107 protein-coding genes (1 of these 107 running past the window's edge) are annotated in these 115343 nt (G+C 63.3%); 71 read left to right on the top strand and 36 right to left on the bottom strand.

Annotated features, from left to right (window positions below; translation table 11 throughout):
* On the bottom strand, positions 1-1867 hold the 5' portion of the coding sequence (locus NKK51_RS17245) for a transglutaminase family protein (RefSeq protein ID WP_352554048.1). The gene continues 1493 nt to the left of window position 1, outside the view; the window shows 1867 of its 3360 coding nt (coding positions 1-1867); its start codon is at positions 1865-1867; its stop codon lies off the left edge, out of view.
* A 111-nt stretch (positions 1868-1978) separates the two neighbouring features.
* Complete coding sequence (locus tag NKK51_RS17240; RefSeq protein WP_023809977.1) at positions 1979-3175, bottom strand: acyl-CoA dehydrogenase; 1197 nt, start codon at positions 3173-3175, stop codon at positions 1979-1981.
* A gap of 137 nt (positions 3176-3312) precedes the next feature.
* Here NKK51_RS17240 and NKK51_RS17235 point away from each other — a divergent pair, with 137 nt between their 5' ends.
* On the top strand, positions 3313-4224 hold the full coding sequence (locus NKK51_RS17235) for a LysR family transcriptional regulator (RefSeq protein WP_352554047.1): 912 nt from the start codon (positions 3313-3315) through the stop codon (positions 4222-4224).
* Here NKK51_RS17235 and NKK51_RS17230 read toward each other — a convergent pair whose 3' ends face one another.
* From NKK51_RS17230 to NKK51_RS17195, 8 genes are all read right to left on the bottom strand, one after another.
* Positions 4225-6549 (bottom strand): Tex family protein, encoded by a 2325-nt coding sequence (locus NKK51_RS17230; protein WP_352554046.1) that lies wholly within the window; start codon positions 6547-6549, stop codon positions 4225-4227.
* 129 nt (positions 6550-6678) lie between these two features.
* Entirely contained in the window at positions 6679-7860 is a 1182-nt protein-coding gene (locus NKK51_RS17225) for a serine hydrolase domain-containing protein (protein WP_352554045.1), read from the bottom strand.
* A 36-nt stretch (positions 7861-7896) separates the two neighbouring features.
* Positions 7897-9093: a serine hydrolase domain-containing protein gene (locus tag NKK51_RS17220; protein WP_023809981.1), complete on the bottom strand. Its 1197-nt coding sequence runs from the start codon at positions 9091-9093 to the stop codon at positions 7897-7899.
* Between the two features lie 68 nt (positions 9094-9161).
* Positions 9162-10196, bottom strand: coding sequence for an ABC transporter substrate-binding protein (locus NKK51_RS17215; protein WP_023809982.1), 1035 nt, complete (start codon positions 10194-10196; stop codon positions 9162-9164).
* Between the two features lie 23 nt (positions 10197-10219).
* On the bottom strand, positions 10220-11020 hold the full coding sequence (locus NKK51_RS17210; RefSeq protein ID WP_023809983.1) for an ABC transporter permease: 801 nt from the start codon (positions 11018-11020) through the stop codon (positions 10220-10222).
* Positions 11013-11933, bottom strand: coding sequence for an ABC transporter permease (locus NKK51_RS17205; RefSeq protein ID WP_352554044.1), 921 nt, complete (start codon positions 11931-11933; stop codon positions 11013-11015). The genes NKK51_RS17210 and NKK51_RS17205 overlap by 8 nt, the downstream gene beginning before the upstream one ends.
* 2 nt (positions 11934-11935) lie before the next feature.
* The gene (locus tag NKK51_RS17200; protein WP_352441909.1) at positions 11936-13030 is read right to left on the bottom strand and encodes an ABC transporter ATP-binding protein; all 1095 of its coding nucleotides are present in this window, start codon (positions 13028-13030) and stop codon (positions 11936-11938) included.
* A gap of 141 nt (positions 13031-13171) precedes the next feature.
* The gene (locus NKK51_RS17195; protein ID WP_352554043.1) at positions 13172-14851 is read right to left on the bottom strand and encodes an amidohydrolase; all 1680 of its coding nucleotides are present in this window, start codon (positions 14849-14851) and stop codon (positions 13172-13174) included.
* Between the two features lie 224 nt (positions 14852-15075).
* Here NKK51_RS17195 and NKK51_RS17190 point away from each other — a divergent pair, with 224 nt between their 5' ends.
* The 4 genes from NKK51_RS17190 (at position 15076) to NKK51_RS17175 (ending at position 18856) form a co-directional block, all read left to right on the top strand.
* Positions 15076-15768: a TetR/AcrR family transcriptional regulator gene (locus NKK51_RS17190; protein ID WP_352554042.1), complete on the top strand. Its 693-nt coding sequence runs from the start codon at positions 15076-15078 to the stop codon at positions 15766-15768.
* Between the two features lie 26 nt (positions 15769-15794).
* A complete protein-coding gene (locus tag NKK51_RS17185; RefSeq protein WP_352554041.1) occupies positions 15795-16826 on the top strand; it encodes a histone deacetylase family protein in 1032 nt (343 codons plus the stop codon).
* Positions 16827-17378: 552 nt separating this feature from the next.
* Positions 17379-18089 (top strand): helix-turn-helix transcriptional regulator, encoded by a 711-nt coding sequence (locus tag NKK51_RS17180; protein WP_352554040.1) that lies wholly within the window; start codon positions 17379-17381, stop codon positions 18087-18089.
* A complete protein-coding gene (locus NKK51_RS17175; protein WP_128304927.1) occupies positions 18086-18856 on the top strand; it encodes a helix-turn-helix transcriptional regulator in 771 nt (256 codons plus the stop codon). The genes NKK51_RS17180 and NKK51_RS17175 overlap by 4 nt, the downstream gene beginning before the upstream one ends.
* Before the next feature lie 35 nt (positions 18857-18891).
* Here NKK51_RS17175 and NKK51_RS17170 read toward each other — a convergent pair whose 3' ends face one another.
* Genes NKK51_RS17170 through motA form a run of 6 tightly spaced genes read right to left on the bottom strand, consistent with a single transcriptional unit; the run spans position 18892 to position 23730 of the window.
* Positions 18892-19329 (bottom strand): BspJ family T4SS effector nucleomodulin, encoded by a 438-nt coding sequence (locus tag NKK51_RS17170; RefSeq protein WP_127268991.1) that lies wholly within the window; start codon positions 19327-19329, stop codon positions 18892-18894.
* On the bottom strand, positions 19326-20408 hold the full coding sequence (gene flhB / locus NKK51_RS17165; RefSeq protein ID WP_127396602.1) for a flagellar biosynthesis protein FlhB: 1083 nt from the start codon (positions 20406-20408) through the stop codon (positions 19326-19328). Before flhB ends, NKK51_RS17170 begins: the two co-directional genes overlap by 4 nt.
* Before the next feature lie 9 nt (positions 20409-20417).
* Entirely contained in the window at positions 20418-21428 is a 1011-nt protein-coding gene (locus NKK51_RS17160) for a flagellar motor switch protein FliG (RefSeq protein ID WP_027038262.1), read from the bottom strand.
* Positions 21429-21471: 43 nt separating this feature from the next.
* Positions 21472-21858 (bottom strand): flagellar motor switch protein FliN, encoded by a 387-nt coding sequence (fliN, locus tag NKK51_RS17155; protein ID WP_023809994.1) that lies wholly within the window; start codon positions 21856-21858, stop codon positions 21472-21474.
* A gap of 16 nt (positions 21859-21874) precedes the next feature.
* Positions 21875-22822: a FliM/FliN family flagellar motor switch protein gene (locus NKK51_RS17150; RefSeq protein WP_027038261.1), complete on the bottom strand. Its 948-nt coding sequence runs from the start codon at positions 22820-22822 to the stop codon at positions 21875-21877.
* A 32-nt stretch (positions 22823-22854) separates the two neighbouring features.
* Positions 22855-23730, bottom strand: coding sequence for a flagellar motor stator protein MotA (motA, locus tag NKK51_RS17145; RefSeq protein WP_027038260.1), 876 nt, complete (start codon positions 23728-23730; stop codon positions 22855-22857).
* A 146-nt stretch (positions 23731-23876) separates the two neighbouring features.
* On the opposite strand from motA, the gene NKK51_RS17140 reads away from it, so the two are divergent.
* From NKK51_RS17140 to NKK51_RS16990, 31 genes are all read left to right on the top strand, one after another.
* The gene (locus tag NKK51_RS17140; protein WP_352554039.1) at positions 23877-24998 is read left to right on the top strand and encodes a DUF1217 domain-containing protein; all 1122 of its coding nucleotides are present in this window, start codon (positions 23877-23879) and stop codon (positions 24996-24998) included.
* Positions 24999-25005: 7 nt separating this feature from the next.
* Entirely contained in the window at positions 25006-25728 is a 723-nt protein-coding gene (flgF, locus tag NKK51_RS17135; protein ID WP_127411254.1) for a flagellar basal-body rod protein FlgF, read from the top strand.
* A 3-nt stretch (positions 25729-25731) separates the two neighbouring features.
* Positions 25732-27150 carry a flagellar protein export ATPase FliI gene (gene fliI, locus NKK51_RS17130; protein ID WP_352554038.1) on the top strand — a complete coding sequence of 473 codons (1419 nt, stop codon included), beginning with the start codon at positions 25732-25734 and terminating at the stop codon, positions 27148-27150.
* The gene (locus tag NKK51_RS17125; protein ID WP_352554037.1) at positions 27137-27976 is read left to right on the top strand and encodes a hypothetical protein; all 840 of its coding nucleotides are present in this window, start codon (positions 27137-27139) and stop codon (positions 27974-27976) included. The genes fliI and NKK51_RS17125 overlap by 14 nt, the downstream gene beginning before the upstream one ends.
* Positions 27977-28056: 80 nt before the next feature.
* Positions 28057-28437, top strand: coding sequence for a flagellar basal body rod protein FlgB (gene flgB / locus NKK51_RS17120; protein ID WP_127257833.1), 381 nt, complete (start codon positions 28057-28059; stop codon positions 28435-28437).
* A gap of 2 nt (positions 28438-28439) precedes the next feature.
* Positions 28440-28856 carry a flagellar basal body rod protein FlgC gene (gene flgC / locus NKK51_RS17115; RefSeq protein WP_013529797.1) on the top strand — a complete coding sequence of 139 codons (417 nt, stop codon included), beginning with the start codon at positions 28440-28442 and terminating at the stop codon, positions 28854-28856.
* Entirely contained in the window at positions 28856-29182 is a 327-nt protein-coding gene (gene fliE, locus NKK51_RS17110; protein ID WP_023810002.1) for a flagellar hook-basal body complex protein FliE, read from the top strand. The genes flgC and fliE overlap by 1 nt, the downstream gene beginning before the upstream one ends.
* Before the next feature lie 11 nt (positions 29183-29193).
* Complete coding sequence (gene flgG, locus NKK51_RS17105; RefSeq protein WP_013529795.1) at positions 29194-29982, top strand: flagellar basal-body rod protein FlgG; 789 nt, start codon at positions 29194-29196, stop codon at positions 29980-29982.
* A 3-nt stretch (positions 29983-29985) separates the two neighbouring features.
* Positions 29986-30513 carry a flagellar basal body P-ring formation chaperone FlgA gene (gene flgA / locus NKK51_RS17100; RefSeq protein ID WP_352554036.1) on the top strand — a complete coding sequence of 176 codons (528 nt, stop codon included), beginning with the start codon at positions 29986-29988 and terminating at the stop codon, positions 30511-30513.
* Positions 30510-31751 carry a flagellar basal body P-ring protein FlgI gene (locus NKK51_RS17095; protein WP_023810004.1) on the top strand — a complete coding sequence of 414 codons (1242 nt, stop codon included), beginning with the start codon at positions 30510-30512 and terminating at the stop codon, positions 31749-31751. Before flgA ends, NKK51_RS17095 begins: the two co-directional genes overlap by 4 nt.
* A 9-nt stretch (positions 31752-31760) precedes the next feature.
* Positions 31761-32345 carry a MotE family protein gene (locus NKK51_RS17090; protein ID WP_502902470.1) on the top strand — a complete coding sequence of 195 codons (585 nt, stop codon included), beginning with the start codon at positions 31761-31763 and terminating at the stop codon, positions 32343-32345.
* Entirely contained in the window at positions 32342-33049 is a 708-nt protein-coding gene (gene flgH, locus NKK51_RS17085; protein ID WP_127290408.1) for a flagellar basal body L-ring protein FlgH, read from the top strand. The genes NKK51_RS17090 and flgH overlap by 4 nt, the downstream gene beginning before the upstream one ends.
* Positions 33050-33068: 19 nt before the next feature.
* Positions 33069-33563 carry a flagellar basal body-associated FliL family protein gene (locus NKK51_RS17080; protein WP_352554034.1) on the top strand — a complete coding sequence of 165 codons (495 nt, stop codon included), beginning with the start codon at positions 33069-33071 and terminating at the stop codon, positions 33561-33563.
* The gene (fliP, locus tag NKK51_RS17075; RefSeq protein ID WP_128304917.1) at positions 33560-34291 is read left to right on the top strand and encodes a flagellar type III secretion system pore protein FliP; all 732 of its coding nucleotides are present in this window, start codon (positions 33560-33562) and stop codon (positions 34289-34291) included. Before NKK51_RS17080 ends, fliP begins: the two co-directional genes overlap by 4 nt.
* Positions 34292-34488: 197 nt before the next feature.
* On the top strand, positions 34489-35475 hold the full coding sequence (locus NKK51_RS17070; RefSeq protein ID WP_027038247.1) for a flagellin N-terminal helical domain-containing protein: 987 nt from the start codon (positions 34489-34491) through the stop codon (positions 35473-35475).
* A gap of 268 nt (positions 35476-35743) precedes the next feature.
* The gene (locus NKK51_RS17065) at positions 35744-36808 is read left to right on the top strand and encodes a flagellin N-terminal helical domain-containing protein (protein WP_127290416.1); all 1065 of its coding nucleotides are present in this window, start codon (positions 35744-35746) and stop codon (positions 36806-36808) included.
* Between the two features lie 132 nt (positions 36809-36940).
* A complete protein-coding gene (gene fliF, locus NKK51_RS17060; RefSeq protein WP_023810010.1) occupies positions 36941-38587 on the top strand; it encodes a flagellar basal-body MS-ring/collar protein FliF in 1647 nt (548 codons plus the stop codon).
* A gap of 3 nt (positions 38588-38590) precedes the next feature.
* Entirely contained in the window at positions 38591-39217 is a 627-nt protein-coding gene (locus tag NKK51_RS17055; protein ID WP_023810011.1) for a hypothetical protein, read from the top strand.
* Positions 39214-40548: a MotB family protein gene (locus tag NKK51_RS17050; RefSeq protein ID WP_352554033.1), complete on the top strand. Its 1335-nt coding sequence runs from the start codon at positions 39214-39216 to the stop codon at positions 40546-40548. Before NKK51_RS17055 ends, NKK51_RS17050 begins: the two co-directional genes overlap by 4 nt.
* Positions 40545-41924, top strand: a complete 1380-nt coding sequence (locus tag NKK51_RS17045; protein WP_352554032.1) for a MotC family chemotaxis protein — start codon at positions 40545-40547, stop codon at positions 41922-41924. Before NKK51_RS17050 ends, NKK51_RS17045 begins: the two co-directional genes overlap by 4 nt.
* A 272-nt stretch (positions 41925-42196) precedes the next feature.
* Complete coding sequence (gene fliK / locus NKK51_RS17040; protein WP_352554031.1) at positions 42197-43303, top strand: flagellar hook-length control protein FliK; 1107 nt, start codon at positions 42197-42199, stop codon at positions 43301-43303.
* Complete coding sequence (locus NKK51_RS17035; RefSeq protein ID WP_050592657.1) at positions 43233-43820, top strand: transglycosylase SLT domain-containing protein; 588 nt, start codon at positions 43233-43235, stop codon at positions 43818-43820. Before fliK ends, NKK51_RS17035 begins: the two co-directional genes overlap by 71 nt.
* Positions 43821-44042: 222 nt before the next feature.
* Positions 44043-44711: a response regulator transcription factor gene (locus NKK51_RS17030; RefSeq protein ID WP_013529780.1), complete on the top strand. Its 669-nt coding sequence runs from the start codon at positions 44043-44045 to the stop codon at positions 44709-44711.
* A gap of 79 nt (positions 44712-44790) precedes the next feature.
* Entirely contained in the window at positions 44791-46047 is a 1257-nt protein-coding gene (locus NKK51_RS17025; protein WP_023810015.1) for a flagellar hook protein FlgE, read from the top strand.
* 27 nt (positions 46048-46074) lie between these two features.
* Positions 46075-47529, top strand: coding sequence for a flagellar hook-associated protein FlgK (gene flgK, locus NKK51_RS17020; protein ID WP_352554030.1), 1455 nt, complete (start codon positions 46075-46077; stop codon positions 47527-47529).
* A gap of 4 nt (positions 47530-47533) precedes the next feature.
* Positions 47534-48577 carry a flagellar hook-associated family protein gene (locus tag NKK51_RS17015; RefSeq protein ID WP_023810017.1) on the top strand — a complete coding sequence of 348 codons (1044 nt, stop codon included), beginning with the start codon at positions 47534-47536 and terminating at the stop codon, positions 48575-48577.
* A 31-nt stretch (positions 48578-48608) separates the two neighbouring features.
* Complete coding sequence (gene flaF / locus NKK51_RS17010; protein WP_352554029.1) at positions 48609-48956, top strand: flagellar biosynthesis regulator FlaF; 348 nt, start codon at positions 48609-48611, stop codon at positions 48954-48956.
* Positions 48953-49396 (top strand): flagellar biosynthesis repressor FlbT, encoded by a 444-nt coding sequence (gene flbT, locus NKK51_RS17005; protein ID WP_023810019.1) that lies wholly within the window; start codon positions 48953-48955, stop codon positions 49394-49396. The genes flaF and flbT overlap by 4 nt, the downstream gene beginning before the upstream one ends.
* Positions 49396-49803: a flagellar hook assembly protein FlgD gene (gene flgD / locus NKK51_RS17000; RefSeq protein WP_013529774.1), complete on the top strand. Its 408-nt coding sequence runs from the start codon at positions 49396-49398 to the stop codon at positions 49801-49803. The genes flbT and flgD overlap by 1 nt, the downstream gene beginning before the upstream one ends.
* A 24-nt stretch (positions 49804-49827) precedes the next feature.
* A complete protein-coding gene (gene fliQ / locus NKK51_RS16995) occupies positions 49828-50094 on the top strand; it encodes a flagellar biosynthesis protein FliQ (protein WP_023810020.1) in 267 nt (88 codons plus the stop codon).
* Positions 50095-50323: 229 nt separating this feature from the next.
* Positions 50324-51967 (top strand): MFS transporter, encoded by a 1644-nt coding sequence (locus NKK51_RS16990; RefSeq protein WP_128303092.1) that lies wholly within the window; start codon positions 50324-50326, stop codon positions 51965-51967.
* Between the two features lie 49 nt (positions 51968-52016).
* Here the strand turns inward: NKK51_RS16990 and NKK51_RS16985 are convergent, their stop codons facing one another.
* Both NKK51_RS16985 and NKK51_RS16980 read right to left on the bottom strand, forming a co-directional pair.
* Positions 52017-53798 (bottom strand): chloride channel protein, encoded by a 1782-nt coding sequence (locus NKK51_RS16985; RefSeq protein ID WP_128303093.1) that lies wholly within the window; start codon positions 53796-53798, stop codon positions 52017-52019.
* 134 nt (positions 53799-53932) lie between these two features.
* The gene (locus tag NKK51_RS16980) at positions 53933-54232 is read right to left on the bottom strand and encodes a putative quinol monooxygenase (protein WP_128303094.1); all 300 of its coding nucleotides are present in this window, start codon (positions 54230-54232) and stop codon (positions 53933-53935) included.
* Positions 54233-54377: 145 nt separating this feature from the next.
* On the opposite strand from NKK51_RS16980, the gene flhA reads away from it, so the two are divergent.
* The 11 genes from flhA (at position 54378) to NKK51_RS16925 (ending at position 64437) form a co-directional block, all read left to right on the top strand.
* Entirely contained in the window at positions 54378-56465 is a 2088-nt protein-coding gene (gene flhA, locus NKK51_RS16975) for a flagellar biosynthesis protein FlhA (RefSeq protein ID WP_352441891.1), read from the top strand.
* Positions 56462-57214: a flagellar biosynthetic protein FliR gene (gene fliR, locus NKK51_RS16970; protein ID WP_127290444.1), complete on the top strand. Its 753-nt coding sequence runs from the start codon at positions 56462-56464 to the stop codon at positions 57212-57214. Before flhA ends, fliR begins: the two co-directional genes overlap by 4 nt.
* A 2-nt stretch (positions 57215-57216) precedes the next feature.
* Positions 57217-57600: a hypothetical protein gene (locus NKK51_RS16965; RefSeq protein WP_352554028.1), complete on the top strand. Its 384-nt coding sequence runs from the start codon at positions 57217-57219 to the stop codon at positions 57598-57600.
* Positions 57601-57777: 177 nt separating this feature from the next.
* The gene (locus NKK51_RS16960; RefSeq protein WP_127290452.1) at positions 57778-58863 is read left to right on the top strand and encodes an ABC transporter ATP-binding protein; all 1086 of its coding nucleotides are present in this window, start codon (positions 57778-57780) and stop codon (positions 58861-58863) included.
* A gap of 37 nt (positions 58864-58900) precedes the next feature.
* The gene (locus tag NKK51_RS16955) at positions 58901-60226 is read left to right on the top strand and encodes an ABC transporter substrate-binding protein (protein WP_352554027.1); all 1326 of its coding nucleotides are present in this window, start codon (positions 58901-58903) and stop codon (positions 60224-60226) included.
* A gap of 193 nt (positions 60227-60419) precedes the next feature.
* Positions 60420-61271: a carbohydrate ABC transporter permease gene (locus NKK51_RS16950; protein WP_372337954.1), complete on the top strand. Its 852-nt coding sequence runs from the start codon at positions 60420-60422 to the stop codon at positions 61269-61271.
* A gap of 1 nt (position 61272) precedes the next feature.
* Complete coding sequence (locus NKK51_RS16945) at positions 61273-62166, top strand: carbohydrate ABC transporter permease (RefSeq protein ID WP_023810030.1); 894 nt, start codon at positions 61273-61275, stop codon at positions 62164-62166.
* Positions 62167-62292: 126 nt separating this feature from the next.
* Positions 62293-62904 (top strand): rod-binding protein, encoded by a 612-nt coding sequence (locus tag NKK51_RS16940; protein ID WP_352441887.1) that lies wholly within the window; start codon positions 62293-62295, stop codon positions 62902-62904.
* Positions 62905-62916: 12 nt separating this feature from the next.
* A complete protein-coding gene (locus tag NKK51_RS16935; RefSeq protein WP_127290460.1) occupies positions 62917-63342 on the top strand; it encodes a hypothetical protein in 426 nt (141 codons plus the stop codon).
* Positions 63343-63439: 97 nt separating this feature from the next.
* A complete protein-coding gene (locus tag NKK51_RS16930) occupies positions 63440-63955 on the top strand; it encodes a hypothetical protein (RefSeq protein WP_023810033.1) in 516 nt (171 codons plus the stop codon).
* A 224-nt stretch (positions 63956-64179) separates the two neighbouring features.
* A complete protein-coding gene (locus tag NKK51_RS16925; protein WP_352554066.1) occupies positions 64180-64437 on the top strand; it encodes an SCP2 sterol-binding domain-containing protein in 258 nt (85 codons plus the stop codon).
* Positions 64438-64529: 92 nt separating this feature from the next.
* On the opposite strand, the gene NKK51_RS16920 is transcribed toward NKK51_RS16925, so the two are convergent.
* Both NKK51_RS16920 and odc2 read right to left on the bottom strand, forming a co-directional pair.
* Positions 64530-65099 carry a GNAT family N-acetyltransferase gene (locus NKK51_RS16920; protein WP_352554065.1) on the bottom strand — a complete coding sequence of 190 codons (570 nt, stop codon included), beginning with the start codon at positions 65097-65099 and terminating at the stop codon, positions 64530-64532.
* A gap of 171 nt (positions 65100-65270) precedes the next feature.
* The gene (gene odc2, locus NKK51_RS16915; RefSeq protein ID WP_023810036.1) at positions 65271-66404 is read right to left on the bottom strand and encodes an ornithine/lysine decarboxylase; all 1134 of its coding nucleotides are present in this window, start codon (positions 66402-66404) and stop codon (positions 65271-65273) included.
* A gap of 540 nt (positions 66405-66944) precedes the next feature.
* On the opposite strand from odc2, the gene NKK51_RS16910 reads away from it, so the two are divergent.
* From NKK51_RS16910 to NKK51_RS16895, 4 genes are all read left to right on the top strand, one after another.
* Positions 66945-68141 carry an amidase gene (locus NKK51_RS16910; RefSeq protein ID WP_023810037.1) on the top strand — a complete coding sequence of 399 codons (1197 nt, stop codon included), beginning with the start codon at positions 66945-66947 and terminating at the stop codon, positions 68139-68141.
* 2 nt (positions 68142-68143) lie between these two features.
* Positions 68144-69043 carry a LysR family transcriptional regulator gene (locus tag NKK51_RS16905; RefSeq protein WP_023810038.1) on the top strand — a complete coding sequence of 300 codons (900 nt, stop codon included), beginning with the start codon at positions 68144-68146 and terminating at the stop codon, positions 69041-69043.
* Between the two features lie 82 nt (positions 69044-69125).
* On the top strand, positions 69126-69794 hold the full coding sequence (locus NKK51_RS16900) for a DUF1007 family protein (protein WP_023810039.1): 669 nt from the start codon (positions 69126-69128) through the stop codon (positions 69792-69794).
* The gene (locus NKK51_RS16895) at positions 69791-70969 is read left to right on the top strand and encodes a nickel/cobalt transporter (RefSeq protein WP_352554025.1); all 1179 of its coding nucleotides are present in this window, start codon (positions 69791-69793) and stop codon (positions 70967-70969) included. Before NKK51_RS16900 ends, NKK51_RS16895 begins: the two co-directional genes overlap by 4 nt.
* Before the next feature lie 25 nt (positions 70970-70994).
* Here NKK51_RS16895 and denD read toward each other — a convergent pair whose 3' ends face one another.
* The 4 genes from denD to NKK51_RS16875 are packed head-to-tail and all read right to left on the bottom strand — an operon-like array spanning position 70995 to position 73957.
* Positions 70995-71972, bottom strand: a complete 978-nt coding sequence (denD, locus tag NKK51_RS16890) for a D-erythronate dehydrogenase (RefSeq protein ID WP_352554024.1) — start codon at positions 71970-71972, stop codon at positions 70995-70997.
* Between the two features lie 20 nt (positions 71973-71992).
* Positions 71993-72277 carry a hypothetical protein gene (locus NKK51_RS16885; protein ID WP_502895926.1) on the bottom strand — a complete coding sequence of 95 codons (285 nt, stop codon included), beginning with the start codon at positions 72275-72277 and terminating at the stop codon, positions 71993-71995.
* Positions 72278-72291: 14 nt separating this feature from the next.
* On the bottom strand, positions 72292-73260 hold the full coding sequence (locus NKK51_RS16880; RefSeq protein WP_352554023.1) for a cation diffusion facilitator family transporter: 969 nt from the start codon (positions 73258-73260) through the stop codon (positions 72292-72294).
* Between the two features lie 10 nt (positions 73261-73270).
* On the bottom strand, positions 73271-73957 hold the full coding sequence (locus tag NKK51_RS16875; RefSeq protein ID WP_352554022.1) for a GNAT family N-acetyltransferase: 687 nt from the start codon (positions 73955-73957) through the stop codon (positions 73271-73273).
* 83 nt (positions 73958-74040) lie between these two features.
* Between NKK51_RS16875 and NKK51_RS16870 the strand changes: the two genes are divergently transcribed.
* Together NKK51_RS16870 and NKK51_RS16865 are read left to right on the top strand one after the other, a co-directional pair.
* Entirely contained in the window at positions 74041-75225 is a 1185-nt protein-coding gene (locus NKK51_RS16870) for a pyridoxal phosphate-dependent aminotransferase (RefSeq protein WP_023810044.1), read from the top strand.
* A 151-nt stretch (positions 75226-75376) separates the two neighbouring features.
* On the top strand, positions 75377-75742 hold the full coding sequence (locus NKK51_RS16865) for a YciI family protein (RefSeq protein WP_128303104.1): 366 nt from the start codon (positions 75377-75379) through the stop codon (positions 75740-75742).
* Here NKK51_RS16865 and NKK51_RS16860 read toward each other — a convergent pair whose 3' ends face one another.
* From NKK51_RS16860 to trhO, 3 genes are all read right to left on the bottom strand, one after another.
* Entirely contained in the window at positions 75743-76498 is a 756-nt protein-coding gene (locus NKK51_RS16860; RefSeq protein WP_023810046.1) for an SDR family oxidoreductase, read from the bottom strand.
* 257 nt (positions 76499-76755) lie between these two features.
* The gene (locus tag NKK51_RS16855; protein ID WP_127809400.1) at positions 76756-77493 is read right to left on the bottom strand and encodes a tellurite resistance TerB family protein; all 738 of its coding nucleotides are present in this window, start codon (positions 77491-77493) and stop codon (positions 76756-76758) included.
* Positions 77494-77609: 116 nt separating this feature from the next.
* Positions 77610-78530, bottom strand: a complete 921-nt coding sequence (gene trhO / locus NKK51_RS16850) for an oxygen-dependent tRNA uridine(34) hydroxylase TrhO (protein ID WP_023810048.1) — start codon at positions 78528-78530, stop codon at positions 77610-77612.
* A gap of 297 nt (positions 78531-78827) precedes the next feature.
* Between trhO and NKK51_RS16845 the strand changes: the two genes are divergently transcribed.
* The gene (locus tag NKK51_RS16845; RefSeq protein WP_023810049.1) at positions 78828-79466 is read left to right on the top strand and encodes a 2-dehydro-3-deoxy-phosphogluconate aldolase; all 639 of its coding nucleotides are present in this window, start codon (positions 78828-78830) and stop codon (positions 79464-79466) included.
* Positions 79467-79539: 73 nt separating this feature from the next.
* Here NKK51_RS16845 and NKK51_RS16840 read toward each other — a convergent pair whose 3' ends face one another.
* From NKK51_RS16840 to NKK51_RS16830, 3 genes are all read right to left on the bottom strand, one after another.
* Positions 79540-79731 carry a hypothetical protein gene (locus tag NKK51_RS16840; RefSeq protein ID WP_023810050.1) on the bottom strand — a complete coding sequence of 64 codons (192 nt, stop codon included), beginning with the start codon at positions 79729-79731 and terminating at the stop codon, positions 79540-79542.
* 165 nt (positions 79732-79896) lie between these two features.
* Entirely contained in the window at positions 79897-81723 is a 1827-nt protein-coding gene (locus NKK51_RS16835; RefSeq protein WP_352554021.1) for a peptidoglycan L,D-endopeptidase MepK, read from the bottom strand.
* Positions 81724-82131: 408 nt separating this feature from the next.
* Positions 82132-83667, bottom strand: coding sequence for a sigma-54-dependent transcriptional regulator (locus NKK51_RS16830; protein ID WP_352554020.1), 1536 nt, complete (start codon positions 83665-83667; stop codon positions 82132-82134).
* Between the two features lie 175 nt (positions 83668-83842).
* Between NKK51_RS16830 and NKK51_RS16825 the strand changes: the two genes are divergently transcribed.
* The 5 genes from NKK51_RS16825 to NKK51_RS16805 all read left to right on the top strand — a co-directional run bounded on the left by NKK51_RS16825 (position 83843) and on the right by NKK51_RS16805 (position 89666).
* A complete protein-coding gene (locus NKK51_RS16825) occupies positions 83843-85675 on the top strand; it encodes a M3 family oligoendopeptidase (RefSeq protein WP_352554063.1) in 1833 nt (610 codons plus the stop codon).
* Between the two features lie 361 nt (positions 85676-86036).
* Positions 86037-86804: a helix-hairpin-helix domain-containing protein gene (locus tag NKK51_RS16820; RefSeq protein ID WP_352554019.1), complete on the top strand. Its 768-nt coding sequence runs from the start codon at positions 86037-86039 to the stop codon at positions 86802-86804.
* Positions 86805-86985: 181 nt separating this feature from the next.
* A complete protein-coding gene (locus tag NKK51_RS16815) occupies positions 86986-88131 on the top strand; it encodes an aminodeoxychorismate synthase component I (protein WP_352554018.1) in 1146 nt (381 codons plus the stop codon).
* The gene (locus NKK51_RS16810; protein ID WP_023810056.1) at positions 88080-88742 is read left to right on the top strand and encodes an aminotransferase class IV family protein; all 663 of its coding nucleotides are present in this window, start codon (positions 88080-88082) and stop codon (positions 88740-88742) included. The genes NKK51_RS16815 and NKK51_RS16810 overlap by 52 nt, the downstream gene beginning before the upstream one ends.
* A 3-nt stretch (positions 88743-88745) precedes the next feature.
* Positions 88746-89666, top strand: a complete 921-nt coding sequence (locus tag NKK51_RS16805; protein WP_352554017.1) for a heme-dependent oxidative N-demethylase family protein — start codon at positions 88746-88748, stop codon at positions 89664-89666.
* Here NKK51_RS16805 and NKK51_RS16800 read toward each other — a convergent pair.
* The gene (locus NKK51_RS16800; RefSeq protein ID WP_031212814.1) at positions 89663-90106 is read right to left on the bottom strand and encodes a hypothetical protein; all 444 of its coding nucleotides are present in this window, start codon (positions 90104-90106) and stop codon (positions 89663-89665) included. The genes NKK51_RS16805 and NKK51_RS16800 overlap by 4 nt on opposite strands.
* Positions 90107-90201: 95 nt before the next feature.
* Positions 90202-90531, bottom strand: coding sequence for a MoaF-related domain-containing protein (locus NKK51_RS16795; protein ID WP_023810059.1), 330 nt, complete (start codon positions 90529-90531; stop codon positions 90202-90204).
* 213 nt (positions 90532-90744) lie between these two features.
* On the opposite strand from NKK51_RS16795, the gene NKK51_RS16790 reads away from it, so the two are divergent.
* From NKK51_RS16790 to NKK51_RS16755, 8 genes are all read left to right on the top strand, one after another.
* The gene (locus NKK51_RS16790; RefSeq protein ID WP_164892874.1) at positions 90745-91776 is read left to right on the top strand and encodes a LacI family DNA-binding transcriptional regulator; all 1032 of its coding nucleotides are present in this window, start codon (positions 90745-90747) and stop codon (positions 91774-91776) included.
* A gap of 219 nt (positions 91777-91995) precedes the next feature.
* The gene (locus tag NKK51_RS16785) at positions 91996-93441 is read left to right on the top strand and encodes a homospermidine synthase (protein ID WP_352554016.1); all 1446 of its coding nucleotides are present in this window, start codon (positions 91996-91998) and stop codon (positions 93439-93441) included.
* Between the two features lie 85 nt (positions 93442-93526).
* Entirely contained in the window at positions 93527-93907 is a 381-nt protein-coding gene (omp10, locus tag NKK51_RS16780; protein ID WP_031212818.1) for an outer membrane lipoprotein Omp10, read from the top strand.
* A gap of 187 nt (positions 93908-94094) precedes the next feature.
* Positions 94095-96152 carry a 5'-nucleotidase C-terminal domain-containing protein gene (locus NKK51_RS16775; protein ID WP_352554015.1) on the top strand — a complete coding sequence of 686 codons (2058 nt, stop codon included), beginning with the start codon at positions 94095-94097 and terminating at the stop codon, positions 96150-96152.
* 236 nt (positions 96153-96388) lie between these two features.
* Complete coding sequence (hemH, locus tag NKK51_RS16770) at positions 96389-97453, top strand: ferrochelatase (RefSeq protein WP_352554014.1); 1065 nt, start codon at positions 96389-96391, stop codon at positions 97451-97453.
* A gap of 156 nt (positions 97454-97609) precedes the next feature.
* Positions 97610-98821 (top strand): NAD(P)/FAD-dependent oxidoreductase, encoded by a 1212-nt coding sequence (locus NKK51_RS16765; protein WP_352554013.1) that lies wholly within the window; start codon positions 97610-97612, stop codon positions 98819-98821.
* A 121-nt stretch (positions 98822-98942) separates the two neighbouring features.
* The gene (locus tag NKK51_RS16760) at positions 98943-99893 is read left to right on the top strand and encodes an SPFH domain-containing protein (RefSeq protein ID WP_127259978.1); all 951 of its coding nucleotides are present in this window, start codon (positions 98943-98945) and stop codon (positions 99891-99893) included.
* An 11-nt stretch (positions 99894-99904) separates the two neighbouring features.
* Positions 99905-100369, top strand: coding sequence for an NfeD family protein (locus NKK51_RS16755; RefSeq protein WP_023810067.1), 465 nt, complete (start codon positions 99905-99907; stop codon positions 100367-100369).
* A 65-nt stretch (positions 100370-100434) separates the two neighbouring features.
* Here NKK51_RS16755 and NKK51_RS16750 read toward each other — a convergent pair whose 3' ends face one another.
* Positions 100435-101436: a KpsF/GutQ family sugar-phosphate isomerase gene (locus NKK51_RS16750; RefSeq protein WP_127414279.1), complete on the bottom strand. Its 1002-nt coding sequence runs from the start codon at positions 101434-101436 to the stop codon at positions 100435-100437.
* Between the two features lie 250 nt (positions 101437-101686).
* On the opposite strand from NKK51_RS16750, the gene NKK51_RS16745 reads away from it, so the two are divergent.
* Positions 101687-103477 carry an outer membrane beta-barrel protein gene (locus NKK51_RS16745; protein ID WP_352554012.1) on the top strand — a complete coding sequence of 597 codons (1791 nt, stop codon included), beginning with the start codon at positions 101687-101689 and terminating at the stop codon, positions 103475-103477.
* Positions 103478-103514: 37 nt separating this feature from the next.
* On the opposite strand, the gene galU is transcribed toward NKK51_RS16745, so the two are convergent.
* Positions 103515-104420: a UTP--glucose-1-phosphate uridylyltransferase GalU gene (gene galU, locus NKK51_RS16740; protein WP_023810070.1), complete on the bottom strand. Its 906-nt coding sequence runs from the start codon at positions 104418-104420 to the stop codon at positions 103515-103517.
* A 209-nt stretch (positions 104421-104629) separates the two neighbouring features.
* Between galU and NKK51_RS16735 the strand changes: the two genes are divergently transcribed.
* Both NKK51_RS16735 and NKK51_RS16730 read left to right on the top strand, forming a co-directional pair.
* The gene (locus NKK51_RS16735) at positions 104630-105850 is read left to right on the top strand and encodes a lytic murein transglycosylase (RefSeq protein ID WP_352554011.1); all 1221 of its coding nucleotides are present in this window, start codon (positions 104630-104632) and stop codon (positions 105848-105850) included.
* Positions 105851-105977: 127 nt separating this feature from the next.
* Positions 105978-107192 carry an SGNH/GDSL hydrolase family protein gene (locus NKK51_RS16730; RefSeq protein WP_352554010.1) on the top strand — a complete coding sequence of 405 codons (1215 nt, stop codon included), beginning with the start codon at positions 105978-105980 and terminating at the stop codon, positions 107190-107192.
* A 158-nt stretch (positions 107193-107350) separates the two neighbouring features.
* On the opposite strand, the gene NKK51_RS16725 is transcribed toward NKK51_RS16730, so the two are convergent.
* On the bottom strand, positions 107351-108805 hold the full coding sequence (locus NKK51_RS16725) for a glutamate synthase subunit beta (protein ID WP_352554009.1): 1455 nt from the start codon (positions 108803-108805) through the stop codon (positions 107351-107353).
* Between the two features lie 140 nt (positions 108806-108945).
* Positions 108946-113682, bottom strand: coding sequence for a glutamate synthase large subunit (gene gltB / locus NKK51_RS16720; RefSeq protein ID WP_352554008.1), 4737 nt, complete (start codon positions 113680-113682; stop codon positions 108946-108948).
* Positions 113683-114176: 494 nt separating this feature from the next.
* Here gltB and NKK51_RS16715 point away from each other — a divergent pair, with 494 nt between their 5' ends.
* Positions 114177-115226: a threonine aldolase family protein gene (locus NKK51_RS16715; protein WP_352441859.1), complete on the top strand. Its 1050-nt coding sequence runs from the start codon at positions 114177-114179 to the stop codon at positions 115224-115226.
* Positions 115227-115343: the final 117 nt, after the last annotated feature.

Here is a 115343-nt window from a genome sequence, read left to right as displayed (position 1 = left end):
GTTCGACCGAAAGCGCGGTGCGCACAGCGCCGCCAATCTCGGTGATCTCCTGCTCGACCCGCTCCTGCTGGCCGGCCGCAGCGGTGAACGATGCCGCCTGCTGGCGGCGCGCCATCTCGTCGGCGCCTTCGAGTTCGGCTGGAGTCGGTCCGGCCAGTATGGCTTCACGCGCGGGCAGCGGGCCGCGTGGTAGCGACGGGTCGACCGGCACGATATAGGGGAATTGCTCCGGCGGCACATAGGGCAACGTGCCGAGCGGCAAGCGGTAACCGACCGGTGAATCGCCTGGCACCAGAAACAGCCGGCCGCGCCGCGTCTTCCATTTTTCCGAGCGCCAGCGCGGATCCGATGCCTGGCTGTTCCAGCGCTGCACCGGCAGCACATAGCCGGACGGCTTGGTCAGTCCGCGTTCAAACACTTTCGCCATGCGGCTGCGTTCTTCCGGATCCTCCAGCCTGGAGTTGGACGGATCGACATTGTCGGGCAGCTTGCCTTCCTTGAGCAGCCATTCGGCCGGATCCTCATAGGCTTCGCTGACCATGGCCTTGTCGATGCCGAGTTCGCCGGCAATCGCGGTGAGCAGGCTTTCGGCCTGCTTCGGGCCGATATCGGCCTCGCTCTTTTCGCGTGCGATCAGCGACGGATCGCTCCATACCGGCTGGCCGTCGGCACGCCAGTAGAGCGAAAAGGTCCAGCGCGGCAGGCTTTCGCCCGGATACCATTTGCCCTGGCCGTAATGGAGAAAGCCGCCGGGCGCGAAGCGCTCGCGCAGTTTACGGATCAGTTCGTCCGCCTTTTCACGCTTGGTGGGACCGACGGCGGCGGTGTTCCATTCGGCCGACTCGAAATCGTCGATCGACACGAAAGTCGGCTCGCCGCCCATGGTCAGCCGCACGTCGCCGGCGGCAAGCGCTGCATCAATCTTGTTGCCCAGCGCGTCGAGCGCCTGCCAGCTTTCGTCCGAAAATGGCTTGGTGATGCGCGGATGCTCGGCGATGCGGTCGACCCGCATCTCGAAGCCGAATTCGACATTGGCGAAGCTCGCCATGCCGGAAATCGGGGCCGCGTTGCGGAAATGCGGCGTGGCGGCCAGCGGCACATGGCTCTCGCCGGTGAGCAGGCCCGAGGTCGGATCGAAGCCTATCCAGCCGGCGCCGGGAAGATAGACCTCGCACCACGCATGCAGATCGGTGAAGTCTGTCGCCGTTCCCGGCGGACCGTCCAGCGCCACCAGATCGGGCTTCAACTGGACCAGATAGCCGGAAACGAAGCGTGCCGCGATACCGAGATTGCGTAGGATCTGCACCAGCAGCCAGCTCGAATCCCGGCAAGACCCCTTTTTCGCGGCCAAGGTCTCTTCCGGCGAGAACACCCCGGTTTCCATGCGCACGATATAGGCAATCTCGCGCTGCAGCCGCGCATTGAGGTCGACCAGGAAATTGACGGTGTTGGCTGCGCTGCGATCGATGGTCTTCAGCAGCGCCGACAGCAGCGGTCCCGCCGGTTCCGGGGTGCGATAGATGGCGAGATCGTCGCGGATTTCTTCCGGATACTCGAACGGAAACGCCTCGGCCGACGGCTCGACGAAGAAATCGAACGGATTGTAGACCGTCATGTCGGCGACGAGATCGACCTCGATCTTCAGTTCGGTGACCGGCTCGGGAAAGACGAAGCGGGCAAGAAAGTTGCCGTAGGGATCCTGCTGCAGATTGACGAAATGGTTCGCCGGCTCGACCTTGAGCGAATGACTGAGCACCTTGGTGCGGGAATGCGGCGCCGGCTGCAGCCTGATGATCTGGGGCCCGAGAACCACCGGCCGGTCGTATTTGTAATGGGTCAGGTGATAGACGGCTGCCAGAATTGCCATGAAGCCCCGGAATTCAGCGTTTCAACGATTTCGCCGAACCCTGACACATCAGGCCGCCATTCTCCAAGCAGAGATGTTGCGGTGCACCTAATTTAAGCAACGGTTGCCGGCTCAGAAAAACGCCTGTATCCCCGTCTGCGCCCTTCCCAGGATCAGCGCATGCACGTCATGCGTGCCTTCATAGGTGTTGACCGTCTCCAGGTTCTGCGCGTGGCGCATGACGTGGTAGCCGATCTGGATGCCGTTACCGCCATGCATGTCGCGGGCCTGGCGGGCGATGTCGAGCGCCTTGCCGCAATTGTTGCGCTTGACGATCGAGATCATTTCCGGCGCCATCTTGCCTTCATCGAGCAACCGCCCGACGCGCAACGATGCCTGCAGCCCAAGCGCGATCTCGGTCTGCATATCCGCCAGCTTCTTCTGGTAGAGCTGCGTTCCGGCCAGCGGCTTGCCGAACTGCTTGCGGTCGAGCCCGTATTGGCGGGCGCGGTGCCAGCAATCCTCGGCGGCGCCCATCGAGCCCCAGGAAATGCCGAAGCGAGCCCGGTTGAGGCATCCGAACGGTCCGCCAAGGCCCTTTGCGTTGGGCAGCAGCGCGTCCTCGCCGACCTCCACGCCTTCCATCACCACTTCGCCGGTGATCGACGCCCGCAGCGACAGCTTGCCGCCGATCTTCGGCGCCGAAAGCCCCTCCATGCCCTTTTCCAGCACGAAGCCACGGATCTCGTCCTTGCCGTTCTCGCCCTTCAGCTTCGCCCAGACGACGAACACGTCGGCGACCGGCGCGTTGGAAATCCACATCTTCGAACCGGACAGCTTGTAGCCGTTGGCTGTCCTCTCGGCGCGTGTCTTCATGCCGCCCGGATCGGAGCCGGCATCCGGCTCGGTCAGGCCGAAACAGCCGATCCACTCGCCGCTGGCAAGCTTGGGCAGGTACTTCTTGCGCTGCTCGTCCGAGCCATAGGCGTAGATCGGATACATCACCAGAGACGACTGCACTGACATCATCGAGCGATAACCCGAGTCAACACGTTCGACTTCCCGCGCGACCAGCCCATAGGTGACGTAGTTCGCGCCAAGCCCGCCGAATTCCTCGGGGATGTTGATGCCGAGCAGGCCGGCCTCGCCCATTTCGCGGAAGATCGCGGTGTCGAATGTCTCGTTGAGGTAGGCGTCCTCGATCCGCGGCGCCAGTCTGTCGGCGGCGAAGGCGGCCGCGCCGTCGCGCACCATGCGCTCGTCTTCCGAAAGCTGGCCCTCGATCAGGAACGGGTCTTCCCAGACGAATGCGTTCTTGTCGGCGGCCATCGCGTTTCTCCCAAACAATGCATGTCGCTCAAAATGACGGCATGCATGAAGCAAAATCTTGGCCCGTTCTATCGGCCTGCGCCTCGAAAAAATCAAACGAAATTGATTCACCAATCAATGAGCGTTAGGAATGGATCATGAGTGTCCAGCGCCGCCTTTTGCCCAACATAAGCGCCCTTGCCGCCTTCGAGGCTGTGGCCCGGCTGGGCAGTTTCACCGCTGCCGCCCAGGAGCTCGATCTGACCCAGGGCGCGGTCAGCCGGCAGATCAGATTGCTGGAAGATCAGTTCGGCCGCCGGTTGTTCGAACGCGACAGCCGCAATGTCAGGCTGTCGGCATCGGGCGAAATCTACGCCGAGGCGGTGCGTTCAGCACTTGGCCAGTTGCGTGACGCAGCCCTTGGATTGATGAGCAATCGGCATAGCGGCATCCTGAACCTTGCCATATTGCCGACCTTCGGCACGCGCTGGCTGATGCCGATGATCCCCGATTTCGTCGAAAACAATCCCGATATCACCATCAATTTCGTCACCCGCGTCGGTCGCTTCGACTTCGCCAGGGAGAGGCTGGATGCCGCCATCCACTATGGCCTGCCGGACTGGCCTGAGGCCGACTCCACACTGCTGGTGCGCGAAACCGTGGCGCCGGTCGTGTCGCCCGAATTCCTCACTGGCCGCGCCATCGCCTCACCGGCCGATATCGGCCGCCTGCCGCTGCTGCATATGGCGACGCGTCCTGGCGCCTGGACCGAATGGTTCGAGCATCAGGGCCTGAGCGCGCCGACCGGGCCCGGCATGCAGTTCGAGCAGTTCGGCACCGCCGCCCAGGCCAGCATGGCGGGGCTCGGCGTGGCGCTGCTGCCGCTGATCCTCATTGCAGGCGAATTGCAGCGCGGCCAGCTGGTGCCGGCGCCAGGCCAGCCCATGCAAAGCCGCAGCGCCTACTATCTCGTCGTCCCACATGGCAAGCGCGGCCATCCGCCAGTCGCCAGTTTTCGCGACTGGCTGCTGGGCCAGGTCGAGAAGGAGCCGGCCGTTCTGGCGTGGTAACTACTTCCGCTTCAGCGCATCCGCCAGCGCCGCGCCGAACGCGCCTTGCTGTGCCGGCCGCTCCGGCTGGCGCTGAGGCGCCGGCGAACGCGGTGCCGGCCTGCCGCCTCCGGTATCGCGCGGCCCACCTTTCGACGCGCCCCCTTCGCCACCATCCTTGCGCATGGATAGCGCGATGCGCTTGCGCTTGATGTCGACATCAACGACGCGCACCTTCACCACATCGCCGGCCTTGACCACCTCGTGCGCGTCCTTGATGAACCGGTCGGCCAGCTGAGAGACATGCACCAGCCCGTCCTGATGGACACCGATGTCGACGAAGGCGCCGAAGGCGGCGACATTGGTGACGGTGCCTTCCAGCAGCATGCCGGGCTTCAGATCCTTGATATCGTCGATGCCGTCGGCAAACGTCGCCGTCTTGAAGCCCGGACGTGGGTCGCGGCCCGGCTTTTCCAGCTCTGCCAGGATATCGCGTACCGTTGGCAGGCCGAAACGCTCATCGACGAAAACGCGCGGATCGAGCGCCTTGAGTGCTGCACTGTCGCCCATCAACGACCGCACATCGCGCCCGCAGGCGGCGACGATCTTCTTGGCCACGCCATAGGCCTCCGGATGCACCGACGAGGCATCGAGCGGCTCGCTGCCATTGGCAATGCGCAGGAAGCCGGCGGATTGTTCGAATGCGCGAGGTCCGAGCCGCGGCACCTTGAGCAGGTCTTTGCGGCTGGCGAAGGGCCCGGTCGCATCGCGATGCGCAACGATCGCGTCGGCCAGCGACGCACCCAGACCTGAAACGCGCGCCAGCAATGGCGCCGAAGCTGTGTTGAGATCGACGCCAACGGCGTTGACTGCGTCTTCCACCACCGCTTCCAGCGAGCGGCCGAGACGGTACTGGTCGACATCATGCTGGTACTGGCCGACGCCGATCGATTTGGGCTCGATCTTGACCAGTTCGGCCAGCGGATCCTGCAGCCGCCGGGCGATCGAGACGGCGCCGCGCAACGACACGTCGAGGCCGGGGAATTCCGCCGCCGCCGTCGCCGATGCCGAATAGACAGAGGCGCCGGCCTCGCTGACGATCACTTTCAAGGGCTTCGGCCCGCCATCCGCCGGCATGTCGGACAGCATGTCCGCCACCAGCTTTTCTGTCTCGCGGCTGCCGGTGCCGTTGCCGATCGAAATCAGCTCGACCTTGTGCAAGCGGATGAGCTTGGCGAGTTCCGCCTGCGTGCCACGCACATCGTTCCTGGGCGGAAATGGATAGACCGTCGTTGTTGTCAGCACCTTGCCGGTGCCGTCGACCACCGCCACCTTGACGCCGGTGCGGATGCCGGGGTCGAGCCCCATCGTCGCGCGCGAACCGGCGGGAGCGGCTAGCAGCAAATCCTTGAGGTTTCGGGCAAAGACGTGGATCGCTTCCTCTTCTGCCCGCTCGCGCAGGTCGCGCATCAAATCGAGTGTCAGGTGTAGTGACAGTTTTATGCGCCAGGTCCAGCCGGCGACGTCCATCAGCCAGCGGTCGCCGGGCAGGCTGCCGCCGATGGCATAGGCATTGGCGATCATCCGCTCGACCGGCTTCACCGGCGAGGTGTCATCGGCATCGACCTCGATGTCGAGCGACAGCACTTCCTCGTTGCGGCCGCGCAGCATCGCCAGCGCGCGGTGGCTCGGCACATTTGTCCAGCGCTCGACATGGTCGAAATAATCGGAGAACTTCGCGCCGGCCTCCTGCTTGCCGTCGACCACCCTGGCCCGCATGAAGGCGCGCTCCTTCATGTAGCTGCGCAATTTTCCGACCAGATCGGCATTCTCGGCGAACTGTTCCGACAGGATGTCGCGCGCGCCGTCGAGCGCCGCCTTGGCGTCGACCACCTCTTCGGTCAGATAGGCCAGCGCCAGTTCGGCCGGCACCAGCGCGCGATTCGCCAGGATAGCTTCAGCCAGCGGGCCCAGCCCGCGCTCCCTGGCGATTTCAGCCTTCGTGCGGCGCTTGGGCTTGTAGGGCAGATAGATATCTTCCAATTCCGCCTTGGTGGTTGCGGCAACGATCTTGCCCTCAAGCTCCTCGGTCAGCTTGCCCTGCTCGCGGATCGAGCCAAGGATGGTGTCGCGGCGAGCGTCGAGCTCGCGCAGATAGGCAAGCCGTTCGGCAAGGTCACGCAATTGCGTGTCGTCCAGCCCGCCGGTGACTTCCTTGCGGTAGCGCGCCACGAACGGCACTGTCGCGCCCTCGTCCAGCAGCCCGATCGCCGCGGCCGCCTGTTCTGGCCGCGCGTTGATCTCGGCCGCGATGATGGCTGCGATGCGCTTGATGTCGGATGCCATGTCGTTCCTGCTCTCATCGAAAAGAGCGGCGACCATAGGCGCAGACGTCCGGCCCGCCAACCGCCGCGCTTTGATCAGCCCGGCGGGTCCACAGGAAAGCGTGCGCTAATGTGGCGGCTCGGGCCCAGTCTAGACCATGCGGCTCAGCGCCTCGAAGAAGGCGACGATCTCGACATCGAGCGGATCGTCGACCGGCTCGGGCTGCGACGACATCTTGGCGATCACCACTTCGGTCCTGGGATCGACATACAGCCACTGACCATGGATGCCGATGCCGCAATAGGCGCCGCTCGGCAAACCGGTCTGGTACCATTTGTTGCGGTAACGGCCTTTGGGAAACAGCGGCAGCATCGCGCCGCGCTGCCAGGCGTCCGCACTGCCGCCAGTGCTGGTCGTGTCGCGTACCCACACCTCGGGCACGATGCGGCGGCCATTGGCCACCCCGCCTTGCCGCATCATCTCGCCAACACGCGCCAAGTCGCGCGGCGTCACCGAAATGCCGCCGGCAGTGCGCGCCGTGCCCTCCATGTCGACGCCGATCGAGGCTTCGCTGACAGTGCCGAGCGGCAGCCACAGCTTCTCGCGCATCAGGTCGGTGAACCGCTGGCCCGACGCGCGCTCGAGCAGCAGGCCGAGCAGATCGGAATTCGGCGAGCGGTAGCGGAAGGTCTGGCCATGCGGCTCTGCAAGGCGTTGCAAGGTCAAAATGAATTCGCGCAGGCTCTCCGTGCCGCCGCCCGGATTCCACAGCGTGGCGCGACGATAGCGGGCGAAAGCGCTCTCCGGATCGAGATAGGCCTCCTCGAAATCGAGGCTGACGCTCATGTCGAGCACATGCCGCACGCTCGCATCGCCATAGGCAGAGCCGGCGGCTTCAGGGATGTAGGCCGTCACCGGCGCTTCCGGGTCGAACACCCCCTCGCCTTGCAATATGCCGGCGATGATGGCTGTCACCGACTTGCTGATCGAGAAGATGATGTGGCGGGCGCCGAAATCCATATGCGGGGCGAACCAGTCGCCGACGATCTTGCCGCCTTTCATCACCGTCAGTGCGTCGGTGCTCGAACGTGCGAGAAATTCAGCCACCGTCTCCGGTGTGCCGGCGATCACGACCTTTTCGCCGAGTAGGTCGCCCATATCGCGCACGGGGGTTTCGACAACGCCCGACGCCGCCGCCACGCGGGCGGTCGGCACCAGTTCGCCGAGATTCTGGAACGACCACCGATTGAACGGGTTCTCGCGCCAGTTGGCGAGCACCACCTGGTTGCGCCGGAAGCCATAGCGGGTCTCGAACACGGTCTTGCCGGTCATGGCGTTTCCTTCCGGGTCGTTTCTTCTTTGTGGGGCTCAGCGAAGTGCCGTGGCGATAGCGTGCACGGCCTTCAGCGTCGCTATGGAATAGGCACCATTGGCGAAATCCGGCCAGGTCGAAAGCTTCACCACGACCATTCCGGTGTTCCAGTCGATATGGATCATCTGACCGAACACGCCGCGGCACATCAGTGCGCGCGAGCGCGGGTCCTCGATCCAGAACTGGTTGCGATAGCTGCCCTCCGGCAGACTGGGGCTGAAGTCCGGCCCATGCCTGCCGTTGCGTGTTGCCTCGATCCAGTCGGCCGGCACGACGCTGCCACCATTGTCGAGGATCATCTGGCCGAAGCGGCCATAGTCGCGCAGCGTCGCGTTGAAGCCGCCATCCGCCACCGCATAGCCGGCGCTATCGACCGTGAAGCAGGCGCTTTCATCAGCGCCGAGCTTTTGCCAGAGTTCTTCCGAAACCAGCTGCGGAAGCCGTTTGCCCGTCACCCGTTCCATGATGAAGGCAAGCACGTCGGTCTCGATCGAGCGGTATTCGAATTGGGCACCATGCGGGCGGATCGTTTCCTTCAAGCCCAGGATCAGCTCGAACATGTGCGATGGCCAGCGAAAGGCCGGATCGCTGCCCGGCGGCACCGGCTTCCAGCCGGTGGCGACATCGACCTGCCCAATGTCCGAATAGCGGTCGGTGTATTCCTCGGAGAAGCGGACGCCGCTGGTCATGTCCAGCACATGCTGCACACTGGCGCCGGCCCAGCCGGTAACGCCGAGCTCCGGCAGGTAGTCCGTTACCGGTCTGGCCGGATCGATCAGGCCGCGCCCAACCAGTATGCCGAACACCGAACCGGTAAGGGACTTCGCCATTGACTGCGACAGGTGCAGCGTGCGCTCATCCATGCCGTTGAAGTAGCGCTCATAGGCGACCTTGCCGTCCTTGAGCACCAGGAAGCCGTCCGTATAGGTCTCGTCGAGCAGCCCGGCGAGCGTCGTCGGCGCGCCTGTGCTGTCCTCGACCGTCAGCCCGTCGAGATCGGCCTCGGCGCGTTCGAAGCGGTGGCGATGGCCATTGCCGCGCCAGACTTCGGCGGTCGGCAGAATTTCACGGATGTTCTGGAACGCCCAGCGGTTCCACGGCGGCCGGTCCCAGTCGAGCTTCGGCGGTACCATGGCGGGCGGCGAGCCCTGCATGATCGGCGGCCGCGGATCGGAATTGCGATAGGAGTCCATGACGGCCGAGTCCTTTGAACATGAAAACGGACCCGGCGGCGTGTGCCGCCGGGTCCGTCGAACCCAGTTTATTTCTGCAACTCGGTCCAGATCTTGGTGTAAATTTCCTGGGTCTCCGGCGAGCACATCTGTTGCAGCTCGCCGCGTGGCTTGTCCGCGGCCGGAATGATGACTTCGGGCGCGTCCTTCATGTCGGCCGGCATGTACTTGTCCGAGCCGGTGATGGCATTGGCGTAGCGATGGAAGGCCGAGAGACCTGCCGCGTTTTCCGGATCCATGATGAAGTTCTGGAAAAGCTTGGCGTTCTCGACGTTCTTGGCTTCCTTCAGAACGACGACGTTGTCGCTCCACAGGCCGAAGCCTTCTTTCGGATAGTTGTAGTGGATGGCCGGGTTGGCCAGCCGCTGGCGCAGCGCCGAGCCGTTCCAGTCGCTGGTCGCCTTGAAGTCGCCGGCGCCCATCTTCTCGATGGTGTTGTATTCCATCGCGATCCAGTTCGGCTTGGCCGCCACCAGCAGGTCGCGCACCTTCTTCAGCACCGCCTTGTCGTCGGTGCATTGCTGGCCGCCGACATACTTGATCGCGGCGAACATCACATCGCCCATCTCCGGAACGACATTGACCTTCCCCTTGAGCTCGTCAGGCGTGTTGAAGATGATACCCCAGCTATCGGCCGGCCCCTTGTAGGCATCGGTGTTGACGACCACGCCGATCGTGCCCCACGCCCATGGAACACTGTATTTGCGACCCGGATCGAAATCGGGATTGGCCCATTCCGGCGCCACGTTCTTGAAGTTTTCCATCTTGCCAGGATCGGTCTCCTGGATGAGGCCTTCCTTGATCCAGATCGGCACGTAGGTCTGCGACGGCACCGCAATGTCGAAGCCGGTGCCTCCCTGGCGAACCTTGGCCAGCGCGGTGTCGTTGGAATCGTAGTCGGTGATGGTCACTTTGACGTTGTATTTGGCCTCGAACTTCTTGATCACGTCGGGGCTGGTGTAGTTGCCCCAATTGTAGATGTTGAGCACGCCGTCGGCGCGGGCCAGGCCCGTCGAGGCGAGCAACGCCAACCCCATGGCGGTTGCTGTTGTCTTCCAGTTCATGGTTTTAACTCCCATTTTTCGGTTCAGTCTCGTTTCCTGCTGACGAAGAAAAACAACGTGACGATCGCGACCGAAAGCAGCAGGAAGGCGGTCGATATCGCGTTGATCTCGGGTGTGATGCCGCGGCGGATCTGGCCGAGCATGTAGGTGGGCAGCGTGTCCTGGCCGCCTGATTTGACGAACTCGGTGATGACGACGTCGTCGAGCGAGATGACGAAGGCCAGCATCAGCCCGGCCAGGATGCCGGGCCACAGAAGCGGCAGCGTGATGCGCCGGAAAGCCTTCCAGGGCGTCGCGTAGAGGTCGGCTGCGGCACGCTCCAGCGTCAGGTCCATATTCTCAAGCCGCGCCCGGATCGGCAAATAGGCAAAGGGAATGCAGAACGCCGTGTGCGCGGCGACCAGATAGCCGATGCCGGAATAGCCGGTGAAGATCTTGATGCGCGAGAAGAAGATCAGCAGCGCCACGCCGGTGACGATCTCGGGCACCATCAGCGGCTGGTTGATCGCCGCATATTTGAAGGTGAGGCCGGGATAGGGCGCGGTGCGGGTGGTGGCGAGCGCCGCCATGGTGGCAAAGATCGTGGAGAGCACCGCCGCGATGGAGCCAATCTGGAAGGAACGCAGCGTGGCATCGACGACCTGCGTGTTCTGCCATGCCGACTGGAACCATTTCAGCGAAAAGCCGCCCCATTCGGAGGTCGAGCTCGCCGCGTTGAAGGCATAGATGACCAGCACGATGATCGGCAGATACAGCACGATAAAGCAGGTCGCGGCGATCGCGGTGAATCCTGGCTGGTGCTTGATGGAAAAGTTCTTAGCCATGACGTACCCCCGACTTGCCGGCATTGCGCACATAGGCAAGCAGCGCCACCATGACGATGATCATGACGGCGATCGACAGCGCCGAGCCGAGTGGCCAGTTGCGGCCCTGCCCGAACTGCAATTCGATCAGGTTGGACAGCATCATGTTCTTGCCGCCGCCAAGAACGCTCGGTGTCACATAGGCGCCAAGCGCTGGAATGAAGACCAGTATGGAGCCGGCGATGACGCCCGGCTTGACCAGCGGAAAGATGATCCGCCGCAGCACCTGGAAGCGCGACGCGTAAAGGTCGTACCCCGCCTCGACCAACCGGAAATCGAGCTTTTCCATGCTGGCATAGATCGGCAGCACCATCAGTGGCAGGTAGACATAGGTCATGCCGATCAGGATCGCCGTGTCGGTGTAGAGTATCTGGATGGGCGCCGAGATGATGCCGAGCTTGAGCAGGATCGTGTTGACGATGCCTTCGTTGCGGATGATCTGCAGCACCGCGAAGGTGCGGATCAAAAGGTTGGTCCAGAACGGAATGGTAATCAGGAACAGCCAGAGATCGCGGGTCTTTTCGCTGCGCGTCGCCATGAAATAGGCGGTCGGGAAACCAAGCACCAAAGTGGCGATCGTCGTCACCACCGAGAGCTTGATCGAGCGCAGGAAGATGGTGACGTGGGCGGCGGCGATCGAAAGCGTGTCGTCGAAGATATCGCGTTCCAGAAACACCGATGTCCAGGCTTCCGGCGAGAACTGCCACTTCACGTCGCCATAGGAGCCTGGCGTCAGGAACGAGTAGACGAGCACGATCAGCAAGGGGCCGGTCGCGGCGAGGAAAATGACCAGCAGCGCTGGCGCTGACAAAAGCCAGCGGTCACGGACATCGCGCCGCTCCGCTGCCTTGGCGACTTCTTCCGCGGTCGCCATCGTCAGTCCTTCAGGACCTGAGCGGCATCGCTGCCGATGAGGATGCCGACTGCGTCGCCCTTCTCGAAACCGCAGCCCGCGCTGCGCGTGTTCTGCTGGCGTACGGTGAAGAGTTCGCCACTGTCGAGATGAACATGGATGTGGGTGTCGGTGCCGAAATAGACGATGTTTTCGACCGTCCCCGACAGTTCGCCCTTGGCCTTGGTCAGCTTGGCGTGTTCGGGCCGAACCACCACCGTGGCGTTGGATTTGGGCTGGAAACCCTGGGCCACGGTCGCCTCGATGGTCGCACCGGATTTGAGCGTGGCGCGCGCCTTGCCGTTGGCCATCTCGCTGATGGCGGCGGTGAGGAAGTTGGTTTCACCGATGAAGTCGGCGACGAAGCGCTCCGCCGGCTTGTCGTAGATATCCCAGGGCGAACCGACCTGCAGGATCTTGCCCGATGACATCACCGCGATGCGGTCTGACATGGTCAGCGCTTCTTCCTGGTCGTGGGTGACGAAGATGAAGGTGATACCGGTCTCGTGCTGCAGCCGTTTCAACTCGATCTGCATCTCCTTGCGCAGCTTGTAGTCAAGCGCCGACAGCGGCTCATCGAGCAAAAGCACCTTCGGCTGCGGCGCCAAAGCGCGGGCCAAAGCCACGCGCTGCTGCTGGCCGCCGGAGATCTGGCTGGTGCGACGACCAGCGAGTGCCTCCATCTTGACCAGCTTCAGCATCTCGGCGACGCGCGCCTTGATCTCCGCCTTCGGCTTGCCCAGCATTTCCAGGCCAAAGCCGATATTGTCGGCGACCGTCATGTGCGGGAACAGCGCATAGGACTGGAAAACGGTGTTAACCGGCCGCTTGAAGGGCGGCAGCGGCGCGATGTCCTGGCCGTAGAGCAGGATTTCACCGGCGGTTGGAAAGTCGAAGCCGGCGATCAGCCTGAGCAACGTCGTCTTGCCGCAGCCGGATGGCCCCAGCAACGTGAAGAATTCGTTCTCCCGGATAGATACCGAGACCGTGTCGAGGGCAGCTACCTGCCCCTCACCTGATCCGAAAATTTTGCTGACGTTTACTACTTCAATCGCATTCCGATCCGGTTTGTCCGGCACGATTACGCCTCACTGTTGACCCCGCTCTTGCTGGCGGAGCTCTTCCCCTGTTCGATGTGACCACATGGCCGGTGGGTTGGCAAGCCCGGCATTGGGTCACAGTTCAATCAGTCATTGAGGCCTGCAAGCCCCATGCCATAGTCAGGCCTGATAGGTGACCTTGCCGCCGCAAATCGTCGTCACCGGCCGCACCTTGTGCAGGTCGGCCGGGGCGGTGTTCTCGATATCCATCGACAAAACCACCAGATCGGCCATGTAGCCTGATTTCAGCGTGCCCTTGCGGTGCTCGGCGAATTCGGCGTAGGCGCCCTCGATCGTGTAACCGGCGATCGCTTCATGCAGTGAGAAACTCTGGTCCGGGTCGCTTTCTGCCCACGGTTTGCGCAACACTGCCGCCTGAATGCCCAGGATCGGATCGATCGGCGACACCGGCCAATCGGATGCGAAGACGACATGCGCGCCGGCATCCTTCAAGGTCCGCCAGGCATAGCTCAGCGGCCAGCGCGCCGGCCCGATGCGAGACACTGTCGGCTCCAACGGAAAATCCATGGCGCCGGGCGGATGCGGCGGTTGCATGGAGGCAATGACGCCGAGTTCGGCGAAACGCGGCACATCAGCGGTGGTGGTGACCTCGATGTGCTCGACGCGGTGACGGCTGTCGCGCTTGCCGTTCGCCTTCTGCGCCGCCTCATAACCGTCGAGCACCGCGCGCACCGCGCCGTCGCCGATCGAGTGCACGGCGATCTGCAACCCGCGTCTGTCGACCGCGACGGCCAGATCGATGAATTGTTGCGGCGTGAACAGCGGCTCGCCCACCCAGTCCGGGCGGTCGGCATAGGGCTCGACCATTACAGCTGTCCAGGAATCGAGAACGCCGTCGTAGAACACCTTGACCATGCCCGACGACAGCCATTCGCTGTTGTAGCGTTCGGCCATATCGGATGCCTTGTCGAGCATGTCGAGCGTCATGAAATTCTTGTAGTGGAACGGGATCTTGACGCGGCAGGGCAAGCCTTCCTCGGCGTCGATCTCGGCCAGCAGCTCAAGCTGATAGAGATTGCCGTCCATGTTCTGGATCGAGGTGATGCCGTGGCGGGCGCACCAGGCGAGCCCGCGCCGCATGATGTCGCGGTCGGCGTCCCGCTCCGCCGCCGTCGGCATCGGGTCCGGCTCGCCGCCGGTCGACAGCCCCAGCCGAACCCGGCCTTCGCCGGCAAGATCGAGCACCGGACCAAAGGCCTCGCCTTCGCGCAATTCGCCGGCGGCCAGTCCATCGTCACCCATGACGATCTCATTGCCAGGGCCGAGCGTGCACCCCTGCAGGATGCCGGCCATTTCCAGCGCCTTGGTGTTGGCCCACATGGTGTGATGGTCGGGCGCCGCCATGCAGAACGGGCGATCGGGCAAAATGGCGTCGAGGTGATGGCGCGTCACGCGCTCGCTGCCGAGCACGGTGTAGTCGACGCCTTGGCCGACCAGCATCTTCGCGTCGGGCCGGGTCGGCGCATAGTCGCGGATCGCCTTCTGCAGCGCCTCGAAGCCATGAATACCGGTGAGTTGAAGGTGGGCAAGTTCAGCCCCGCCCGAAAACAAATGCATATGGGCTTCGATGAACCCCGGGACCACCGAACCGCCCTTGGCGTCGATCACCTTGGTGGTCGGTCCCTTGAACTCTTCGATGGAGGCGCGGCTGCCGATGGCGATGATGGCGCCGTCCTTGACGGCGACGGCTTCGGCGGCGGGATTGTCGTCGTCCATGGTCCGTACACGACCGTTGATGACGATCAGATCCGCATTGTGACCCGCACCTGTGACAGACATCGCGACTCCGCGCTTTTGACGACTGACTGGGACCGACAACCTCTCACGTCCAACGACCTGCCGCTCCACCGGAGTGGCGCCATGGGACGAAAAAGAATGCCAGCGCGCTGTCTTGGAAATTCCCCTTGTCATCCCAAGAGGCAGCGTGGATAAGAATGCGACTGATTATTCGCGTTTGTCAACATACCGAATCTGGAATGTATTGTGGACAGCAAGCTCCCACCATGTTGAGACCGGGCGGGGAACGAGGACATCAAGCCGTGAAGCGCAGTCTCGATCGCAAAACAAGGATAGCGCTCGAACCGCGCAAACAGCCGCGGCAACAACGCTCCAGCAAGGTGGTCGACCGGATTCTCGACGCAGCGCTGGTCTTGACGCGGGAGCAAGGAACCAAGACGCCGACGACGCTCGCCATTGCGCAGCGCGCAGGCTTGTCGGTTGGTTCGATCTACCAATACTTTCCCAACAAGGAAGCCATTCTTCTGGACCTCGCCCGGCGCTGGCTGTCATCCTTTCCCGAGGTGATCGCCAGGCGTATCAAGGTCGCCCCGCCCACCAACCGTGAAGAGTTTCGGCGCGAAGTGCGCAGGCTCTTCACCGACACGTCCAGGCTCTACCTGGAAAACGCCACCCTGATGCCGGTGATCGAGGCCATTTCAGGCAACGCCGACCTCAGGCCGATCCAGAACGAATATGACGACCAGATCATCGCCCTCTACGCCGCATGGCTGCAGCATGTGAACCCGGCACTTGAAGACAAGATCGCCAGCCGGCTCGGTGTGCTGATGATGGAGGTCGGACACGTTTGCCGGCTTGTGGGGCTGAAAAAGGATCGCAGGACGTTCGACCTCATCGAGGACGATGTGGAAACCATGTGGCTCGCTCTGGTGAGCCCTTATCTCAATCTTGAATCTTGACTGATTTCACACTTCGAGAGGAATTTATGAAGACTGTTTTCTCCCCCCTGCACGCCGGCCATGCCGGCCAAATGGAACTGGTCACATCGGCCATCGTGCCGGGCTTCGAAAAGCCATCGAGGGCCGAATTCATCAAGGCACGGGTCGAAAGCGAGAAACTGGGTCCCATCATCGCGCCGCACGAACATGACCTCGCCGCCGCCAAGCGCATCCACAAATCAGACTATATCGACTTTCTTCCGACGGTCTGGCCGCAATGGCTGGAAGCAGGCCTCACGGGCACGGCGATGCCCTTCACCTGGCCGACACGCGGCCTGCGCGGCGACGTGCCGCCAAAGCGCGTCGACGCGCTGCTGGGCTATTATTCCTTCGATGCCGGCGCCACCTTCGTCGAAGGTACCTGGGCGGCGATCAAGTCTTCCTACGACGTGGCGCTGACCGCCGCCGGCCTGGTCAAGGATGGCGAGGCTTCCGCCTTCGCGCTCTGCCGTCCGCCCGGCCACCATGCCGGGGCTGGCTTCATGGGCGGCTATTGCTACATCAACAACGCCGCCGTCGCCGCGCAATGGTTTCGCGACCAGGGCGCCAAACGCATCTCGATCCTCGATGTCGACTATCACCACGGCAACGGCACGCAGGAGATATTCTACGACCGTGCCGACGTGCAGGTGCTCAATCTGCATGGCGATCCGATGGTCGAGTACCCGTTCTTCCTCGGCCATGCCGACGAACGCGGCGCGGGTGCCGGCGAAGGCTTCAACATCAACTATCCGATGCCCTTCGGCACCGACTGGGATGCATGGAACGCCTCGCTCGAGGATGCCTGCGCCAGGCTCACCGCTTATGCATCGGATGTCGTCATCGTCTCGCTGGGTGTCGATACGTTCGAGAAGGACCCGATCAGCCAGTTCAAGCTGAAGACATCTGATTATCCCAAGATCGGCCGCCGCATCGCCAGGCTCGGCCTGCCGACGCTGTTCGTCATGGAAGGCGGCTATGCCGTCGAGGAGATCGGCATCAACGCGGTCGGCGTGCTGAGCGGGTTCGAGGATCGGTAAATGCCTGTCGTTCAGGAGCATCTAGCGATTTGGAGACAACGACAGGCATAGCAAAAGACCACCGGGACCGGGGCGGCAACATCGCCCGGTTCCCACTATCGGGCCAAGGCACCAGCCTTCGGCACAGCAACCGGCGCGCCCATCTGTTCAATGCTCCCCAGCCTGGCGAAATCGACCAGCCGCCGAGATGGCCGGCGAAGACTTTCGCGTCCCGGTCTTCTGTCCAAGGCGCGAAAACCGAGCTCTGAGTCGCACCTGAGTCCACCGGATTCGATTTTGTCAAATCGCGTTTGATGTCAGATTCAACTGCGGGTAGATTAGACCCGAATCAGCCGGTCCTCGGGGGGCGCGGCGACCACCCAAAGTCTCTTGTTCCGGAGTTTTTCCGGCACCAGACGCGGACGGCTTCGCGTTCCCTGAATGGATTCGGGATTTGGTTCGGCGCAGCCCTGCGCCACGCGTGTGTCTTCGTCAAAGTAATGCGTATTCGGGTTCGGCGGCTGGCTTCCAGCATCCGGACAGCAGAAACGATTCCGGCCAAAAGCAACAAGAATGAGCAGTCCCGCCGCACTTCTTCAATCCGACACATTGGGCTCGCGCCTGACGTCGCGCGGCGATCTCACCAGTTTTTTCATGCAACTGACCGCCGAGATCGGCGCCGACAGCTACATGTTGGTCGCCATCGTCCACGACCAGGACCGCAACGACGCGCGCATCGTCTCCTCCAACTGGATTTTCGATGCCATCGAGTTGATCGGCAAGCGGCTGATCGCCGGGCTCGCGCAGGGCGCGCTCACCGTCGCGCCAGGTATCCGTCCACAGCCGCTGGTGGCATCCCGGGCACCAGAAACAGACGGATTGATCACCGGCGAGGAAGCCCGCCTTCTCGACGTGCTCGGCCATGCGGAAATCTATTCGCTGCGCCTCAATGTCGGTCGCCAGCGCCTGTTCGCCCTGTTCTCTGCGGCGACCGCCGGCAGCATCGACCAGCCGGCGCTGATGCGGGCGCAGCTGAAATGCTGCTACGCGCTCTCGCACATCCCGCAACTGATTGCCGCCGCCGCCATGCAGGATCCGTTGTCGGATCGCGAGCGCGAATGCCTGTTATGGGTTTCCGAAGGCAAGACCACCGACGAGGTCGCCGTCATCCTTGGCGTCTCCTCCAACACCGTCAACAGCTACATCACCCACGCCATCCAGAAATTCGCGGCCAGCAACCGCGCGATGGCCATCGCCACGGCGATCAGGAGCGGCATCATTTGAAACACGCCGATATCAAGGAAACGGCCGAAGCCCTTTTCAACGAGCAGCGCAACCCGTTCGGAGCCTTCACCCTTGGCTCCGAAACCCATCACGCGGTCACCATTCCCGATGCCGTGCGCCGCTGCCGCTGGATCGCCGTTGACATGAATGCCTCGGCTTTCGGCCTCTTCTTCGTAAGCCCCTCGCCCGAGCGGGCGCGGCTAGTCCCATGCTTTGATTCCGACTATCCCGGCATTGCCGTGGCGACCAAGTTCATCTCAGGCGCCAACGGCGAGGAGATCGTGCGCCACACCCGCATCTCGACCGAACCGCGCTGGTGGACGGATGACGGCGTCCCTGCCATGGCGGAGCTGTTTGGCGATCTCACCTGGACCGAGCAGATGGCGGCGCTGGTGCCCGGAACCAGCGGCATCGCTTTTCCCGTTCACGCCGACCGCGGCCAATGCGGCCTTGTCGTGTTCCTCGGCTCGGAGATGACCATGCAGCAGGATGCGCTCTACGAAATACACGCCCGCTGCTTTTCGCTGTTCGCCGCCGTCGCCCGCATCCGTCCGGGCGATACCGGCCGCATGCGCGCAATCTCCAAGCGCGAACTCGAATGCCTGAAGCTGACCGCCAACGGCAACACCAGCGAGGAGATCGCGCGGCTCCTGAAACTGTCGGTGCACACCGCCAACCAGTATCTGACCCAGTCGACCCAGAAGCTCAACGCCGTCAATCGCAACCAGGCCGTTGCCAAGGCGCTGCGGCTGGGCTTGATCGAATAGGGGAATTCGACAGCGCTTCGAAAGGCGACCGACGGTCAGCGATAGGCGAGCGGCTCGACCTTGCGGATACGCGCCTGTTCGATCACCGCCTCGAGCAGCGCCGTATTGTGCTCCGGGTCTTCGCCCGGCTTCTCGAACGACACGTAGTTGACCGCCACCGATGCGCCGAGCTCGCTCAGCGTCAGCTGGAAATAGACGGTGACGCCGGGCGGCCTCAGTTCCAGATCGAGCACGATGCGCGGGCTGCCGCTCCAGTCGACATGCGCCTCACCACCATGGCCGAGCCGTAGAGTGCCCGGCATGAAGAACAACTCAACCGCTGAATCGACCAGGTCCGACAGGCACGCGAAATGCTCCAGCCGGATAAAGGCGATGTAGTCGGCGACATCGATCAGCCTGAGTTCCCCCACCACCTGCTCGATGGCGCTGGCGACGATGATCTCGCGGGATTTTGCGTGCGGTTGCCGGTTCATGAAATCTGTCTGCGCTCAGCCTTTTTCGAGTAGACGATCCGCACCAGTTCGGCGACGGCCTGGTAGAATTGTGATGGGATCACACTATCGACCGAAACTTGCTTGTACATGGAGCGGGCGAGCGCCACGTCCTCGAAGACCGGGATGTTGTGTTCCCGCGCGATCTCTCGGATTTTCAGCGCCACCAGATCCTGGCCCTTGGCCAGCACCATGGGTGCCGAGTCCTCGTCGCGCACATATTTCAGCGCGATCGAGAAGTGCGTTGGGTTGGCGATGATCAGCGTCGCGCGCGGCACCGCCGTCATCATCCGCTTGCGCGCCCGGTCGCGCGCCAGCGAGCGCAGCCGCGACTTGACGATCGGGTCGCCCTCGGACTGTTTGAACTCGTCCTTGACCTCCTGCTTGCTCATGCGCAGATCCTGCTTCCAGTGGAAGCGCGACCAGACGATGTCGATTGCCGCGATCAGCCCCATGACGAAGACGATCGCCACCAGGATGTCGACGGCGATGCCGCGGATGACGAGACCGAAGGCGACCGGATTGGTGATCATCCCGGCGAGCAGCTTTCGGTGGTCTTCCGACAGCGTGAAGCTCAGCACGACGATGGCAAACCCGACCTTGCCGAGTGACTTCAGGAACTCGACCCAACCCTGGATGCCGAACAGCCTGTTCCACCCCTTGGCGATCGAAATGCGCGAGAGTTGCGGCCGGACCCGCTCGCCTACGAATTGCGGCATGTTCTGGAACACCGAGGCGCCGACGCCGGCGACGGTCAGCAGCACCATCAGGCTCAGGACGGCGCGGCCAACCTCGAGGAGGACGATCTTGTAGAGCGCGATGACGTCGGTCTCGGTGTCCATCGGCCAGGCTTCCGGCTTCTCCAGGAACATCGACAGGAACATGCCGAGATCGATGATCGCATCCTTGGCGTAGAAGACGGTGAACACCAGTATGGCAACGAACGAGGCAAGGAGCGCTGTCTCCCGCGAATGGGGCAGTTTGCCCTGTTCGATGGTGTCGCGGATCTTCTTTTCCGTCGCCTCTTCGGTTTTCGAATCCTTGTCGACCGCGTCAGCCATGGCGCGGTCTTAGGCGGCGTCTTGGGTCGAGGGTAGTTCGAAGGCGCCTTCGCGCGACAGCCGGATCGTCGTCGTAACGATCGTCTTGCGGGCCGCCGTGATGTCGGCGAGAGGGACCCCGTCCGAGCCCTGTCCGAGTTCGGCTTCGATCATGCGCCGCGAGCGGGCGCCGATGGCCGACAGCACCGATTCCGCGAGTGCGGCCGAAGTGCCGCGCAGGGCCAGTGTGACCAGCTCGGTCGAGAGCCCGTCGAACAGCAGCACCCGCGCTTTCTGGGTGAGCAGCGGCAAGTCGTCGAAAGCAAACAGCCGCGCCCTCACACCGTCGAGATCAGGCGTGCCGGCGGCTTCCAGATCCTGCATGACCTCCTCGAGCAGCGGCTTGTCGAGTTCGTTGAGAACGCTGGCGACACGCGCTTGCCCGGCCGAGGTGTCCTTGGTCGAGGTTTCCGCCAGCACGCTGGTGCGAAGCCGGTTTTCGACGATCCTGGCGGCAGCGTCGGGAACATTGGCCATCGTCACCATGCGCTTGATGATTTCTCCACGCATCGGTTTGGTCAGTGTCAGCAGCACGTTGGCCGCCACCTGCGGCGCCAGCTTCGACAACACCATGGCCGCCGTCTGCGGATGCTCACCGGCCAGGAAGGCGCCAAGCCGCGCCGGTTCGAGCTTTTCGAGCTCGGGCCAGATCGGCGGCGGACCTTCCGGTGCGACCTCGAATTTCTTGTCGCCCATGATCGCGCTCATCTCTTCGGGCGAGAGCGATTCGTTGAGGATGGTGTCCATCCTGTCGGCGGAATCGAGCAATCCCGCCCCTTCGGTGAACTCGGCCTCGAACTCGGCGACGATACGTTCGAGATCGCTTTGCGGAATCGTCCGCAGCAGGCGGGCGCCCTCGATCAGCGCCTTCAGTTCTTCTTGCTTGAAGAATTTCAGCAGGCGGCTGGCCGACGGCTTGCCCATCGCCACCAATATGGCGGCCGCCTTCTGCGCGCGGGTCAAGGTCACCGGCGTCGTCATGCCACTCGCCTCCGCTGCCACCGGCAAGCCCAGCAAACCATGTCTAGGCGCCCTTCGTGCCGGCGATGATTTCGGTCAGCCTGATGCCGAAACGCGACGGATCGCTTTCCAGCACGGTGATCTCGCCGCGCGCGATCTTGCGGCCGTTGACCACGACGTCGACAGGTTCCCCGATGCGGCGATTGAGCGCCACGGTCGACCCTTTTTGCAGCGCCATCAGATCGGAGACCGGCATCTCGGTGCTGCCGAGGATGATCTGGACATCAACGGGAATGTTCATGATCACGCTCGAATTGGCTGATGAGGCCGCCCTGAACGCCGCATCGGGGCGTTGCTCCTCTTCATGCAGGACACCGCGCAACTCTTCGATGGCACGGTCGAGCTGCTCGTCCGGCTGGTCGAGGTCGGCTTCCGCCTTGGTTTTGGCCATGATCGTCTCCAAATGCTCAGGCGCGTCCGGCGGCAGCCGGCATCAGCCCGTCGATAAAGTCCTGCCCGGCGTCGTAAGGATGCCTGATCCGGACGGTGTAATTCTGTCCCAGTTTGCCGAACTCGCATACGAACAGCGTCTTGCCCCGTGCGCTGAGACGCGCCTGGGTTTGGGCCGTTTCCTCGAATTCGATGACGTCGCCGATTTCGAAACCGGCGAGGTCGCCGAGCGTCAGCCGCGCCAGCGGCATCGTGGCCTCGAGCGCCACGGTGGAGCGCATCACCTCTTCCGAAAAGCGGGCGCGCCAGCTGGGGCCGTGATCGTCGTCGCTGACAGGCACGGCTCCGTCGCGGCTGGCCAGCACGACGCGCTGCGGCATCGTCACCGTGACGGTGCCACTGTCGGCCGGCGTCGAGATGCCAAGCACGATGCGGATTGCCGCGCCATCGCGCAGCACATACCGCTTCGCCTCGGTGCCGGACATTGCTCGCGGCGCGGGCAGGCGCAGGTCGAGCGAGCGCTTTCCCGAACCGTTGAGGGCCTGCGCGACCTGCTGGAACACCATGGTCGAGACATCGATTTCGATCTGCGACAGATCGCGTTCGATCGGCGAGACTGGCAGATCCGGATCGCCGCCGAACAGCGTGCAGACCATGATAGCGATCGCCGGAGCATCGATCACCAGGGTCATCGCATCGGAGGAGGCGGACGAGCCGATCACGGTCATGGCAAACGTGTCGCCGGCACGCGAACGCGCCTCGGGAACACGGCTGACCTCGATCGCTTTGAGATCGACGACGACCGGAACGCCAAGCTCGCTGGTCAGGCTTTTCTGCAACAGCGGTACCGCGCGTTCGGCCATGGCTCGGCCAGCGTCGATGACCTGGGCGGCTTCGCCGCTGTCGCCGACCAGACGCTCGATGATCAGCGAGCGCGCTTCCGCTGGGCTGCCCGGACTGGTCATGACAGTGCTGGGACCGATCTGTCGCGCATCGTTCAGGCGGCCTTCTTTTCGACGGTGCCGGTATTCATCGTGCTCTGCTCGACAGCGTCGATCGTCGGCCGTTCATAGGACGAGATGGTCTTGCGGCCAAACTCGATCGCCACCTGCGGCAGCGCGCCGTTCATGTAGGCCAACAGCGTCTGTTTGACGATGATATAGAGGCGGTTCTTCTTCTCGCGCACTGTCTTGATCTTGGTGGCGACCGGCCCGACCACCGAATAGGACAGGAAGATGCCGAGGAACGTTCCGACAAGTGCGGCACCAATCAAACCGCCGAGGATTTCCGGCGACTGGTCGAGCGCGCCCATCGCCTTGACCACGCCCAGCACGGCGGCGACGATGCCGAGCGCCGGCAAGCCATCGCCCACCGCCACCAGCGCATGATAGGCCTTCATCTTGTCGGACCTGATGGTCTGGATTTCTTCGTCCATCAGCGCCTCGATCTCGTGCGAGCGGGCATTGCCGATGATGATGATACGGCAGTAGTCGCAGATGAAATGCGTCAGGTCGTGGTTATGCAGCACGGTTGGGAACGCCTGGAAAATCGCCGACTCTTCCGGATTGTCGATATGCGCCTCGACTTCGCTGCGGGATTTCGAGCGCAACTCGCGCATCAGAGAGTGCAGCACGCCGAGCGTTTCGAGATAGTCCTGTTCCTTCGGCACTGCCTGCTTGAAGGCTTCGAGAATGCCCTTGCCGGTGTCCTTGACCGTCTTCATCGGATTGGCAACGAGGAAGGTGCCAAAAGCCGCACCACAGATGATCACGGCCTCCCACGGCTGGATAAGCACGTGAAGATGGCCGCCCATGGCCATGAAGCCGCCAAGGACGCAGCCGAGCGTTACCACCAGTCCAATCAGAATGCCCACGACAGGTCCTTCCGCATTTCACATCAGGAGCTAGGGATAGTCCCCGTGCCTTGTGTGAGGCTTGAATCGAGGGCGTGGAAGCGATTCAGTTTCGCGCAAGGAAGTAGGGGTATTGTGCCGGCATAGCTTCGGCCGGAGGCACGTCTTTGCTCAATACCTTTACCAGCTACCAGCTCATCACCAAGGACATTTCAAAATCGATCGACAGGATCGAGCAGCAGCCCGTGGTTGATCGCGACACCAAATATTATCTCGCCAACATCACCAAGGTGAAATCGATCGACGATTTCGTCAAAAACGACCGTTTGTTCAAATATGCCATGAAAGCCTACGGGCTGGAGGACATGGACTATGCCAAGGCGTTCATGGTCAAGGCACTCAAGGAAGGCGTCTCCGATCCCGACAGCTTCGCCAACAAGCTGACCGACAAGCGCTACGCCGAATTCGTCAGCGCCTTCAACTTCGCCGCCAACGGCGCCGATGCGACCATCTACAACAAGACGCAGCAGATGGTGACCAAGAACTACGCCACGCAGGCGAAAATCGCCGGCCTCGATCCGGATTCGGCCTATGTGAAGGGCGAGACGACATACTATCTTGCCAACATCACCAAGGTGAAGTCGATCGACGATCTGATGTCGAACAACCGGCTCTACACATACGCGCTGGCGTCATTCGGTCTCGACTCGGCGACGGAGGACAAGGATCTCATCAAGCGGGTTCTGCAGGGCGGCGTCCGCGACCCCGACAGCGTCGCCAACAAGATGACGGACAAGACCTATGCCGCGCTTGCCTCCGCCTTCAACTTCGAAGCCTATGGCGAAAACACCACCACCATCAATCCGGCGCAGCAGCCGACCGTCGACAAATACATGCGCCAGACCCTCGAAGAGAATGCCGGTCAGACCAACCAGGGCGTGCGGCTGGCGCTTTATTTCGATCGCAAGGCCCCAACCATCATCAGCTGGTATGACGTGCTGGCCGACACCGCGCTTGCCAGTGTCGTGCGCACCGTGCTCGGCCTGCCCGATTCCTTCGCCACCGCCGATGTCGACAAGCAGGCGCAGCTGTTCGAGCAAAAACTCGATATCTCGGATTTCTCCGACCCCGAGAAACTCGGCAAGTTCCTGACGCGCTTCACCAGCATGTACGAGATCAACCACCCGACTTCATCGGCCGTCACCTCGGTCAGCGTGCTGTTTGCGCAGCCACTCACAGTCGGCATCTCCACCGACCTGATGATGGCCATGCAGAAACTGAGATTCTGAGACCATCATGCGGGACAGCCTGTACGTCGCCCTTTCGTCGCAGATCGCGCTCGAGCGGCGCCTCGACACCATCGCCGACAACGTCGCCAACGCCTCGACGATCGGCTTTCGCGCCACCGGCGTGAAGTTCGAGGACGTCGTCTCCGGCACCGGGCAGAAATCGGTATCCTTCGCCTCTCCGGGCAAGACCTACCTTTCCGGCGCCCACGGTGCCTTGAGCGAGACCGGCAATCCCTTCGATTTCGCCGTCCAGGGCGATGCCTGGTTCGCCATAGAGACGCCGGTCGGCACCGTCATGACCCGCGACGGACGCTTTTCGATGAACGAGAACGGCGAGCTGATGTCGCTCGAGGGCCACCCGGTGCTCGATGCGGGCGGCTCGCCGATCCAGCTTGACCCCCGCAACGGTCCGCCCAAGGCCGGGGCCGATGGTTCGTTGCGCCAGAACGATCAACTTGTCGGCTCGATCGGTCTCTACAATTTCGATCCGGGCCCGAACTTCGTCCGCTACGGCAATTCCGGCATCGTTCCGGCACGCACCCCGGAGCCTGTTACCGATCGCTCGGATATCGGCGTTGCCCAGGGTTTTCTCGAAGAGTCCAATGTCAATCCGGTGCTGGAGATCACCAGACTGATCATGGTCCAGCGCGCCTTCGAGAACACGGCCGCCCTGATGCGGCAGACCGACTCGTCCACAGACGAGGCGATCAAGACGCTCGGCTCGAAATAATCCATGTCGCTCGACCAGCCATCCCTGCGCGCACCCGAAAGACAACTCCAGCCGGCACCGGAAGACCGGCTTGCCGCGCTGGAACGGGTCTGGCGGCGTTTCGCCGACGCCGAGGCGCTGCTCAAGCGCGGCGGCCGCGTCATCGAAGTCACGCCCACGCACTACAAGGTGCACGGCCTTTCCGGCTTCGCCAGGCTGGGCGACATCGTCGAGCAGCCCGGCCATGCCGGTGCGCGCCGCGGCGAGATCGTCAAGATCGGCCGTGACGAGGCCGTCGTCGCGCCCTTCGAACGCAGCGCCGATTCCGGCATCGGTGATGCCGTGTTCCGCCGCGGTCCGCTCGTGGTGGCGCCGCATGCCTCGTGGCGCGGCCGCACCATCGACGCACTCACCAGGGCGATCGATGGCGGCCCGCCGCTCGCCCGGGGAGATGACACATCGCGAGGCGCCCAGACGACGCCGGGCGCCATGGCGCGGCAACGCGTCGGCACGGCCTTCATGACCGGCGTCAAGGTCATCGACATCTTCACGCCGCTCTGCTTCGGCCAGCGCCTCGGCATCTTTGCCGGCTCCGGCGTCGGCAAGTCGACGCTGCTTGCCATGCTCGCCGGCGCCGACGCATTCGATACCGTCGTGGTGGCGCTCATCGGCGAACGCGGCCGAGAAGTCCGTGAATTCCTCGAGGACACGATCGGCGAGAGCATGGCCAAGACCGTCGCCGTCGTCGCCACCAGCGACGAAAGCGCCATGATGCGCCGGCGTGCGCCGGACACCGCCATGCGCGTCGCCGAGCATTTTCGCGACCAGGGGCATCGCGTTTTGCTGGTGCTGGATTCGATCACCCGCTTCGCTCACGCCTTGCGTGAGGTGGCGACGGGTACCGGCGAGCCGCCGGTCGCCCGCGGCTACCCGGCCTCGGTGTTCACCGAACTGCCGAAGCTGCTCGAACGCGCCGGGCCGGGTACGGAAGGCCCCGGAATTGAAGGTAGGGGATCGATCACCGCCATCATTTCCGTGCTGGTCGACGGTGACGACCACAACGACCCGGTCGCCGATTCCGTGCGCGGCATCCTCGACGGCCATGTCGTGCTCGACCGCACGATCGCCGAACAGGGTCGCTATCCCCCCGTCAACCCGCTGTCGTCCATATCGCGGTTGGCCGGAAAGGCCTGGAGCGTCGAACAGCGCGCGCTGGTCACAAGGCTGAAGTCGATGATCTCGCGCTTCGAGGACACGCGCGATATCCGGTTGCTCGGGGCCTATCAGGGCGGAGTCGATGCCGAACTCGACATCGCCGTGCGCCAGGTGCCGCTGATCTATGAAGCGCTGACGCAAGCGCCAAAGGATCGCCCGTCGACCGACCCGTTCTCCGATCTCGCCCGCCACCTCAAGAGCAAGCTGAACGCCGATGCCGGAGACTGAACGCGAATATACCGAGCGCATCCTGCGCGACATGATCGCCGAGGCCAACGCCGTGGAGCAAGCCGAGGCTGACGAAACGAGAACTGCCAAGGCAAAGGCTGCCCGTGCCATCGCAGCCAAAGCCGAGGCCGTTCTGGCCAGAGCCGTCAAGCCAATCCTGCCACGGGCTGGCAAAGCCGATCCTGATCTGGCCAGGCCCGTCGAACCCGCTCTGCCCCGGGCTCCCCAGGCGGTGGCTGCCGAGATGACGCAGGCCAGCCGCGACTCGCTGATCGACGGGCTGTTCCCGCGCACCGAATGGCCGCAGCCACCAAAGGCACCGTTTCCCCGGCTGAAGAAGACGTCCGACCGACGCAGCGATTTCGTCATAGCCGCGCTCGGCATCACGCTCGGCCTGATCTGCGCCCTGTTCCCCTGGTACATCTTCTTCAACCAGGACCAGTTTGGCGTCCAGGCGATGAAGTTCGGCGGCACCGGCTCTAATTCCGGGCGAGCGGGCGGCGGCGTGGTCGCGCAACGCAGCGCGCCGCTGACGGCAAAGGATATTCCCGCGGCCAATCTCGATCTTCTTGCCACGGGGACGGTGCGGGATGATGCCAATCCCGCAGCCGCACCCGACGAGCAACCGTTTCCGGCCGACGCGGCGAAATTCCGCATGGTTCATGTCGCCAACGGCCGTGCCATGATCCAGGACGACGCTGGCCTCTGGATCGTCCAGCGCGGCTCGATACTGCCTGACTCCAGCCAAGTGTCCTCCATCGAGCAGCGCAACGGCAAATGGGTCATGGTCACCAGTGCCGACCGGGTAATCGAACTCTCCAGATAAACGATCTCCGGCTTCCGGCCATCCGCAAGGCCCGCGCAAGACTGGCGGCCTAGTCTCTGGGTACCTGCTCGGAGATTCCCATGGAGCCCGTTTCCCTTTTCGACCTCGCCGCCAAGCAAGCGCAATGGCTGGCCGTGCGCCAGTCGGCAGTCGCCGGCAACATCGCCAATGCCAACACGCCGGGTTATACGGCAAACGACGTCGAGCCATTCGAAAAGGTGCTCGACCGCGCCGCCGTATCGCTGCAGGCCACCCAGGCCGGCCATCTCGGCAATGCAGCGACCAATGCCGGCTTCACCATCAAGCCGCAGGAGGATGACGGCGTCGTCATGCCGTCCAAGAACTCCGTCGTGCTGGAAGACCAGTTGCTGAAAGCCGGCGAGGTGCGCCGCTCCTTCGAACTCAACACGGCGATCGTCAAGGCTTTTCATACGATGATGATGATGGCGGTGAAGAGCTGACCATGGACGCACTGACCGCAGCCCTCAAAGTCGCAGCATCCGGCCTCGGCGCCCAGTCGGAGCGCCTGCGCGTGGTTTCCGAAAATCTCGCCAACGCCCAGTCGACCGGCACCGCGCCCGGCTCCGATCCTTATCGCCGCAAGACCATCAGCTTCGTCTCCGAGCTTGACCGGGCCTCCGGCAGTTCAACTGTTGCAGTGAACTCGATCGATCGAGATCCCAGTGACTTTCCAGTCGAGTTCCAGCCCGGCAACGAGGCAGCCGACGAGAAGGGCTACGTCAAGATGCCCAACGTCAACGTGCTGATCGAAATGGCCGACATGACCGAGGCCAACCGCTCCTACGAGGCCAACCTTCAAGTCGTCAAGCAGGCCCGTGACCTGATTTCCATGACCATCGACCTGATGAGGAACCAGTAATGATCAGCGGTATCGGAGCCCTTCAGTTCAAGCCGTCGATCGGCGGCGATGACACGGCGACAAGCCTGCTCCAGGGCGGCGCGACACCCTCGGCCGGCGGCAATGTCGGCACCTCCTTTGCCGAGGCGCTGAGCCAGGCAGCCTCCAAGACCGTCGACACGATGCAGAATGCCGAGCAGGTATCGATGCAGGCGCTCAAGGGCGACGCCGACACCCGTCAGGTGGTCGACGCCGTGATGAGCGCGCAGCAGGCGCTTCAGACCGCCGTCGCCATCCGCGACAAGGTGGTTTCCGCGTATCTCGAAGTCAGTCGAATGGGCATCTGAGGAATTCCGCCATGAAAGCACTTGCCATCGCCGCCACCGGCATGAATGCCCAGCAGACAAATCTGGAAGTCATCGCCAACAACATCGCCAACATCAACACCACCGGCTACAAGCGCGCCCGTGCCGAATTCTCCGACCTGCTCTATCAGGTCGACCGCACGCAAGGCGTGCCCAACCGCTCCAACGCCTCGCTGGTGCCGGAGGGCGTCTCGATCGGCCTCGGCGTCAAGACGACGGCCGTGCGCAACGTGCACACACAGGGCGAACTGACCAGCACCGGCAACAGTTTCGACCTGGCGCTGACCGGCAGGGGCTGGTTTCAGATCGAGGGTGCCGACGGCGGCACGCTCTACAGCCGCGCCGGCGCTCTCAACACCAACGCCACCGGCCAGCTGGTGACGGTCGACGGCGCTGCCGTCATTCCGGCAATCAACGTCCCCGTGGATGCCGTCGAGGTCATCGTCAACAAGACCGGCCAGGTCTTCGCCCGCATCGACGGCCAGACCGACCTGCAGAACCTCGGTCAGCTTCAGATCGCCAATTTCGCCAACGAGGCCGGCCTGGCGCCGCTCGGCGACAATCTGTTCCAGGAAACCACGGCTTCGGGGCCGGCCAATGTCGGCGTGCCTGGCGATCCAGGCTTCGCCACCATCCAGCAGGGCTATCTCGAAGCCTCCAACGTCGACCCGGTCAAGGAAATCACCGAGCTGATCTCGGCGCAGCGCGCCTATGAGATGAACTCCAAGGTCATCCAGGCCGCCGACGACATGGCCTCCGTGGTCTCCAAGAACATCAGGTAACGCATGATGTCGACGCCCGGCCGCCTGTCCGCATTCCGCCGCACCGCGCTCGTCCTTGCGCTGGTGACCGGCACGATGCCGGCTTTTGCCCAGGAATCGGCCAACCAGTCGGCCACCCGGATCGCCAGCAATCAAGCTGTCGGCGAGGTGGTGCTTATTCCGAGCCGGGTTATCTATCCCGGCGAGACCATCAATCTGGCTGCCCTCAAACAGGTCACCCTTATCGTCGGCAAGCACAAGCCGGAGGCGGTCGCCACACGGGTCGAGGAACTGGATGGCAAGGTCGCCAAGCGCACGTTGCTGCCCGGCCGCTACATTCCCTCCACCGCCATCCGCGAGGCCTGGCTGGTCGAACAGGGTGCTTCCGTGCAGATCTTCTTCATCGCCGGCGGGCTGACGATCTCGGCCACCGCCGTGACGCTGCAGCCGGGAGCCGCGGGCGACCTCGTCAAGGTTCGCAACATCGACAGCGGCAAAGTCCTGTCCGGCACGGTGATGGCGGATGGAACCATCCAGGTCAGCGCTTCATGATGCGCGGGCTTACCCTGATACTGGCAGCCGTGCTTGGCCTGCAGCCGGCGCTGGCCGACGGCTTGACGCCGAAGGCCAAGCGTGAGCTCGCCGCCAAGAATGGCGGCGTCTACAACGATCCCGAATATGATCCGGCCACCACCAGCCGCATGTTCCGGGTGTCGACCGGGCCGAGTTCGCTGCCGCCCGGCCAGGTCGCCTCGCGCATCAAGGACATCGCCCAGTTGCAGAGTTCGCGCGACAATCAGCTCGTCGGCTACGGCCTGGTGATCGGCCTTGCCGGATCGGGCGACAGCCTGCGAAACTCGCCATTCACCGAACAGTCGATCCGCGCGATGCTCGAAAACCTCGGCATCGCCACCGAGGGCGGCAGCGCGCGCGCCAAGAATGTCGCCGCCGTCATCGTCACCGCCAACATGCCGCCATACGTGCAGTCGGGCGCCCGCATCGACATCGACGTCTCCTCGATGGGCGACGCGACCTCGCTTTCCGGCGGCACGCTGATCATGACGCCGCTGAAGGCAGCGGACGGCGAGATCTATGCCGTCGGCCAGGGCTCGGTCATCGTGTCCGGCTTTACCGCCCAGGGACAGGCCGAGCAACTGACGCAAGGCGTGCCGACCTCCGGCCGCGTGCCGAACGGCGCCATCGTCGAGCGTGCTGTCCAGGCCGAGTTCGACGATCAGGCGATCCTGACGCTGCAACTGCGCAATCCCGATTTCTCGACCGCTATCCGCATCGCGGACGCCATCAACGATTATACCGGCCAGCGCTTCGGCATGCGGGTGGCGGCAGAGCGCGATTCGCGCACCGTTCAGATCAGAAGGCCGAAGGGTGTCTCGGCGGCGCGCTTCTATGCCGAAATCGAGAATTTGGTGGTCGAATCCGACACGCCGGCCCGTGTCGTCATCGACGAGCGCACCGGCACCATCGTCATCGGCAATGACGTCAAGATCTCACGGGTCGCCATCAGCCACGGCACGCTCACCGTGCGCATCACCGAAGCGCCGCGCGTCGTCCAGCCCGAGCCCTTCTCCAAGGGCGAGACCGCCATCGAACCGTTCACCGCCATCGACGCCAGCCGGCCCGACGCCCGCGTTGCCGTGCTTGACGGACCCGATCTCCAAACCCTCGTTTCCGGCCTCAACCGCCTCGGGGTCAAGCCGGACGGCATCATCGCCATTTTGCAGGGCATCAAGTCGGCCGGGGCCCTGCAGGCCGACCTGGTTCTGCAATAGGCGATGCCGATGACACGCTCCTTCCCACGCCATGACGGCAGACACCGCAAAGCCGCGATCCTGCTTGCGACCGCTATTCTCGCGGCGCTGCCCTTTGCCGGCGACACCGCACGCGGCGAGGAGACGGTCCGCCAGGTTCTGCCGGGAGCACCGGTGGCAGCGCCGCCGCGGCAATTGACACGGGAAAAGGCGCCGGACCAAAGCGAGATCGAGCGCTTCTGCTCAAACATCGCCGACGCCGCCCGCGACCGCCGCTATGTCCTGCAGGCGGAGGAACTGAAGCAGCTCCAGGCCGGCATTGACGAGCGCATGAAAGCTCTCGATGCAAAGAAAGCCGAGTACGAGACCTGGCTGAAGCGGCGCGAGGTTTTCCTGGCCCGGGCCGAGGACGGCGTCGTCCAGATCTACGCCGGCATGAAACCCGACGCCGCCGCCGAGCGGCTGGCCATCGTCAACGCCGATCTGGCTGCGGCCATATTGATGAAGCTCGACACACGCAAGGCGAGCGTCATCCTCAACGAAATGGACCAGAAGGCGGCGGCGACGCTCACCGGCATTATGGCCAGCGCAGCCCGAAGGGTAGATCCGTCATGATCCGGAAAATGCTTGTCCTGTGCGCGGTCACCGTGCTGTCGGGTTGCGGAACCAACCTCAAGGAGGTCGGCCGGGAGCCGGCTCTGTCCCCTGTCGGCTCCGGCATCGATGGCGGCAGCACCGGCTCCCTCTATCGCTATCCGCAAACGCCGCCCGCGCCGGTCAAGAAATTCTCGTTGTGGGACGACCGCCAGAGCCGGCTGTTCACCGACCCGCGGGCGCTGTCCCAGGGCGACATCCTGACGGTCAAGATCAAGATCAACGATCGGGCCAACTTCAAGAACCAGAACGACAGGAGCCGCACCGCCAATCGCAAGCTCGGTTACGACCTCAGCGCGCAGTGGGACAAGTGGAGCACCGCCGGCAAGGGCGCTGGGGCTCTCAGCTCCACCACGGACACGACCGCCGACGGCGAGATCAAGCGCTCGGAGACGCTTGAGCTCAATGTCGCGGCGATCGTCACCGATGTGCTGCCCAACGGCAATCTGATGATCACCGGATCGCAGGAAGTGCGCGTCAACGCCGAGCTCAGGGTGCTGACGCTCGCCGGCATCGTGCGGCCGGCCGATATCGGCGCCGAAAACACCATCCCCTACGAACGTATCGCCGAGGCCCGCATCTCCTACGGCGGACGCGGTCGCATCACCGAGGTCCAGCAGCCTGCCTACGGCCAGCAGATTCTCGACCAGGTTCTTCCGTTCTAGGGTTGGGGAACAGAGCACAGTGGCAAATGTCGAACAGGTCCAGCCGCGCAAGGGTCCCTCCCTTGCCATTCAGGCCGGCATGCTGCTGGTTGTGACGGCGGCCGCCATCGGCATGGGCTGGATGTCCGGCGGTTATCTCAAAGGCGTCGATGCGCCGGCGTCTGTACCGGTCGCACCTGAGAACGAAGGCAAGATCATGCAGCCCGCCGCGGCCGAGCAGCCAGGCCTGGGCCCGATGCTTGTCGTGCTGGCGCCGATCACCACCAACATCGCTTCGCCTGCCGGCACCTGGATCAGGATGGAGGTGTCCATCGTCTATGACGCGCCGCAGCCACAGGCAATGTCGGATGACATCCACCAGGACCTTCTGGCCCTGGTGCGCACGTTGAAGATGCATCAGATCGAGGGCGCCAGCGGCTACCAGCACCTGAAGGCCGACCTCGAAGACCGCGCCGCGATCCGCAGCCAGGGTCACGCCAAACAGGTACTCATCAGGACATTGCTGCTCGAATGAGAAAACTCCTTCTCGCCACGGCCATGATCGCCGCCGCCACCTCCATCGCGGCGGCCCAGCAACTCGATCTCGGCGGCATCGGCAAGGCTGACGGCACCACCGTCGGCTACATCATCCAGATGTTCGGCCTGCTGACCGTTCTGTCGGTGGCGCCAGGCCTGCTGATCATGGTGACCAGCTTCACCCGTTTCGTCATCGCCTTCTCGATCCTGCGCGCCGGCATCGGCCTGCAGTCGACACCGGCAAACCTCATCCTGATTTCGCTGTCGCTGTTCATGACCTTCTATGTCATGGCGCCGACCTTCGATCAGGCCTGGAACACCGGCGTCAAGCCGCTGATGGACAACCAGATCACACAGACCGAAGCCTTCGACAAGATTTCGGACCCGTTCCGCACCTTCATGCTGCACAATGTGCGTGACAAGGATTTCGACCTCTTCGCCGACCTCGCCCGCGAGCGCGGCCAGACCGTTTCGCGTGACACCGTCGACCTGCGCATCCTGGTGCCGGCCTTCATGATCTCGGAGATCCGGCGCGGTTTCGAGATCGGCTTCCTGATCGTGCTGCCATTCCTGGTCATCGACCTGATCGTCGCCACGATCACCATGGCGATGGGCATGATGATGCTGCCGCCGACAGTGGTGTCGCTGCCGTTCAAGATCCTGTTCTTCGTCCTGATCGACGGCTGGAACCTGCTTGTCGGCAGCCTGGTGCGCTCCTTCAACTGATCCTGCCGCGCCGGCTCGAAATCCCAGCAATATATTTTCGATTAACCGTCCGGTTTAGCCCTTTGGTAGGGACTTGCCCGCATATTCGCTCGCAGATGGCGGGTGATCGATTTGAGAGATCATGGGCATGATGCCGCACCGTCATACCGGTAGAGCCGGTATGTAAAAAATACCTGTAAAATCAAGGTACGAGTACCATGTCCAGCATCATGACGAACAGCGCCGCATTGACGGCCCTGCAGAGCCTCAACGCCACCAGCAAATCCCTCACCGACACCCAGGCCCGCATCTCGACCGGCTACAAGGTCTCGCAGGCTTCGGACAACGCCGCCTACTGGTCGATCGCCACCACGATGCGCTCCGACAACCAGGCAATGTCCACCGTTTCGGACGCTCTCGGCCTCGGCGCCTCCAAGGTCGACACAGCCTATACCGGCATGAGTAGCGCGATCGATACCATCAACCAGATCAAGACCAAGCTGGTCGCGTCCTACGGCCAGACGGACGCCTCCAAGGAAAAGACCCAGGTCGAAATCGCCGCCCTTCAGAACCAGTTGAAGGCCTACGCCGATGGTGCCACCTTCTCCGGCACCAACATGCTTTCGGTGTCCACTGCGACAGGCACCGCGGCCGACGTGAAGATTGTTTCGGCCTTCAACCGCGACGCGACCGGCGCGGCTTCGATCTCGACGATCGATGTCAATGTGGAAAGCATCAAGCTGTACGATGCCGGCGCGGCACCAACCGCCAAGGGTATTCTCGACACGGCTCGCCTCGGCACCACGGGCGCTGCTGTTGCCACGGCCTCGGCACCGACGTTGGGCGCTGCCGCAGCGGCTACCGACACCTATTCGGTTGCCTCACTGACTATCTTCTCGGGTGGCACGGCCGCCAGCGATAGCCAGATCGCGCAGCAGATGAACGTCGTCGATGCCGCGCTCAAGGCCATGACCAACGCCGCCACCACGCTCGGCGCCGCCAAGAGCAGTATCGACCTGCAGAAGACCTTCACCTCGAACCTGATGGACTCCATCGATCGCGGTGTCGGCCAGCTCGTCGATGCCGACATGAACAAGGAATCGACCCGCCTCCAGGCCCTGCAGGTCCAGCAGCAGCTCGGCATCCAGGCGCTGTCGATCGCCAACGGTTCATCGCAGTCGATCCTGTCGCTCTTCCGCGGCTAATCGCCTTCGCCCAACCACAGTTCGCACTAAAAATTCGGGCCGCGCCAACAGCGCGGCCCGAATTGCGTTTTGCTCCAGCCCCACGCAACCCTCGATCCTTAACTCTCAAAAGCCAGCTTTTAACAGGCTGTTAACCATGCCGCGCTAGTTATGGTTAACCAATAGCTTACGACAGTTGGCGAATCGGTCCGACCGGCACGATGCCACCCGTTGAACTGGCCCATCCGACATGTCTGAGCATGTCGGCTTTTGAGAAGGAGCGACTTTCTTGGCGAGCATCATGACCAACGCTTCGGCGTTAACCGCACTTCAAAGCCTCAGCGCCACCAACAAGTCGCTCGAACAGACGCAGGCCCGCATATCGACCGGTTACCGGGTCTCGCAGGCCTCGGACAACGCCGCCTACTGGTCGATCGCCACCACGATGCGCTCCGACAACGCGGCCCTGTCGACCGTGCAGGATGCACTCGGCCTCGGCGCCTCGAAGGTCGACGCCGCTTACACCGGCATGAACAATGTGCTGACAACGATCGGGCAGATCAAGACCAAGGTGCTGTCCATGGTCGGCCAGACGGATGCCGCCAAGGCAAAAACCCAGACCGAGATCAAGGCGCTTCAGACGCAGATGAAGTCGTTCGCCGATGCGGCGACCTTCTCCGGCTCGAATTTCCTGGCGGTGACCTCCAAGCAGACTGCCGCCCCCAATGATGGCGTCCAGCCCGACTCGCAGATCGTGTCCTCATTCAATCGCTCCTCATCCGGCGCAGTGTCGATCGGAACGATCAACATCGATGTTGAGGGCACCAAGCTTTTCGACTACGGCCTCGCCGCCGAGGTGAAGAATTCCGGAACCCTCGATCGCAAAACCTCCATCTATTCCACGGGCGCCGCCCAGACCCTGTACGACAACGCCTATGCGGGCGTGATCGCGGGCGGAGGAACGGATATCGCCGCGAACACAGCCGGCCAGACGGCGGCGGGAGCGGTCGCCAAGGTCGACAATATTTCCGCCTACAACCTCGACATCACGGCCCCAGGGGTAACCGACGACATCATCACGCAGATGGTAACCAGGATGGACAAGGTCATGGCCCAGCTGACCGACTCCGCCACCATCCTCGGCTCGGCCAAGAGCAGCATCGACCTGCAGAAGACCTTCACCCAGAGCTTGATGGACTCCATCGACCGCGGCGTCGGCCAGCTCGTCGATGCCGACATGAACAAGGAATCGACCCGTCTCCAGGCCCTGCAGGTGCAGCAGCAGCTCGGCATCCAGGCGTTGTCGATCGCCAACGCCGCCTCGCAGTCGATCCTGTCTCTGTTCAAGAGCTGATCACGGGCGCCACCGGCGCCCACCTTCCCATCAGATAATCGGGCCGCGCCGCAAGCGCGGCCCGATTTCATTTTCGCACAAGCTTCGAAGACTAGAGTTCCAGCGGACAATCATGCTGGGAGTCGTTGAACCGTGCCGGAACAGATCCAGAGCATCATCTCGAATCTCCGCGGGTTTGGCGTGAAGCGCCTCGCCATGCTGGCGGGCATCGCCGTTCTGGTGATGGGCGTCATCGGCATCGCCTCGGTCTATCTCAACCGCCCCGCCTACGACACGCTCTATGTGGGACTAGACCGTGCCGACGTGAACCAGATCGGCCTGGTGCTGGGCGAAGCCGGTATCGGCTTCGATGTCGGCGCCGATGGAACCTCGGTTCTGGTGCCGGCCGGCACCACCGCTCAGGCCCGCATGCTGCTCGCCGAAAAGGGCCTGCCGACCAGCGCCAATGCCGGCTACGAACTGTTCGACAATGTCGGCTCGCTCGGCCTCACCTCCTTCATGCAGCAGATCACCCGCGTGCGCGCGCTGGAAGGCGAGATCGCCCGCACCATCCAGTCGATATCGGGCATCAAGGCTGCGCGGGTCCACATCGTCATGTCCGAACGCGCCAATTTTCGCCGCGACGAGCAGCAGCCCTCCGCTTCCGTGGTCATCCGCTACGCCGGCATCGACGCCGAGAAGAGCGCCATGTCGATCCGCCATCTCGTCGCCGCCGCCGTTCCCGGCCTGTCGGCAGACAAGGTGACTGTTCTCGATTCCAGCGGCAATCTGCTGGCTGCGGGCGACGACCCTTCCAACACCAGCGCCGCCCGCACGCTCGGCGTCGAGCAGACCGTCGAGGCGCAGATCGGAGACAACATCCGCCGTGCGCTGACGGCCTATCTCGGCCCCGACAATTTCCGCGCCAGCGTCAAGGCCGAGGTCAACACCGACACCCGCCAGACGGAAGAGACCATCTTCGATCCGAATTCCCGCGTCGAACGCTCGGTGCAGTCGGTGCGGGCCAACGAGAACAACAACCAGAAGCAGGCTTCCACTCCGGCCAGCGTCGAGCAGAACCTGCCCGAGACCCAGGCAACCGCCACCGATGGTCCGCAATCCTCCTCGCAAAACGACCGCAGGGAAGAGATCACCAACTACGAGATCAATTCCAAGAAGATCGCCACGGTCTCCAACGGTTACACCGTCACCAAGATGTCGATCGCCGTGGTCGTCAATCAGCAGCGGCTGACGGCCATCCTCGGCAAGGACGCCACGCCGGAGCAGATCGCCAAGCGCGTCGCCGAGATCCAGAAGATGGTCACGTCCGCCACCGGCCTGGACGAAAAGCGCGGCGACATCATCGACGTCTCGGCGGTCGAGTTCATCGATGGCCTGGATGGCGAGGCGATCCCGCAGGCGGGAATGCTCGATTCTATCGGCCAGCATGCCGGCACGATGATCAATGCCGGTGCCTTCATCGTCGTGGTGTTCCTGGTCGCCTTCTTCGGCCTGAGGCCGATGGCCGCGGCGCTGACGGCAAAGGCTACTCCGGCCCTGGCAGGTCCCAGCTTCGACGACGTCCAGCGCTCGCTGCCGACGCCGGAGGCAATGGCGGCCACCGACAGTGCCGCGATCGGGACCTTGCCAGGCACACGCCCAGGCCCCACGCCGCTCGACGATCTTCGCCAGAAGATCCGGCCGGCGCCGCAGGACAGGCTTGCCAGGATGGTCGATCTCAACGAGGAGCGCACCGCGCAGATCCTGCGCAAATGGGCTGCCCAGGAAGTGGCGGTGTAAACCATGCCCTCCGTAGCCCTCTTCGACCTTCTGCCCGATTTCGGGACGCGCGCGCAACGCGCCGGCCAGCCCCGGGCAGCAGTCGATCCCGACCACAAGCCCGAGACGCCGGCGCCACAAGCCGATATCGGCACGCTGATCGCCGAGGCGGTTGCCCAGGCGGAGGCAGCGCTGGAGGTCCGCCTGTCGGCTGCGCATGACGCCGCGCTCGAAGCCGAACGCCAGGCCAGTGCCGAGGAAGCAAGGATATTTCTCGAAAGCCTCGGCGACGATGTCGGCAAGGCTGTCTCGTTGCGCATCGATGCGATGGAGGCGCGCGTGACCGGACTTGTCGCCGCCACGGTCGCCCGCATCATCGGCGGCATCGTCAGCGACGATCTGCAGAAACGTTCGATCGATGCGTTGGCTGGCGCCGTTCGCGAAGCGGTTGGCGATGCCGAAGCGGTGCGCATCGTCGTGCGCGGCCCGCTCTCGATGTTCGAAACACTGAAGGCGTCGCTCGGACCCCGCGCCGCCAATCTCGATTTTGTCGAGGCGCCAGGCTTCGACCTGACCGTCGCCATCGACGAGGCGGTGTTCGAGACGCGCATGGCCGAATGGTCGACGACCCTCTCGGAGGTCCTGGCATGAGCGTCGCCGATGCCGATCACGGCCGCCACGAGATCATCATCGTGCGGCGCAGTCATGACGACCATGACGAAGCCCACCATGGCGGCGTCTGGAAGATCGCCTTCGCCGACTTCATGACGGCCATGATGTGCTTCTTCCTGGTCATGTGGCTGATCAACGCCGCCAACGAGCAGACCAAGGCAGCCGTCGCCAGCTACTTCAACCCGGTCAAGCTGGTCGACCGCAATTCGAGCCGCAAGGGCCTGGAGGATCTCGGTGACGGCCCGCGCGCGATGGGGCTGACGGCAGACGATCCGCAAGAGGCGACCAGCAAAGCCGGACAGAACGGCAATGCCGGCGCGGGCGCGTCGGACCGCAAGCAGGACAAGCAGGAGCCGCAGCAGCCGGAACGCACCGACGATCATCTCTTCGCCGACCCCTACGCGGTGCTTTCGGAAATCGCTACCGACACCGGCGTCATGCAGAATGTCAGCCAGAAAGGCGACGGCGGCGTGCAGGCTGCCGGACCGGCTACCGGCGCCTCCGGTGGCGCCTCCTACCGCGATCCCTTCGAGCCGGATTTCTGGTCGCAGCAGGTCGCGGCGCCCGGCGCCGAGGCCAGCGCCGAGCGCACCAAGATCGAGGGCGATCCGGCCAAGCCCGGCGACAAGACCGCCGAAACGCAAGTGCTCAAAGTCAAAGCCGTGCCGCCTGTCGCGGCACCGCTCGAGCCGCTGGCTAAGGACGCGACCGGCAAGCAGGCCGCGAACCCTGCCACGGCAATGGCCGGCGAGACCAAACCGGACGGCACCACGGTCGCGGGCGGAGCGAAAGCCGCGACGCAAAACGCCACCAAGCCTGACGTCGGCGAGAAGGCGCCAACCGCGGCTGCCGTCAAGGCAGCGGCCGACGTCAAGCGGCAACTGGCCGATGCCTTCAAGCCCGGCGACAAGCTGCACGACGGCGTCTCGGTCGAAGCCACCGACAAGGGGGTCGTCATCTCGATCACCGACCAGCTCGACTTCGGCATGTTCGAGGTCGGCTCGGCATTGCCGAGACGCGAACTGGTGCTGGCGATGGAGAAGATCGGCCGCATCGTCAACAGCCAGAAGGGCACCATCAGCATCAACGGCCACACCGACGCCCGGCCGTTCCGCGGCGACAGCTACGACAATTGGCGCCTGTCGACGGCGCGCGCGCATTCCGCCTACTACATGCTGGTGCGCGGCGGCGTCGACGAACGCCGCATCACCGAGGTCGCCGGCTTCGCCGACCGCCAGCCGAAAATAGCAGCCGATCCATTGGCGGCCGCGAACCGCCGCATCGAGATCCTGATGGCGACCGGCGGATGAAGCGAGCGACCGTCACCCGCCGGTTGATTGGCCTGTTGCTGCTGGCCGGCGGACACCCGTCGACCGGTTTCGCCCAGGATACGCTGCAGCCGTATCAGTTGGTGCGCTCGCTGCAACTCATCCAGGACCGCATAGCCGCCGGCGATCATGCCGCCCTGCCGATGCAAGCCAAGCTGCTGGAGATGGCAGATGCGCGCCTGCGGGCGGCGAATGCCGAGGACTACAAGGATCCCAAGAACTTTCGAGCTCTGCTTGTCTACGGCATGAGCGGCGGCAACCCGGTGACCGTCGAAGCGGCCACGTCGCGCGCTACGACGGACCCGCAAAGCCTTGCCATCGCCAAAGGCGTGATTGATTACCTCAACGGCCGGCCCGGCGAGGCTATCGAAGCCTTGAGGCCGATCGATCCCATGGCGCTGCCTCCGGATCTCGGCGCCTTCCTCGCCCTGGTCAAAGGCTCACTGCTTGCCGGCGATCAACCGGCGACCGCACTCCGTCTGCTCGACGAGGCAAGATTGCTCAGCCCCGGCACGCTGGTCGAGGAAGCGGCACTTCGCCGTTCGGTTGGCCTTGCAGTCGCGCAAGGCGACGCGGCACGCTTCGCCCTTGCTTCCACCCAATATGTCGAGCGCTATCTCTATTCGCCCTATGCCAGCCAGTTCGCCGACTCCTTCGTCTCCGGCGTCATCGCGCTGCACATGTCGATCAGCCAGGACAAGCTGGGCGACATCACCTCGATGATGGATCCCGAGCGCGAGAAGGTGATCTATCTGCGCATCGCCCGCCGGGCCGCGATAGACGGCCTGAACGACTTGTCGGCCTTCGCTTCGGCGCGGGCGGAACAGGGCCGCGACGGCAACACCAATCAGGACGATCCACGCGCCCTGCTCTATGCCAGCCTTTCCACCGTCACCTCGGGTACAATCGAGGACGTTCGCGCCAAGCTCGGCAAGATCGACCGCAGCCGGCTGTCGGAGGGCGACCGCGCTTTGCTCGACGCCGCGCAGGCCATTGCCGGCGAGGTCGTCGCGCCGCCCACCGCCCTTCCGGCGGAAAAGCCTGCCCCAGTTCCTGCCGCCGCGGCGCAGCCGGTGCCCGAGATCGCCACGGCGCAAGGCGCCGATGACAGTGGCCTGCCGCCGGTCGAAGGCGCCATCTCGGAGCAACCCGCCGTCACCGCGGCCTCCGGCGGACCAGCCGCCAATGCGCCGGACATGGCAGCAGCGGCATCCGCCGACCCTGCGACTGTCATGCCAGCGTCGGCACCGTCACCCGCAGCCGGTCCAGAGCCCGCCGATCCGACCGACGCCGCCATGACCAGAACACGTCGACAGCTCGACCTGATCGACCAGATGCTTGGAGCCGCCCCAAAATGACCACCAGCCTCGGCTCGGCCTTGCCAGGATTTGCCTCCACGCGCGCGACGTCGGAGCAGCCGGCCGCGAACGGCAGGAACGATGACGCCGGCTTCGGCGAGATGCTGCGCGACGATGCCGGTGCTGCCCGCCCGGAACGGCAGCCTTCGACAGAGGCGGGATCGCGCGACCAGCGCTGGAGCAAGCTCGCTGCCGGCCTTGCCGGGCATGACGCCAGGGCCGAACCAGCATCGGCCGAGCCCGGAAGGACCATCTCGGCCAAAGTGGCAAACGTGAAAACCGGCAAGGACGATTTGGAAGAAAACGCGAAGGCCGACGCTGAAGATACGGCGCCGGATGCCGGGCCGCTTCAGGACGACCTGCCGCTGCTGATTGCGTTTCATGACCTGCGGCATTTCGCGACAACGGCCAAGGCAGCCGGGGGCAATACGGCCACCGGCGAGAATCCGTCGGACCCGGCGCTCGATGGGCAGGCTTCACTGCCAAAGACCTACCGGCCAAAAGCCGCGGGCGGACGCGAAGCACTCGAAACCATGTCGAAGCCGGAGCAGGCGTCGATCGTCGACGGACCTTTGACGGCGTTTGACGGTCAGTCGCCGAGCGCTGCCTCCAGCGCGCCAAAACGCGACGCCGCAGCGGCGGCCCAGAAGCTGTCGGACGCACCGGCCGCCGATGTGCCCGGCGTGCGGTCGAAGCACACCGCGAATGCGATGAAGAGCATCGAGGATGTCCAGTCCTCGATGCGTCCAGAAGCGGGAAAACAGTCCCTGTCCACTGCGCGCATCAACGTGGTGTCGGAACGGAGTTTCCCCGCACCGCCGCAAAGTCCCATCAGCCAGGCAGCCCTCAATGTGATCAACGCCATAGCCGCCGACGCCGGGCCGCAAAAGGCGCTTTCAGCCTCACCCACGACCACCCATCTGGCCAGCTCTGTTGCCGTTCCGACACATGTGTTGAAGATCGAACTCCACCCCGCCGAACTCGGCATGGTGACGGCCAATCTTCGCCTCTCCGGGGAACAACTTTCGATTGAGCTGAAGCCTGAAACGCATGACGCTTATCGTCGGCTGTCGGCCGACAGCGAGGCCATCGTCAAGTCACTGCGGGGGCTCGGCTTTGAGGTTGACAAGGTCACGATACTGCAACCTTCGGTAGCAGCTCCCGCTACAACCCGGACGGATGCAACCGCTCCTATGGCGGGGGCGACAGGCCGCGATCCAGCATCCTTTCAACCGGGGAATTCGGGCAGCGGCAATGGTGGAGCCGGCGGCCAGCAACCGGGCCAGCAATCCTCAGGGAAACGCAACGATGACGCGCAGGACTACGGCCGCGGCACTTCGCCTGCTCGCGAGCGCGCTGGCGGCGATATCTTTATCTAGCGCGGCAAACGCCGCCGCAGCCGCGGCCAACCCCTGCGAGCCGGAGATCCTGCGCGCCGCCGATCGTTATGGCGTGCCCGCCGGCATCCTCTATGCCGTTGGCCTGACGGAGACCGGAAACAAGGGCAGCCTTCAACCCAATGCCTTGAATATAGAAGGAAAAGCAGTCTTTCCGAGGAGCCGGACCGAGGCCCTTGCCGCCTTCGCCAATGCCCGGCGCGAGGGCAAGACCCTGATCGATCTGGGCTGCATGCAGATCAATCACCACTATCACGCATCGCATTTTCGCAGCGTCGAGGACATGCTCGACCCACGCCAGAACGTCGACTATGCGGCGCGCTTCCTGGCCAGCCTTCATGCCCGTCACGAGACCTGGTCGATGGCCGTTGCCCGCTATCATGCCGGTCCCGACAACGACCCGGCGCAGAAGATCTATGTCTGCCGCGTCATTGCCAACATGGTCGCCACCGGCTTTGGAAAATGGACCGCGAACGCCCGCGGCTTCTGCAACCCGTAAGCGCATTTCCCGTTACTAATAGACCAACCGTACAACCCGAATTGTTGGTTTGACTTGATCATACCTTGCCGCCGAAAGCACATCTGGCCGCCCGCTAATGCAACCGGTACGATTCCAGACTCCCAAGAAACTAGCTACAAGAAATGACGGTTGTTCAGGATTCCCGCCAGCGGATACGCCTCTCTTCACGGGGCAAATGATTTGATTCGGAAGGCGGGGCCGATGATTGTGATCGTTGACGAGCGCGAGCTCGTAACAGAGGGATACAATTCACTTTTCGATCGTGAGGGCATCGCCTGTGCAGGCTTTGCGTCCGGCGAATTCGGTGAGTGGGTGAACTCGGCCGCGGACACCGATCTGCGCTCGGTCCGGGCCTTCCTCATCGGCGACTGCCGCGAAGGTTCCATCTCTCCCCGCCAGATCCGCGACCGCACCGGCGCTCCGGTCATTGCGCTCAGCGAACAGCATTCGCTGGAGAACACGCTGCGGTTGTTCGAGAGCGGCGTCGACGACGTCATTCGCAAGCCCGTCCATATCCGCGAGATTCTGGCCCGCATCACCGCCATCCGCCGCCGCGCCCAGGAAGACGTCGCCTACACCGAGATCGGCGCCATGCGCATCTTCATGGACGGCCGCGACCCCGAGATCGACGGTCAGCCCCTCCCCCTGCCGCGCCGCGAGCGCCGCATCCTCGAATATCTGGCGAGCAATCGGGGGCGCCGTGTCACCAAGACCCAGGTTTTCAATGCCATCTACGGCATCTTCGACGAAGAGGTCGAGGAGAACGTGGTGGAAAGCCACATCAGCAAACTGCGCAAGAAGCTGCGCGAGAAGCTGGGCACCGACCCGATCGATTCCAAGCGTTTCCTCGGCTACCGGCTCGTCTTCTGATGCAGCGCCGCGCCAGCCTCGCGCAAGAAAACATGCGTAGCCTCGTAGCCAGCAGCATGGACACAGCGGAGACGTTTCGATGAGCCTCTACGGAATGATGCGGACCGGCGTCTCCGGCATGAACGCCCAGGCAAACCGCCTATCGACGGTCGCCGACAACATCGCCAATTCCGACACCACCGGCTACAAGCGCTCCTCCGCCGAATTCTCGACGCTGGTCATGCCGTCGACCGGCGGTGCCTACAATTCCGGTGGCGTCACCACGACGATCCGCCAGGCGGTCAGCGATCCGGGTGTGCTTCAATACACGACCTCGGTTTCCGACCTTGCCGTCAGCGGCGATGGCTTCTTTGTCGTTCAGGATCCGAGCGGCACCCCCTACCTGACCCGGGCCGGCGCTTTCGTTCCCGACGGTCAAGGCAGACTGGTCAACTCGGCCGGCTTCCAGTTGATGGCGTACAGCTACGACAACGGCGTACCGGCAGCGACGGTCAATGGCTTCGAGGGGTTGGTCCCGGTTGTCATCTCAGACCAGGGAATGACTGCAACACCGAGCACTGAGGGCAGCTATGCCGGCAACCTGCCGGCCGGCGCGACCCCGATCGCCGCCGGCAATCTGCCCACCACCAATGCTGTCGGCGCGCAGTACACCTCAAAATCCTCCATGGTTGCCTACGACAATCTCGGCAACAAGAAGCTGCTCGACGTCTATTTCACCAACACCGGCGCCGGCACCTGGCAGGTCTCGGTCTTCGATCAGTCTCAGGCCACGGCCGGGACAGCATTCCCCTATACCGGTGGCGCGCTGGGCTCGGCCAACCTGACGTTCGACGCCACCACTGGCAAGCTCACCGGCGCCGTCGACAGCGTCTCCCTCACCGTGCCCAACGGCGCCGCCTTTTCGCTCGATCTGTCTGCGCTGACCCAGCTTGGCGCCGGCTTCACGGTTTCCGACGCCCAGGTCAACGGCAACGCGCCGAGCACTATCGACAAGGTCCAGATCAGCAAGGACGGCACCATCTACGCGCAGTACAAGGACGGCTCCACCAAGCCGCTCTACAAGATCCCGCTGGCTGACGTACAGAGCCCGGATCAGCTCAAGGCGCTGCCTGGCAACGTCTATTCGCAGGGCACCGAGTCCGGCGCGGTTCGTGTCGGCTTTGCCAATGAAGGCAAGCTCGGCTCCATCATCTCCGGCGCGCTCGAGAATTCCAACGTCGACATCGCCGAAGAACTGACCAACATGATCGCGGCACAGCGCAGCTACACCGCCAATTCGAAAGTCTTCCAGACCGGTTCCGATCTGATGGACGTCCTTGTCAACCTGAAGAGATAAGACGGGCGTCGCCCGCGAAAGACCCGCATGTCACTGTCTACCGCATTGAGTATCGCCCAGTCGGCGCTTATGAACACCGCGCGACAGACCAGCGTTGTCTCGCGCAACGTGGCCGACGCCCCCAACCCGGACTATTCACGCCGTCAGGCCGTCGTCACCAGCACGGCGCCGGGCGCGCGTTCGGTCGATATCCAGCGCGCAGCCAACGAGCTTTTGTTTCGCCAGAATCTCGGCGCGCTGTCGGCCTGGAGCGGGCAGAACGCGCTCTACAGCGGCATGGATCAGCTGGGCGTTGCGGTCAATGGCGTCGACAATGCGTCCTCGCCCTCGACCGCGATCGCCAACCTGCAGCAGGTGCTGCAGCTCTACGCCACCTCGCCGTCGAACCAGAACCTCGGCGCCTCGGTCATCGACGCCGCCAAGCAGGTCGTGCGCTCGCTCAATGAGGGCTCCAAGGCAGTCCAGGATTTCCGCACCCAGACCGACGGCCAGATCGCCACGGCCGTCGATGACCTGAACTCGCTGCTCGGCCAATTCCAGGATGCCAACACGGCGGTCATGTCCGGAACCCGTTCCGGCACCGACGTTTCCGATGCGCTCGACCAGCGCGACGCGCTTTTGAAGAAGATTTCGAACTATGTCCCGGTGTCGACCTTCACGCGAGGCGACAATGACATGGTCATCACCACCGGTGACGGCACGACTTTGTTCGAGACGATACCGCGCACGGTCACCTTCGCGGCGTCGGCAGGCTATACCGCGGGTGCCGCCGGCAATGCCGTTTACATCGACAACGTGCCGATCTCGGCGGGAGCCGGCGGCAACACCAGCGCCAGCGGCACGCTTGCCGGCCTGCTGCAATTGCGCGACGGCGTCGCCTCGACCATGCAGAGCCAGCTCGATGAGACCGCGCGTGGCCTGATCACCGCTTTTGCCGAGACCGCACCCTCGATGGCCAATGCCGCCGGCCTGTTCACCTGGTCGGGAGCGCCGGCCGTGCCGGCCGCCGGCACGCTGGTCACCGGCCTTGCCGCGTCCATCAGCGTCAATGCAGCGATGGACCCGAGCACCGGCGGCAACCCGACGCTGCTGCGCGACGGCGGCGCCAACGGTGCTGCCTATGTCGCCAACACGGGCGGCGGCGCGTCCTATTCCACCCTTCTGGTTGCCTATGGCGACCGGCTCGACCAGCCGATGACTTTCGACCCCGCCGCCGGCGTTTCGGCAACCTCCAGCGTATCCGACTACGCCGCCAGTTCGATCGGTTGGTTCGAGAGCGTGCGCCAGCAGGCTTCGACCGCCTCCGACGCCAAGGAAGCACTGGCATCGCGCAGCGCCGAGGCGCTGTCCAACGCGACCGGGGTCAATGTCGACCAGGAAATGTCGCTGCTGCTCGACCTCGAACACACCTACCAGGCATCAGCCCGGATGATGAAAACCGTCGACGACATGTTGACGGCCTTGCTCAACGCGGTGGGATAATTCCATGACTTCAGTCTCCTCGGCCGCAATCTCCAATGCCATGCGCTCCCAGCAGATGCGCATGCAGGCCGAACTCGTCAAAGCCACCAAAGAATCCTCGACGGGCCGGGTCGCTGACGTCGGCCTGGCTCTCGGTGGGCGCACCACCCAGGCCGTCACCTTCCAGCGCGATCTTGACCGGCTCAACGTCATCATCGATTCCAACGGCCTGGTCGGCGCCCGGCTTTCCTCGACGCAGACCTCGCTTGGTCAGCTCTCCACCGCCGCGCAGACCTTCCTGTCCGCCCTGACCACCGCTTCCTCGAGCGACTCGTCCAACAGCCTCACCCGGGACTCCGGCAAGGCGACCATCCAGCAGCTGACCTCGATCCTCAACACCAGCGTCAATGGTGAATATCTGTTTGCCGGCACCAACACAGACGTCAAGCCGATCAACGATTTCACCGCTGCCGGCTCTCCTGCCAAGGCTGCATTCGATACCGCTTTCCTCACCAATTTCGGTTTCACCCAGGACGACCCGGCAGCGGCCAACATCACGGCTGCCCAGATGGACGATTTCATCACCAATGATGTCGTGCCGCAGTTCACGGGCGCGGGTTGGCAAGGCAACTGGTCGAACGCCACCGACCAGCAGATCGTCAGCCGCATCGCACTCAACGAAACCACACCGACTTCGACCAGCGCCAACAGCGATGGCATTCAGAAACTCGCCATGGCGGCAGCCATGGTCAGCAGCCTGATGTCCAGCAACATCAGCCAGGCGGCGAAGAATACGGTTGTCAGCCGCTCGACCACATTGGTTGGCGAAGCGCTGAGCGGCATTGGCCAGCTTCAATCCGAGACCGGCATCGTCCAGAAGCGGGTTTCCGATGCCAACGATCGGATGAAAACGCAGGTCGACCTTTTCGAACGGCACATTCTCGATCTGGAAGCCGTCGATCCGGCGGCAGCCGCGACACGGGTCGCGGACCTGACACAGCACATCGAAACGTCTTTCGCGTTGACCGCACGCCTGCAGCAGCTCAGCCTGTTGAATTACCTGACCTGACAACGCTTAACGGAACGGTAGAGCCCCAACGATGTACCAATTCTCCTACGCCGACATCCAGAGCAACTCCGTTGCCGACGCGAAGGACCGCGAGCGGGAGCTTCTGACCCGCTCGATCGACATGCTGGCGGCGGGAGCAGCGGCCGGCCACGATTCGATGGAGGCGATCGAGGCGCTTCACTTCACCAACCGCGTCTGGACCGCCTTCGTCGAGGATCTTGGCTCCAGCGACAACGCCCTGCCCAAGGAACTGCGCGCCAACCTCATTTCCATCGGCCTGTGGCTGCTGCGCGAGGCGGAGGACATCCGTCAGGGCCGCACCAACAATTTCGAAGGGTTGATCGAGGTGTCCCAGATCATCAGGGACGGCATTCAATGACCAACACGCTGAAGATATCGCTCAAGCCGAACGAAAAGATCTACATCAACGGCGCCGTCATCCGGGTCGACCGCAAGGTCACCGTCGAATTGATGAACGACGTCCAGTTCCTGCTCGAAAGCCACGTGATTCAGGCCGACGATGCCTCGACACCGCTCAAGCAGCTCTATTTCATCCTGCAGGTCATGCTGATGAACCCGGCGGGCGCCGCCGCCGCGCGCGACATGTTCCGCCGTTCGCTGCCGCTGCTTCTGGCAAGCTTCGAGGACACCCAGATCTGCAGCGCGCTGAAACAGATCGACCGCATGGTCGGCGAGGATCATATCTACGAGGCGCTGAAGGCGATCCGCGCGCTTTATCCGCTCGAACGCCGCGCGCTGGGTGGTAATGACGATGTTTCGGGTGCCGAGCGCCCGTTGGCTGTGGGAGCACGATACTGATGAACGTGGACATGACGACGACGATTCCGACCGGCGCCAATCAGGCCACGGCGTCGACCTCGAAGACAGCGGTCGACTACCAGTCGTTCCTGAAGCTTCTGATCGCCGAGATGAAGAACCAGGATCCAACCAAGCCGATGGATTCGACGCAATATGTCGCCCAGCTCGCCACCTTCTCTCAGGTCGAGCAATCGGTGCAGACCAACACCAAGCTCAATCAGATCATGCAGTCCTCGGCGCTGTCGCAGGCCGACGCACTGATCGGGCGCTCGATCACCTCCGCCGACGGCCTGACGACGGGCACCGTGGCTTCGGTGCGCCTCGCCAGCAACGGTCTCATCGCCGTGCTGCAGAACGGCACCGAAGTCGCGGTCGGCCCGGGAGTCTCTGTCAAGGCAGCAAGCTGACGCTTTCGGCAGAGAGCCAGTCCCATGAATGAGGCCGACGCTCTCGACATCGTCCAGTACGCGGTGTGGACGGTGCTCGTCGCGTCCGCTCCGGTGGTGCTGGTCGCCATGGCGGTCGGCATCGGCATCGCCCTCATCCAGGCGCTCACGCAGGTGCAGGAGATCACCTTGACCTTCGTGCCGAAGATCGTCGCCATCATGCTGGTGGTGGCGTTGACCGGCCCCTTCATCGGCAGCCAGATATCGGCCTTCACCAACGTCATCTTCGAGCGCATCCAGAACGGGTTCTGAACCTGTTCCAGGAAGGTGTGCCCGCGACATGCCGTTCACCCTGTCTGAAGACAGACGCCGCTGATCCCAGCGGCACCTCCGGACCCACTGCAGGCAAGGCCTGGACCGCCTCTATCCCATTGTTGGACCATGAGCTTTTTTGCCCTTTGCGGCGCCATGCCCTACTTTCGGCAAACGGTCTGCGCAAACGGATTGTCTGACGAGCAGGCACGACATGGCAGGAACCCAAATGATTGACGAAAAGCCGGACAGCGAGAGCGTCTCGGCGCTGGCGCCCTTCCGTCATGGCATTTTCCGCGCCGTGTGGGGCGCAAGTCTCGTCTCGAATTTCGGTGGCCTGATCCAGGGTGTCGGCGCCGCCTGGATGATGACCACGATCGCCACCTCGCCCTATCAGGTGGCCCTGGTCCAGGCTTCGACCACCTTGCCGATCATGCTGTTTGCACTCGTCGCCGGCGCCATCGCCGACAGTTTCGACCGGCGCAAGGTGATGCTGGTCGCCCAGACCTTCATGCTGGTGGTGTCGGTGCTCCTGACCGTGTTCACTTATTCCGGCCTGATCACGCCATGGACGCTGCTTGCCTTCACCTTCCTGATCGACAGCGGCACCGCGCTCAACAGCCCGTCATGGCAAGCCTCCGTCGGCGATATCGTACCCCGCAACAAGGTGCCGGCGGCCGTCGCCCTCAATTCGATGGGCTTTAACCTGACGCGCAGCGTCGGTCCGGCGATCGGCGGCATCATTGTCGCCGCGGCCGGTGCGGCGGCCGCCTTCGCGGCGAACGCGGTGAGCTATATCGGCCTGATCGTCGTGCTGGCGCGCTGGAAGCCGGACGTGCCCATGTCGACCTTGCCGCGCGAGTCGCTGGGGGCCGCCATGGGCGCCGGCCTGCGCTATGTCGCCATGTCGCCCAACATCGGCAAGGTGCTGGTCAGGGGAGCTGCGTTCGGCTTCAGTGCAGGCGCTGTGCTTGCGTTGCTGCCTCTGGTGGCGCGCGATGTCGTCAAGGGCGATGCGCTGACCTATGGCATCATGCTCGGCGCCTTCGGCATCGGCGCGGTCGGCGGCGCCTTGATCAGCGTCAGGCTGCGGCAGCTGCTCTCCAGCGAGACGATGGTGCGCTGTGCCTTCGCCGGCTTCGCCGTCTGCGCCTTCAATGCCGCCGTCAGCCAGCATGCCTGGCAGACGTCGCTCGGCCTGCTTGTCGGCGGCGCCTGCTGGGTGATCGCGCTTTCGCATTTCAACGTCACGGTGCAGATGGCGACGCCGCGCTGGGTAGTCGGCCGGGTGCTGTCGGTCTACCAGACCGCGACTTTCGGCGGCATCGCGCTCGGCAGCTGGATCTGGGGTGTCGTCGCCGATGCGCACGGCGCCGAAACCGCGCTGATCGCAGCCAGCGTCGCCATGCTGGCCGGCGGCGCCATCGGTCTTTTGCTCCCGCTGCCGCAACAGCAGGTGCTCAACCTCGACCCGCTCAATCGCTTCAAGGAACCGCACCTTGCGCTTGACCTGAAGCCGCGCAGTGGTCCCATCGCCATCATGATCGAGTATGTGATCCGGCACGAGGACGAACCGGAGTTCCTCGCCATCATGGCCGAACGCGGCCGCATCCGCCGTCGTGACGGCGCCCGCAACTGGACACTGGCGCGCGATCTCGAGAATCCCACCGTATGGATCGAGCATTATCACACGCCGACCTGGATCGAATATATCAGGCACAATGGACGCATCACCCATGCCGACGCTGTCATCGGCGAACGCGTGCGGGCCCTGCACAGCGGCGACGAACCGCCGCGCGTGCGACGCATGATCGAACGCCCGACCACTGCGGGCACAGCGCTTGTGATGGCCAAGGGACCTATCGAGCATTAGGGCTCCGCAACCGCGCCCCCTGTCGCAGGCACCCCGCTTGGCCCTCCCGTCACCCCTCGCCCGACAGGTCCCGGCGCGCCTTGTCGAGTTCCTCGGCATAGCGCCGCATCAGATGGCCTTCGGTCAACAGGCCCAGCACGATGTGGTCGGTGAAATCCTCGACGACAGCGAGTTCTTCGGCGCCGGCGCGCTGGAATGTTTCCGCGGCGGCCTGCACGTTCATGCTCGGCACCAGCACCGCGTCCTTGTATTTGGCAAGATCGCGCACCGGCACCTCGCCATCGGAAGGATCGCTGTGCAGTTCGGCCACGATCAGCACGCCGACATAGTGGTCGCCCACGTCGACGGCGATGACCCGCTGGGCAGAGCCGAGCGGCACTTGCTTGCGGAAGGCTGCCAGGGTCGTCGAGGCATAGATGGTCTTGATGTCCTTACGCATCATCGAGCCGACTGTGAGGCTGCGCATCCAGCCGACATCGTGGGCGCTGCGGATGGTCTCGCCGCGCAAATGGAAGCGCCATGTCGAGAACGAATAGCCGAAGGTCTCGCGCACCAGGATCGCCGACATGATCGAGGCGGCCAGCACGACGCCGGTCAGCGTCAGGTCGCGGGTCGATTCCAGCGCCAGGAAGGTCATCGTCAGCGGACCGCCGACGACACCGACGGCGAGCGACGTCATGCCGACGACGGCGGCAACAGCAGGGTCGATGCCGGTTGCCGGCGAGACGACGATCATCACATCCGCGAATGCCTTGCCGAGCAGCGCGCCGAGGAATAGCGAGGCGAAGAACAATCCGCCGCGAAAACCCGACCCCAGCGACACCGCCGACGCCGTCAGCTTGAGCACGAAGACGCTGGCCACCACGGCCAGCCCGTAATTCATCGAGAATTCGCGATGCAGCGCGCCATGGCCGCTGGACAGCACTTGCGGGGTGATAAGACCCAGCAGCCCGACGATGACGCCACCGATGACGGGGCGCAGCGCCGCATCGATCGACAGTCTGGCAAAACCACGTTCGATTAACGTCACCAGATGCATGATGGCGATCGAGGCGGCACCGCCGAGCAGGCCGAGCAGCAGGAACGGCACATACTGGCTGGCGGTGAGCGCCGGCAGGCCCGAAAGCTCGAGCGGAAACGGCACGCCGCCGAACATTTCGGCGGTCAGCGAGGCGCAGATCGCGGCTGTCAAGACCGGCGCGACATTGGCGACAGAGTAGATGCCGATGACCAATTCGAAGCCGTAGAAGGCGCCGGTCAGCGGTGCATCGAAGGCGGCGGCGATGGCGCCGGCCGCACCACAGCCGACCAGGATGCGGACATCGTTGCGGCGCAGCCTGAAGATGCCCGCCAGCCGCGATGCCAGCCCGGAGCCAACCTGCGTATAGCCGGCTTCCAGCCCGACCGAGGCGCCAAAACCGCTGGAGATCATCGTCTGGCCGGCGATGATGAAGGTGTCGGTCAGCGACATGCGCCCGCCATAGAGCGCATTGGCTTCGATCGGGTCGATCGGCGTGCGGAATTTCCGTATCCTGAGCCAGACCACCGTCAGCCCCAGCAGCATGCCGCCGATCGCCGGTATCAGCGCCTGCATCGGATTGGCGAGCGAGAACATGCCGGAAAGCCGGCCGCCTGGCTGAACGCCGAACAGCAGCCCGTGCAGGTCCTGCACGATCTGGCTCATCGCCGTGACCAATATGCCAGCCATCACGCCTACGACACCGGCGAGAATGACGACCACGATGCCGCGTGCCTCAAGCAGAGGCAACGACCTGATCAGCACCGCGCGCAGCCGGCGGGCGTAGACTTCGCTGTGGTTTCTGGAAAGCACCGGGGCGGCTCGCCGATATCGAAAGGCAGTGGAAAGCCAGCCTGATACGCCCGGCGGCACGGCATGGCAACCACAATGCCGACAGACACCACATTGGCGACAGCGGGCGCGATATCGATCGGCCGATGGACCGTTCAGGTCGGCATAGGCACGCCGGCTTCATAGAGCACGAGGTTGCGCTCGCCTATGCCAAGCGCCGGCCAGCTCGCACGCCAGTCCGCAATGTGCGCCGAGCGGAAATGCGCATCGAGCGCTGTCCTGTCGCTCCAGACTTCCGTGACCCGGATGAGCCCGGCATCGAAAACATCCTGCGCATAGGAATATTCGAGACAGCCGGGCTCGGCGCGGCTGCCGGAAACCATGCGTTCCATAGCGGGCCTGGCTTCCTCCAATTTGTTAGGCGGCAAGCGGATGGTGCCGATGATCAGAAGCATGGGTTTTCCCTTCTTTGCGAGCCGGCCGACCGGCGACCTGCGCATGATCGTTCGAACTAGCCAGTCTCCCACCCTCGCGCAAGCTTGGCGGGCTACCCTCACAGGGCTGTCGCGCGCTCGGCAGTCTATGGGGTTTGAGGACGATATGGCGATCAGCGAAAGCATTCAGCCCGGCGCGGTGGCCAAGAACGGCCGCGACGTCTTCTTCGCCATCGGCATCGTCATCATCCTGGCCGTGCTGTTCCTGCCGATTCCGGCCTTTCTCATCGACATCGGCCTCGCCTTCTCGATCGCACTTTCGGTGCTGATCCTGATGGTGGCGCTGTGGATCCAGCGGCCGCTCGATTTCTCGTCGTTCCCGACCGTGCTGCTCATCGCCACCATGCTGCGGCTGTCGCTCAACATCGCCACCACGCGCATGATCCTGTCGCATGGCAATGAGGGCACGCATGCCGCCGGCTATGTCATCGCCGGCTTCTCCAAGCTGGTGATGGCCAGCGACTTCGTCATCGGCCTGATCGTCTTCATGATCCTGATCGTGGTGAACTTCATCGTCATCACCAAGGGCGCCACCCGTATCGCCGAAGTCGGCGCCCGCTTCACCCTCGACGCCATCCCAGGCAAGCAGATGTCGATCGACGCCGACCTGTCGGCCGGCATGATCGACGACAAGACAGCGCAGCTGCGCCGCCGTGAACTGGAAGAAGAATCTTCTTTCTTCGGCTCGATGGACGGCGCCTCGAAGTTCGTGCGCGGCGATGCCATCGCCGGCCTCATCATCACCGCCATCAACATCGTCGGCGGCATCGCCATCGGCTACATCAGGCACGGTATGGGCATGGGCGAAGCCGCCGACGTGTTCATCAAGCTGTCGGTCGGCGACGGCCTCGTCACCCAGATCCCGGCCCTGATCGTGTCGCTCGCCGCCGGCCTGCTCGTCTCCAAGGGCGGCACGCGCGGCTCGACCAACCAGGCGGTGTTCGGCCAGCTCGGCGCCCACCCGCGCGCCCTCTATGTCGCGGCATCGCTGCTGGTGCTGCTCGGCCTGATGCCCGGCCTGCCGCTGTTCCCGTTCTTTGCGCTGGCCGCCGGCATGGCCGGCCTCGGCTACGTCATCCCGATGCGCGCCAACCGCGCCGTCGCCGAAGCCGAGGCGATCAAGGACCAGGAAAAGGCGACTAAGGTCGAGGAGGAGAAGAACTCGGTCAAGGCCTCGCTCGCCACCGCCGAGATCGAGCTTTTGATAGGCAAGCAGCTGTCGACAAGACTGCTGACGTCGCATCAGGAACTGGTTTTTCGCATGGGCAAGATGCGCAAGAAATTCGCCACCCAGTACGGCTTCGTGGTGCCGGAAGTGCGTGTCGCCGACGATTTCGCCATCCCGCCGAAGAGCTACCAGATCAAGGTGCACGGCACCGTGGTGGCCGAGTATCAGATGCGTGTCGGCGAGATCATGGTGCTGCTCGGCAATCGCGACGTCCCCGAGATACCGGGCGAGGAAATCCGTGAGCCGGCCTTCGGCATGCGCGCCTATTCCGTCGTCGAAGCCTTTGCCGAGGATCTGAAGCGCGAGAACTACACCTTCGCCGACAACATGTCGGTGCTGCTCACCCACCTCTCCGAAGTCATCCGCAACAACCTGCCGCAGCTTCTGTCCTACAAGGACATGAAGGCCTTGCTCGAACGCCAGGACCAGGAGTACCGCAAGCTCGCCGACGAGATCTGCACCACGCACATCTCCTATCCCGGCCTGCAGGCGGTGCTGAAGCTGCTGCTGGCCGAGCGCGTCTCGATCCGCAACCTGCACCTGATCATCGAGGCGATCGCCGAGATCGCGCCACATGTGCGCCGCACCGAGCAGATCGTCGAGCATGTCCGCATCCGCATGGCCCAGCAGATCTGCGGCGACCTCTCCGAGGGCGGCGTGCTGAAGGTGCTTCGCCTCGGCAACCGCTGGGACCTCGCCTTCCACCAGAGCCTCAAACGCGACGCCAAGGGCGAGGTGCGCGAATTCGACATCGACCCGCGCCAGCTCGAGGAGTTCGGCCAGGACGCCACCAAGGCGATCAAGAAATATCTGGAAGCCGGCGAACGTTTCGTCCTCGTCACCGCGCCCGACGCCCGCCCCTATGTGCGCATGATCATCGAACGGCTGTTCACCACGCTGCCTGTGCTCAGCCACGTCGAAATCGCCAAGGGCGTCGAGATCAAGGTGCTCGGAACCATATCGTGAGCGTGCTTTCGCAAGGCGTCGTCATCGCGGCGTTCCTCGCCTTCTGCCGCATTGGCGCCTGCTTCATGCTGATGCCGGGCCTGTCCAGCGCCCGCGTCCCGGTCCAGGTCAGGCTGTTCGTGGCGGTCGCCGCCACCGGCGGCCTGCTCGCCTTCCTGTGGGACAAGATCTTCCCTTTCGTCGACCCGCGCCCCCAGATCCTGGTGCCGATGATCATCTCGGAACTTCTGGTCGGCGGCCTGATCGGCGCCATGACCAGGCTCTACATGGAAGCCCTGCGCTTCATGGGCTCGGCCATCGCCATGCTGGTGGGCTATGGCGGCAGCGGCGGACCGGCGATCGAGGAGCCCGAACCCCAGGCAGCCCTTGCCGCGATCATCTCGTTCTCGGCGCTGTTGATGCTGTTCGTCTTCGATTTCGACCACGAGATAATACGCGCGCTGGTTTCCTCCTACACGGTCGCGCCGGTCAACATCTTCTTCAACCCGCAGGCAGCCCTTGTCGATGTCACCGACACGGTCTCGGACACGTTCTTCCTGGTCATCCGCCTCGGCAGCCCGTTCGTCGCCTATGCCATTCTCGTCAATCTGACGATCGGCTTCGTCAACAAGCTGACCCCGCAGATCCCCATCTATTTCATCTCCCAGCCCTTCATCATCGCCGGCGGCATGATCATCTTCTATTTCGCCGTCGGCACCATGCTGTCGCTGTTCGTCGACGGCTTCGTCGACCTGACATTGGCGAGGTAGAAATGAGCACGCGCAAGGACCGCCTCAAGAAGCTGGTCAAGGTGCAGGAACAGCTGAAGGCGCTGCACGAAACCCGCCACGCCACCTTCCTTGCGGCGGCCAGTGCCGCCGAGGCCGAGGCCAAGGAACTGGTCGGCCATTTCGACCAGGCCGATTCGCTCTCCGCCCTGTTTCCCGATCTCTACCATCGCCGCATTGCCCAGGCGGTGGTGCGCCAGGAGGCGAACCTGGCGAGCGCCAGGCAGGAAGCCAGCCTCATCGCCGCGGCGACCGCCCGCACCAACATGGTCGAGCGCGCCTACAAGGACGTACGCAACCGCGACGAACGCGAACGCTCCGACCGCGAGCGGCTCGATATCATCGCGCAGAAGCGGACGCAGGAGTAGCTGGGAGATTGTGTGGCGCGAAGCGGACCCTCCAAGGTTCGGCTTTCCCGTAAACGCTTTACAGCCCGGTTTGGTAGCGCTACCGTTTCGGCTAGCGTGAGCCTGGGAGGAGCCAGGGCTGTCGCTAGCGGAAGCGTTGTTCCTTCGACGACGTCGCGGGAATTGTTGGGAGGATCGATGGCGTCTGTCGCAATTGGCGAAGTCTATAAATCATTCGGCGCTGTCGAGATCCTGCACGGGGTCAGCGTGAACATCGAGGACGGCGAGTTCGTCACTCTGGTCGGACCGTCTGGCTGCGGAAAATCAACCCTTCTCAGAATGATCGCCGGCCTGGAAAAGATTTCACGCGGCCAGATCGCGATTGGCGAACGTGTCGTCAACAACGTTGCGCCCAAGGAGCGCGACGTCGCCATGGTCTTCCAGAACTATGCGCTCTATCCACACATGACCGTCGCCGAGAACATGGCGTTCTCGCTGATGCTCAAAGGAGTTTCCAAGCCGGAGAGCGATGCCGGCGTGCGCCGCGCGGCCGAAATCCTTGGGCTGGTGCCGTTGCTGGCGCGCTATCCTCGGCAGCTTTCCGGCGGCCAGCGCCAACGCGTCGCGATGGGCCGCGCGATCGTGCGTGATCCGGCGGTGTTTCTCTTCGACGAACCGCTGTCCAATCTCGACGCCAAACTCAGGGTGCAGATGCGCGCCGAGATCAAGGAACTGCACCAGCGCCTCAAGACCACGACAGTCTACGTCACTCACGATCAGATCGAAGCCATGACCATGGCTGACAAGATCGTGGTCATGCATGACGGCATCGTCGAGCAGATAGGGCCGCCGCTGGAACTCTATGACCGGCCGAACAATCTTTTTGTCGCCAGCTTTATCGGCTCGCCGGCCATGAATTTGCTGAGGGGCGAGATCGCTACCGACGGTTCGCCCTCGTTTCGCGGCGCCGGGGGGATTTCGGTCCCGTTGGCCTCGGCACTTTCCATCCGCAATGGCGAGCCTGTGGTGCTGGGAATAAGGCCAGAGCATTTGCGGCTGTCCGACGAGCAGGGCATTCCGGTCACCGTCGCGGTGGTTGAACCAACCGGGTCCGAAGTACAGCTCATCGGCAGGACAGCCGGCGGCGAAGAGATCGTCGCGAATTTCCGGGAACGACATTCCTTTACGCCGGGCGAAACCATCCGGCTTACGGCCGAGCCCAGCCTCATTCATCTCTTTCACGCAGAAACCGGACAGAGGTTCCAGACACGTACCGATCAGTAGGACCACAGGCAAGGACAACAAACAGGAGGAAACGAGCATGAAGTTCACCAGACGCGACGTGATCCGCACCACCGCCGGCGCGGCGGCGGGTGCCTTGGGAAGTCGGTTCATCAGCTCTCCGGCCCTTGCCCAGGACGGACTGAAATACAAACCCGAGGATGGCGCCAAGCTTAGACTGCTGCGCTGGTCGCCCTTCGTCCAGGGCGACGAGGACCAATGGCTGGCCAACACCAAGCGCTTCACCGAAGCGACCGGTGTCGCGGTCCGCGTCGACAAGGAAAGTTGGGAGGACATTCGCCCCAAGGCGGCAGTCGCGGCAAATGTCGGATCCGGCCCCGACCTGATGTTCGTCTGGTTCGACGACCCGCACCAATATCCCGACAAGCTGCACGACGTGAGCGAACTGGGCGAGTATCTCGGCGCGAAATACGGTGGCTGGCATGATGGACCAAAGCAATATGCGACCCGGGAAGGCAAATTCATCGGCCTGCCACTGGCCACGATCGGAAATGCCATCGTCTATCGGGAAAGCTGGGTGAAAGAGGCCGGCTTTTCGGAGTTTCCAAAGGACACGAAAGGCTTCCTGGAACTTTGCAAGGCCTTGCAAGCGAAGGGACATCCCGCCGGCTTCACGCATGGCCATGGCGTCGGCGACGGCAACAACTATGCTCACTGGCTGCTGTGGAGCCATGGCGGCCAGATGGTCGACGAGAGTGGCAAGGTAACGATCAACAGCCCCGAGACCCTCAAGGCGATCGAATACGCGCAGGAGCTCTACAAGACCTTCATTCCAGGCACCGAAAGCTGGCTCGACGTCAACAACAACCGCGCCTTCCTGGCCGGCGAACTGGGGGTGATCGCCAATGGAATTTCCGCCTACAACACGGCCAAGATCAACAAGGACAAAGATCCAAAGCTGGCTGAAATCGCCAAGGACATACGCACGACCAACCTGCCCATCGGTCCTGTCGGCAAATCCGTCGAATTGTTCCAGGTGACCACGGCTGTCATCTTCAATTACACGCCCTACCCCAACGCGGCTAAGGCGTATTTGCAGTTCATGTTCGAGGAACCGCAAATGAAGGACTGGATCACCTCCTCGGCCGGATATTGCTGCCAGACACTGAAGGCATTCGACAACAACCCCGTATGGACCGCCGATCCCAACAACGCCGCTTACGCCAAGGCTTCGGCTACTCTGCGGCCTAACGGCTATGCCGGGCCGCTCGGCTATGCCTCGGCGGCAACCATGGCCGACTACGTGCTGGTCGACATGTTCGCCAAAGCGGTGACCGGCCAGGCGACGCCGCAAGAGGCAATGGAAGAGGCCGAGAAGCGGGCAAATCGCTATTATCGCGTTTGAGCCTGCTCAGCCGGGCAGCGCGGCTGCCCGGCTGGCTTCGGATTGCGTCGCGGCCGATCCGGCCTATCAATGAGACCTCAGCAGGAGCCAACCCATGGCCATGCCGTCAGCTGCTATCCAGCCGCGATCTTCGATCTTCTCACGGATTCTGTCGCGCTGGAGCGAAAGTCGGAACGCACTTGGCTTCGGCTTCATGCTTCCGGCGGCTGCACTGCTGCTTGTCTTCCTGACCTATCCGCTGGGGCTTGGCGTCTGGCTCGGCTTCACCGATGCCCGCATCGGCCGCCCCGGCATCTTCATCGGCATCGAAAACTATGAATATCTGTGGAGCGACGCCGTCTTCTGGCTCTCCGTCTTCAACACCTTGCTCTATACGATCAGCGCTTCGATCCTCAAATTCGCGCTCGGCCTCTGGCTAGCGCTCCTCCTCAACCAGAACCTTCCCTTCAAATCGTTCTTCCGTGCGATTGTCCTGCTGCCGTGGGTGGTGCCGACGGTGCTCTCGGCCATCGCCTTCTGGTGGATCTACGATTCGCAGTTCTCCATCCTGTCGTGGGCGCTCATGGAAATGGGACTGATCGATCACCGCATCAATTTCCTTGGCGATCCGGAGAACGCACGCGCCTCGGTGATCGCTGCCAATGTCTGGCGCGGCATTCCTTTCGTGGCCATCACGCTGCTGGCCGGCCTGCAGACGATTCCCCAATCGCTTTACGAGGCCGCGACGCTCGACGGCGCCAGCCGTTGGCAGTTGTTCCGCTATGTGACGCTGCCGCTGCTGACGCCGATCATCGCCATCACCATGACCTTTTCGGTCCTGTTCACCTTCACCGATTTCCAGCTGATCTATGTGCTGACTCGCGGCGGGCCGGTGAATGCTACCCATCTGATGGCGACGCTCTCGTTCCAGCGCGGCATTTCCGGCGGCCAGCTTGGCGAGGGAGCCGCGATCGCGGTGGCGATGATCCCGTTCCTGCTTGCGGCGATCCTTTTCAGCTATTTCGGGCTGCAACGGCGTAAATGGCAGCAGGGCGGTGGAGACTGACATGGCCGCGATCGAAACGAACAACCGTCCGAACACGGATGAAGGCGGCATGGGCTATCTCCAGAGCCTGCCCCGGCGCGTGGTCACCGTTTATCTGCCGCTCCTGATCTTCGTCATCGTGCTGCTGTTCCCGTTCTACTGGATGACGATCACGGCGGTGAAACCCAATCTCGAGATGACGGATTATGCCAATTTCAACCCGTTCTGGGTCGTCCATCCGACGCTCGAGCATATTCGATATCTGCTCTTCGACACGTCCTATCCGGGTTGGCTTCTCAACACGATCATCATCTCGACCGCCGCAACTTTCCTGTCGCTGCTGGCGGCGGTTTTCGCTGCCTATGCGATCGAACGCTTGAGGTTTTCCGGGGCGCGGCAGGTCGGTTTGGCGATCTTCCTGGCCTATCTCGTGCCGCCATCGATTCTGTTCATTCCCCTGTCGGTGATGGTTTTCAACCTCGGCCTTTACGATACGCCGTTCGCGCTGATCCTCACCTATCCGACCTTCCTCATTCCATTCTGCACGTGGCTCTTGATGGGCTACTTCCGCTCGATCCCCTTCGAACTGGAAGAATGCGCGCTGATCGACGGCGCCAGCCGCTGGCAAATCCTGACCAAGATAGTTCTGCCGCTGTCGGTGCCTGGCCTGATTTCCGCCGGCATCTTCGCTTTCACCCTGTCATGGAACGAATTCATCTACGCTTTGACTTTTATCCAGTCGTCCGAAAACAAGACCGTGCCGGTCGGCGTGCTTACCGAGCTCGTGCGTTCGGACGTCTATGAATGGGGAGCCCTGATGGCGGGCGCGCTGATCGGCTCCCTGCCGGTGGTGGTGCTCTATTCATTCTTTGTCGAACACTACGTCTCCTCGATGACGGGCGCGGTCAAGGAGTGAAGCTGAGGCGGAAATCGACGATGAAAAAACTGCCCGACAACGCATGGCGCGAGCCGGCAGCTTCGATCCGATCCCCGCACTCCGCTCCCTCTCCTTCCCGCAAGCCTGCCACAAGCTTGTTGAGGCATGGTCTGGCTAAGGAAAACCGGTAAAAGGCGGACTTTCTTGGCGATTTCTCCACCCAGCGACATCGTTATGGATGTGGCCCGAGCCGTCGACCCGGCGGATATCGAGACCGCCCGCGCCGCGCTGGCAAAGCGGGCCGGCGGCGCTGCGGGCACGTTTTCACTCGACACCGCCGCTTCGGTCGATGCCGGCTCGATCCTGTCGCGCGCCACCGCCGACAAGGCCGCCGCTGCAACCGACCCGGCCAACAAATTCAAGAAGTTCGAGGCGATGGTGCTGCAGACCTTCATCCAGAACATGCTGCCAAAGGATACCGAGGGCGTCTACGGCAAGGGCCTGGCCGGCGACATGTGGAAATCGCAGCTTGCCGAGCGGGTGGCCGACGTGATGGCCGAACGCGGCGGCATCGGCATCGCCAAGTCGATGCTTGCCGACCACTATCTCGAAGGCAAGCGCGTGGTTCCGGTCGGTCCGGTTTCGGGCGGGTTGGAAAAGACCGAGATCGACCAGCAAAACAGCCTGTCGACCTCGCTGGTCCACCAATTGCAGCGCAAGGCTGCGGGGTCGATGACCGGTGACGAGACGACCATAAAAACAAATATCAAGATCTAAACGGGAAACGCCATGGCCGACTTTTCGGAATCCACCTCCAACCTGCCAGCACGCACGACCGCGTCGGAAGCGCCGATCCCGTTCGCGCGGCCCGGCAACCTCGCCGCCATCATCGGTCGCATCGAGGAAGTGGTCGAGGAAGAGACCGCCGGTATCCGCAACGCGACCAACTATGATCTCAAGGCGTCGAACGCCCGCAAGAGCCGCTACCTCTACGAGTTGACCCGCGCCATGAAGGGCGGCAGCGAAGCCGAATTCCTCGAACAGCACCGCGAGGGCCTGACCCGGCTGCGCCAGAAGCTGGCGAAGAACGAAGCGGCGATCCTCGCGCATCTCAGCGCGGTCAACGAAGTCGCCAGCCTGCTGCGGCACGCCATCCAGCGCGCCGAGACCGACGGCACCTACTCCGCCGGCGAGTTCGGCTGGATGAAGGCATGATGCCGAACACGAGCGACACTTCGGAGATACTGCCGAAGCAACGGCGCAGTGCCGCGTCGCCTTCGCAAGGGACGGATCAAGGGACTGACAAGAGCCGATGATCAAGGTCATCGCCATCGCCGTCTGGATTTGCGCCGCAACCCTCGGCGCCGTGTTCTATTCTTTCCAGGCGGCCGGCGAGCGCGGTGTCGGCGAAACGCCGAAGCCGATGCTGGGCGGTCTCGACTACGTCAAGACCGACATCATTTCGGTGCCGCTGATCCGCGATTCTGAGATCGGCGGCTATTTCCTGACCAAGCTCGTCTACACCGTCGAACCCGAGCAGATAAAGAAGCTGTCCATTCCGGCCGAAGCGCTGATCACCGACCAGGTCTATTCCTACCTCTATTCCAATCCGCAGATCGACTTCACCAACAAGGCGACCATCGATCTCGATGCCTTCCGCGCCGCAATCCGCGATACCGTCAACGCGCGTGTCGGCGCGCCTTTGGTGCATGAAGTTCTGATCGACCAGGTCAATTTCCTGTCGAAGGACGAAATCCGCGACAACTGGCTGCGCCGCAAGAAAAGCGAAACGGCGACCGAAATGACCAAGGCGTTCAAGGAACACTGAGTTGCCCTGCTCACAGGCCCGGTCACATCGAGCCTCGCCTGCCGTAAGGGCAGGAACCAGCCACCCGAATCCGCGTTGACGTAAACGTCAACCCAAAGCTATATGCGGCAGCGACCGTGATCGCGAAACCGCGGCATGGGCTTCGGCTGGATCGAAGCGCCGTTGCGAGACAGATGCAACCAGACAAGGAGAACAGCGTGAGCGTTCAGGAGATTGCAGAGTAGATCAAGTCGCGGGTGGCCAGCAGCGGGTTCGATCGTTCCGTGAAATTCGACACCGGCAGCGACGGCGTCATCGTCATCGACGGCGCGACCATCTCGAACACCGATGCACCCACCGACTGCACCATCAAGCTCTCGCTCGACGACCTGGATTCGCTGATCGCTGGCGACCTGAACCCGACAATGGCGTTCATGACCGGCAAGATAAAGGTCGAAGGCGACATGACCGTCGCCATGGCGCTCAGCCAGCTGATCGGCTGAAGGCATCCAGCCGCCCAGGCGGCACCCACCAAGCGCAAAAACGCCGCCTTTTCGGGCGGCGTTTTTGCATGAAATGCTGCCGGCTTCGTGTCTCAGGCCGCCGATATCAGTTCCTGCGCCTTCAGCTTGCGGCCGGCCGCCTTCAGCGTGCCGTGCACGCCGTCAAGCGCGCCTTCCACCAGTTCCAGCGCCAGCAGGCGGTGCCGCTCATAGGGTCCTGGCATGGCAAGTGAACCGGTCTTCTCGGCCGAGAAGCCGAAGCGCGCGTAATAGGGCGCATCGCCGACCAAAAGGATAGCGGCATGGCCGAGACGCGCCGCTTCGGCGATGGCATGGCGCATCAGCGCCGAGCCGATGCCGGCATTCTTGAGCGACGGGTCGACGGCAAGCGGGCCAAGCAGCAGCGCGGCCGCACCGCCCTCGCCCAGCCTGACATCCCACAGCCGCACGGTGCCGGCCACGCCGCCCGAAGCATCGCGGGCGACGAAGGCCAGCCCTTCCGAGGGCCGCCGGCCACGCCGCAACTTCTCCGACGACTTTTTCCTGCGCTTCGGCCCCATGGCCCGATCGAGCAACGCCTCGCGCGCCGCAACATCGGCGGCGGTTTCGGCGACCATCCCAAAGGCCGGTGCGTGGCCCCCAATTTCAACTGGCATTTCCATTTCAAATGACATTTCCATTTCCGCAATCCCTGGCGAGCGGAGATCTGTTCCACAGGCGAGCCCGGGTGGACGACAGGCGCCCACCTGGGATGATCTGATCGGCTCTCTCAGCGCATTTTCAGGCGAAGTTGTGTCCGGTTCGCCGTCCGACAATGCGCTGAGGAAGCGCCGTCAGATCACGTAGGATCGGAGAGGCTCGAAGCCGTTGAAGGCGACCGCCGAGTAGGTGGTCGTGTAGGCGCCGGTGCCTTCGATCAGCACCTCGTCGCCGATCGTCAGCGACAAAGGCAGCGGATAGGGCGTCTTCTCGTACATCACGTCGGCCGAATCGCAGGTCGGGCCGGCGAGCACGCAAGGTGCTGTCTCCGTGCCGTCATGCGCGGTGACGATCGGGTAGCGGATCGCCTCGTCCATCGTCTCGGCCAGGCCGCCGAACTTGCCGATGTCGAGGAACACCCAGCGCACATTGTCGTTGGCCGCTTTCTTCGAGATCAGCACGACTTCCGACTTGATGACGCCGGCATTGCCGACCATGCCACGGCCCGGCTCGATGATGGTCTCGGGAAGCGCGTTGCCGAAATGCTTGCGCAGCGCCGAGAAGATCGCCTGGCCATAGGCCTGGGCGGCCGGCACGTCACGCAGATAGCGCGTCGGGAAACCACCACCCATATTGACCATCTTCAAGACGATGCCTTCTTCGGCGAGCGTCGCGAACACCACCTTGGCGTCGGCCAGCGCACGGTCCCAGGCGGTCAGGTCGGTCTGCTGCGAGCCGACATGGAACGATACGCCATAGGCGTCGAGGCCGAGCCCCTTGGCATGGCGCAGCACGTCGACGGCCATCGCCGGCACGCAGCCGAACTTGCGCGACAGCGGCCATTCGGCGCCCTCGCCATCGGTCAGCACGCGGCAGAACACGCGCGCGCCTGGAGCGACGCGGGCGATCTTCTCGACCTCTTCGACGCAGTCGACCGCGAACAGGCGGATGCCGAGCTGGTAGGCGCGTGCGATGTCACGCTCCTTCTTGATGGTGTTGCCGAAGGAGATGCGGTCCGCCGGCGCACCAGCGTCCATCGCCATCTCGACTTCGGCAACGGAAGCGGTGTCGAAGGACGAGCCCATCGCAGCAAGCAGGCGCAGGATTTCCGGCGCCGGGTTTGCTTTCACAGCATAGTAGATCTTGGAATCAGGCAGCGCCTTCTCGAAGGCGCGGAAATTGTCGCGCACGACATCGAGGTCGACGACGAGGCAGGGGCCGGTCGGACGTCGGGTGGCGAGAAAGTCAAGAATGCGCTGGGTGGCCATCGGGGTCTCTCCATCAGCGCCTTTCGGCGCGCAATAAGGCTGCGGGACGCGGGCTGTCGGCCTCGCGAACTCGCGGTGGACAAAGGCGGGACGGAAATTCATGGAACCAGCCGGTGGAGACCCCGGAACCATGAAGCGCCGTCTCGCGGCGGTGAACCTTGGCCTTGCCCGGCCTCGGTTCGCTTTGTCTGCCTTGGCTTGGATGGGAGACCCGTCCGCACTGCCGGCAATGAAGGTGTGCCTCTTCAGTAACCCCGGTTTTTGGACAACCGGCAGAACACCAGAAAGGCCCGCACCGTCGTTGCTTCAAGGTGTCCTCGGGCTGGCGGTTGGCCGCTAGACCGACTGGAGGGGTTAGCTCCAGTTACCTTACCGATTTCCCTCACCATTCGAGGATCGGCGGACACCCACAGGCACGTGCGACTTTGGGCAAGCGCGATATAAGGGCGAAGACTTTCACAATCAATAAAAATCGTATCGCAGGTTGTAAAATTTCTGGCGTCGAACAATGTTGCGGCAACCGTATCCGGATATCGAACGATGACAGGCACGCACGGCCCTCTCAACGCCTTTCTCGATCTTCGCCAGATGCCAGTGGCACATGCCCAGCTAGGCCCGCTGGCCGGCCTGCGGCTGGCCGTCAAGGACATCTACGACGTCGCCGGCTACCGCACCGGTTGCGGCAATTTGCAAAAATTCGCCGAAAGCCACGCAGCCTCGCGCACCGCACCCGCCGTGCAGATGATCCTCGATGCCGGCGCACGCTTCGTCGGCAAGACGCAGACCGACGAGCTTGCCTTCGCGCTGTTCGGCCAGAATGCGCATTTCTCGTTTCCGGTGAACCCGGCGGCACCCGACCGCGTCACAGGCGGCTCCTCATCGGGATCGGCGGCGGCGGTGGCGGGCAGGCTGGCCGATATCGCCACCGGCTCCGACACCGGCGGCTCGATCCGCGCCCCGGCGAGCTTTTGCGGACTGATCGGGCTGCGCACCACGCATGGCCGCATTCCGCTCGACGGCACGATGAAGCTGGCGCCGAGCCTCGACACGTTCGGCTGGTTCGCCGATGACATCGAGACCTACGAAACCGTCGGCAAGCTGCTGCTCGGCCGCGATCCGCACCAGCATGTGTTGGACCGGCCGCTGGCACTGGATTGGCTGGATGGATTGGTCGCCCGCCCGGCGCTTGCCGAATATGGTGAAATGAAGGGGCTGGCGGGCAAGGTCTTCGGCGCGCCGATGACGCCGGGAGTGCGCTTCTCCTCATCTCCCGATGAACTCTACTGGTGCTTTCGCCGGCTGCAGGCCAGGGAGGCCTGGGCGGTGCATGGCGAATGGATCACCAGCGGCGAGCGCGGCCTTGGCCCCGGCGTCGAGGAGCGTTTCGGCTTTGGCCGCGCCGTCGACGACAAGACAGCCCAGGCCGAGAAGGTGCGACGTCTGACCTTTCGCGGCGAACTGAGCGCCCTGCTCGGCAAGAACGGCTTCCTTGTCCTGCCGACGGTGCCTGGTCCGGCACCTTACGTGGACAGCACGCCGGAGCAGTTCCAGGCCTATCGCGAACGGGCGCTCCAACTTCTGTGCCTGGCCGGCCTGTCCGGTTTTCCACAGATCACACTGCCCGTCGGCTCGGTCGCCGGCGCCCCGTTCGGCCTGTCGCTACTTGGCCCTTCCGGCAGCGACATTGCCCTGATACGGCTCGGCCGGAAACTTCTCGACGCGGCACGAAAGGCCTGACCATGGACACACTGACGCGCATGCGTGCCTTCATCGACGTGGTCGAGGCCGAGGGCTTTTCGGCGGCGGCGCGCAAGATCGGCCGCTCCAAGGCCCTGCTGTCGAAATATGTGCGCGAGCTGGAGGACGAACTCGGCGCTTTGCTGCTCAACCGCACCACGCGCCAGTTCTCGATGACAGAGGCCGGCCACACCTATTACCGGCGCGCCTCGGAGATCGTGCGCGAGGTCGACAGCCTGGCCGACGCGGTGCGTGAATCCTCCGGTGACGTGCGCGGCCGGATCAAGCTGTCGGCGCCGCGCACCTTCGCCGATGCGCCGATCGGCCAGTCGCTGATCGACTTCGCCAAGCAGCATCCCGACATCGTCCTCGACATCCAGCTCGACGACCGCTTCGTCGATCTGGTCGAGGAGGGCTTCGACCTTGCGGTGCGCATCTCGCGGCTGGAGAACTCGTCGCTGATCGCCAGGCGGCTGGCGCCGTTTTCGATAAAGCTCTGCGCCTCCCCCGAACTGATCGCCAAGCATGGCATGCCGACACGGCCGCAGGATCTCAGCCGCATGCCTTGCATCGTCGACACCAATGGCCGCGGACTGAACAACTGGCCGTTCAAGGGCGACAATGGCGATCCGGTGAGCGTTTCGGTGTCCGGTCCGGTCGAGGTCAACAGCCCGATGACGGCGAGAGCCGCGGCCGTGGCGGGTCTCGGATTTACCGTCCTGCCGGATTTCATCGCCGCGCCCGACCTCGCGAGCGGCCGGCTGGTGGCGGTGATGGATGACCGTATCCTGTCGGGCGGCGGCATCTTCGCCGTCTACCCGCACCGTCGCTATCTGCCGGCGAAAGTCCGCGTCTTCGTCGACTTTTTGGTGCAGTGGTTCAGGACGCGCGAGGCTGGCTGACCGGCGTCAATAGTCTCGTGGTCCCAATTTCGCCCCCTTTCTGGTAACTCTCGGCAACTCTTCCGAGGCCTATGGACCGAGAATGAATCTGAAACGGCACGCAATCATGCTGGCTTCGGCCTTGGCGGCTACTTTTGCCGCCACTGGACCCGCTTACGTGCATCCGCATGTCTTCGCCGAGGCCCGCCTCGATGTGATTCTCTCCCCGGATCACCAAAGCGTGAAGGCTCTGCGTCATCTCTGGCGCTTCGACGATCTGTTTTCCTCGACCGTGATGATGGAGTTCGACAAGAACTCCGACCTGAAGCTCGACGACAAGGAGCTGAAGGAAGTCGCCGACACCGTTCATGCCTCGCTGGCCGAGTTCAATTACTTCCAGCTCGTCACCGTCGACGGCAAGGATGTGGCGATGACGCCGCCGCCGCATCTGATGGCCAATTTCGACAACGATCAGCTGATCATCCTTTTCGAGTCCGAACCTAAGGTGCCGATCAAGCTCCACGGCAAGATCGATATCGGCGTCTACGATCCGACATTCTACACGGCGATCGACTTCACCGAGGACTCCAACATCACGGTTGAAGGCCTGCCCTCGAACTGCACCAGCAAGGTGGTCCGTCCAGACCCGGACGAGGCCATCAAGGAAAACCAGAAGACCCTCACCGATGCCTTTTTCAATGACCCGACCGGCACCGATATGAGCAAGATCTTCGCCACCAAGCTCGAACTGACCTGTCAGCCAGAAGGATGAAGCCGGTGACGAAACCGTCCCTGCGTTTGGCATTCGGCCTGTTGGCCCTCACTGTCGCAATGATGCATTTCGCCGACGCCGCTCATGCCCAGAGTTCGCTCGGCATCGGCGTCAATGACGGCATGGCGCCCACCACCGGCCCGTTCGCCCACATCCTGATGTGGATCAATCTCAGGCAGCAGGAATTCTACCGCGCGCTGGCGACGGCGATGAAGGCGATGCGCCAGGACGGCAGCAAGATCTGGGTACTCGTCGGCCTGTCCTTCGCCTACGGTATTTTCCATGCCGCCGGCCCCGGCCACGGCAAGGCGGTGATCTCGTCCTACATGGTGGCCAATGAGGTGGCGTTGCGGCGCGGCATCCTCTTGTCCTTCGTCTCGGCGCTGCTGCAGGGCCTGACCGCGGTCGCAGTGATGGGAGTCGCCTACTTCGTCCTGCGCGGCACCTCCGTCTCGATGACGGACGCAGCCTGGTTCATGGAGATCATGAGCTTTGTCTTCGTCACCCTGTTCGGCGCCTGGCTCCTGTGGCGCAAGCTCGGCCCTTCCATCCTGCGCCTGTTTGGCAGAGGACCGGCCTACAGCCTGTCGGCGGCTCACGCCGGCCATTCTCACGCCGGTCATTCTCATGGGGGTCATTCGCATGCCGGTCACTCCCATGCAGCTCACAGCCATTCGGCGCATGCTCATGCGCACGCGCTACACGCGCATGACCATGTGCACGGCCCGTCGCACGATCATCACGATCATGCCGAACACGATCATGAACACCACGATCACGCGGCGGGCAAAGTCTGCGACACCTGCGGCCATTCGCACGCACCCGATCCGGCGCTGCTGTCGGGCGATCGCTTCGACTGGCGCACGGCGTGGACGGCGGTGGCGGCGGTCGGCATCCGCCCCTGCTCCGGCGCGCTGATCGTGCTCAGCTTCGCCCTGCTCAACGGGCTCTGGCTCGGCGGTTTGCTGTCGGTGCTGGCGATGTCGCTGGGAACGGCGATCACCGTATCCGCACTGGCGACACTGGCGGTGACCGCCAAGAACTGGGCGGTCTATTTCGCCGGCGACGGCCGCATGGGCAACCGCATCCACTCGATCGTTGAGATCGGCGGCGCCGCCTTCGTGTTCCTGTTCGGACTGCTGCTGCTGTCGGCAAGCCTGGCGGCAGGCGGATGATGCCCGACGCAGCGAGGCTCGGAGTTTAACCCGCGATCTTGCCGCCGAGCTCATCTTCGATATGAGCGCGGATGATCTCGTCAAAGCTCCTTTCGGCGCTGAAGCCCAGTTCCCTTGACCGCTTTGCCTCGAAGCGCGTCGGCCAGCCCTTGACGATCGCCCAGATCGTGTCATCCGGCTCCTCGCGGATCAGGCTTACCGCCTTCGGCCCGGCGATGCGTTCCAGCGCCTCGATCTGTTCGCCGACGGTGACGGCGACGCCAGGCATCGTCAGGTTGCGGCGTGGCCCGACGGCGCTGCTGTCGATCCCTGCCGCATGGATCAGGAAGTTGACCGCCGAGCGCGGGCTGGCATGCGTGTGCACGACCGAGCGCGGCACCGGCAGGATCGCCTCCTGGCCGCTCAACGGCTCGCGGATGATGCCTGAGAAGAAGCCGGACGCCGCCTTGTTCGGCTTGCCCGGCCGCACGCAGATGGTCGGCAGCCTGATGCCGATGCCGTCGAAGAAACCGCGCCTGGAATAGTCGGCCAGCAGCGCTTCGCTCATCTGCTTCTGGGTGCCGTAGGAGGTCAGCGGCGTCGGATGGAAGTCATCGGGAATGACATCCGGAAACGGCGCGCCGAACACCGCGATCGACGAGGTGAAGACGACGCGCGGCGCAAAGCCCGCCAGCCGGATGGCATCGAACAGGGCGCGCGTGCCGTCGAGATTAACGCGGTAGCCGAGATCGAAATTGGCTTCCGCCTCGCCCGATACGATGCCCGCGAGATGAAAGACGACATCGGGGCGCGATGCGACCAGGCGCTCAGCGGCCCCCGCTTCGGCGAGATCGCCGGTGTGCAGCGTGACGCTGACGCCATCCAGGCTCGGCGCCTGCGGCGGCACGATATCGTGTAAATCGAGCGCGGTGATCTTGCCGCCGCGCAGCGTCCCGTCCTTGGCCAGCCGGGCGATGAGCTTGCGGCCGACCATGCCCGCGGCGCCAGTGATCAGAATGCGCATATCGAAAATCCCTTGCCTATTTACCTTGGTTTTTTGCGCTGGTTGCGGGCGCGCAGCCAGAACACCGAGAAGAACGCCAGCACGAAGACGACGCCGAAGGCGCCGGCCAGCACGGTCGAAAGGCTGCCGAGTGCCAGCATTACGGTCGGCAGATAGTAGGCGCCGATACCGAACAGAAGCATGATCCACACTGCGGCGATAAGAGCATTCCTGGTGTCGCGGTCCATCATGCCGCACCAGGGCAGCGGGCGTTCGTCAAGCTGGTTTTCAAGGTTTTGCAACTCCCGAGGCAGGACGATCGACATCGATCGATCCGGTCCTAGTGATGGTGGTCGTGATAGGCTGCCGCTTCATGCTCGTGCCCATGCTCGTGCTCGTCGCCGTCGTCGGCGCACTGGCCGAATTCCGGTTCCACGGTGGCATGGCTGATGCCGTGCTCGCTGGCAAGCCGCTTCTTGACGGCACTCACTGCCTGATGCGCATCGACGCCCTCGTCGAGACAGGCATGCAGTGTCGCCATGTTGCTGGTCCCGTCGAGCGACCAGACATGCATGTGGTGCACTTCGCGCACGCCCTGGATCGTCGCCTCGATATCCCTGGCGATCAGATCGCGGTCGAGGCTTGGCGGCACGCCCTCGAGCAGCACATGGGCGGCTTCACGCATCAGCGACCACGCCGTGTAGAGGATCAGCAGCGAGACCAGGACCGACAGGATCGGGTCGACCGGCGTCCAACCGGTCGCCAGGATGACCAGCGCCGCCGCTATGGCCGCCGCCGAGCCGAGCAGGTCGCCAAGCACATGCAGGATGGCGCCGCGCATGTTCAGGCTCTCGCGGTCGCCGCCATGCAGCACGAAGAACGAGCCGATGTTGACCAGCAAGCCAAGGATCGCCACCGCCAGCATCGGCCCGCCAAGCACCGGCGCCGGCGCCTGCAGGCGCCCCCAGGCCTCGTAGACGATCCACAGGGCGATGACGAAGATGGCGATGCCGTTGGTATAGGCCACCAGCGTCTTGACCCGGCCGAAGCCATAGGTGAGGCGAACGGTCGCCGGGCGGCCAGCCAGATGGAAGGCATACCAGGCAAGGCCGAGCGCGATCGAGTCGGCGAGCATGTGGCCGGCATCGGCCAGCAGCGCCAGCGATCCGGTGAGGATGCCGCCAAGCGCTTCGGCGACCATGAAGCCGCCGGTCAGGCAGGCTGCGATCAGAACGCGTTTCTTGTCGGTCGAGCCATGCACATGACCAGGGCTGTGATCATGCCCGCTGTGATCGTTTGTATGTGCCAATGGCGAACTCCTAAGCGCCGAATTCCGCGCGACAATCCTCGAGCCGTCGCTTCTGCTGGCCGTCGCCACCGAAATTGGCCGGATCGAGCCACGCCTCATAGGCACTGCGCAGCGCCGGCCACTCCTTGTCGATGATCGAATACCACGCGGTGTCGCGGTTTTCACCCTTGACGATCAGATGCTGGCGGAAAATGCCTTCGAACTTGAAGCCGAACCGTTCGGCCGCCCGCTTCGATGGCTCGTTGCGGTTGTTGCACTTCCATTCGTAGCGGCGGTAGCCGAGTTCGTCGAAGATGTATTTCATGAACAGGAACTGCGCTTCGGTTGCTCCCGGCTTGCGCGAGATGAGCGGTCCCCAATAGATGTTGCCGATCTCGATGACGCCGTAAGCCGGATCGATGCGCATCAGTGTCTGGCGTCCGGCGACCTTGCCGCTGGCCTTGTCGATGACGGTGAAGAACAGCGGATCCTCGCTGGCCTCGACCTTGTCCAGCCATGGCTGGAAGGCGGCGCGGGTCTCCGGCGGATAGTCCGGCAGCCAGGCGAAGCGGCCGCCGATGTCGGACACGGAGGACGCTTCATAGAGGCCGTCGCCGTGTTTTGCGGCGCTCAGCGGTTCAAGCCGGACATACCGGCCATCGATGGCCGTGCGTTCAGGCCGCGGGCGCGGTTGCCAATCCCTGAGATTTTCCGACACCGAAAGCTCCAATCCGTTTGACTTTTGCCAGCCGAAGCTCACAAAAACGCGACCCAACAGCAAGAACCACACGGACGGGAAAAATGCTCCACACGATTTCGGCCTTCGACCGTCTCGGCGAGGAAAATGCATTCGCGGTGCTGGCGCGGGCGACAGCCCTTGCAAGCCAAGGTCGGGACATCGTCAATCTCGGCATCGGCCAGCCCGACTTCAAGACGCCGCAGCACATCGTCGAGGCGGCGATCAAGGCGTTGCGCGACGGTCACCACGGCTACACGCCGGCCAATGGCTTGCTGGCGACGCGCGAGGCGGTGGTGCGGCGCACGCTGACCACCACCGGTGTCGAAGTATCGCCCGAAACGGTGATGATCCTGCCCGGCGGCAAGCCGACCATGTTCGCGGCGATCCTGATGTTCGGCGAACCTGGCGCCGAAATCCTCTATCCCGATCCGGGCTTCCCCATCTATCGCTCGATGATCGAGTTCACCGGTGCGGCGCCTATTCCGGTGCCGATGCGCGAGGAGAACGGCTTTGCCTTCTCCGCCGAGGAGACGCTGGCCTTGATCACCTCGAAGACCAGGCTGCTGATCCTCAACTCACCCGCAAATCCGACCGGCGGCGTCACGCCGCGTGCCGAGATCGAGAAACTGGTCAAGGGGTTGGAGGCGCATCCGCACGTCGCCATCCTCTCCGACGAGATCTACGACGTCATGACCTATGATGGCGAGACGCATTGCTCGCTGCTCGGCTTTCCCGAGATCCGCGACCGGCTGATCGTGCTCAATGGCTGGTCGAAAACCTGGGCGATGACCGGCTGGCGCATGGGTTGGTCGATCTGGCCGAATGGCGACAAGGGCGCCCATCTCTACGACAAGGTGCGCAAGCTGGCTGTCAACTGCTGGTCCTGCGTCAACGCGCCGAGCCAATTCGCCGGCATCGCGGCAATCGACGGCCCGCAGGACGATGTCGCCAATATGATGCGCGCCTTCGACCGCCGCCGGAAGATCGTCGTCGAGGGACTGAACGCCCTGCCTGACATCTCCTGCATCACGCCCAAGGGCGCGTTCTACGCTTTCCCCAACGTCTCGAAGACCGGCTGGAAGGCCAAGAAGCTGGCCTCGGCGCTGCTCGACGATGCCGGTGTGGCGCTGATCGGCGGCCCGGATTTCGGCATTCTCGGCGAAGGCTATATCAGGCTCTCCTACGCCAATTCCGAGGAGAACATCTTGCGGGCGCTGGAACGGATCGGGGCATTCCTGGCGAAGTAAGCTTGAAAGCGGCCCGCTGTCCTCTTCCGAACAATTTGCGGCTGTGGCATGACGGTGTCATGAGCCGTCCGGAGGCGCGCGGCCAAGACTGGGCGTGCATGTCGAGAACGGCTACGGTCCTCGGATCAGGATCGAAGTGGGGTGACATCGGATGTTCTATGCAATCCTTGCCTATCATGTGGAAGACGCAATCAAAGCGCTGACGCCGCAGGAAGATACGGCGCTGATGGCTGACTTGCTCAAGATCCATGAAGGGCTCTATGCCGACGGCAGCCTTGGCCCGTCGGCGCGGCTTGACGCGACACAATCGGCCTGCACCTTGCGCGACGGCATGATCGTCGACGGCCCCTTCGCCGAAACCAAGGAACAGCTTCTCGGCCTCTATGTCGTCGACTGCCCGACGCGGGACGATGCCATCGCTATCGCGCGCGAGTTTCGTCGCGTCAATCCGACCGCCGTCTACGAGATCCGTCCTATCGCGCTCTATCTACCCGGCGCAGAGCTACCGGGAGAATAACTACCCACGCCCGACAAACGGCATCTTGGTCGCCATGACGGTCATGAACAGCACGTTGGCCTCGAGCGGCAGGCTGGCCATATGGACGACGGCGTCGGCGACGCGCTGAACATCCATCACCGCTTCGGCTGATATCGAGCCGTTGGCCTGCGGCACGCCGACCGTCATCGGCTGCGCCATATCGGTCAGCGCATTGCCGATGTCGATCTGGCCGCAGGCGATGTCATAAGGCCGGCCGTCGAGCGCCAGCGTCTTGGTCAGCCCGGTGATGGCATGCTTGGTCGCCGTGTAGGGCACCGAGCCCGGGCGCGGCGCATAGGCCGACACCGAACCGTTGTTGATGATGCGGCCACCCATCGGCTTCTGCTTGCGCATGGCGCCAAAGGCGGCACGGGCACACAGGAACGAACCGGTGAGATTGACGCCGACGATATCGTTCCACACTTCGACCGGTATCTCGTCGATCGGCGCCGATTTGTAGCCCATGCCGGCATTGTTGAAGAGCAGGTCGACACGGCCGAAGGCCGCCGCCACGGTCTCGAACAGATCGTCGACCTCGCCTGCCTTGCTGATATCGCAGGCTACCGCCAAGGCCTTGGCGTCGGTGCGGCCTGCCTCGGCGACCGCAGCGTCCAGCACCGACTTGCGGCGCCCGCAAAATACCGTGTTCCAGCCGTTCTTGAGCAGCGCCGTGGCGACGCTCTTGCCGATGCCCGTGCCGGCCCCGGTGACGATGGCGGTTCTTTGCTCGGTCATGGCTGTTGTCCTCCGGCAGAGCTGCGCTTGCTCGACTGATTTTCGGGTTTTGGCTCGAAAAAGGAAGGCATCGCAAATGACGGCGGCGATGGCAAGCGTTCCATCCGATCGGGCCGACAAAAAGGGCGGCCATTGGCGACCGCCCCTGATCTGAACCGGGCTTGGGAGGAGGAAAAGCCGATCCGACTGTGTTGAATGATGCGCTTGCTGGGTTAACGAGAGGTTAACCCGGAAAGTGCCTCCTGTGCCGTTTTGGCCTACCAGCGCGGATTGGGTGACGTCCCTGCCTTGGCCGGCACCTTGGCCGCCGAAACCGTTGCCTCGACATGGTCGACCAGCGCGTCCGGCAGGCCGAGCCGGCCTGCAAGCAGGTCGAGATAGCCACGCTCGGCGCGGGTGTCGGGATCGATGGTCAGGCGCGATGCCGTGTAGAGTTCGAGCTTCTGCGCGTCGGTCTTGGCGCCGGCCACCAGCGTGTCGAGGTCGAGCGGGCTTGCCAGCTCCGCCATCAGGAACTTTTCGGCATCGGAGTCTATGCCGGCCAGGCTGAGCTTGCCGGCGATCTTCTGGCGCTCTTCATCGTCGATATGGCCATCGGCCTTCGCCGCCGAGATCATCGCCCGTATCAGGGTCAGCGTGAATTCGTCCTCGCCTTGCGGCGCCTGCGACGGGTGGAAGGCGGTGTCCTTGGGCGGCGGCAGCAATTCCGGCTCGCCGGCCGCCGGTGCTTCGGCGGGTGCGTTGCCGGCCTTGTAGTTCTGGTAGGCCTTGTAAGCGAGGCCGCCGATGGCAGCAAGTCCGCCAAGCTTCACCGCGGCGCCCGTCACGTTACGACCGGCACCAGTTCCAAGCAGCACGGCGGCCAGTGCGCCGGCGGCCAGCGGATTGTCCTTGGCCATCTGCACGGCCTGCCCCGCCTTGTCGCGAACGGTGCCGCTGGTGCCGGGGATTTGCGAGCCGAGCAGATCGTCGAGAAGCTTCTTGGGATCGAACATTCAGTGCCTCCAGGCTTTGCCCGGCCGAACGGGCAGGTTTCGGACGTCGAAGACGTAGGTCCCGAAACTTTACATTGCAATGACAGCGGCCGCTTTGCAGCAGCTCGATGCCTGGATCAGGAGCCGATATGCGGCTCTCTGCCCCGCGCCTGCGCAAGCTCGACCTGGCGCTGGCGCTCGGCATAACGCTGGCGGTCCTCGTCCGAACGCGCATCGAAGCAATGCGGGCAGGAAATACCGGCGGCGAATTTGGGCGACGTCAGGTCGCCCGGCGTCAGCGGGCGGCGGCAGGCGCGGCACAGTTCCGCTTTGCCCTCGGCGAGGCCGTGCGACACCGAAACGCGCTCGTCGAAGACGAAGCATTCGCCTTGCCAGAGGCTCTGTTCGGCCGGAACCTCTTCGAGGTATTTGAGGATGCCGCCCTTGAGATGAAAGACGTCCTCGAAGCCGAGCGATTTGACATAGGCGGTTGCCTTTTCGCAGCGTATGCCGCCGGTGCAGAACATCGCCACCTTGCGGCCTTCGAACTCCCCCCGGTGCGCCTCCACCCAGGCCGGGAACTCGCGAAAGCTTGCGGTGGCCGGGTCGATCGCACCCCTGAATGTGCCAATCGACACCTCGTAGGCGTTGCGCGTGTCGATGATGACAGTGTCGGGCTGCGAAATCAGCGCGTTCCAGTCGGCCGGCGCGACATAGGTGCCGGCACTTTTCGAAGGATCGATGTCATCGACACCCATGGTAACGATCTCGCGCTTCAGCCGCACCTTCATGCGGTGGAACGGCATGTCCGCGGCTGCGCTGTACTTGACCTCGAGGCCAGCCAGCCCTTCGATGGCTTCAAGGTACAGGATCAGTTCGGCAATTGCCGTCTCGCTGCCGGCGACGGTGCCGTTGATGCCTTCATGCGCCAGAAGCAGCGTGCCCTTGATGCCGCGCCCACAGCAGAAGGCGGCGAGCGGCGCGCGCAGTTCCTCGAAAGCGTCGAGCCGGGCAAACCGGTAGAGCGCTGCGACGCGGAAGGGCGGAAGGGATGTCATTGCCGAAGCCACTAAACGCTCACGAAAGCCGATTCAAGGCAGAGCAAGCATCCTGTTCGGAGGTCACTGGCGCAAATCTGCACCATGGGCGAATTTGTACCATAGCTGAGGTCAGGGAGTCAAGAAAAAATTCCTATCCTGAAACAAAACTGCCGACACCGCCGAGCTGACAGCCGCCTTTGTGAGCTAAGCCTGGCGAGCATGGGCGACGCGTGACATCGCGACACGGCCGGTTTCGTGGACAGGAAAACGGCCTTCTGCTAATCGGTTGAATTGTCCCACGCCACGGAGAGACACATGCCCAGCAAGACCGAAAAACTCCTGTCGCTCCTCAACGGCCAGCCGGTCATCCCGGTGCTGAAGATCTCTGATGTCGCCAATGCCGTGCCGCTGGCGCGCGCGCTGGCGCGCGGCGGCCTGCCGGCAATCGAGATCACGTTGAGGACCGCCGATGCGCTGGAAGCGATCCGGCGGGTCGCTGGTGAAGTCGAGGACGCCATCGTCGGCGCCGGCACCATTCTCGATGCCAGGCAGTTCGAAGAGGCGGCTGCCGCGGGCTCGCGCTTCATCGTCAGCCCCGGCATCACCCGCGAGCTTCTGTCGGCAGCCGCCGGCAGCGATGTTCCGTTGCTGCCCGGCGCCATCACACCCGGCGAGATCATGGCCGCGCGGGAAGCCGGCTTGCGCTTCCTGAAATTCTTCCCGGCCGAGCAGTCGGGCGGCATCGCTTCGCTGAAGGCCTTCGCCTCACCGCTCGCCGATGTGAAATTCTGCCCGACCGGCGGCATCTCGGCCAAGAACGCGGCTGACTATCTAAGCCTGCCCAACGTGGTCTGCGTCGGCGGTTCCTGGGTGGCGCCCGACGACCTCGTCAAGGCCGGCAAGTGGGACGAGATCGAAGCCCTGGCGCGCGCGGCGAGCAAGCTTGCGAAATAAGGCTTCGGCCACGGCACGAAAAAACCCGGCCGACTCGCGTCGACCGGGTTTGCCAAATCGGCTCCGAACCGGATCAGCTACAGACCCGAACCTTTTCAACCACCCTGTGGTGATGCTTCCAGCTTGTGACCACCTTGGTCCGGCAATGCTTCTTCATGTGCATACGGTCATGAGTCTTGACGACAATGGTCTCGGCCTGCGTAGGGGCGATGGCCGCCGAAGCGGTTGCCAATGCGATGACCGATGCCAATAGGATGTTCTTCATGGATCTCCCCGGGTTTGAACGAACCTACATTAACCCGGGGAATAGGCCGACCGTTCCGGCTTCACGAGAAGTTCAGCCGCGCGTGACCGTGCGGGCTGGCCCGGTTCGCTGAACAACAAAAAGCCGCGCTGGTTGCCCGGCGCGGCTTTGTCGATTGATTTGCCGTCACTTGGTCTGGAAGCGGGCCACCGACATGAACTTGACGGCGTTGCCGGTGAAGCGATTGGCATCGGCCACCTGGCTGCTCGGCTGGAAGCCGGCCGTGTAGACCTCGCTCGGCGGCGTGTGCACGATGCTGTAGGCGTAACCCGGCGCCGTCGTCGCGCTTGAAACGGTGGCGACATGCTCGCCGCTGGTCAGCGCCCAGCGGGCGGCCTGCGGTGCGGCTGCAACCACCATGGCCTTGGGGCCTGGCTTCAGGTCGCGGGCGGTGGCTCTCGATTCCTTGCGGGTCGTCTTGACGCCGGCGCCGATCGCGGCGGCCGGATCGGAACCGGCCGGACGGGCAACGACAGCATCGCGCGGCGATGCGGCGTTGGTGCCCAGATCGTTGAACGCCGAACGCGGCTCGGATCCGGACAAGGAAGCAAGCTGGTAATCGGCCGCACCGACCTGCGCATTGGCCTCGTCGAGCACGGCCTTGACCGCATCCGGCCTGGCCGTCTCGGGCCGCGCCGTCGGCAGCACCGAGAACGCATCGGTCGCGGTCTTGCCTTGATCAGCCGTCTCGGCCAGCGCCATCAGCACATCCTTGCTGGGCGGCGCAGCCAGAGCGGCCGGCAGCGAATTGTCGGGACGCCATGTCGGCAACGGTATGTTGTTGACCGCGATCTGGGCCGGATTAGCCGAAGCCGTTGCATCGGCCACGCCGAAAGGAACGCTCGCCGGCGCATGCGCGGTCGCCACGGCCTGCTCGGTGGTGGCTGTCGCCTCCGCCATCGCAAAAGGAACGTTCTCAGGCTGCTGTGCGCCGACATCGGCTTTCGGCCGCGGTGCGAAATCCGGCAGCGGAATGCTTCGGGCCGGCAATGCCGCGATGATCGTCTCCGGCGTGTCCTCTTCCGGCTCCGGAGCCTGCTGCTCGGTCACCTGCGGAATCTCGGCGCGCCGCGCATTCTCCGGCGCCACGATGGCAATACCCGGGAGGTTGCTGGTCTTGGCTGCTGCTGCCGGCTTCAGGTTTCTCGCCTTGGGCGGGGGGGCGGCCGAAGCGGTCTGGACGTCGGCGCTGTCGTCGGCCTCGTCGTCGCCGCCGCCGCCAAAGAAAGCCGACAGGAAGCCACCTGATTTCTTGCCGCTGCCGCCAGCACTGGCCATCTCGATGGCCGGCGAGCCTGAACCCTTGCGCGCCTTGTAGGAGGCGAGCGCCTGCTCAAAGCCGGGCAGCGGCCTGCCGTCGCTCGGCACATGCAGCGTCTTGCCATTGGGGAACAGGCTGACCAGTTCCTGCCGGCTGATACCCGGCCAATGGCGCACATTGCCGACATCCATGTGGACGAACGGCGAACCGGATGACGGATAGTAGCCGACGCCGCCGCCCTGCATCTTGAGACCGATGTTACGCAGCTTCTTCAGCGGCACGCCGGGGATGTAAAAATCCATCGCCTTGCCGAGCATGTGCTGGCTCTTCTCGGCGACGCCCCTGCTGCGGCCGCGCAGCATCGAGTTCGTCGACGGCGAACGATAGCCGCAGACGACCTGGATGTAGTCCGTGGCACCTGCTTCCCGATACGCCTCCCAGACCAGATCCAGCAGACGCGGATCCATCTTGGTCGGCTCGTTGCGACGCCAGTCGCGCAAAATGATGTTGATCTTCCTGAGACCCTCGGGAACGTAGCGGCCGTTGCGCTTGTAGACGATCTCGGCCTTCTCATGGGTGTGGAGATGATACAGCTTCAGCGACCGTGTTTCGGCGCTGGCTCCGCTCGCAGCCGCGGCAACAAAACCAAAAGCGACAACCAACACTGCCAGCCACTTCGGCCAGACGCTCAAATGATGGTGCCGCCTGTTTGTGTGTCGTTCGATTCTGTTCAAATCAAAAGGCCTTGCAGGCTGCCGTTTGTCCCCGGATTTGTCCAAACGGATGTGGCATTAGCACACCCGAATATCGATCCTAATGGTTAATCATCGCTTATTGAAGCCGAAATGCGGTAACACCGTGGCGATATCCCGTCAAAAATTGTTCACAAGGTTTCTTGGTAAACCGCTGGTTTAGATCAGATTTTCGCCTTCGCCCCGAACACGATCTGTTACCGTTAGCCTTAATGCGTGAACAGAGCTGTCCATGACACAGCCACAATGCCGCTGAAACGGCGATACAAGGGCTGTTATGGCATTGCAAGCTGGCGCCGGCCTTGTGGCAAAGCCGGATTCCGGGCCGAAGCTCAGCCTGGCATCGCCCTAGGAGGCGAGTCGGTCCACGCGGCCTGTCTCCGGATCGATGCCGTGTTCCTTGAGCTTGCGATAGAGCGTCGAGCGACCGATCCCGAGTCGGCGGGCGACTTCGCTCATCTGTCCGTTGTAGTGATCGATGGCAAGCTTGATCATCTCGAGTTCGACATCGGCAAGTGCCCGCACATTGCCGCGCTCGTCGAGCGCCCGCAACGTGCCGAAGCGAGGCTGCAGCCTTGCCGGCGGATCGAACGCGATTGCCGGGCCGCCCTCGCCGGGAAAGGCTTCGTCATCGCGCCCCTCCAAAGACAGGGACGGCGACGACGCGTCGCCATCCAAATCGAGGTTGACGGTGCCTTCCACTTGCGCCCGTATCTGCGGGAAGTCCTCGGCGGCAAGCACATCGCCTTCACAAAGCACCGAGGCACGGAAGACGGCATTTTCGAGCTGCCGGATGTTTCCGGGCCAGTCATAGGCCTGCAGCACGGCGAGCGCTGCCGCCGAAATACCTTGCAGGCGATGACGCGGGTCGGCCGGCGCCACCTTCTCCATGAAATGGGTGACCAGATACGGGATGTCGTCGCGGCGGTCGCGCAGCGGCGGCACGAAGATCGGGTAGACGTTCAGCCGGTAGAACAGATCCTCGCGGAACTTGCCGTCCTTGACCTGCTGCAGGAGGTTGCGGTGCGTCGCCGAAATCAGCCTGATGTCGACCCTGACGGTCGAGCGTCCACCGACCGGGTCGACCTCGCCGTCCTGGACCGCGCGCAACAGCTTGACCTGCACGTCGAGCGGCAGGTCGCCGATCTCGTCGAGGAACAGTGTGCCCGAATGCGCTTCGACGAACTTGCCCGTGTGCTTGTCGGTGGCGCCGGTGAACGAGCCCTTCTCATGGCCGAACAGGATCGATTCGACCAGATTGTCGGGGATGGCGCCGCAATTGACCGTGACGAAGGGTTTCGAACGGCGGTCGCCACTGCCCTGGATGGCGCGCGCCACCAGTTCCTTGCCGACGCCGGACTCGCCCTCGATCAGGATCGGGATGTTGGATGCCGCCGCTTTCTGGCCAAGGCGGATCACCCTGTCCATGGCCGGGCTGTGCGTGATCATGTCCTTGAAGGTCAGGAGGCCGCCGCGCCGGCGCGACGTGCGCTTGACCTCGCCCTCGACGGCCTCGACCTTGAGCGCATTGCCGATCGACGCCTGCAGCCTGTCGGGAGACGCCGGCTTGACGACGAAATCGAAGGCGCCATGACGCATCGCCGAAACCACGGTCTCGATGCCGCCCTGCGCGGTCTGCACGATGGCCGGCACGTGGATGTCGCGCTCGCGCATCGCCTTCAGCACGCCGATACCGTCGAGACCGGGCATGACCAGATCGAGGATGACCACCGACACCTCGCGGGCGCCGGGTCCATCGAGGATATCGAGAGCGGCCGCGCCGCCGTCGACGATGATTGCGCTGTAGCCGAACCGCGTCACCGCCGCTTCGAGCAGCCGGCGTTGCACCGGATCGTCATCGACTATGAGTATGGAACCTGTCATGACTGGTATGACTGCCCGCCCGAGGAATTCTGCCCTGTGGACCATCTTGGCACAGGGTTCTAAATAAGGTTTCAAAAAACCCGGTGAATGAATTCCTTAGGATTTGACCGGCTTCTCGTTTCCCCTTGAACCTTGGCCACGGAAGGTGTCGGCAATGCATAAGGATTCTGGCAACATGGTCTCTGCTCGGCGGCTTGCGGCGCCGGCGTCCGGTCAGGGCGCGGCCGAGCTGGGCGACCTGCCGGAATGGAACCTTGCCGACCTCTATGCCGGCATGGACGCGCCAGAACTGAAGCGCGACATCGCCAAGGCCGCCACTGATGCGACCAGCTTCGAGAACCGCTGGAAAGGCACGCTGGCCGCCGAGGCCGAGCGCGGCAGCGCCGGCAGGTTGGGCGAGGCGCTTGTCGCCTACGAGGCGCTGGAGGAACTGATCGGCCGCATCGTCTCCTATGCGGGACTGGTTTATGCCGGAAACACTGCTGATCCGCAGCGCGCCAAGCTCTATGGCGACATCCAGGAGAAGATGACCGACGCCAGCGCGCACCTTCTGTTCTTCGCGCTCGAACTCAACCTGATCGACGATGCGTCGATCGAAGGCGCGCTCGCCGGCGATCCCGCCTTCGGTCACTACCGGCCGTGGGTGCTCGATCTGCGCAAGGACAAGCCCTACCAGCTTGAGGACCGCGTCGAGCAGCTCTTCCACGAAAAGTCGATCACCGGCCGCGGCGCCTGGAATCGCCTGTTCGACGAGACGATGACCGACCTTCGCTTCGACATCGACGGCGAGGAACTGACGCTGGAGCCGGCGCTGAACCGTTTGCAGGACGCCGACGGCGAGGTGCGCCGCCGGGCGTCCGAGGCGCTGGCCACGACCTTCCGCAAAAATTTGCGCACCTTCACGCTGATCACCAACACGCTGGCCAAGGACAAGGAAATATCCGACCGCTGGCGCGGCTTCGAGGACATCGCCGATTCACGCCATCTCGCCAACCGCGTCGAGCGCAGCGTGGTGGACGCCCTGGCTTCCGCCGTTCGCGATGCCTATCCGCGCCTGTCGCACCGCTATTACGCGATGAAGGCGCGCTGGCTGGGCATGGAGGTGATGAACCACTGGGACCGCAACGCGCCGTTGCCGGATACGCCCCAGGCGATCATCGGCTGGGACGAGGCCAGGAACACGGTGCTGTCCGCCTATCAGCGCTTTTCGCCCGACATGGCCGAGATCGCACGAACCTTCTTCGACCGCAACTGGATCGACGCGCCGGTGCGGCCCGGCAAGTCGCCTGGCGCCTTCGCGCATCCGACCGTGCCGTCGGCACATCCCTATGTCCTGCTCAACTACATGGGCAAGCCGCGCGATGTGATGACGCTGGCGCACGAGCTTGGCCATGGGGTGCATCAGGTGCTGGCCGGCGGCCAGGGCGCACTGATGGCCTCGACGCCGCTGACGCTGGCCGAGACGGCATCGGTCTTCGGCGAGATGCTGACCTTCCGCTCGCTACTCGACCAGACCACCGACCGGCGCGAGCGCAAGGCCATGCTCGCCCAGAAGGTCGAGGACATGATCAACACGGTCGTACGCCAGATCGCCTTCTATGAATTCGAGCGCAAGGTGCATGCCGAACGCAAGAACGGCGAACTGACCTCCGACAGGCTCGGTCAGTTCTGGCTCGAAGTGCAGGCCGAAAGTCTGGGTCCCGCTATCAAGCTGCGCGAAGGCTACGAGGTGTTCTGGACCTACATTCCGCACTTCATCCATTCGCCCTTCTATGTCTATGCCTATGCTTTCGGTGACTGCCTGGTGAACTCGCTCTACGCGGTCTACCAGAACGCCGAGCGCGGCTTTCAGGACAAGTATTTCGAAATGCTGCGCGCCGGCGGCACCAAGCATCATTCCGAGCTTCTGGCGCCCTTCGGGCTCGACGCCACCGATCCCGCCTTCTGGCAGATCGGACTTGGCGTCATCAGCGGCCTGATCGACGAGCTGGAAGCGCTCGACGCTTGAAACGCGTCCCTCAGGCATCGCTCTAACAGTTTAGCCGGAATGCATGTTGGGACAGCTCTACTATCGCCCTAAATATCTGTTCTTGAAGTACTCTCCACCGAAGTTTTCCGATAGCTTTCCACAAGCTCTATGATAGCCTTCGCTCCAAGCTCAGCCGGAGCGCATGCGGATCGGCGAGGAGAAATCTCAGCTGGCCGTGGCGCTCAGGCGAACGCGACAACGGCCGTTGGCCATGGGCAAGCAAAGCCGATCGCCGCAGCTCGAACCGAAGCCGGCTGTTCTGCTTACCGCGGAACCACCAAGAGTAGTCCTTCGCCGAAGGTCATGACCCACGGCAGACGGATCTGACTGGAGAGAGACAATGGGCACTTTTTTCTACGTGGTCCTGGCCTTCCTGATAGGCGTGTTGGTTGGTTGGTTCCTTTGGGGGCGCCTGCGCGGTGAACTCGACAGCTTGCGCGGCGACCTCGACCGTACACGCAGCGAACGCGACAGGCTTCGCACCGACAGCGACCGCCTGACCGGCGAACTCGATGCATGCGGCAAGACCCGCGCCGACCTCGAGCGCCGGCTGCGCGACGCGCCGGCCGCACCTGCCGCACCTGCCGCCGGAAGCAGCGCGGCAAAGCCGGCAAGCCAGGCGCCGGCGGCCCTGATGTCGACCCCCGCGCCGGCCAAATCCGCCGCCACAAAGCCCGCGCCGGCTAAACCGGCCGCCGCTGCGAAAGCGGTCTCTGCCAAGCCGGTCTCTGCCAAGGCGGTCTCTGCCAAGCCGGCGGCGAAACCCGCCGCCACCAAAGCCTCGGCTCCAGCCAAATCCGCGACGAGCAAGCCTGCAACAACAGCCAAGCCAGCAGCCGGCCCAGCATCCGGCAAGCCCGACAATCTGCGCCGGCTGATCGGTATCGGTCCGGTCAACGAGAAGCTGCTCAAGGCGCAAGGCGTCACCAACTTCGCCCAGATCGCGTCCTGGACCGCGGCCGATATCAAACGGATCGAGGACGTCATGAATTTCGACGGCCGTATCGCGCGCGAACGCTGGATCGAGCAGGCCAAGCTGCTCGCCTCCGGCAACGAGAAGGAATTCGCCAAGCAGTTTCCAACAGCCGGAACCACCGGCAACAGCTGATCGCTGGCGAATATTGAAGATTGCAAGCGGCGGCGCCATATCGGCGCCGCCGTTTGCTCTTGGTTCCTGAGTTGGCCCTAAGGTCGGCTTTAAGAGGCAGCGTGCCGTTCCCTCGATTGCGCGCGGGCGGCACCCCATATAGAGCGGTTGATGGCTTCATTGACCGCAGCATTCGGTGCCCATGTCCCTGCCCGCCGCAATTTTTCGCAATGACAAAAGCGCGCGCCAGCTCGTTTTCGACCGGCCGGCCGATATCATCGTGGCGCACGAAGCAGGGGATTTCGGGCCGGCTCTGGAAGCAGCACAAGCCGCGCATGATGCAGGCAAATGGCTTGCCGGCTATTTCTCGTATGAGGCGGGCTACCTGCTCGAACCCAAGCTCGTTCCCCTGCTGCCTCACGGACGCCGCTCCCCGCTCGTGTGCCTTGGGGTTTTCGATGCCCCGGTCGAAGAGGCGGTGCCGCCGCGCAACACCACGGCGACCAACGGCCCGATATTCGACGCCCGTGCGACGTGGTCGCCCGAGGATTATGAAAAACGCTTCTCGCGACTGCACCAGCACATCCGGCAAGGTGATTGCTACCAGGGCAATTTGACCTTTCCCGTGCATGCGCAGTGGTCGGGCGAGCCGCTGGCCGCCTTCAATGCATTGACTGAACGTCAGCCGGTGAAATACGGCGCGCTGATCGCGCTCGGTGAACCCATCGTGCTGTCGCGCTCGCCTGAACTGTTCTTCGAGATCGACGCCGAGGGCATGATCGAGACGCATCCGATGAAGGGAACGGCGCCGCGCGGCGCCACCAAAGCCGAGGACGAACGGCAGAAGATCTTCCTGCGCAATGACGAGAAGAACCAGGCCGAAAACCGGATGATCGTCGATCTCCTGCGCAACGATATCTCGCTGATCAGCGAGGTGGGCACGCTGGACGTGCCGGCGCTGTTCCGCATCGAGACCTACCCGACCGTGCACCAGATGGTAAGCGACGTCAGGGCCAGACTGCTGCCGGGTCTCTCTATCCGCCAGATCTTCGCGGCGCTGTTTCCTTGCGGTTCGATTACCGGCGCGCCTAAGATCCGTGCCATGGAGATCCTGCGCGATCTGGAAGGCACGCCCCGCGATGCCTATTGCGGCGCCATAGGCTGGATCGCGCCCGGCGGCCCGATGCGCTTTTCCGTGGCGATCCGCACCATCTCGCTCTTTTCGGGCGGCGAGGCCGTCTACAATGTCGGAGGCGGCGTCGTCTTCGATTCGACGGCGCAGGAGGAGTATCAGGAGTGTCTGCTGAAAGCGCGCTTCGCGACGGGAACACCGCCGACTTTCAGTTGATCGAGACCATGCGCTGGGAACCCCGCCCGGGCTTCCTGCGCTTCGATCGCCATCTTGCGCGCCTCTACGGCTCGGCGGCTGAGCTCGGCTTCCGCTGTGATCCAGGCACGGTCGGCGAGGCGCTGAGCAGCGCGGTCAGCGGTTCCGGCGTTGCCATGCGCACGCGGCTCGTCCTGTCGCATGATGGTAAGGTGGCGGCCTCGGCGCAGCCTTATGAACCGCTCGCCGCCGACAAGGTCTGGACGCTGCGGCTGGCGCGGACGAGGCTCGATTCGCACGACACGCTGCTGCGCCACAAGACCAGCCGACGACAGCTCTACACGCATGCCCGCGCCGAATATCTCGTCACCCAGACCGACGAGGTGCTTATGGCCAACGAGCGCGGCGAGATCTGTGAAGGCACGATCACCAATGTCTTTGCCGATCTCGGCGACGGCGTGCTGGCCACACCCCGGCTCGACTGCGGCCTGCTGCCTGGTGTATTGCGCGCGCAGCTTCTGGATGAAGGCCGCGCCCGTGAAGCCGTCTACAGCTACAGCGACCTGAAGTCGGCCAAAGCACTTTTTGTCGGCAATTCGCTGCGCGGACTAATCCCTGCGAGACTGATCTGAAGCATGACCTCTTTGCCCACCCACACGCCCTATGACGGCTCGTCGAAACTCTTCAGCATCGGGCTGAAGCCGCTCGATCCGGCGGACTGGATCGAGATCGACGACCATCTGCTGCCGTATCTCGCCGAGAAGTACCGGCTCTATGCCGAAATCCCCGAGCGGGTTTTTGTCGAGGAGGACGGCACGCGGGACGCTCAGCAGGAGGTGCTCGACTTGCTCAGTGCGCATCTGTTGGACAGGTTTCCAGAAATCTATCGGTGCATCGGATCAGGCGTCGAGGTGGTGGGCGCGGCGCGCCGTCTGCCTGCTTCCCTCGCCGAGGCTCCGCTGGCCAAGGCCTCACAGCTCATCCAGGAGGACCTGATCCTGATGCGCCGCGGCGACAATGGCTGGCGTCTCGTTGCCGGCTCGCTGTGCTTTCCCTCGTCCTGGTCGCTCCTGGAAAAATTCGGCAAGCCGCTGCACGACATCCACGCGCCGGTGCCGGGTTTCGGCCCGGGCACGCGTCCGGCGGAACTCATCAACCGGATGTTCGATGGCCTCCAGGGGCAGGCCGTCGAGCGCTACAACTGGTCGATCCAGTCCGGTAACGCGCTCTACCATCCGCTTTCCGACCTGCAGCGCATCGACCGCGCTACAAATCGGCGGTCGCGCTTTCCCGATGGCGACATCGACGCCCATGCCTTCATCCGCGTCGAGCGGCAAACCCTGCGCAAACTGCCTGTTTCACGCGATATCCTGTTCACCATCCGCATCCATCTCGACCCGCTCGCCGTGCTGGCCAGGCACCCTGATCGGGCGAAGCTCGCGGCGTCTTTCGCCGCCCAGCTCAAGGCGCTCGATCTCGCGCATCTCGACTACAAGGGCCTGACATCAGACCGCGATCGGCTAGTCGACCGGCTCGGGGCGCTGGCGCTGTCCTAAATCGCGGCTAGGCCCAGCAGCAGGATCGCGGACATCGCGCTAAAGACGGTGACGTTGACATCCCACCGCCAACCCGCCGGTCCGAACGGCGGTCGGAATGGCAGATAGCCGTTCTCGTCGTAGAGCACGCCGCCATAAATCGGTCGTGAGAGCATTGCCACGAAGAACGCTCCGTACATAGCGACGCCCAATCCCCCTGCGAGATAGAGCCGCTCGGCTTCGAGTGGCCCCTCGATCCAGATAAGCCCCAGCGCAATCAGCGCAACTCCGGTGTAGCTCAGCACCTGCCAAACGACATGAAACCGGGCGTGCGGGGTCCACAGCGGATTGGTGGCGTGGGTGGCGTTGAGGTCGGCTTTGATCGTCACCACACCGTAGCCCACGGTCGCGACGCTCAACAGAATTCGGGCAAGCAGATGACTGTCGTAAGCGAGTTCCATCGCACTTTCCTCCTCCATTAGGGAAATCGATGACAGGCACTTCAGCAGATCGGAGTCCGGCCGCACGCGGTCGGCCGGGCCAAGACGCGGCAGTGTCACGCCACCGCAACGGATTGAATGGCACCTTGGGCACAGAAGAGCTGCCCATCGGCCAGACGCGCATAATTATGGACGATCCCGTTTTCATGATCCTGCAACTGCACGATGAAGTTGCCGCTCTGCTCCGTCCAGCTCATGAGAACGAGGTTCGGGCGTACGCTGGTCATGTCGATCTTGACCATCTCGTCAATTTCGGTGGCACCGATCGACGCCTGCACATGCAATTCCTCCGGCGAGAAAAACGTCAGCCGGGGTACGAACGGGCCGAAAACGCAGTCGAAAGACTTACCGACAAGCGAGGCTGGAAAAACATTGGTTTCTGCCATGACTCTCTCCTTGGGCATGGCCGCCGCTGTGACCAAGCCTTTTGACAATCTCCGTTGTTTCAGACGCGAAATATAGCAGATATGTTTATTTGGAGCGCTCCAAGTGATACGATCTCCCTTTTTCACTTTCGAGTCAACGAAATTCTTGGAGCGCTCCAAAAAATGGTCTAACTGAAGGGAAATGGGTGAATCACAATGCCAACGCTAGCCGATGTGGGCAAGGCTGCCGGTGTCTCCCGGGGCACTGTTTCCAACGTCTTCAACCGGCCGGAACTGGTCAGGCCTGAATTGCGCCAACGTGTTGAAGCGGCCGCAAGAGCGCTCGGATTTGGCGGCCCCGACCCGAAAGGACGATTGCTGCGGGATGGCAAGTTCAATGCCATCGGGTTCATGCCACCTGGCGCCTACGCCATCGCCGAGGTGATGAGAAGCCCCTATGGCCGCGAGTTGGTGCTGGGCGTTTCGCTCGCCTGCGACGAGGCCGGAACGACGCTCAGCCTTGTAAACGGCACCGACAATACCCGCTTCGCCAGCATCCGCGAGGCCCTCGTTGACGGCTTCATCCTTGGTCACAGCGGGGACATCGGTCTCATAACATCGGCACAACGACGGCGCCTGCCCTTCGTCATTCTCGAAAATGACGCAGGTCCCGACATCAATTCGATAAAGATCGACGGCAGAAGTGGCGCGGTCGCCGCCGTCCGGCATCTGACCGGGTTAGGGCACCGGCATTTTGCCATCCTTTCCATACGGAGGACTCCAGGCCCTCCGATCGTGCACATGCCCGGACAGGCAGAGCGCCCGCTTCTAGCCGGCTTCTCACTCGACGACGAAAGGCTCGACGGTTTCAAACAGGGTTTGGCGGAGGCGAACTTGTCGATCGACGATGTTCCGATCATCGAGACGACGCCGGGCGATCCATCTGCTGGGGCGGTGGTATTCGACAATGTGCCCGAAGCAACCGCAATCCTGACCATGTCGGATTGGCAAGCGATCACAATACTCGACGAGGCGGTTCGTCGTGGCATAGAGGTGCCGCGCCATGTGTCGGTTATCGGCTTCGATGGCACTGCCGAATCCGCACGCACCACGCCTCCGTTGACGACTGTCGCGCAAGACGTGATCGGAAAAGGCAGGCTCGCCGCCCGCATGGTTCTTGACAATCAACCGCCCCGCCAAGTCGTTCTGCCCGTGGAACTGGTGGTTAGGGCGTCCACAGCCGCGCCGAGGGCAAAAATCCGTTAAACCGGTGCGCTTGGCGAATGGGCAAGCTCAGGCTCGGATAGAGCCACTCATCCACGGTTTCGGCCTTAACCACGTAGCCAACGCAGCGTAGCCGCTGGTTGGCGCTTTTCGCTGGTTTGTGACAATGATCTATGATGTAGCGCATGGCCGCCGGGCAGAAATTCCCGGTTTTGCGCGTGTTTTCCCAGTTTCCTGGGTTTTGAAGGAGTGCTCGATAAAATGGCGAATGAAAACTGGCCCGTTTACGGTGAGATCAGCGGCCCCGTCGTGATGATCGGCTTCGGCTCGATCGGCCGGGGAACGCTGCCGCTGATCGAACGCCATTTCAAGTTCGACAAGTCGCGCATGACGGTCATCGACCCGCGCGACACCGACCGCAAGCTGCTCGACGAGCGCGGCATCGCCTTCGTCCAGGAAGCGGTGACCGAGAAGAACTACAAGAAGCTCTTGACCCCGCTTCTGACCAATGGCGGCGGCCAGGGCTTTTGCATCAACCTGTCGGTCGATACCGGCTCGGTGGATCTGATGCGGCTCTGCCGCAAGCTTGGTGTGCTCTACATCGACACCGTCGTCGAGCCGTGGCTCGGCTTCTATTTCGACGCCAAGGCGGACAACGCCAGCCGCACCAATTACGCGCTGCGAGAGTCGCTGCTCAAGGAAAAGCACGACAAGCCCGGCGGCGCTACGGCGGTCTCCACCTGCGGCGCCAATCCAGGCATGGTCTCGTGGTTCGTCAAGCAGGCGTTGGTCAATCTCGCCACCGATCTTGGCCTGGAATTCTCGGAGCCCGCGCAGGACGACCGCGAGGGCTGGGCCAAGCTGATGAAGAAGGCCGGCGTCAAGGGCATCCACATCGCCGAACGCGACACCCAGCGCACCAAGAAGCCGAAGCCGATGAATGTGTTCTGGAACACCTGGTCGGTCGAAGGCTTCATCTCCGAGGGCCTGCAGCCTGCCGAACTCGGCTGGGGCACGCATGAGACGTGGATGCCGAAGAACGCCAAGAAGCACAAGCAAGGCTCGAAGGCCGCCATCTATCTGGAGCAGCCGGGCGCCAACACGCGCGTGCGCTCATGGTGCCCGACGCCCGGCGCGCAATACGGCCTGCTGGTGACGCATAATGAGGCGATCTCGATCGCCGATTTCTTCACCGTGCGTTCCAAGAAGGGCAAGGTGCATTACCGCCCGACCTGCCACTATGCCTACCATCCCTGCAACGACGCGATGCTGTCGCTTGACGAAATGTTCGGCGCCGCCGGCAAGCCTCAGCCGGTGCATCATGTGCTCGACGAGAACGAGTTGATCGACGGCGTCGACGAACTCGGCGTGCTGCTCTACGGCCACGACAAGAATGCCTACTGGTACGGCTCGCAGCTGTCGCTCGCCGAGGCGCGCAAGCTGGCGCCCTATCAGAACGCCACCGGCATGCAGGTCACCTCGGCGGTGCTCTCGGGCATGGTCTGGGCGCTGGAAAACCCCGAGGCCGGCATCGTCGAAGCCGACGAGATGGACTACAGGCGGTGCCTGGAAGTGCAGTCCCAGTATCTCGGACCGGTCAAGGGCTACTACACCGACTGGACGCCGCTCGATAACCGTCCCGGCCTGTTCCCGGAAGACCTCGACCGCAACGACCCGTGGCAGTTCCGCAACATCCTTGTGCGATAGCAGCACCGCCTACCTGCCTCACTGCCTTGCAATCGCCCGGAAATCGGGCGATTGAAGGGATGCGGACTGAGGAGAGGATTTTCATATGAACAACATTGCGCGCAAAGTTCTTTCGATGAGCGTAGCGGCGGCAGCCTTGGCCGGGCTTGCTGCTTGTGCGACCAGCGGTCCCGATGAGCCGCCCATGGCGGCGGCGCCGAAAGGCGTCGAGGGCTCCTGGATCGACGCCAAAGGCACCGGCCTGTCGACCTTCGCCGGCGGTACTTTCACGACGGTCGCCACCGACACCGGCCAGAAGCTTGCCGACGGCAGCTATACGATGACAGGCGCCACATCGGTGCAGATCAGCGGCACCTCGCTGATCCGCCAGACCGCGGTCAGCTTCAACTGCCTGATGGTATCGACAAGCCAGCTCAACTGCACGAGCTCCAGCGGTCAGAATTTCGTGCTGACAAGGCGCGTCTGAACCCACGACCATTCATTTTCCAAGGACGGCGGCCGGTTGGCCACCGTCCTTTTTTGTGCCGGCAAAGGGTCCCGGATTCCGCTTGCGTCATCCGGAACGCGATGGGAACATGGCCGAAGCGCCGGCTGTAATGTTCCAGTCAAACAAGAGCGCTAGTGGCCTCTGACCAGCTTTCCGGGAGACGAAGATGAAGAAGCTTGCCGCCATTGCTGCCCTGTCAGCCTCAGCACTCGGTCTGTCGGCCGGCGCGTCCTTTGCCGACTACACGCTGAAGATCCTGCATATCAACGACTGGCACAGCCGCATCGAAGGCAACAACAAATATGAATCGACCTGCTCGGCGGACGAGGAAACCAAGGGCGAGTGCATCGGCGGCGCGGGCCGGCTGATCACCGCGATCGCCCAGGAGCGCAAGAAGCTGGAAGGCCAGAACGTGCTGCTGCTCAGCGCAGGCGACAATTTCCAGGGCTCACTGTTCTACTCCACTTACAAGGGCAAGGTCGAAGGCGAATTCCTCAACGAGATGAAGTTCGATGCCATGGCGCTCGGCAACCATGAATTCGACGACGGCGAAGTGGCCCTGGCGCCGTTCCTCGACATGATCAAGTTCCCGGTGCTCGGCGCCAATGTGAAGGCCAACGCGCAATCCAAGCTCGGCGACCGCATCAAGCCGTCTGTTGTCGTCGAGGTCGGCGGTCAGAAGATCGGCATCATCGGCGCGATCACCAACGACACGCCGGACCTCGCTTCCCCCGGACCCAACGTCGCAATAGAGGACGACGTCAAGTCGATCACCGCCGAAGTCGAGAAGCTCAAGGGCGAAGGCGTCAACAAGATCATCGCCGTGACCCATATCGGCTACAGGCGCGAACGCGACGTCATTGCCAAGATCCCGGGCATCGATGTCGTCGTCGGCGGCCACAGCCATTCCCTGCTGTCGAACACCGATCCGAAGGCGGAAGGCCCCTACCCGACGATGGTCGACAATCCGGACGGCTACAAGGTGCCGGTGGTGCAGGCGGCGTCCTACTCGAAATATCTCGGTGAGTTCAAGGTGGTGTTCGACGACAATGGCGTCGTCAAATCGGCCAGCGGCGACCCGATCTATCTCGACAAGTCGATCACCCCCGACCCGGCCGTGCTCGCCCGCATCAAGGAACTTGGCGCGCCGATCGAGGCGCTGAAGAACAAGGAAGTGGCGGAAACCACCGACGTCATCGACGGCAGTCGTGAGAGCTGCCGCACCCGAGAATGCGCGATGGGCAATCTCGTCTCCGACGCCGTCCTCGACCGCGTCAAGGGACAGGGCGTCGAGATCGTCATCTCCAATGGCGGTGGCCTGCGCGCCTCGATCGACAAGGGCACCGTCACCATGGGCGAGGTGCTGGCCGTGCTGCCGTTCCAGAACACGCTGGCGACCTTCCAGATTTCGGGCAAGGATCTGGTGGCCGGCCTCGAGGGCGGCCTCAGCCAGGTCGAGGACGGCGCCGGGCGCTTCCCCCAGGTCGCCGGCCTGAAATATTCCTTCGACAAATCCGTCGCGCCCAATGCCGGCCGCGTCAAATCGGTGGAGGTCATGGAAGGCGGCGCCTGGACGCCGATCAAGCCGGACAAGGACTATCTGGTCGCAACCAACAACTATGTCCGCCAGGGCGGCGACGGCTACAAGATCTTCGCCGACAAGGCCAAGAATGCCTACGATTACGGCCCCGGCCTCGAACAGGTGGTTGCCGACTATCTCGGTGCCCACCGACCCTACACGCCGAAGCTCGACGGCCGCATCACCGAAATAGCCGCGACCGTCGCCGCGGCGCCTGCGGCCCCGGCTGCTGAGCCGGCAAAGCCAGCCGAAGCGGCCCCGGCAACGGCTGAAGCCGCCAAGCCCGCCGATGCGGCACCGGCAATGCCCGAATTGCCGGCCAACTCGGGCGACATCGCCAACACGCCCCCGGCCATATCGACAGAGGGAGCGCCACCCCCGCCAGCGCCACCGGCCGAGGCGGCAAAACCGGCTGAAGCAGCCCCCGCCCCGGCGGCACCGGCTCTCGCCGCCGAGCCGGCAAAGCCTGCGGAGGCCGCGCCGGCCGAAGCCAGCCATGTCATCGTTGCCGGCGACACCTATTGGGACCTGGCCAAGAAGGCCTATGGCGACGGTGCCAAGTGGAAGGTCATTTCGGGCGCCAACAAGGGCTATGAGCCGCGCCGGCTTCCGGTCGGCGCAACGCTGACCATCCCGCCGAAATAGCCTCGCTTATATGCCTGAATGACACCGCCCGCCCGAAAACCGGACGGGCGTCCTGTTTTCGGGCTAATGCATGTCGCCCAAAAGTGAACTCGGTTTTGGGAGAACGACATGCATGAAAACAAGGACTTAAAGCGGGTCGTCTGAATCCATTCAGACAATCCGCTTTAAGGTGCGGCCAGACGCTGCATTGAAAGCGCGCGCAAGATGGTTAGGTTCGCGTCTTCCGGAGAACCCTTATGACGCTTCCCACCCCTGCCGAACCCAAGGCCGCAAAGGCGCTCGGCCCGTTGCCCGCTGGGCATCCGCCGGTCAAGGCGGGCAGGATTGGCGTCATGCTGGTCAATCTGGGCACGCCCGACGGCACCGATTTCAAGCCGATGTGGCGGTATCTCCGTGAATTCCTGTCCGACCCGCGCGTCATCGAACTCAACAGGGCAATCTGGTATCCGATCCTCTATGGCCTTGTGCTCACCAGGCGGCCCAAGAAGTCGGGCGCCAACTACGCACGGATCTGGAACCGGGAAAAGAACGAGTCGCCGCTGCGCACCTATACCCGCGCCCAAGCCGAAAAGCTGGCTGAAGCGCTGAGCGACCTGCCTGATGTCGTCGTCGACTGGGCGATGCGCTACGGCAACCCTTCAACCGCCAGCATTGCCCAGCGTCTGGTCGACCAGGGCTGCGACCGCATTCTTTCCTTCCCGCTCTATCCGCAATATTCAGCGACGACCACGGCAACAGCCAACGACCAGCTGTTTCGCGCGCTGATGAAAATGCGCCGCGCACCGGCCGTCCGCAGCGTGCCGCCCTACTATGACGAACCGGTCTACATCGAAGCGCTGGCGCGCTCGATCGAACGGCATCTGGCGACGCTGGACTTCGAGCCGGAGGTGGTCATCACCTCCTATCACGGCATTCCAAAACCCTATTTCGAGAAGGGCGACCCCTATCATTGCCATTGCCAGAAGACGACGCGGCTGCTGCGCGAACGGCTTGGCTGGGATGACAAGAAACTGATCATCACCTTCCAGTCGCGCTTCGGCGCGCAGGAATGGCTGCAGCCCTATACCGACAAGACGGTGGAAAAACTCGCGCAGGACGGCGTCAAGTCGATCGCCATCGTCAATCCGGGCTTTTCCGTCGACTGCATCGAGACGCTGGACGAGATCGGCCGCGAGGCGGCCGAAACCTTTCACCATGCCGGCGGCAAGAATTTCGCTCACATCCCTTGCCTCAACGATAGCGCGGAAGGGATGGCGGTGATCGAGGCGATGGTGCGGCGCGAGCTGTCCGGCTGGGTGTAGGAGAAATTCCAGGAAAAGTGTGAAACGGTTTTCCCGGGAAAAGCATAGCGCTTTCCCTTGGGAATTTCGTCAACCAGAGAGTTAGAGCGGCTCGCCGCTCTAACTCCGGAACAACACAAGCTCCGGGCCGTTAAGGCGCGCCTTCCGGAGAATGCGATGCCCCGCAAACTCGACCTCAGAACTGGCCAGCCCGTCTGGTCGGCCTATCGCGCGCCTGCGGTGCCGACGGACGGCCTGATCCGGGACGTCAAGACGGATGTGCTGATCGTCGGCATGGGCATCAGCGGCGCCATGATGGCCGAGGCGCTGACGGCCGATGGCCATCGGGTGATCTGCATCGACCGGCGCGGCCCGCTGAAGGGCTCGACCGCCGCAACCACCGCACTGGTGGCATTCGAAATAGACCAGCCCCTCTCCACGCTCTCGAAGATGGTTGGCAGAGCCTCGGCCCAGCAGGCCTGGCGACGCTCGCGGCTCGCCGTCTCCAATCTCGCCGGACGCATCGCCGAACTCGGCATCAACTGTGGCCTGAGCCGCATGCCATCACTCTATCTGGCCGGCACGATGCTTGGTCCGTCGGAACTGCGCGACGAGGCCGAGGCACGTCGGCTAGCCGGCATCGGCGCCATCTGCTTAACCCGACAACAGCTAGCCGAGAAATTCGGCATCGACCGCCAAGGCGCCATTCTCGGCCACGGCAACATCGCGCTCGACCCGCGCAAGCTGACGGCTGGGCTGCTGCTGAAATCCCTGGAGCGCAAGGCACGCTTCTATGCCCCCGTCGAAGCCACAATGATCGAGGACAGCGCCGAAGCTGTTGTCGTCGCGACCAGGGATGGCCCAACCATAACCGCACGACATGTTGTTCTGGCCACCGGCTACGAACTTGTCGACATCGTGCCGGCCGCGGCCCACCGGATCATCTCGACATGGGCGATTGCGACACGCCCGCAACCGCGAAAGCTCTGGCCGGACGCAGCATTCATCTGGGAAGCGTCGGAGCCGTATCTGTATATGCGCACGACGGTCGACGGCCGGGTCATATGCGGCGGCGAGGACGAGGATTTTATCGACGAAGCGCGGCGCGACGAGCTGATCGCCGACAAGAGCACACGCATCGCCGAGAAGCTCGGCCTGATATTTCCGCATCTCGACACCAGACCCGATTTTGCCTGGACCGGCTCGTTCGGCACCACGACCACCGGCCTGCCTTATATCGGCGCCATTCCCCGCCACCCGCGCATCCATGCGGTGCTGGGCTACGGCGGCAACGGCATCACCTTCTCGCAGATCGCTTCCGAAATTGTCCCGGCTTCGGTCAACGGGCTGGATGACACGGATGCAAGGCTGTTCGCCTTCAACCGCTGAGTGCAAACCTATAAACAATCCATCATCACCTGATTGTAACGCATCTGAAACACACTTAAGTCTTTGGTGAAGTCGGCTGCGCGAGAATGGCTTGAGCGGCCTTCGTCTGAGGGAGAGCCAAATGGATTTCAGTGGTTTCGATATTGCGGTTGGTGCACTTGCCCTTCTGGTATTGGTGCTGCTGATCAAAGGCATCAGGACAATCCCGCAAGGCTACAACTATACGGTGGAGCGCTTTGGCCGTTACACCAAGACACTGAGCCCGGGTCTCAATTTCATTTACCCGTTCATCGACCGCATCGGCGCCAAGATGAACATGATGGAGCAGGTGCTCGACGTCCCGAGCCAGGAAATCATCACCCGGGACAACGCCATCGTCGGTGTCGACGGCATTGCCTTTTTCCAGATCCTCAACGCGGCGCAGGCCGCCTACCAGGTTTCCGGCCTGCAGAACGCCATCCTCAATTTGACGATGACCAACATCCGTACCGTCATGGGTTCGATGGACCTCGATGAACTCCTGTCGAACCGCGACGCCATCAACGAGCGCCTGCTGCGCGTCGTCGATGAAGCAGCCCACCCGTGGGGCATCAAGATCACCCGCGTCGAAATCAAGGACATCAACCCGCCGGCCAACCTTATCGAATCGATGGGCCGGCAGATGACCGCGGAACGCAACAAGCGTGCCCAGATCCTTGCCGCCGAAGGCCTCAAGCAGTCGCAGATCCTCGAGGCCGAGGGCCGCAAGGAAGCCGCCTTCCGCGATGCCGAGGCGCGCGAGCGCTCGGCCGAGGCGGAAGCCCGCGCCACCCAGGTGGTGTCGGAAGCGATCTCCAAAGGAGATGTGCAGGCGCTGAACTATTTCGTAGCGCTGAAATACACTGAAGCGCTTGGCAGGATCGGCACGGCCACCAACAGCAAGATCGTGCTGATGCCCTTCGAGGCATCGTCGCTGATCGGCTCGCTCGGCGGCATCGGCGAGATCGCCAAGGAAGTCTTCCGCAGCGAAGGCACGACCGGCTCGCAAAGGCAGGCCGCGCGCCCGCCGGTCGTTCGCCCAACCGACAACTGAGGTCGAAACCAATGATCGACCGCATCGTTTCCGAACTCGGCCCGTGGAACTGGATGGTACTCGGTTTCGTCCTGCTGGTGATGGAAATCATCGCACCGGGTATCTTCATGCTGTGGATCGGCATCGCCGCGCTGATCATCGGCGCCGTGTCGCTGCTGATCTGGGACGCCGGCTTCTGGACCTGGCAGGTTCAGGTCCTCGCCTTCCTGGCGCTGTCGCTGGTCTCGGCCTATGTCGGCAAAAAGCTGGTCGGCAGCCGCAACGACCCGACCGACCAGCCGCTGCTCAACCGGCGCGGCGCGCAAATGGTCGGCAGGATGGCGACACTTGCCGAGCCGATCCGGGACGGACGCGGCCGCATCAAGCTGGGCGATACGCTGTGGCGTGTCTCCGGCCCGGATTTGCCGGCCGGCACGCAAGTGCGCGTGACGGGCGCAGCCGATACGGATCTGGAACTGACCGTCGAGGCGGTCTGAACGAGCGGCGTTAAGAGTGTGTCGAGATCCGGGTCAGGCCGGCATCACCTGAATATCGACGCGCCTTAGGCCGCGCCGATACGCAGCAGGTCATGCAGGTGGATGAGGCCGACTGGTTTCCGGCCCTCCACCACCATCAGGCTGGTGATGGCTGAATTGTTGATCGTTTGCAGCGCCGTTGCCACCAGCGTGTCCGGCGTCGCGGTCTTCGGGCCTTTTGTCATCACCTGATCCACCGTCATCGCCAGCAGATTGCTGCCGATGTGACGGCGGATGTCGCCATCGGTGATGATGCCGACCAGCGCACCGTCGGCGTCGGTGATCGCGACGCAGCCAAACCCCTTGCGCGACAGTTCCAGGATCGCGTCCTGCATGCCGGTGCCCGCGACCACCAGCGGCAGCCTGTCGCCGACATGCATGATCTCGCGGATCTGCGTCAGGTTGGCGCCGAGCTGGCCGCCCGGGTGAAAGGTGCGGAAATGATCCGGCGTGAAGCCGCGTGCTTCGAGCAGCGCGATCGCCAGCGCGTCGCCCATCACCAGTTGCAGCAGCGTCGATGTCGTTGGCGCCAGGCCGTGCGGGCAGGCTTCCGGAGCGCGCGGCAAAAGCAGCACCACGTCCGCCGCCCGCGCCAGCGCCGATGTCTCTCCGGCGGTGATGGCGATCAGCGGAATGGAAAAGCGCCTGGAATAGGCGACGATGCCCATCAGTTCCTTGCTCTCGCCCGACCACGACATGGCGATGATGGCGTCGTCCCTGGCGATCATGCCGAGATCGCCGTGGTTGGCTTCTGCGGGATGGACAAAGAAAGCCGGCGTGCCGGTCGAGGCCAGCGTCGCGGCGATCTTCGAACCGATATGGCCGCTTTTGCCGACACCGGTGACGATGAGCCGGCCTTCAATCCCAGAGATCATCTCGACCGCCTGCGCGAAAGGCGCGGCCAATCCGTTCTCCAAGGCCTCGGCAAGGGCTGCAACCCCAGCCTGTTCTGTTGCCACCGTCCTCAGCGCCGAAGCGATCGAGGCTTGCCTGTCCGAAGGCTTCTTATCCAGGGATCCCGCATGCATGGCTGATGCGATTAGCGCTTTGCCGGCGCGCTGTCCAACAGAAATGGCCCAAGGCGTGTTGCCCGAACGTGTGCGGTGGTTTTTGACGACGGCAGGGGCGAAAACCAAAAGCTTGACGCACGCGGTATGAATGCCTTTGGAAATCAGCGCTTCAGGCGGCTGACGGGCCGCCGCCTCAACCCTCCGTTAACCATCCCCATTTACGGTTCGGTAAGTATGGCGCGCGTGCGCCGCGCAAGCAGTGGTGGCGATGTCCGGGGCCCAGCCAGAAAATTCGACAGGACGAAAGGGCAAGGCGGTCTGCGCCTTGCTGCTGGCAACCAGCATGTTTGCCTTGCTGCGCCCGACTGCGCTCCATGCCCAGGAAACCGAACTGCGCGGAGAGGTTTCGGAATCGGCGATCCTGTCCGACCAGCAGCGCAAGGCGAGACAGCTGGCCCTGGCAGCGCAGGGTCAACAGCCGGCCAATGCAGCGCAGGACAATGCGCCGGCCCGCACCTATCTGCCGGCCAGCGCCGGTGCCGTGCCTGACGACGCCGACACTGGCGACGCCACCGCGACCGGCAGCCTCTTCGACCCGCCGGCAGCCACTGACGACACGTCCGCCGACACTGCGGCGCCGCCCAAGCCTCGCCGCCGCTCATCGACCGCCAGGCAGAATGCGGCTGACCAGGCCAAGGACAAGGCTGCCGACAAATCGAAAAAGAAGAAGAAATCGACGGCCGGCGCCTCCGACATCACCGCTTCCACGACGGCCTCCACGACGGACGCTGCCGATGGTGAAGAGACCGATGCGGACACGGCCAACCGCCGCGCCCTCACCATCGACAGTGCCGACAGGCAGAAGCTTGACCCAGGAGCGGAGCGCACGGACGCCATCGAAGGCCAGAAGAAGAAACCGGAGGATGATCCATTCGCCGCCACCGGCGTCAAATGGGGTTCCTTCGTCATCCGGCCGACGATCGAACAGGGCCTGACCGCCACATCGAACGGCGATTCGAGCAGTGCCGGCACGTCGGCGCTGCTGTCCGAGACGGCGCTGCGCTTTTCCGCCGCCTCCGACTGGCGCGAGAACTCAGCCACGATCGACGGCTATGGCCTTTTTCGCGAGACCGTCTCGGGTTACCCGGTTCACGACGAGCAAGGGCGCATCGAAGGCCAGCTCAATGTCGACCTCGACAATGAGTTGCGCGCCATCGCCAAGCTCGGCTACGAGGCCGTGCCGGAATCGGCATCATCGCCGGACGCCATCGCCGGCGTCAGCAAGCAGCCGTTGCGGCAGACCATCGATGGCAGCCTCGCCGTCGAAAAGCATCTCGGCAAGATGCAGTACACGTTGACCGGCGCGGTCTCGCACGACTTCTACGGCGACGCCAAGCTCTCGGACGGTACCTCGCTGTCGCAGAAGGATCAGGACTCCACGCTCTACACGGCGACGCTGCGCACCGGCTACGAGATCTCCCCTGCCCTGACCCCTTTCACCGAAATCGAGGTCGGCCGCCGGACTTATGATCAACGCATCGACAATGAGGGCTTCGAGCGCTCGTCGACGCGGCTCGGCGCCCGCGCTGGCCTTACACTCGACATGGGTGAGAAGCTGTCGGGCGAATTCTCGGCCGGCTGGCTCAGGGAAGCGATCGACGACAAAAATCTTGATGCGATCTCCGGTGCCACCGTCAACGCCGACCTCAAATGGTCACCCGAGCGCGGCACAACGATCGGCCTGACCGGGCGGACTACCGTCGAGCCCACGACCACATCGGGCGAAAGCGGCGACATCCTCTATTCCGGTCGCCTGACAGGCGAACGCCAGATTCGCGCCAACCTCACCGCCAACGCGGCTCTGGGCCTCGACTGGCGTGATTACATCGGCATCGACGGCCATGACAGGGTGTTGAGCGCCGAGGCCGGACTGACCTGGTGGCTGAACCGCTACACCGGCCTGACCACAAGAGTGAGGACCGAGAAGCTGACCAGCAATCTGCCGGGCCGAGACTACACTGCCAACAGCATCTTCCTCGGCGTGAAGGTGCAGCGCTGAACGGCCGCACCAACATCCGGCCGCTCGCTATAATACCTTAAAACGCAGCGCCGCGGCGCTCAGACGGCTTCAGCTCGTCGAGAAGCGTGCGGATGACGCCAGCCATGTTCTCGTTCATGTCGCTGCGCCACAGCGCGAAGGCGACGTTGGCCTCGACGAAGCCTTCCGGCGATCCGCAGTCGAACGTGCGGCCCCGATAGTGGTAGCCGTAGAAAGGCTGCTGCTTTTCCAGCTTCAGCATGGCGTCGGTGAGCTGGATCTCGTTGCCGGCGCCTTTTTCCTGGCCTTCGAGGATCTTGAATATCTCCGGCTGCAGGATGTAGCGGCCGTTGATGTAAAGGTTGGACGGCGCGGTGCCGGCCTTCGGCTTTTCCACCATCTCGGTGATGCGGAAACCGTGATGCGTGTCCTCGCCGCGGCCGACGATGCCGTATTTGTGGGCTTCGGCGGGAGCGCATTCCTGCACCGCGATGATGTTGTTGCCGGTCTCCTCGTAGAGCTCGACCATTGCCTTCGTGCAGCTCTTCTCCGACTGCATGATCATGTCGGGCAGCAAAAGCGCGAAGGGCTCGTCGCCGACGAGCTCGCGGGCGCACCAGACGGCGTGACCAAGTCCCATCGGTACCTGCTGGCGTGTGAAACTGGTCTGCCCCGGCGCCGGCTGCAGCCGTTGCAGGCGGGCGAGCTGGTCGTCTTTGCCGCGCTGGGCCAGCGTGTCATAGAGTTCGAACTGGATGTCGAAATGGTCCTCGATGACGGCCTTGTTGCGGCCGGTGACGAAGATGAAATGCTCGATGCCGGCCTCGCGCGCCTCATCCACCACATACTGGATCACCGGCCGGTCGACGACGGTCAGCATTTCCTTGGGGACAGCCTTGGTGGCCGGGAGAAACCGTGTGCCGAGACCGGCGACCGGGAAGACTGCCTTGCGAACTCTCTTCATGCTTTCAATTATCCGTTTGAGGGCCAGCTCCGCAATCCCCGTTCCAAGACATTTTCACGCCGGAATTGGGGACTACTGGGCAACTGAGAGGAATGTCCACCGGTAAAGCTTCGAAGCGTCTTTTCGTTCCCGGTGGCGCCTATGGTAAACTAATTCCTAACCTGGTTCGGCGATGAATGGTCTTTCCTGAGACAGAGAAGGAGGAAAAGATGTCCGTTCGCAATGCCGCAAAACGTTTTACCAGCGTCATAGCGGCAGCCAGCCTATCGCTCGCTCTGCTGATGCCTGGCCCCGCTTTCGCCGATGCCGGTTTCCGGCAGTGGGTCGCCGGCTTCCGCGCCACCGCCGTGCAGAGCGGCGTTTCCGGCGCCCTCTACGACCAGGCCTTCAGGAACATCAGGGATATAGATCCGGTGGTGCTGGAAAAGGCGCGTACGCAGCCTGAATTCACGGCCCCTGCCTGGGACTATTTCGACAACCGCGTCCATGACCAGTCGGTCGCCGTCGGCCAGCAGATGGCCAGGAAATGGAAGCCGTGGCTGGACCGGATCGAGGCCAGGTTCGGTGTCAACCGCTACATCCTGCTGGCCATCTGGTCGATGGAATCGAACTATGGCGAGATCCTCAAGCGCGACGACATCATGCGCAACGTCGTGCGCTCGCTGGCGACCTTGGCCTATGCCGATCCGAAGCGGGCGAAATTCGCCCGCACCCAGCTGGTCGCCGCACTGAAGATCCTGCAGACCGGCGACATCGACGAAAGCCATCTGAGCGGATCCTGGGCCGGCGCCATGGGCCACACCCAGTTCATTCCGACCAGCTATCTGCACTATGCCGTCGACATGGACGGCAATGGCAAGCGCGACATCTGGAATTCGATCCCCGATGCGCTGGCGACATCAGCCAATTTGTTGAAGAAGAATGGCTGGCAGGCCGGCAAGACCTGGGGCTATGAGGTCGCCTTGCCGGCCGGCAAACTTCCCGCCGGGTCCAAGACGCTGTCGCAATGGCAGGCGCTGGGCGTCGTCAGGGCCAACGGCAAGCCGTTCAAGAAGGGCTCAGACAAGGCGACGTTGAAGGTGCCGGACGGCCGCAACGGGCCGGCCTTTCTGATGATCAAGAATTTCACGGTCATCAAAGCCTACAACAATGCCGACAAATATGCGCTGGCCGTCGGCCTTCTTGCCGACGAAATCGCCGGCTCCAGCGGTCTCGTGCAGGACTGGAAGCGGCCTTTCACCAAGCTCACTTTCGAGGAACGGCAGGAGCTGCAGCAGCGGCTTTCCCAACATGGCCTTTATGACGGCAAGTTCGACGGCAAGATAGGCGACGGCTCGAAATCAGCCATCTTGGCCTTCCAGGCCAAGGCCGGCTTGACCCAGGACGGTTACCCGAGCATGGAAGTGCTGAAGTGGCTCCGGCAGAAATAGAGCCGCCTGCGGTGCCGCGCGGCCTTTCGGCCGCGCAAAGGACGCTGTAGCAATCTGGTTGGCGCGGCATTTGTCGAGAAACCGATGCGGTTTTCGGCAGGACCGCGCCAAGGGATGGAGGAAACGATTGGCTTCGGCTGCGCGCATCGCAGGGCTTGTTCGTCGCATGCCGGTGCTCATCCTGGCCGCGATCGTGCTCACCGTCGGTGTGGCTGGCGCCTTTCATGCGCCCGCCATGGCGCAGGAGCAGCAAAACCGCGGCTGGTCGTTGCGCGACCTTCTGTTCCCGCGCCGCAGCGAGCGCATCGAGCCGCCGCAGGACATCCAGAAAGCAAGGCCCAGGCCCAAGGCGAAAAAACCCCGCGCCCCTCGCCCGCCCGCGGAACCGGAAATCCCGGTGGTCGACAAGGCACCGGACGCCCGCACCGTCCTGGTAGTCGGCGACTTCATGGCGGCCGGCCTCGCCGAAGGCCTCGACACCGCCTTTGCCGAGAATACCGGCGTCAGGATCGTCGTTCGCAGCAATGGCTCGTCCGGCTTCGTACGCGACGACTTCTACAACTGGCCCGAACAGATCAAATCGCTGATCGAGACCGAAAAACCCGCCGCCGTGATCGTCATGCTGGGTTCCAACGACCGCCAGCAGATGAAGGTGGGTGACGTGCGCGAACAGCCCCGCTCTGAAACCTGGACCAAGGAATATGAGCGCCGGACCGAGGCGTTCGGCAAAGCTATCGCGGAGGCAAAGGTACCTTTCCTATGGGTCGGCATGCCGGCGTTCCGGGTGCCGAAGATGACCTCCGACATGCTGGCCTTCAACGACATCTACCATCAGGCCGCTGAAAGCCATGGCGGTGAATTCGTCGACGTCTGGGACGGCTTCGTCGATGAGAACGGTGCTTTCGTCACCAGCGGCCCCGACATCAACGGCCAGCCGGTGCGGCTGCGCGCCGATGACGGCATCAACGTCTCGAGGGCGGGCAAGCGCAAGCTCGCCTTCTATACCGAAAAACCGCTGCTGAAGATCCTCGGCCTGACCGCGCCGGGAAGCGTGGTTACGCCGTCCGCTCCGGCGGGCGCCCCTGTCGAGGCGCCGGCGCCGGCCGCGGCACCCATCGTCATCGACCGCACCGCGCCGATGCTGCTCAGCGATCCGGCACTCGACGGCGGCTCCGAGCTACTTGGCGCGGCCCCGCCGGCGAAAGCAAATCCGGACCTGCCCGGTGAAAAGCTTGTGGTCGAGGGCAAGGCACCGATTGCATCGCCCGGCCGCGCCGACGATTTCTCCTGGCCGCCGAAGGCCGCAGCCACCACCGACACCACGACCGCGATCAATCGTTAGCATCGCAAAGCGGCTCTGAGGCCATTTCGAAACTTGCTCCTGCGAGTCATATGATGGTGTTTGCAAGAACCGGAGTGGAGCGTACATTTGAGTACGCGAGCACCGGAAGCGCAGAAAACGCCTTCAGATGGCCGCAGGAGTAGAGTTTTCAAATGGGCTCAGCGGGGTAGGACGCTCGACCCCATCAGCGCCTCGTCGATCGAACGCGCCGCCTGGCGGCCCTCGCGGATCGCCCAGACGACCAGCGACTGGCCACGACGCACGTCGCCGGCCGCATAGAGCCTGTCGACGCTGGTCCTGTAGTCGCGGTCATTGGCCTCGACATTCCTGGAACGGCGGCTGTCGGTGGTGATCTTCATCTCACCCTCCAATTCCTTCGCCACCCCGGCCGCGGCCGGCCCGGCAAAGCCGATGGCGATGAAAGCGAGATCGGCACGAATGACGAATTCGGTACCGGCGATCGGCTTGCGCTTGTCGTCGACCTCGCAGCACTTGACGCCGGTCAGCTGGCCTTCCTCGCCGATGAATTCGAGCGTCGCCACTTGGAATTCGCGCTCCGCGCCTTCGGCCTGCGAAGACGAGGTGCGCATCTTGGTCGCCCAGTAAGGCCAGACCGAAAGTTTGTCTTCCTTCTCCGGCGGCTGCGGGCGGATGTCGAGCTGGGTGACACGCACGGCGCCTTGGCGGAAGGCCGTGCCAACACAGTCGGACGCTGTATCGCCGCCGCCGACGACGACCACATGCTGGCCGCCGGCGATGATCGGATGCGACGGCCACGCCACCGACTGGATCGGTTCGCCGCCGACTCGCCTGTTCTGCTGCACCAGATAGGGCATCGCGTCATGCACGCCGCCGAGATCGTCGCCGGGAATGCCGGCCGCGCGCGGCGTTTCCGAGCCGCCGCAATAGAGCACGGCATCATGTTCGGCGAGCAGCTCGGCAACCGGCTTGTCGACGCCGACATTGACGCCGCAATGGAATGTCACGCCCTCACCCTGCATCTGCTCGATGCGCCGGTCGATATAGTGCTTCTCGATCTTGAAGTCGGGAATGCCGTAGCGCATCAGCCCGCCGGGCCGGCTTTCGCGCTCGTAGACATGGACATCGTGTCCGGCGCGGCCAAGCTGCTGGGCGGCCGCCATGCCGGCAGGGCCGGAGCCGATGACGGCGACGCGCTTGCCGGTTTTCTTCTCCGGTGGATAGGGCCTGATGTGGCCGGTTTCATAGGCCTTGTCGGCGATCGCCTGCTCGACCGTCTTGATGGCGACGGGAATGTCCTCCAGGTTCAGCGTGCAGGCTTCCTCGCAGGGCGCGGGGCAGATGCGGCCGGTGAACTCCGGGAAATTGTTGGTCGAATGCAGGTTGCGGATCGCGTTGTCCCAGTCGCCATTGTAGACGAGGTCGTTCCAGTCTGGGATCTGGTTGTGGATGGGGCAGCCGGTCGGCCCGTGGCAGAACGGAATGCCACAATCCATGCAGCGCGCGGCCTGTTTCTCGACCTCCTTGTCCGACATCGGCAGCGTGAATTCGCGGAAATGCCGGATGCGATCGGAGGCCGGCTGGTACTTGTGCACCTGCCGGTCGATTTCGAGAAAGCCTGTTACCTTGCCCATAGTCCAGTTCCTGCTGTCCAGATGGTACGGTTTTCGCCGCACCCGTTAACCCCTTGAGGCAGCCATGGCAACCTTTCGCACGAGGTCAAACTATCGATGAAGATGGGCCGGGAAACCTGGGCCTCCCGGCAATTCCAAATCTATTCCGCCGCCACGCCCATGCGCATGCGTTCCATCTCGATCAGCGCGCGGCGGTATTCGACCGGCATGATCTTGCGGAATTTCGGCCGGAATGTCGTCCAGTCGTCAAGGATCTCGCGACCACGCACCGAGCCGGTGTAGTGCACATGGTTCGAGATCAGCTGGTAGAGCCGCTCCTCGTCATGGCTGGTCATGTCGCCGGACACGTCGACGCGACCCTTGTGATCGAGGTCGCCGCCATGGTGCAGCAGCCTTTCCATCAGATCGTCTTCTTCCGGAACCGGCTCCAGCTCGACCATCGCCATGTTGCAGCGCTCGGCGAAATCACCCGCCTCATCGAGCACATAGGCGACGCCGCCAGACATGCCGGCGGCGAAGTTGCGGCCGGTCTGGCCGATGACGACGACGATGCCGCCGGTCATGTACTCGCAGCCATGGTCGCCGACGCCTTCGACGACGGCGGCGACGCCCGAATTGCGCACGGCGAAACGCTCGCCGGCGACGCCGGCGAAGTAGGCCTCGCCCTCGGTCGCGCCATAGAGCACGGTATTGCCGACGATGATGGATTCGGCCGCGACGATCTTGGCCTCTTCGGGCGGCCGGATGATGATGCGTCCGCCCGACAGGCCCTTGCCGACATAGTCGTTGCCGGCGCCGACAAGCTCGAACGAGATGCCGCGCGCCAGGAAGGCGCCGAACGACTGGCCGGCGGTGCCGGTCAGCTTCACCTGGATCGTATCCTCGCGCAGGCCTTTGTGCTTGAAGCGCTTGGCCACTTCACCCGACAGCATGGCGCCCGTCGAGCGGTCGACATTGCGGATATCGACCTCGATCTTGACCGGCAGCTTGCTCTCGAGCGCCGGCTTTGCCAGCTCGATCAGCTTGCGGTCGAGCACGTCGTCGATCGGGTGCTTCTGCCGCTCGGTCCAGTGCACCGCTTCATGCGGCGCATCCGGCTTGAAGAACATCTTCGAGAAATCGAGCCCGCGTGCCTTCCAGTGCACGATCAGGTCGCGCTTTTCCAGAAGATCGGTGTCACCGATGATCTGGTCGAGATGGGTGTAGCCCATCTCGGCGAGCAGCTCCCTCACCTCTTCCGCCACGTAGAAAAAGAAGTTGATGACATGCTCGGGCGTGCCCTTGAAGCGCTTGCGCAGCACCGGATCCTGAGTCGCGACGCCGACCGGGCAGGTGTTGAGATGGCACTTGCGCATCATGATGCAGCCGGCCGCGATCAACGGCGCGGTCGAGAAGCCGAATTCATCGGCGCCGAGCAGCGCGCCGATGATCACGTCGCGCCCGGTGCGCAAGCCGCCGTCGACCTGCAGCGCGACGCGCGACCGCAAGCCGTTCAGCACCAGCGTCTGGTGCGTCTCGGCAAGGCCCATTTCCCAAGGGCTGCCGGCATGCTTGAGCGAGGTCAGCGGCGAGGCGCCCGTGCCGCCGTCATAGCCCGAAATGGTGATGTGGTCGGCGCGTGCCTTGGCGACGCCCGCCGCAACCGTGCCGACGCCGACTTCCGACACCAGCTTGACCGACACGTCGGCCGCCGGATTAACGTTCTTCAGATCGTAGATCAGCTGTGCCAGATCCTCGATCGAATAAATGTCGTGATGCGGCGGCGGCGAGATCAGGCCGACGCCCGGCGTCGAATGCCGGACCTTGGCGATGGTCGCGTCGACCTTGTGGCCGGGCAACTGGCCGCCCTCGCCGGGCTTGGCGCCCTGCGCCACCTTGATCTGCATCATGTCGGAATTGACGAGGTATTCGGCCGTGACGCCGAAACGCCCCGAGGCGATCTGCTTGATCGCCGAGCGTTCGGGGTTCTTGCCGCCGCCGGGCAGCGGCAGATAGCGGTCGGCCTCTTCGCCGCCCTCGCCGGTGTTCGACTTGCCGCCGATCTGGTTCATCGCGCGCGCCAGCGTCGTGTGCGCTTCGCGCGAGATCGAACCGAACGACATCGCCCCGGTCGAGAACCGCTTGACGATGTCGGCCGCTGACATGACGTCGTCGAGCGCCGCCTTCTTGCGGCCGGTTTCTCCGGCCAGCTTGATCTTGAACAGGCCGCGAATGGTCTGGGCGCGGGCCGTCTCGCTGTCGATCTGGGCGGAATAGTCCTTGAACGTTTCCCACGATCCCTGGCGCACGGCGTGCTGCAAGGTGGCGACAGCGTCGGGCGACCAGATATGGGCCTCGCCGCGCATGCGGTACATGTACTCGCCGCCGACCTCGAGGCTGTTGCGCAGCACGGGGTCGTTGCCGAAACCGTCATTGTGGCGGCTTAGCGTCTCGGCCGCGATCTCGTCCAGCCCGACGCCTTCGATCAGCGTCGCGGTGCCGGTGAAATATTGCTGCACGAAATCGGTCTTCAGGCCGATGGCGTCGAAAATCTGCGCGCCGCAATAGGACTGGTAGGTCGAGATGCCCATCTTGGACATCACCTTGAGGATGCCCTTGCCGATCGACTTGATATAGCGCGTGACGACTTCGTAGGCGTCCACCTCCTTCGGCAGTTCCCCGCGCTTGTGCATGTCGAGCAGCGTGTCGAAGGCAAGGTAAGGGTTGATCGCCTCGGCGCCATAGCCGGCAAGGCAGCAGAAATGATGCACTTCGCGCGGCTCGCCGGATTCGACGACGAGCCCGACCGAGGTGCGCAGCCCCTTGCGGATGAGGTGATGATGGACCGCAGCCGTAGCCAGCAGCGCCGGTATGGCGATGCGGTCCGGCCCGACCTGGCGGTCGGACAGGATGATGATGTTGTAGCCGCCGGCGACCGCCGCCTCCGCCCGCTCGCACAACCGGTCGATGGCGCCCTGCATGCCCGCGGCCCCTTCGGCCGAGCCATAGGTGATGTCGATCGTCTTGGTGTCGAAGCGGTCCTCGGTGTGGCCGATGGAACGGATTTTTTCGAGATCGCCATTGGTCAGGATCGGCTGGCGCACCTCGAGCCGCTTGCGGCGCGAATTGCCGACCAGGTCGAAGATGTTGGGCCGTGGCCCGATGAAGGACACCAGGCTCATCACCAGCTCCTCGCGGATCGGGTCGATCGGCGGATTGGTGACCTGGGCGAAATTCTGCTTGAAATAGGTGTAGAGCAGCTTCGACTTGTCCGACATCGCCGAGATCGGCGTGTCGGTGCCCATCGAGCCCACCGCCTCCTGGCCTGTTGTCGCCATCGGCGACATCAAAAGCTTGGTGTCTTCCTGGCTGTAGCCGAACGCCTGCTGGCGATCGAGCAGGCTGACATCCTTGCGCAGCGCGCGCGGCTCGACCGGCTTCAAATCTTCGAGGATGAGCTGTGTGTTGGCGAGCCAGGTCTTGTAGGGATGCTTGGTCGCGATCTCCGACTTGAGCTCCTCGTCGGAGACGATACGCCCCTTCTCCAGGTCGATCAGCAGCATCCGGCCTGGCTGCAGCCGCCACTTCTTGACGATCTTCTCCTCGGGCACCGGCAGCACGCCGGCTTCCGAGGCCATGATGACGCGGTCGTCGTCGGTGACGATGTAGCGTGCCGGGCGCAGGCCATTGCGGTCGAGCGTGGCGCCGATCTGGCGTCCATCGGTGAAAACCACCGCCGCCGGCCCGTCCCACGGCTCCATCAGTGCCGCATGGTATTCGTAGAAGGCCTTGCGATCGGCATCCATGAGCTTGTTGCCGGCCCAGGCTTCCGGGATCAGCATCATCATGGCATGGCTGAGCCTGTACCCGCCCTGGAACAGGAACTCGAGCGCATTGTCGAAGCAGGCGGTGTCGGACTGGCCGTCATAGGAAATCGGCCACAGCTTCGAGATGTTGTTGCCGAACAGTTCGGAATCGACCGACGCCTGGCGCGCGGCCATCCAGTTGTTGTTGCCGCGCACGGTGTTGATCTCGCCATTGTGGGCGACCATGCGGTAGGGATGCGCCAGCTTCCAAGACGGGAAGGTGTTGGTCGAGAAGCGCTGGTGGACGAGGATCAGCGCGGTCTCGAAGCGCGGATCGATCAGGTCCTTGTAATAGGCGCCGACCTGGTAGGCCAGGAACATGCCCTTGTAGACGATGGTGCGCGCCGACAGCGACACGCAATAGGCGCCGATGTCCTTGTTGTCGTTCTCGGCGTAGATGCGGCCCGATATCACCTTGCGCAGCAGATAGAGCCTGGCCTCGTATTCCTCGTCATCGGTAATGTCTGGCGTGCGGCCGATGAATATCTGCCGATGGAACGGCTCGGATGCCACGATGTCAGGCGCCTTCGACAGCGACGAATTGTCGACGGGCACGTCACGGAAACCGATGAGCGGAAGCCCCTCGGATTGCGCCGATTCGGCAATGATGTCCTCGATATGGGCGCGAAGGGCCGCGTCCTGCGGCATGAACCAGTGTCCAACGCCGTACTGGCCGGCCGGCGGCAGGTCGATGCCCTGGGCCGCCATCTCCTCACGGAAGAATTGGTCGGGAAGCTGCACCAGCACGCCGGCGCCATCGCCGACCAGCGGATCGGCGCCAACGGCGCCGCGATGCGTCAGGTTTTCGAGCACAGCCAGCCCGTCCTTGACGATCTGGTGCGACTTCACGCCCTTCATATTGACGATGAAGCCGACGCCGCAGGCGTCATGCTCGTTGCGAGGATCGTAAAGGCCCTGGGCGGAAAGGCCGTTGGCGGTTCGGCCAATATCGGTCCGGGACATGGTTTTGACGGTTGCCGCTTTCGTCTGCGCGGCCTGGCCGTTCGTCGCAGAGTGCGTCATGTCCGTCATCTCCTGTCCTCCATTCCCAGCCATTCAGGCGCTGGTTTGCCTCGGCAAGCGCTTGGCTCACCCTGATCCTTGTGGCACGTCTTGCGAAATCCTTGCCGAACCAGGCGGCTTTCCGCATGGATCGCATCTGGTAATCGTACAGGCCAGAGTCTGGCTGTCCACCTGTCGCTCGCGGCAACAGCCGGAGAGGCCCAAATGATACGCCAATCCAGCTCGTTTTGTGCGACAAAATAAGACAGCACTACTGTCCTAAATTTTTATCGCAGAAATCTGGGACGCACACAAGACCGATTCACAAAAAACTTGGGCTTTCCGCGACAGAAAATGTCGTGAAGTTGAGGAAAAACGTAAGCTTCAGTCTTCGACCTGGGCTTTGTCGGTTGGCTGGCTTTACCATTTTTCCGGCGCCTGGCCCCTTGCGGTCCGCTCGCGAAACCGGTCAACTTCAGGCTGATTTCCCCAAAGCCCCGATCTCCCAAGACATAGGCAGATGCATGTTCTTCGCTTCCGACAATTGGGCAGGCGCCCATCCCAATATTGCCGCCGGCCTGTCGGCCAATGCCGGCGGCTTTTCCACCGCCTATGGCGACGGTGCGCTCGACCGGGCAGTCTACCAGCGCTTCAGTGAGATTTTCGAACGCGAGGTCGCGGTGTTCTTCGTCGCCACCGGCACGGCCGCCAACTCGCTGGCGCTCACCGCTTACAACAAGCCGGGCGGCATTTCCTTTGCTCATCGCGAATCGCATGTCATCGAGGACGAATGCGGCGCGCCGGTGTATTTTTCCGGCGGCTCTCGCCTGCATGACATCGATGGCGCGCTGGGCAAGATCGATCCGCCCAATCTGGAAAGGACCATCGGCCGTTTCGCACCGGAAATCGTCCATTGGGGACGGCCGATGGCCGTTTCGATCACCCAGTCGACCGAGGTCGGCACCATCTACGGCCTGGATGAGATCGAGACGATCTCCGCGATCGCCAAACAATATTCGGTGCCCCTGCACATGGATGGCGCCCGCTTTGCCAATGCGCTGGTCGCACTCGACACGACACCGGCCGAAATGACCTGGAAACGCGGCGTCGACATCCTCTCCTTCGGCGGCACCAAGAACGGCTGCTGGTGCGCCGAGGCGGTCGTGCTGTTCGATCTTGATCGTGCCAGGGAATTGGCCTTCCTGCGCAAGCGCGCCGCCCAGCTGTTTTCGAAATCGCGCTTCGTCGCGGCGCAGTTCGAGGCCTATTTCAAGGATGGACTGTGGCTGGACACCGCCCGCCACGCCAACGCTATGGCCGCACGCCTTGCCGCCGCGATCGAGGATTCGGCCACGGCCAAGCTGGCATGGCTGCCGCAGGCGAACGAGGTTTTCGCGGTGATCAAGAAAGCCGAGGCCGAGGGGCTGCAGGCCGCGGGGGCCGCCTTCTACGACTGGCACAAGCCGCATGGCTTTGACGGCCACATCGGCGAGGACGAGTTGCTCTACCGCTTCGTCACCAGCTTTGCGACGACAGCCGATGAAGTCGACCGTTTTGGCCAGCTGATCGCCTGATAACGGATATCCCGGACAACAAAAAAGCGGGGGCGTGGGGGGGCGCGGGCGGCGCGGGGGGGGGCGAGTTTTTATTGAGCGGGGGTGGGGGGGGGGGGGGTGGGGGTGGGGGACGAC

This window comes from Mesorhizobium sp. M0011, assembly GCF_040324155.1.
Lineage (GTDB): Bacteria > Pseudomonadota > Alphaproteobacteria > Rhizobiales > Rhizobiaceae > Mesorhizobium.
This window is presented reverse-complemented; position numbering and strand designations above follow the sequence as displayed.

Coding starts and splice junctions, on each gene's coding strand:
- flgB (WP_127257833.1), top strand. CDS start 28,057: ATGGAGCCCGTTTCCCTTTTCGACCTCGCCGCCAAGCAAGCGCAATGG.
- NKK51_RS16980 (WP_128303094.1), bottom strand. CDS start 54,232: ATGCTTCTGATCATCGGCACCATCCGCTTGCCGCCTAACAAATTGGAG.
- NKK51_RS17220 (WP_023809981.1), bottom strand. CDS start 9,093: ATGGACTCCTATCGCAATTCCGATCCGCGGCCGCCGATCATGCAGGGC.
- NKK51_RS17235 (WP_352554047.1), top strand. CDS start 3,313: ATGAGTGTCCAGCGCCGCCTTTTGCCCAACATAAGCGCCCTTGCCGCC.
- NKK51_RS17055 (WP_023810011.1), top strand. CDS start 38,591: ATGCCCTCCGTAGCCCTCTTCGACCTTCTGCCCGATTTCGGGACGCGC.
- NKK51_RS17225 (WP_352554045.1), bottom strand. CDS start 7,860: ATGACCGGCAAGACCGTGTTCGAGACCCGCTATGGCTTCCGGCGCAAC.
- NKK51_RS16930 (WP_023810033.1), top strand. CDS start 63,440: ATGATCAAGGTCATCGCCATCGCCGTCTGGATTTGCGCCGCAACCCTC.
- NKK51_RS16965 (WP_352554028.1), top strand. CDS start 57,217: ATGAGCACGCGCAAGGACCGCCTCAAGAAGCTGGTCAAGGTGCAGGAA.
- NKK51_RS16760 (WP_127259978.1), top strand. CDS start 98,943: ATGGATTTCAGTGGTTTCGATATTGCGGTTGGTGCACTTGCCCTTCTG.
- NKK51_RS17025 (WP_023810015.1), top strand. CDS start 44,791: ATGAGCCTCTACGGAATGATGCGGACCGGCGTCTCCGGCATGAACGCC.
- NKK51_RS16990 (WP_128303092.1), top strand. CDS start 50,324: ATGATTGACGAAAAGCCGGACAGCGAGAGCGTCTCGGCGCTGGCGCCC.
- flgK (WP_352554030.1), top strand. CDS start 46,075: ATGTCACTGTCTACCGCATTGAGTATCGCCCAGTCGGCGCTTATGAAC.
- flgF (WP_127411254.1), top strand. CDS start 25,006: ATGCGGGACAGCCTGTACGTCGCCCTTTCGTCGCAGATCGCGCTCGAG.
- NKK51_RS17240 (WP_023809977.1), bottom strand. CDS start 3,175: ATGGCCGCCGACAAGAACGCATTCGTCTGGGAAGACCCGTTCCTGATC.
- NKK51_RS17035 (WP_050592657.1), top strand. CDS start 43,233: ATGACGCGCAGGACTACGGCCGCGGCACTTCGCCTGCTCGCGAGCGCG.
- NKK51_RS16805 (WP_352554017.1), top strand. CDS start 88,746: ATGACCTCTTTGCCCACCCACACGCCCTATGACGGCTCGTCGAAACTC.
- NKK51_RS16895 (WP_352554025.1), top strand. CDS start 69,791: ATGAAGCCGGTGACGAAACCGTCCCTGCGTTTGGCATTCGGCCTGTTG.
- NKK51_RS16725 (WP_352554009.1), bottom strand. CDS start 108,805: ATGGGCAAGGTAACAGGCTTTCTCGAAATCGACCGGCAGGTGCACAAG.
- NKK51_RS16940 (WP_352441887.1), top strand. CDS start 62,293: ATGGTCTGGCTAAGGAAAACCGGTAAAAGGCGGACTTTCTTGGCGATT.
- galU (WP_023810070.1), bottom strand. CDS start 104,420: ATGAAGAGAGTTCGCAAGGCAGTCTTCCCGGTCGCCGGTCTCGGCACA.
- flgC (WP_013529797.1), top strand. CDS start 28,440: ATGGACGCACTGACCGCAGCCCTCAAAGTCGCAGCATCCGGCCTCGGC.
- NKK51_RS17095 (WP_023810004.1), top strand. CDS start 30,510: ATGATGCGCGGGCTTACCCTGATACTGGCAGCCGTGCTTGGCCTGCAG.
- gltB (WP_352554008.1), bottom strand. CDS start 113,682: ATGACGGACATGACGCACTCTGCGACGAACGGCCAGGCCGCGCAGACG.
- NKK51_RS17195 (WP_352554043.1), bottom strand. CDS start 14,851: ATGTCTGTCACAGGTGCGGGTCACAATGCGGATCTGATCGTCATCAAC.
- NKK51_RS16945 (WP_023810030.1), top strand. CDS start 61,273: ATGGCCGCGATCGAAACGAACAACCGTCCGAACACGGATGAAGGCGGC.
- NKK51_RS16865 (WP_128303104.1), top strand. CDS start 75,377: ATGTTCTATGCAATCCTTGCCTATCATGTGGAAGACGCAATCAAAGCG.
- NKK51_RS16885 (WP_502895926.1), bottom strand. CDS start 72,277: ATGTCGATCGTCCTGCCTCGGGAGTTGCAAAACCTTGAAAACCAGCTT.
- NKK51_RS16900 (WP_023810039.1), top strand. CDS start 69,126: ATGAATCTGAAACGGCACGCAATCATGCTGGCTTCGGCCTTGGCGGCT.
- NKK51_RS17050 (WP_352554033.1), top strand. CDS start 39,214: ATGAGCGTCGCCGATGCCGATCACGGCCGCCACGAGATCATCATCGTG.
- NKK51_RS16910 (WP_023810037.1), top strand. CDS start 66,945: ATGACAGGCACGCACGGCCCTCTCAACGCCTTTCTCGATCTTCGCCAG.
- NKK51_RS17185 (WP_352554041.1), top strand. CDS start 15,795: ATGAAGACTGTTTTCTCCCCCCTGCACGCCGGCCATGCCGGCCAAATG.
- NKK51_RS17170 (WP_127268991.1), bottom strand. CDS start 19,329: ATGAACCGGCAACCGCACGCAAAATCCCGCGAGATCATCGTCGCCAGC.
- NKK51_RS17190 (WP_352554042.1), top strand. CDS start 15,076: ATGTTGAGACCGGGCGGGGAACGAGGACATCAAGCCGTGAAGCGCAGT.
- NKK51_RS17210 (WP_023809983.1), bottom strand. CDS start 11,020: ATGGCTAAGAACTTTTCCATCAAGCACCAGCCAGGATTCACCGCGATC.
- NKK51_RS16960 (WP_127290452.1), top strand. CDS start 57,778: ATGGCGTCTGTCGCAATTGGCGAAGTCTATAAATCATTCGGCGCTGTC.
- NKK51_RS16830 (WP_352554020.1), bottom strand. CDS start 83,667: ATGACAGGTTCCATACTCATAGTCGATGACGATCCGGTGCAACGCCGG.
- NKK51_RS16860 (WP_023810046.1), bottom strand. CDS start 76,498: ATGACCGAGCAAAGAACCGCCATCGTCACCGGGGCCGGCACGGGCATC.
- NKK51_RS16735 (WP_352554011.1), top strand. CDS start 104,630: ATGTCCGTTCGCAATGCCGCAAAACGTTTTACCAGCGTCATAGCGGCA.
- NKK51_RS16745 (WP_352554012.1), top strand. CDS start 101,687: ATGTCCGGGGCCCAGCCAGAAAATTCGACAGGACGAAAGGGCAAGGCG.
- NKK51_RS16765 (WP_352554013.1), top strand. CDS start 97,610: ATGCCCCGCAAACTCGACCTCAGAACTGGCCAGCCCGTCTGGTCGGCC.
- NKK51_RS17125 (WP_352554037.1), top strand. CDS start 27,137: ATGCCGGAGACTGAACGCGAATATACCGAGCGCATCCTGCGCGACATG.
- flgA (WP_352554036.1), top strand. CDS start 29,986: ATGATGTCGACGCCCGGCCGCCTGTCCGCATTCCGCCGCACCGCGCTC.
- NKK51_RS16715 (WP_352441859.1), top strand. CDS start 114,177: ATGTTCTTCGCTTCCGACAATTGGGCAGGCGCCCATCCCAATATTGCC.
- fliE (WP_023810002.1), top strand. CDS start 28,856: ATGATCAGCGGTATCGGAGCCCTTCAGTTCAAGCCGTCGATCGGCGGC.
- NKK51_RS17070 (WP_027038247.1), top strand. CDS start 34,489: ATGTCCAGCATCATGACGAACAGCGCCGCATTGACGGCCCTGCAGAGC.
- hemH (WP_352554014.1), top strand. CDS start 96,389: ATGACGCTTCCCACCCCTGCCGAACCCAAGGCCGCAAAGGCGCTCGGC.
- flhA (WP_352441891.1), top strand. CDS start 54,378: ATGGCGATCAGCGAAAGCATTCAGCCCGGCGCGGTGGCCAAGAACGGC.
- NKK51_RS16950 (WP_372337954.1), top strand. CDS start 60,420: ATGCTTCCGGCGGCTGCACTGCTGCTTGTCTTCCTGACCTATCCGCTG.
- NKK51_RS16755 (WP_023810067.1), top strand. CDS start 99,905: ATGATCGACCGCATCGTTTCCGAACTCGGCCCGTGGAACTGGATGGTA.
- NKK51_RS17160 (WP_027038262.1), bottom strand. CDS start 21,428: ATGACGACGCCGGTGACCTTGACCCGCGCGCAGAAGGCGGCCGCCATA.
- odc2 (WP_023810036.1), bottom strand. CDS start 66,404: ATGGCCACCCAGCGCATTCTTGACTTTCTCGCCACCCGACGTCCGACC.
- NKK51_RS16935 (WP_127290460.1), top strand. CDS start 62,917: ATGGCCGACTTTTCGGAATCCACCTCCAACCTGCCAGCACGCACGACC.
- NKK51_RS17215 (WP_023809982.1), bottom strand. CDS start 10,196: ATGAACTGGAAGACAACAGCAACCGCCATGGGGTTGGCGTTGCTCGCC.
- NKK51_RS17090 (WP_502902470.1), top strand. CDS start 31,761: ATGACACGCTCCTTCCCACGCCATGACGGCAGACACCGCAAAGCCGCG.
- NKK51_RS17030 (WP_013529780.1), top strand. CDS start 44,043: ATGATTGTGATCGTTGACGAGCGCGAGCTCGTAACAGAGGGATACAAT.
- NKK51_RS16845 (WP_023810049.1), top strand. CDS start 78,828: ATGCCCAGCAAGACCGAAAAACTCCTGTCGCTCCTCAACGGCCAGCCG.
- flgG (WP_013529795.1), top strand. CDS start 29,194: ATGAAAGCACTTGCCATCGCCGCCACCGGCATGAATGCCCAGCAGACA.
- NKK51_RS17045 (WP_352554032.1), top strand. CDS start 40,545: ATGAAGCGAGCGACCGTCACCCGCCGGTTGATTGGCCTGTTGCTGCTG.
- flhB (WP_127396602.1), bottom strand. CDS start 20,408: ATGGCTGACGCGGTCGACAAGGATTCGAAAACCGAAGAGGCGACGGAA.
- flaF (WP_352554029.1), top strand. CDS start 48,609: ATGTACCAATTCTCCTACGCCGACATCCAGAGCAACTCCGTTGCCGAC.
- NKK51_RS16775 (WP_352554015.1), top strand. CDS start 94,095: ATGAAGAAGCTTGCCGCCATTGCTGCCCTGTCAGCCTCAGCACTCGGT.
- NKK51_RS16955 (WP_352554027.1), top strand. CDS start 58,901: ATGAAGTTCACCAGACGCGACGTGATCCGCACCACCGCCGGCGCGGCG.
- omp10 (WP_031212818.1), top strand. CDS start 93,527: ATGAACAACATTGCGCGCAAAGTTCTTTCGATGAGCGTAGCGGCGGCA.
- NKK51_RS16820 (WP_352554019.1), top strand. CDS start 86,037: ATGGGCACTTTTTTCTACGTGGTCCTGGCCTTCCTGATAGGCGTGTTG.
- NKK51_RS16920 (WP_352554065.1), bottom strand. CDS start 65,099: ATGGAAATGCCAGTTGAAATTGGGGGCCACGCACCGGCCTTTGGGATG.
- denD (WP_352554024.1), bottom strand. CDS start 71,972: ATGCGCATTCTGATCACTGGCGCCGCGGGCATGGTCGGCCGCAAGCTC.
- flbT (WP_023810019.1), top strand. CDS start 48,953: ATGACCAACACGCTGAAGATATCGCTCAAGCCGAACGAAAAGATCTAC.
- fliQ (WP_023810020.1), top strand. CDS start 49,828: ATGAATGAGGCCGACGCTCTCGACATCGTCCAGTACGCGGTGTGGACG.
- NKK51_RS16785 (WP_352554016.1), top strand. CDS start 91,996: ATGGCGAATGAAAACTGGCCCGTTTACGGTGAGATCAGCGGCCCCGTC.
- flgH (WP_127290408.1), top strand. CDS start 32,342: ATGATCCGGAAAATGCTTGTCCTGTGCGCGGTCACCGTGCTGTCGGGT.
- NKK51_RS16750 (WP_127414279.1), bottom strand. CDS start 101,436: ATGCATGCGGGATCCCTGGATAAGAAGCCTTCGGACAGGCAAGCCTCG.
- fliN (WP_023809994.1), bottom strand. CDS start 21,858: ATGGCCAAAACCAAGGCGGAAGCCGACCTCGACCAGCCGGACGAGCAG.
- NKK51_RS17015 (WP_023810017.1), top strand. CDS start 47,534: ATGACTTCAGTCTCCTCGGCCGCAATCTCCAATGCCATGCGCTCCCAG.
- fliI (WP_352554038.1), top strand. CDS start 25,732: ATGTCGCTCGACCAGCCATCCCTGCGCGCACCCGAAAGACAACTCCAG.
- NKK51_RS16855 (WP_127809400.1), bottom strand. CDS start 77,493: ATGTTCGATCCCAAGAAGCTTCTCGACGATCTGCTCGGCTCGCAAATC.
- NKK51_RS16840 (WP_023810050.1), bottom strand. CDS start 79,731: ATGAAGAACATCCTATTGGCATCGGTCATCGCATTGGCAACCGCTTCG.
- NKK51_RS16800 (WP_031212814.1), bottom strand. CDS start 90,106: ATGGAACTCGCTTACGACAGTCATCTGCTTGCCCGAATTCTGTTGAGC.
- NKK51_RS17230 (WP_352554046.1), bottom strand. CDS start 6,549: ATGGCATCCGACATCAAGCGCATCGCAGCCATCATCGCGGCCGAGATC.
- NKK51_RS16795 (WP_023810059.1), bottom strand. CDS start 90,531: ATGGCAGAAACCAATGTTTTTCCAGCCTCGCTTGTCGGTAAGTCTTTC.
- NKK51_RS16815 (WP_352554018.1), top strand. CDS start 86,986: ATGTCCCTGCCCGCCGCAATTTTTCGCAATGACAAAAGCGCGCGCCAG.
- flgD (WP_013529774.1), top strand. CDS start 49,396: ATGAACGTGGACATGACGACGACGATTCCGACCGGCGCCAATCAGGCC.
- NKK51_RS17150 (WP_027038261.1), bottom strand. CDS start 22,822: ATGACCAGTCCGGGCAGCCCAGCGGAAGCGCGCTCGCTGATCATCGAG.
- NKK51_RS16870 (WP_023810044.1), top strand. CDS start 74,041: ATGCTCCACACGATTTCGGCCTTCGACCGTCTCGGCGAGGAAAATGCA.
- NKK51_RS16825 (WP_352554063.1), top strand. CDS start 83,843: ATGGTCTCTGCTCGGCGGCTTGCGGCGCCGGCGTCCGGTCAGGGCGCG.
- fliP (WP_128304917.1), top strand. CDS start 33,560: ATGAGAAAACTCCTTCTCGCCACGGCCATGATCGCCGCCGCCACCTCC.
- NKK51_RS16905 (WP_023810038.1), top strand. CDS start 68,144: ATGGACACACTGACGCGCATGCGTGCCTTCATCGACGTGGTCGAGGCC.
- NKK51_RS17180 (WP_352554040.1), top strand. CDS start 17,379: ATGAGCAGTCCCGCCGCACTTCTTCAATCCGACACATTGGGCTCGCGC.
- trhO (WP_023810048.1), bottom strand. CDS start 78,530: ATGACATCCCTTCCGCCCTTCCGCGTCGCAGCGCTCTACCGGTTTGCC.
- NKK51_RS17205 (WP_352554044.1), bottom strand. CDS start 11,933: ATGGCGACCGCGGAAGAAGTCGCCAAGGCAGCGGAGCGGCGCGATGTC.